This window comes from Mesorhizobium sp. M0663 (assembly GCF_040320585.1).
Lineage (GTDB): Bacteria > Pseudomonadota > Alphaproteobacteria > Rhizobiales > Rhizobiaceae > Mesorhizobium.
Genome location: NZ_JAMYPX010000004.1, coordinates 446,540 through 561,882 on the forward strand (window position 1 = coordinate 446,540; position 115,343 = coordinate 561,882).

Consider the following 115,343-nt stretch of genomic DNA (forward strand, 5'->3'; position numbering starts at 1 on the left):
GATCGGTGGCCGCCACTTCATCAACGCGGCCCTTGGCATTGCGCTGATCGTGCTGATCGTGCTGCTCGTCACCGCCGAGTCCAAGGTGGTGTTCTGGCTGATCGTTGCCGCCTCGCTGGTGCTGGGTGTGCTTCTCATCATCCCGATCGGTGGCGCCGATATGCCGGTGGTCGTGTCGATGCTGAATTCCTATTCGGGCTGGGCCGCGGCCGCCCTGGGCTTCACGCTCGGCAATCTGGCGCTGATCATCACCGGCGCGCTGGTCGGCTCGTCGGGCGCCATCCTGTCTTACATCATGTGCAAAGGCATGAACCGGAGCTTCATCTCGGTCATCCTCGGCGGCTTCGGCGGCGAGACATCAGCCATTGCCAACGACGGCATCGAGCGCACGGTCAAGCAGGGCTCGGCCGAGGATGCCGCCTATCTGATGATGAATGCGCAAAAGGTCATCATCGTGCCGGGCTACGGCATGGCCGTCGCCCAGGCGCAGCACGCGCTGCGCGAGATGGCCGACAAGCTCAAGGCCAACGGCGTCGACGTCAAATACGCCATCCACCCGGTTGCCGGCCGCATGCCCGGGCACATGAACGTGCTCTTGGCCGAAGCCAACGTGCCTTATGACGAAGTGTTCGAGCTGGAGGACATCAACTCTGAGTTCGCGCAGGCCGACGTCGCCTATGTCATCGGGGCCAATGACGTCACCAATCCCTCGGCTCGTGACGACAAGTCCTCACCTATCTACGGCATGCCAATTCTCGACGTCGACAAGGCGCGCACCTGCCTGTTCGTCAAGCGCTCGCTCGGCTCCGGCTATGCCGGCATCGACAACACGCTGTTCTACAAGGACGGCACCATGATGCTGCTCGGCGACGCCAAGAAGATGACCGAGGAGATCGTCAAAGCGATGGATCACTGAAACGGCGTCGCTGCCAACTCACTGCCGATCGTCGAATACAGCCAGGCTCCGCGCCGGGCTTTTTCTTGGCTGTTACCGGTTCTGAAGCTACGATGCCGACCCGTCGTCTTGCTAACGGAGTCATCGTGGAGGTGCTGGTGCCCGACCCTGGTTCTGCTGCATCGCCGGCCGCCGATCTGACCGCAGCAGAGAAGGCGCCACGCAAGCGCAGCCAGGCGGTAGTGGTCGTGCACGGCATGGGCGAGCAGCGGCCCATGGACACGTTGAGGGAGTTTGTCCAGGCCGTATGGAGCCACGATCCGGCCCGGGCACCGTTCTATGCCCATGTCCCCGATCCGGCCGACCCGATGGGTGCGAAGATCAACCAGAGCTGGATCACGCCCGACAGCCGGACCAATTCGCACGAACTCCGCCGGATCACCACGCCCTATGATGTCGATGGCCGCCGCACCGATTTCTACGAGCTTTACTGGGCCGACATCACCCAGGGCACGACCCGAAGCCGCCTTGCTGCCTGGGTGACGACCCTGCTCTGGCGCAAGCCGGCCGATATTCCGCGCGATGTGCTCAAACTCTATGTCGTCACGCTTTTGGCCACCATCGTCGTCCTCGGCGCGGCGCTGGCGCTCGCAACGTCGACCTGGCAAGGCTACATCTCCTGGACGACCGGTGTGCTTGTCACGGTTCTGGCGTCGTTCGTCATCTGGTCGGTGGACCAGTTTGGCTTGCCTTATTTCGGCGACGTCGCCGCCTATGTGCGGGCCGAAGCGGCAACGGTCGAGAAGCGGGCGCTGGTCCGCGAGCGTGGCCTCAAGCTGCTGAAGCGTCTCATGATGGACGATGCCTATGACCGCATCGTGCTGGTCTCGCACAGCCTCGGGTCGATCATCGCCTATGATCTGTTGCAGATATTGTGGGCCGATTTCAGGCCTAGAAAGTTGGAAGCCATTCGCGACAAAGCGAGGCTGAAGGCGATCCACGCCGTCGACAAGGCGACGCTGGCCGCCGATGCCTCCGCTTGGCCCGACAGCCTCGATGACCTCCCCGCATTCCGGCGCAGCCAATGGGAGCTCTACCGGCAGCTTCGCGTCGGCGACGCCGATCATCCGCTGCCGTGGAAGATCAGCGATTTCGTCACACTCGGCAGTCCGCTGACCCACAGCGAATTTCTGGTGACCTACAACCTCGCCGAATTCAGGCGCGGCATCGCCGAGCGCCTGTTTTCGGCATGCCCGCCGATTGCCGACAGGGCGGCGGGCGGGACCATGCTCTACCAGGAAGGGCGCAGCCATTCCGGCAAGCCGCAGCGGGCGGTGCATCATGGCGCGGTGTTTGCCGCGACGCGCTGGACCAATATTTTCGACAGGGGCAATGGCTGGCTGACCGGCGACCCGATTTCAGGGCGGATGACGGAAAATTTTGGTCCCGGCGTGGAAAACATCCAGGTCGAGCTGCGCGGCTCGGGCGGCCGCGTCTTCACGCACAGGCTCTACTGGTCGCTGACGGCGAGCGGCGTCGAGGTCAACGCGCCGGCCGGCGTACAGCCGCGCTCGCACCTTGCCGTGCTGCGCGATGCGGTCGATCTCGGCCGCAAACTGGAAGCTGAGCTGTAGGCGGCGAGCAGCGCACGACAATGCCGCGGCGGCAGTTCAAAGCAAGGTCCCCTTCGGGCGTAATCTTCCCGAAGCGGACCGAGTTCGCTTAGTCACCGATCAACGATTGGTCAGGAAAATCGCTTCCTCGTCGTCGCGCTGCCTGCCGCCAAGTGCTGCAGCCGCGCTGGCAATGAAGGCCCCGACGACCAGCGACAGCGCGCCAATCAGCGAGAAGGTGGCGCCTGCCTTTCTGGCGGTGTCGGCCGCCTGCTGGGCCTTGACCTTGGCGTCCTGCGCTCTGGCGATTACCGTATCGACGCGAGCGGTGGCATCCGCTTCGGACAGGCCTGTGCGGGCGGCCACCAGCCGCGACAGATAGGTCTTGTCGTCGGCCGATATTTCGCCTGCTGCGGCACTCGCGATTAGAATGCGCGATGCCTGCGCCGTTGCCGCGGCGTCGCTCTCCGGATTGGCGGCAGCGAGCCTTGTCGGATCGGCCGGGCGGAACAGCGTATCGACGAAATACGATGTGGCGTTGTCAGTCGAGGCGCTACCCGCGTTTGCAGCAGCACCTGCCGAAGCGCCCATTGCCGCGCCCGATGCCACAGTCGAAGCAGCCTGGACACCGGTACCTATCGCGGCCGAAAGCGCCGTGCCGAGCACGCCGGCGACGAGCAGCGTCGCCAGCGCCCAGGCCAGGAAGCCGTGAGCGGTATCGCGGAAGAAGACTTCATCGGTGTGGATGCCGACCCATTTGGTGCGCAGGCGTCCGGCGAGGTAGCCGCCCAGGGCCGACGACAGCCACTGCACGACGATCAGCCAGACGGCGGTGGAAACGGCGAAAGTGGTGACTGACGCACCCGAGCCGGACCATGGCGACACCATGCTCAGACCAAGCCCGGAGCCGAGCAGCATCAAGATGAAGGTAAGCGTTGACGCAGCAAAGGCGCCGGCGACGATTGGCCCCCAGCTGACAGCAGTGGAAGCGGATTCCGTCGGGGCGGAAACGTCGACAGCTGTTACGGTGGACTGCATCGAAGCCTCCCTACCGCGCGAACAGCATGATCAGAATAATGATCGGAATTGGGACTCCGAGAAGCCAGAGCAAAATGCCACGTCCCATGGATGCCTCCTGCGGCGATTGTGATCAACTACAATGCCTTGAAAGCCTTTCCGTTCCGGCGGTCCTGGTGATCTTTGTTGCGTTGCAGCAGTCGTATTGGTGCGCCAAGGCGCACCAATACACTTCATGCCTGCTGGCTGGGTATCTGGATGGCGGCTCAGATGTCCAGATTGGCAACCGACAGCGCGTTTTCCTGGATGAATTCGCGCCTTGGCTCGACCTCGTCGCCCATCAGCCGTGAAAACAAGCTGTCCGCATCAGTCGCGTCATTGACCTTGACCTGTAACAGCGAGCGCACATTCGGGTCGAGCGTCGTTTCCCAGAGCTGCTCGGCGTTCATTTCGCCAAGGCCCTTGTAGCGCTGCATGGTCAGGCCCTTGCGGCCGGTGGCAAACACGGCGTTGAGCAGTGCCAGCGGCCCCGAAATGGTTTCCGAGACATCCTTGCGGCGCAGCACCGGCGGCTCGCCGTAGATTTCCGCCAGGCGCGGCGCATAGCGGTCGAGCTGGCGTGCGTCGGCGGAATTGATCAGCGCCAGGTCGAGATGCGCGAACTCCTTGACGCTGCGCACCGTTCGCTCGAAGACATAGCCGCCAATGCCCTCGTTCGAGGTCGACATGCGGCCGATCCAGCCGCGCTCGGTATCCTCGGCGATAATGTCGAGACGACGGGCAACACGCTCGGCCGTCTCGTTGGCGCGGCGGAGGTCGGTGAAGATCTCCGGGTTGAGCGCGCCGGCAATCGCTGCCTGCTCGACCACGCCTCTGTTATAGCGCGTGTGCAATCCGTTGATGAGCTGGCGGACAGCCAAGGCGTCGTCGATGGCACTGCGCAGGTCCTGCCCGGCCCGCACCTCGCCTGTGCTGAGCGCAAGCGACGCTTCTTCCAGCCCGGAGCCGATCAGGAATTCCTCGAAGGCGGCTTCGTCCTTGATGTATTGCGAGCTCTTCCCGCGCGTCACCTTGTAGAGCGGCGGCTGCGCGATGTAGAGATGACCGCGTTCGATCAATTCCGGCATCTGGCGGAAGAAGAAGGTCAGCAGCAAGGTGCGGATGTGGGCGCCGTCGACATCGGCGTCGGTCATCAGGATGATCTTGTGGTAGCGCAGCTTGTCGGCGTTGAACTCGTCCTTGCCGATCGAGGTGCCGAGCGCGGTGATCAGCGTGCCGATCATGTCGGAGCCGAGCATGCGGTCGAAGCGGGCGCGCTCGACATTGAGGATCTTGCCGCGCAGCGGAAGAATGGCCTGGTTCTGGCGCGAACGGCCGCCCTTGGCCGAGCCGCCGGCGCTGTCGCCCTCGACGATAAAGATCTCGGATTTCGCCGGATCGCGCTCCTGGCAATCGGCCAGCTTGCCGGGCAGCGAGGTGACGCCGAGCGAACTCTTGCGGGTGATGTCGCGTGCCTTGCGCGCGGCTTCGCGCGCGGCAGCGGCCTGGATGACCTTCTCGATGACCGCCTTGCCCTCGGTCGGGTGCTCCTCGAGCCAGGTGCCGAGCGCTTCGTTGACAAGCCCTTCGACCACCGGGCGGACCTCGGACGACACCAGCTTGTCCTTGGTCTGCGAGGAGAATTTCGGGTCGGGAACCTTGACCGACAGCACCGCGGTCAGCCCTTCGCGGCAATCATCGCCGATCAGCGCCACTTTTTCCTTCTTGGTCAGGCCCGAGGAGTCGCCATAGCCGGTTATCTGGCGCGTCAGCGCACCGCGGAAGCCTGCCAGATGCGTGCCGCCGTCGCGTTGCGGGATGTTGTTGGTGAAGGCCAGCACGTTTTCATGGTAGCTGTCGTTCCACCACATGGCGACTTCGACCGTGATGCCGTCGCGCTCGGCGCGGATCGAGATCGGCTTGTCGAGCAACGGCTTCTTCGTCCGGTCGAGATATCGGACGAACTCTTCCAGCCCGCCATCGTAGTGCAGTTCATGGCGCACGATGTCGGCATGGCGGGCATCGGTCAAAACGATGCGCACGCCGGAGTTCAGGAAGGCGAGCTCGCGCAGCCGATGCTCCAGCGTACCGTAGTCGAATTCGACCATGGTGAAAGTCTCGGACGACGGCAAAAACGTGATTTCGCTGCCACTGCGCCCTTCGTAGGTGCCGGGGACCTTGTCTTGTTCATAACTGCCGGTGATGCGCAGCGGCGCGTCGGCATTGCCATGTGTGAAACTCATCTCGTAGATCTGGCCGTTGCGGCGGATCTTCAGTTTCAGCCAGGCCGACAGGGCGTTGACGACCGACACGCCGACGCCGTGCAGGCCGCCTGACACCTTGTAGGAGTTCTGGTCGAACTTGCCTCCGGCATGCAGCTGCGTCATGATCACTTCGGCCGCCGAAATGCCTTCGCCGGTGTGGATATCGGTAGGAATGCCGCGGCCATTGTCGATGACCGTCACCGATCCGTCCGGATTGAGCGTCACCGTCACCAGGTCGGCATGGCCGGCCAGTGCTTCGTCGATGGCGTTGTCGACGACTTCATAGACCATGTGGTGCAGGCCCGAGCCGTCGTCGGTATCGCCGATATACATGCCCGGCCGCTTGCGAACGGCATCCAAGCCCTTCAAAACCTTGATGGAATCGGCGCCGTATTCGGCTTCAACGCCGTTGGCGATGTCGGTCTGGTCGCTCATGAAAACCTGTCTGATTGATGCCGTGTGCAGAGCGCGAAAAATCGGCTTCGAATCGCGCATTTCTAATGTCGTAGATATAGGCGCAAAAGGCGGTTTTTCCAAGGTTTGCAGGCATTTCGGAACGGAATGACCATCGCGTGAGCCGGCTACCGGCGCCTGGCTTCGATCCTGGCCAGCCGCTCACGTAAAAACTTGATCATGAACTTGTGGCGCGGTGCCAACCGCCCGCTCCGGTCGAGCTCGAGCGTCATGTCGAGCGCCTTGGAAAGCACAGCCTTCGGGTCCTTTGCGACTTGGGCGTAGTCGATATAGGCGACCACCAGGTCGCGCTGCCAGGTGGCGTTGTCCGGATCGGACCGGGCAAGTTTCTCGCGAATGGCCAGGCTGTCCTGAAGGGCTTGCCGGGCGCCCCTGACGTCGCGCTGCCTGAGGCGCAGCGTGGCGACTTCGGACAGCGTTATCGACAAGTCCCGCTGCCAGTCGGAATTGGCGGGATCGAGCTTGGCCAGCCTCTGCGCAATCGCGTAGCTGTCCAGATAGGCTTTCAGCGCGCCTTTGTGGTCGCCCTGTATCGCCAGGACGCCGGCGACTTTCTCGATGCACACGGACAGGTCGCGCTGCCATTCGGTGTTGTTCGGGTCGCCGGCGGCGAGCGCGCTGGCCTGCGAAAGTGCCTCACGATAAGCCGAAAGTGCCGCCGGCCAATTCTGCTGGTCGCTCAGCGCATTGCCGATCTTGGCGTTGCCGACCGACAGGTCGCGCTTCAACTCGGTGTCGTCCGGATCGCGTTTCGCCAGTTGCTTTACGATCGCCAGACCTTCCTTGTAGGCCGCCAGCGCCCCGGCGGCGTCGCCGCGTTCGCGCAGCAGGTCGCCTATCGTATCGTGGCTGACCGAGACGTCACGCTGCCGGTCGGCGTCTCCCGGTTTGTCCGCCGCCAGCGCCAGCCGCACCTTCAGGCTCTCTTCATAGGCCGCCTGTGCGTTGTCCAGTTGGCCTGCGATATGGGCAAGGTGACCGATCTCATCGTAGGTGATGGTCAGGTCGCGCTGTAGTTCGGCAAGGTCGGGCTCTCCGGCGGCGAGCTGCTTCTTGATCGACAGGCTTTCCTGGTAGACCTCTGCGGCGCCGGCCAGATCGCCTTGCGTCGCCAATACGTTGCCGATCTTGTCGTCGGCCATGGCGAGGTCGCCGAACCACTCCAGATTGTCCGGTTCCGCCTCGGTCAGGCCCTGCAGAATGGTCTTGGCGGTCTCATAATTCTGCAGCGCTGACGGCAGATTGCCTTGCGCCATCCGCACGTTGCCGAGCTTGACGTGGCTGACGGCGAAGTCGCGCTTCACGTTGGGATCGGTTTCATGATGCGACCGCCGCTCGAGATCGGCTTGCAGCGCCTCGAAGGCACGGCCGGCCGCATCGATATTGCCGACCGTGGTATAGAGCTTGCCGAGCTCGTCCAGCGTGCGGATCAAGCGGTCGGCGTCGTCGAGCGACAGCACCACCTGTCCGGCTTCGCCATAAAGCGCGAGCACGGACTCATAGTCCCTGATGGCTGTGGCGTAGTCGAGGTCGGCGCGCGCCGCCCCGCCGGACAGATAGCGCGTCGCGGCTTCGGAGAGCGTGCGGCTGACGAAATTGGCCTTCAGCGCGTTGCGCGAGACATTGTCGATCTCGGCTGCCTCGGCGAGCTTTTTACGCGCGGCATCGAACGCTCCCAGCGAAAGCTGCTCTTCGGCCTGCCGGCGCAACGCTGCCACCCGCAGATCGTCGGATCCAAGCGTCTGCATTTCGCTCCGCACCTTGACGAAGGCGTCGGCTGCCTCACGCAGCCTGGCGTTCAGACTGTCAGCGGAGAGGTGGCCGGTATCGGAACTGATCAACGCGCCATAGAGCGGTGCCAGCGGCATGTTGGCGTCGCTGGCGATCTTCTCCACCTCGCCGCGCATCTGAGGCGTCACCTCGGCCATGGCCAGCAACAAGCGTTCGCGCTCCGGCAATTTCTCCTTGGCCGAGGCGGCAAAGAACAGCTGCGGCAGGCCGCTCTCGACATAGGGCAATTGCTTACCGCGCGAGAGGTCGTAGACCTCCTGCTGCACGAGCGTCAGCACGGAGCGGATCTCGAGACCTTCGGTGCCGAGGTATTTCGTCAGCGCCGCGGTAAACGGCGAATTCTGGCCCGTCCCATCCGCGGCGGTCTCGCCGGGTGCCGCCGAGAAGGCAAACAGGATGTTTTCTGCCCGCCCGATGCGGCCAAGACCCGGCCGGATCTTGTCGCTGACCTCTTTTACCAGCGCCGTTGCGCCGCGGCCTTCGCGGCCCGTAGCCGCAAACGGATCGCTGCGGCAGGCATCGAGCACGATCAGTCCGACCTTGCTGGTGGCGGCGACGGTCGCGCGGATCTCCTCCAGCGGCAGGCTGGTCCTTTCCAGCGTAGCGAGCGACAACGCGTCTGCATCGACCGGCAGGAGCCGATTCTCGCCGGCTATCTCGACGCCGTGGCCGGAGAAGAACACCAGTGCCACGTCGGCGCCTTTGGCATCCTCGCGGAAATCGTCGAGCGCCCGGCGCATGCGCCGCAGGTCGCGGTTGGTTTCGAGGAAGACCTCGAAACCAAGCTTCCTCAGCACCGTTTCCATGACCTCACCGTCATTGACGGGATTGGCGAGCGGCCGGATCAGCCGATAGTCGTTCTCGGCGATGATCAACGCAACGCGTCGCTCCGCCATGGCAGCGGAGGCCGTCGAGAGGATCAGCAGCAAGGCAAACAGAAAACGCAAATCGAACCGCCCCGGCCCGGTCATTTGCCGGAGCATTCCATCTCTTTATGGCATGAGCAAGTTATGGCATCGGCAAGCTCGGCCGTTCGCGTTGTCAGCCGACCCGCATCGGCTTCAGCGCTTCGCTCCAGCGGAACAACTCGTCCAGCATGGTCCTGGCCCCGCCGAGCACCTGCTCGCTGGGCAGGAAGGCGCCGGTCTCGTCGAGCAGCTTCTGGTACATCGGCAGCGCCACGCCTTCCGGAATCGGCATGACGCCGACGGAGGTCAGCAACGGTTTGACCGCCTGCGCCGCTCGCAAGCCGCCGGAGACACCGCCATAGCTGAGAATGGCGGCCGGCTTGTATCGCCATTCCCTGAGCAGGTAGTCGACCGCGTTGACGATCGCGGGGGCGGCGAAATAATTGTATTCCGGCGCCACGAAGACGAATGCGTCGGCGGCGTCGATTGCCTTCGACCAGGCTTTCGTGTGGCTGTTTTCGTATTTGCCCAGTCTCGGATGATGCGGCTCGTCCAGCACCGGCAGGTTGAAGGCCGCGATGTCGGTGAGCACCGGCTCGAATTTGCCGTGCTCGCGCGCAAAGCTCTCCAGCCAATTTGCGAAAACCGGCCCGGCGCGGCCCGGCCGCGTGCTGCCGATGATGACGTTCAACTGGTGCTTCAAGGCAGGCTCCCGCCGGTTAGTGGCATCTGTGGTGCTGCCACCTAAGACACGCAGCCGGACACAGCAAGCAGGCACTTTCCGGTGCCCCGGTCACATTCCAGAGAGCGGATGCTTCGCCTTGTCGTCCGGTCACATGGACGCCTGCCTTGCCCGCCACTACATTGAGGTGTCAGCGGAGCAAGCCATGGACAGTCAGCCCGTTCCCTTCGTCCCGCCGGCGCCGAAGCCGCGCACAGCGCCGCCCTCGACGCTGGAGATGATCCGCATCGTCTACCGCAATCCGCTCGAACTGTGGGGCGAGCCGACCTATAACGAGCCCTGGATTTCGGTGACCGGCGTCGGCGGGCCGCTAGTCATCGCCAACGATCCCGGCCTCATCCGCCATGTGCTCGTCGATAACGCCAAGAACTACAAGATGGCGACGGTGCGTCAGAAGATATTGCGGCCAATCCTGCGCGACGGCCTGCTTACCGCCGAAGGCGAAGTGTGGCGGCGTTCGCGCAAGGCGATGGCGCCGGTGTTCACGCCGCGCCACATCTTCGGCTTCGCCGAGCCGATGCTGAAACGCACGCTCGAATTCGTCACCCGTTACGAGCAAGGTGGCACGTCGGACATCGCCCACGACATGACGCTGCTCACCTTCGACATCCTGGCCGAGACACTGTTTTCGGGCGAGATATCGGGCGAGCCCGGTAGCTTCGCCAAGGAGATCGACCGCCTGTTCGAGACCATGGGCCGGGTCGATCCGCTCGACCTTTTGCGTGCGCCCGACTGGCTGCCGCGCCTGACCCGCATCCGCGGCCGCAAGACCATGGCCTACTTCCGCAAGATCGTCACCGACACGGTGCAGATGCGCGAGGCGCGGCTGAGGCGCGCTCCGGACACCGTGCCGCAGGATTTTCTCACGCTGCTGTTGAAGGCGGAGGGACCGGGCGGGCTGACCCGGGCCGAGGTCGAGGACAACATCATCACCTTCATCGGTGCCGGCCACGAGACTACGGCCAGGGCGCTCGGCTGGACGCTCTACTGCCTTGCCGAAGCGCCGTGGGAGCGCGAAAAGATCGAGCACGAGATCGATGCGGTGTTGGCGCGTGAGCCCGACCCGACGAAATGGCTCGACGCCATGCCGCTCACCCGCGCCGCCTTCGACGAGGCGCTCAGGCTCTATCCGCCGGCGCCGTCGATCAACCGCGAACCGATCGAGCCCGAAACCTGGAACGGCCTCTACATACCGCGACGTGCCGCGGTGCTGGTGATGCCGTGGGTCGTCCACCGCCATCGGAAATTGTGGGACCGGCCCGACGCTTTCATGCCGGAACGCTTCCATCCGGGAAACCGCGAAAAGATCGATCGTTTCCAGTATTTGCCGTTCGGCGCCGGCCCCCGCGTCTGCATCGGCGCCAGCTTCGCCATGCAGGAGGCGATCATCGCGTTGGCGATCATGCTGTCGCGCTACCGTTTCGACGCCACCGCGGAAACCCGCCCCTGGCCGGTGCAGAAGCTGACGACGCAGCCGCAAGGCGGCCTGCCGATGCAGGTCACCCGGCGCGGCTCGTAGGCAACCGCACGTCCGCTCGTGTTATGCGGCGGACTTGCGTTGGAACTGGCCGGCGGCGCGGTAGCGCCAGAGATAGCTTGGCAGGATGGTTCCGATCGAACGCGGCTGGATACCGAGGCCGGCGAGCGTCCTGTTGTCCTTGACGGCGGCATCCGACACGACATTGTGCTGGCGCAACAGCAGGACCTGGTCCTTGGTCAACAACGGATTGGGCAGCAGCCCGAGAATTGATGCCTGGAGGTTCGCCAGCCACCATGGCACGGGCAGCAAAAACCGCTTGCGTTCGATGATGACAAGCAGCTCTTGCATGCATTCCTTGAAGGTAAGCACCTGCGGCCCGCCGAGTTCATAGATCCGGCCGCCCTGGACCTTGCCGTCGACCGAGTGCGCCACCGCTTCGGCGACGTCGCCGACATAGACCGGCTGGAATTTCGTCTGCCCGCCGCCGATCAGCGGCAGCACTGGGGAAAAACGGGCCATGTTGGCAAAGCGGTTGAAGAAACCGTCCTCCGGCCCGAAATTGATCGATGGCCGCAAGATCACGGCGTCTTGGACCGTCTCAAGAACGGCCTTTTCGCCGAGCGCCTTGGTACGCGCGTAGTCCGATTGCGCGTGGAGGTCCGCTCCCAGAGCCGAGATGTGGGTGAGGCCGGCGCCGACGGCGCGCGCCGCTTCGGCAATAGCGCGCGCGCCGAACTCGTGGACGGCAGTAAATTTCTGCCGGCCGGCCTCATGCGCGATCGCCACCAGATTGACGACATGGTCGGCGCCTTGCACGGCGCGGTCGACCGACCAGCGCACCCGGACATTGGCCTGCACCGGCTGGATCTGCCCGACATTGCCAAGCGGTTGCAAATGGCCGGCGAGATCGGGCCGACGGCAGGCGACCCGGATGCGGTAGCCGCGCTTGGCCAGCGCCCGCACGACATGACGACCGACAAAGCCGGAGCCGCCGAAAACGACGACGAGCTTTGGGGTCTGAAGGATTTCGGTCATGGCTGGCTCCGGCGGGCTATCCAGATGGCTTGATTGAAGCCGTTTCATAGTCGGTTTCGCGCCAAAGGCAAAGGGCGACCATAGGTCGCCCGGCACTGTTGAAGCATGATTTTCCGGATCCGTTCGAAATGGCAGAAAACGCCGCCGAGGCCCGGCTTTACGGCAACGCCATTAGGAACAGGAACCTTTGTTCCGGCCGGCGATTTTAGATGTATGGTTTGATTCCGAATGGAGGATATTGCCGATGACGACAAAATGCGTTGCGATCTTCGCTCTGGCTTTCGCAACAGGCTGCAGCATGGGTGCCTCGGCATTCGCGGCAAACCGGCATCACCACCAAGCGCAACCCGAACGCTACGTTCCTGCCAACGGCGACATCATCGACATTCTGTTCGGTGGCCCGCGCTACTATGACAACCACCTGCTCACGACGGCCGCCGAACCCTGCTCCTACAACAGGGTAGGACCGGACGCGAATGCGGTGAACGCGATCAACGATCATCATTGCGGGAAGTAGGCTCGCGCTGCCGGATCGGCCGGCCTCGTCAGCCGCTCATCGGACAAACGAATTTCTTCAGGACGAATAGCGCGCGGCGAATTCGGAAATGCGTTGCACCACGGCTTTCGGCGCGCTTATGCCGCGCGCCGCCGCCTTCTCCGCGGCCTCGGCCCGGGCACGCCCCGGCACATGCACGCCATAGCGCCGCCGCAGCCGGTCGAGCTGATCCTTCATCCGCTTTTCGAAGTCCGGATCGAGCAGCTTGGGCTCGACGGCAAGCACGAACAGGCCGGTCCCCGGACTGTCCGGCCCGCCGCTGAACCATGGCGCATCGAGCGACCAGTTGGCGCCCGACAGGCCCGCAGCCAGCACCTCGACCATCAGCGCGATGTTGGCGCCGCGCTGGCCGCCGAAGGCAAGCATGGCGCCCTTCATGGCAGCTGCCGGGTCCGTGGTCGGATTGCCGCTGGCATCCAGTGCCCAGCCTTCGGGTATCTTCTTGCCGTCCTCGGCCGCCTTGCGGATGTTGACGAAGGCGGTGGCGCTCGACGACTGGTCGATGACCAGCGCCGCCCCGTCCGCGGCGGGTGCCGCAAAGGACATCGGGTTGGTGCAGTAGACCGGCTTGACCGAGCCCGAGCCGGCAAGCACGGCCGGGCCGTTGGTGGCGGCGAACGACACCAATCCCTGCGCGGCCAGCCGTCCGGTGAAATAGCCGAGCGCGCCGCACGTATAAGCATTCTTCTGCGAAAAGATGGCGACGCCGAACAGCCGCGCCGCCTTGGCGAGGTCATCGATCGTGCGGTCGAAACCGGTATGCGCTAAGCCGCCGCGCGCATCGGAAAGATAGACCGCGAGCGCCGGCCTGGTGATCACCGGATCGGCGTTGCCGTCGATACGGCCGGCTTCCAGCGCTTCGAGATAATCGATGAAATGCGACAGCCCGACGGTCGACAGTCCTTCCGCCTCAGCCGCGACGATCGAGGCAGCCAGCGACTGCGCCGCCTCTTCGTTGGCGCCGGCGCCAAGTGCGGCCATCCGGCACAGCCCTGTCGCCTGGTCGAGACTGAGTTGCATTGTGATTGCCATGGATATCTGAGGGAATGGGTGAATGGTGAATAGTGAATGGTGAGTGGGACTTAGCCGGTAACACTACGGGCTACTCACTACTGACTATTCACCATTCACTATTCACCTAACCAACCTTGTTCGGAATCCGCGCCTCGATCTTGCCCAGGGTGAAGACGAGGATGCCGGTGATCGCCATATAGATCAACGCCAGGAGCAGCAAGGGTTCATAGGTGAGGTAGGTATCCTGACGCACCTTTGAAGAGACGGCGAATATGTCGATCACGCTGATGGTCGCCACCAGCGGCGTCGATTTCAGCTGCAGCACGGTTTCGCCCGTCAGTGTCGGCAGCGCGCGGTAGAAGGCCTGCGGCAGCCAGATTCGCTGGAAAATCCTCCAGCGGCTCATGCCGAAGGCGCGGGCGGCTTCCAATTGGCCTTTCGGCACGCCGGCGAAAGCGCCTCGCATCACCTCGCCCTCATAACCGGCGAAGGACAGCGTCAGCCCGAGGACGCCATAGGGCCATGCCTGCCTCAGATAGGGCCACATCCAAGACTCGCGAATCCATGGATATTGTGGAAACAGCGAGCCCAGCCCGTAATAGAGCAACCAGAGCTGCAGCAGCAGCGGCGTCCCTCTGATGACGGTGCAGAAGACCTTGGCGGGTGCCGCGAACCAGAACGAGCCCGCAGCCTGCGCCAGCCCGAGCGGCACGGCGAGCAGGAAACCCAGCGTGCAAGTGACGGCAAGAATCCACAGCGCGCGCCAGATGCCGAGCAGTCCTATCCCGTAATATTTAGGCAGCCAGTCCCAGCGCATGAAGACGGCCGCCGCCAAAACCAGCCCCAGCGCGATCAGGATCAGCACGATACGATGCGGCTTCAGCCACAGCGAAGCGCGTGCGGCTATCTCGACGGCCGCTTCGCCAGTCATCACCGGGCCAGCCATCAACGGGCCTCCTTGAGCGACGGCATGCCGCGGCGGGCCCATGTCTCGATACGGCCGATGATCAGATTCGAAACCAGCGTCAACAGAAGGTAGATCGCGCCGGCGGCGATAAAGAATGTCAGATAGGCTTTGGTGACGCCGGCCGCCTGTCGTGTCGCCAATGTCAGCTCGAAAAAGCCGACGACCGCCAGCAGGGCGGTGTCCTTGGTGGCGATCAGCCAGAGATTGGCAAGGCCGGGTATGGCGAACGGCAGCATCGCCGGCAGCGTGATGCGCCGCAGCAGCAGGCCGGGAGACATGCCATAGGCGCGCGCGGCTTCGATCTGGCCCTGCGGAATGGCAAGGATCGCGCCGCGGATCACCTCGGTCGAATAGGCGCCCTGGACGAAGCCGAGCACGGCAATGCCGGCCGCCAGCCCGCTAATGTCCATGCGCTGATAGCCCATTGCCGTCAGCATCTGATTGATCAGGTCGGTGCCGGCGTAATAGAGCAGAAGGATCAGCACCAGCTCCGGCACGGCGCGCACGACGGTCGTATAGACTGCCAGGAGATCGCGCACCACCGGACCACCATACAGCTTGCCGGAGGCGCCGCCGATGCCGATCAAAAGGCCGAGACCGGTGGCGCCGACCGCGATCTCGATCGTATGGAGCAGCCCGACGATGAGCGTTCCACCCCAGCCCGGCGGCACGGGCGAGAGAAGCGCGATGGCAGAGGCGGCCCAAGCCGGAACAAATGCGTCGATCAGCGTCGCCCTCGAATTGCTGGCGCTAAAACCGCCGGCGATCTCCGCCCGCGGAAGCTCGCGTCGATGGATTTCGACGAACCACGCGGCTCTATCGGGGCCGCGTGGTTAATCGCTCATGGATGAGGCAGTCAGTTCGACTGCGTGTCGGCACCGTAAATGTCGAAGTCGAAGTACTTCTTCGAAATCTCGTCATATTTGCCGTTGGCGCGGATGGCCTTGATGCCGGCGTTGATCTTTTCCTTCAACTCGGAGTCTTCCTTGCGGACGCCGGCGCCGACGCCGGGCCCGAGAATGGCCAGATCCGGCGCGACCATGCCCTTCAGATCGCAGCATTGCTTGCCCTGGTCCGATTTTAGGAAGGCGTCGAGGGCAATGGAATCGGCCTGCACCGCGTCGACCCGGCCGGCGGCAAGATCCTGGTTGGCCTCGTCCTGGGTCTGGTATTCCTTGATTTCCGCCGCGTCGGCGAAGTGCTTCTTGGCGTAGTCGGCGTGTACGGTCGAGACTTGGACGCCGATGATCTTGCCCTTGAGGTCCTCCGGTGTTGAGCCGAACTTCTGGTCCTTCGGCCCGATGATCGCAGTCGGGGTGTTGTAATATTTGTCCGAGAAGGCGATCGTCTTCTCGCGCTCGGCGGTGATCGACATCGAGGCGGCGATAAGATCGATCTTCTTGGTCGTCAGCGCCGGAATGATGCCGTCCCAGGCGACGGGGGTGATGACGCAGTCGAGCTTCTCCTCGGCGCAGACGGCATCGATGAATTCGATCTCCCAGCCGACCCATTTGCCGGAAGCGTCCGGCGAGGCGAAGGGCGGATAGGGTTCGGCGGCGACGCCGATCTTGACCGGATCGGCCTTGGCCACGCCCATCGCGGCAACGCCGAGCAGCAGCGCTGCGGCAAAGGTCTTGAGAATAATCTTCATCGTCATGACTCCCAGTTTTGTTGTTGTTCCCGGTTTTCGTCCGCCCACAGTTTAACTGATGTTGCGGATGAACTGCTTCAGCCTTTCGGATTTCGGCGCGCCGAAGATCTGTTCCGGCGGCCCTTCTTCCTCGACCAGCCCGTTGTGGAGGTAGACGACATGCGTCGCGACCTCGCGGGCAAACTTCATCTCATGGGTGACCAGCACCATAGTGCGGCCTTCGCGCGCCAGGTCGCCGATCACCTTCAGCACCTCGCCGACCAGCTCCGGATCGAGCGCCGAGGTCGGCTCGTCGAACAGCATGACGCGCGGGTTGATGGCCAACGCCCTGGCAATCGCGGCGCGCTGCTGTTGGCCGCCCGACAGATAGGCGGGATAGACGTCGCGTTTTTCGGCCAGGCCGACGCGGGCGAGCAATTTTTCCGCCTCGCCGATCGCCACATCGCGCTTGACGCCGAGCACATGCACGGGAACCTCGATGACGTTCTCGATCAACGTCATGTGGCTCCACAGATTGAAGTTCTGGAAGACCATGCCGAGCTTGGAGCGGATGCGTTCGATCTGCTTGCGGTCGGCGGGCACGGTGTGGCCGTAGCTGTCGGCCTTCAGCTTTATCTCTTCGCCATTGACCCGGATGATGCCGCTGGTCGGGTTCTCCAGGCAGTTGATGCAGCGCAGCAGCGTCGATTTGCCCGAGCCGCTGCCGCCGATGATGGCGATCACCTCGCCATCGCGCGCCGACAGCGAAACGCCCTTCAATACATGCAGCTTGCCGAAATTCTTGTGCAGGTTCTCGACGTGGATGGCTTCGGCAGCGCCGTTCTGCGCCGTATGCTTCAGGGCGGTGGCCGGCGCTGTCATCGTCGCGGCGCCCCGCGGAGCAGCCGAGGCAGTGCTTGCTGGAATTTTTTACCCATTACCCGTCACTGGACAGCGTTCCGATTCTCAAGATGGACCGTTCCGCTTGCCTCCGTCAACCGCAGTTTTTGGACCATTGATCACGGCCTGCCGAGTGGCTATTGGCAGGAGGGGCGCGTTTCAGGAGAACTTAGTGGGCAAAGCATACGGGTCGCAGTCGATGGCCGGGCCGCTGCAGCGCGTGCTGATGCGCTCCGCCGCCAGCGCCATGCGTCGGGCCGAAGCGCTGGAGTGGCACTATGGCCCCGGCTTCGATCCACAAAAAGCGGCAGCCCGGCATGATGCACTGGCCAGGCTGATTTCTGTCTCAGGCGCCGAAATCGAATGGCTGAGCGACGCCGATGACGGGCTTGCCGATTCGGTCTTTACCCACGATCCGTCGCTGATGACCGACCATGGCGCGGTCATCCTTGCCATGGGCAAGGCGCTGCGCCGGCGAGAGCCCGGCCTGCACGAGGCAGCCTACGGGCGCATGGGCATCCCCATCCTCGGCCGTATCGAGGCTCCCGGCCAGGTCGAGGGCGGCGACTGCGTGTGGGTGGATGCAAACACGCTGGCCGTCGGCCGCGGCGTGCGCACCAATCAGCACGGCATCCAGCAGCTCTCCAACCTGCTTTCACCCAAGGGCATCCAGGTCTATGGCTTCGACCTCCCGCTCTGGCAGGGCGAGGAGGCCTGCCTGCATCTGATGTCGGTGATCAGCCCGCTCGCAGACGATCTGGCGCTGGTCTATGCGCCCCTCCTGCCGGTCGCCTTCCACCAGATGCTGCGCGAACGCGGCATTCGGCTGGTCGAGGGCGACGCCGACGAATTCTTCGTCTCGAATGGGCTCAGCCTGAACGTGCTGCCGACCGCGCCGCGCCAGGTTATCGCCGTTGCCGGTTTTCCGAAGACGGCGGCTGCCATGCAAGCCGCCGGCTGTACGGTCTCGACATTCGAGGCCGATGCGCTGTGCATTGCCTGCGAGGGCGGCCCTACCTGCCTCACGCGCCCGGTGCTAAGACAATGACGACCATCGGCGAAGCGCTCATCACCTTGCTCGAAGCGCACGGCGTCGACACCGTCTTCGGCATTCCCGGCGTACACACGGTCGAGCTCTATCGCGGGCTTGCGCGATCGAAGATCCGTCACGTCACGCCGCGCCACGAGCAGGGCGCCGGCTTCATGGCTGACGGCTATGCGCGCGCCAGCGGCAGGCCGGGTATCGCCTTCGTCATCACCGGGCCGGGGCTGACCAACGCCATCACCGCCATGGGTCAGGCGCGCGCCGATTCGGTGCCGATGCTGGTAATCTCGGGCGTCAACGCCACACCGACGCTGGGCAAAGGCCTTGGCCATCTGCATGAACTGCCGGACCAGCGCGGCATGATGGAGAAGGTGGCGCTGTTTTCGCACCGTGTCACCGAGGCCGGCGAACTGCCCGGCGTGCTCGCCCGCGCCTTTGCGCTGTTCTCATCCTCGCGTCCGGGTCCGGTGCATATTGAGATCCCGACCGATGTCATGACCATGCCGGCCAACGGCATCGTGCCGCTGCTGCGGAATTCAGCGCCGCCCGGGCCGGATGTGGCGGCGATTGCAGAGGCGGCAAGGCTGTGCGCGTCTGCCAGCCTGCCGCTTATCCTCGCCGGTGGCGGCGCCAAAGCGGCCGAAGCGCCGTTGCAGCGCCTGGCCGAGAGGTTGGGAGCGCCGGTCGTCCAGACCGCCAATGCGCGCGGCCTGCTCTATCGTCATCCGCTTGGCGTGCCGGCCAGCCCCAGCCTGAAGGCGGTGCGTGCGCTGATGGCCGGCGCCGATCTGGTCATTGCCGCTGGCACCGAATTCGGTCCGACCGACTATGATGGCTATGGCGACGGCGGTTTTGTCCTGCCCGCCAACCTGATCCGCATCGACATCGGCGCCGACCAGCTTGCCCGCCGGCCTGCGCGGATTTCGATCCAGGCCGATTGCGGAGCGGCGCTCAAGGCGCTGCTTGCCGAAATCGGCACGCACGAGACGCCATTGGATGATGGTTCAGCCCGCGCCGCCGCGACGCGGCAGGCGGCCTTTGCCGAGATTGGCCCGGCCATGCAGGCGCAACTGCGCGCCGTCGAGACGATCCGCGATGCGCTGCCTGGCGCGATCATCGTCGGCGATTCGACCCAGCCGGTCTACGCCGCCAACCTCTATTACGATCATGACCGGCCGGGCGGCTGGTTCAACGCCGCCACCGGCTTCGGCGCGCTCGGCTATGGCCCGCCGGCGGCGATCGGTGCCGTCCTTGCCAGGCCTGAGGCGCCGGTCGTTTGCCTCACCGGCGACGGCGGCTTCCAGTTCACCCTGCCGGAACTGGGCGCCGCGCTCGACGCGGCGGCGCCGGTGATCTTCACAGTCTGGAACAATCGTGGCTACCGCGAGATCGAAACCTCGATGCTCGACGTCGGCGTCGAGCCGGTCGGCGTCTCCCCGGCACCGCCGGATTTCTGCAAATTGGCCGAAGCCTACGGCATTGCCGCCGAGCGGATTTCCGGCACCGGCGGCTTGGCGGACGCGCTTGGGCGCGCGCGGGCGACTGGACGACCTTACGTCATCGAGATTTCGGTTGAGTGATCGCGCGAAAGGCGCGACCTTCCGCATCGGCGGCGCGCAATGACGGAGCGGTCGAATATGACGGAAACACTGGACGGCAGACATATCGTGGTGACCGGCGGCACCGGTGCCCTTGGCGGCGCGGTCGTAGGAAAACTGCTGGAGCAGGGCGCGATCTGCCATGTGCCCAATGCCCACGCTGCCGCGCCTGCGCATTTTCCCTTTCCGGCGCATGACCGCGTCAGGCTGGCGCACAATGTCGACCTTGCCGACCCTGCCAAGGTCGACGCCTTCTATGCCAGCGTTCCAGATTTATGGGCATCGGTGCATCTTGCCGGCGGCTTCACCGCGGCGCCGGTCGAGAAGATCGAACCCGCCTCCTTCGCCGAGATGATGGACACCAATGCCCGCACCACCTTTCTGTGCTGCCGCGCGGCGATACGCTCGATGCTGGGATCTTCCGTGCCGGGTCGCATCGTCAATGTCACCGCGCGAGCCGGGCTCGATCCGCGGCGCGGCTCCGGCAAGGTGGCCTACGCCGCCGCCAAGGCGGCAGTCGCCGCGATGACCGTGGCGATAGCCGAAGAGCTGAAGGGCAACGGCATCCTGGTCAACGCCGTGGCGCCTTCGACGCTCGACACGCCGGCCAACCGGGCTGACATGCCGAACGCAGATTTCAGCAGATGGGTCAGCCTTGAAGCGGCCGCCGAGGCCATTGCCTATCTCGCCTCGCCGGCCAACATGGCCATCAGCGGCACGCTGGTGCCGCTTTACGGCAGGGCCTAAGCCTGCGGCTCGTCACAAGCAAAAGGTCACAAGCAAAAGCCCCGCCGGATCGTTCCGGCGGGGCTTTTTTTGTTTCGTTTATAACCCGCGCGAGGCGCGGTGTTGGCTTAGCTGCCCTGCTTCTTCAGCGCGGCGCCAAGGATGTCGCCCAGCGAAGCGCCGGAATCGGTTGAGCCGTACTGAGCGACCGCTTCCTTCTCTTCGGCGATTTCCAGCGCCTTGATCGAGACCTGCAGCTTGCGGGTCTTCTTGTCGAAGGCGATGACGCGGGCGTCGACTTTCTGGCCGACGGTGAAGCGCTCGGGGCGCTGCTCGTCGCGGTCACGGCTGAGGTCGGAGCGCTTGATGAAGGTCTCGATGCCGCTGTCGACCAGCCGCACTTCCAGACCGCCATCCTTCACGCCGATAACCTCGCAGGTGACGACTGCGTTCTTGCGCAGTTCGCCTGACGTCGCTGCTTCGCCGACCGTATCCTTGGCCAGCTGCTTGATGCCGAGCGAGATGCGTTCCTTGTCGATGTCGACGTCGAGCACCTGCGCCTTGACCATGTCGCCGCGATTGTACTCCTCGATCACCTGCTCGCCAGGACGGGTCCAGTCGAGGTCGGAAAGGTGGACCATGCCGTCGACGTCGCCTTCGAGGCCGATGAACAGGCCGAACTCGGTCTTGTTCTTGACCTCGCCCTCGACCTGGCTGCCGACCGGGTGGCTGCGCGCGAAGGCCTCCCACGGGTTCTCCAGCGTCTGCTTGAGGCCGAGCGAGATACGGCGCTTGGCCGGATCGACTTCGAGCACCACCACGTCGACTTCCTGCGTCGTCGACAGGATCTTGCCGGGATGCACGTTCTTCTTGGTCCACGACATTTCCGAAACGTGGATGAGGCCTTCGATGCCCGGCTCCAGCTCGACGAATGCGCCGTAGTCGGTGATGTTGGTGACGGTACCCTTGATCTTCTTGCCGATCGGGAACTTGGTGCCGATCTCGGACCACGGATCGCTCTCGAGCTGCTTCATGCCGAGCGAGATGCGGTGGGTTTCCTGGTTGATGCGGATGATCTGCACCTTGACCGTCTGGCCGATGTTGAGGATTTCGGTCGGATGATTGACGCGGCGCCAGGCCATGTCGGTGACGTGCAGCAGGCCATCGATGCCGCCGAGGTCGACGAACGCACCATAGTCGGTGATGTTCTTGACGACGCCTTCGACTACTTGGCCTTCTTCGAGGTTCTGCACGATTTCCGAACGCTGTTCGGCGCGGCTTTCCTCGAGCACGGTGCGGCGCGACACCACGATGTTGCCGCGGCGGCGATCCATCTTGAGGATCTCGAAGGGCTGCGGGTTGTGCATCAGCGGCGAGACGTCGCGGATCGGGCGGATGTCAACCTGGCTGCGCGGCAGGAAGGCCACAGCGCCGTCGAGGTCGACGGTGAAGCCGCCCTTGACCTGGTTGAAGATGACGCCTTCGACGCGTTCGCCCTTGGTGAACTTCTCTTCGAGACGGACCCAGCTCTCTTCGCGGCGGGCCTTCTCACGCGACAGCATGGCTTCGCCAAGCGCATTTTCGATACGCTCGACATAGACCTCGACCGTGTCGCCGACCTTGAGCGTCGTGTCCTTGCCCTTGACGCCGAATTCCTTCAGCGGCACGCGGCCTTCGACCTTGAGGCCGACGTCGATGATGGCCATCTCCTTCTCAATGGCGGTGATGATGCCCTTGACGACCTGGCCTTCGCCGGAATGGCCGGCGGAAAATGATTCTTCGAGCAGGCTCGCGAAATCATCGCGAGTGGGATTTGCAACTGACATAGTTTCTCCTGGAATGCCCCGCAATCTGTCGCGGGGCCGGCGCCGTGGGTTAGCGTTGCGTTGGCCTGCCGGCGTTCCGGGCAAAAAGCCCTTGGCCGCCCTTGAGCGGCAATTCCGGCGCATGAAGAATGCTGGCAGGCTGGTTCCTACCCGATATGGGAATTCTTGTTGTCGCCGGCAATCGGCGGCGGCAGGAAAACCCGGCTCAGGCTTCGTTTCTCTTGGCCAGGACGTCGTCGATGATCACCTGAGCTGCCAGAAACGCGGCCTCTATAGCCATTTCCGACGTGTCGAGCAAGTGCGCATCGGCGGCCGGCTTCAAGGGCGAGTCCATGCGGCCCATGTCGCGCTCGTCGCGGCGCACGATATCGGCAAGGATTTCATCGAAATTAGCGGTGCCGCCGATGCTCTCGATTTCATCCAGCCGCCGCTTTGCCCGCACCTCGGCGCTGGCCGTGACATAGAGTTTTACGTCGGCATCGGGACAGACGACGGTGCCGATGTCGCGGCCGTCCAGCACTGCGCCTGGCGGCGTCTTGGCGAAGTCGCGCTGTTTGTCGACCAGTATACGCCGCACTGACGGGATGACCGCCACTTTCGACGCCGCCTCGCCGACCGCATGCGCCGACAGCACCGCCCGGTCGAGCTTGGCCAGATCAACCTGGCGGGCGGCGGTTTCGGCGGCCGAGACATTGTCGAGCGGCAGGCCAAGCCGAAGCAGCGCATGGGCTACCGCGCGATAGGTAAGGCCGGTGTCGAGCAGGTTCAGCCGGTAGTGATCGGCGAGCCGCCGGGCAAGGGTGCCTTTGCCGGCACCGGCAGGTCCGTCGATGGCGATGGTGAAGGACGCCGTCATATGCCGTCGCGAGGCAAGCGCCTGCTGCCAACGCTTTTCAAACTCTGCCGCCGTGACTTCCACCGCCTCAAATACAGGATCAGCGTTGATCTCGTCGAGGGCCGGAAAAGGTTGGTCTGAGTTCGTTGTCCCGCCAACTTCGAGGTCCTCTGATCCATCTGGCGCGACGCCACGTGACGCAAAACCGACTGAACCGTCCCGATAGAACTCTATTGTTCTCGACTGACAGTTGTCGTCGGCAATCTCATACCAGAGATGAGATGGTTGCTCCGGCCGCTCGTGCTTCCAATGTACGCAGACATATTTCATTCAATCTCCGCGCCCAGCCCCTTCATCAGTCCCATGAATTCCGGAAAGCTCGTTGCGATCATCGCCTGATCGTCGATGGTCACCGGTTTTTCCGTCGCCAGCCCCATCACCAGAAAGCTCATGGCGATGCGGTGATCGAGATGGGTCTGGACGATGGTGCCCTGTCCGTTGGGATGCTGGCCGAGGCCCTTGCCGCCGGGCTTTCCGCGCACGACAAGCGAGGCCTCGCCTTCGCTGCAGTCGACGCCGTTGAGCTTCAGCCCTTCGGCCACTGCCGACAGCCGGTCGGATTCCTTCACGCGCAGCTCTTCCAGGCCAAGCATCAGCGTTTCGCCCTCGGCGAAGCTGGCCGCCACGGCAAGCACCGGATACTCGTCGATCATCGTCGGCGCCCGTTCCGGCGGTACGGTGACGCCTTTCAGCTCGGAGTAACGCACGCGCAGATCGGCAACATCCTCGCCGCCTTCGGTGCGCGGATCGATTATGTCGATGCGCGCGCCCATTTCCTGCAGCGTCAGCAGAAGGCCTGTGCGGGTCGGGTTCATCAGCACGTTTTCGATGATAATGTCCGAACCCGGCACGATCAGCGCCGCCACCAGCGGAAAGCCGGCCGAGGAGGGGTCGCCAGGCACCGCGATCGTCTGCCCCGTGAGCTTGCCCTGGCCTTCGATGAAAATGTGGCGCACGCCGCGCTCGTCGGTCTCGACCGACAGATTGGCGCCGAACCCCTTGAGCATCTTTTCGGTGTGGTCGCGCGTCATAACCGGCTCGATGACGGTGGTGATGCCCGGCGTGTTCAGCCCAGCCAGCAGCACCGCCGACTTGACCTGCGCCGATGCCATCGGCACGCGGTAGGTGATCGGCGCGGCGTGCTTGGGCCCGTGCAGCGTGATCGGCATGCGGTCGCCGGGCGTCGCCTTCAGCACCTGCACGCCCATCTGGCGGAGCGGTTCGAGCACCCGGCCCATCGGCCGGCCCGACAGCGAGGCGTCGCCGATGAAGGTGGTTTCCATGTCATAGGTGCCGACCAGGCCCATGGTGAGGCGGGAGCCCGTGCCGGCATTGCCGAAATCGAGCGGGCCTTCCGGCTGCAGCAGCGCGCCGTTGCCGGTACCGCGGATCACCCACTCAGCGCCATGCTTCTCGATATGGGCGCCCATGGCCTTCATGGCAGCGCCCGTACGCATCACGTCCTCGCCTTCCAGCAGCCCGGTGATGCGGGTTTCGCCGGAGGCCAGGCCACCGAACATGAACGAGCGGTGCGAGATCGACTTGTCGCCCGGCACCCGTGCCGCGCCTGAAAGGCCAGATGATTTGCGGGCGGTGGCCTGCTTCGGGGCGGCAGTGTGCGACATGGTTCTTTCCTGGAAACGCCGGCGGCCGGCCATTTTCTGCTGGTTTGCGGGGTCTCCTATCATGGCGTACCGAAATGGTCATCCCCTTGGTATGAAGGCCTTCGAATTCAAGCTTTTTGGGACGCCGGCTTTTCGCTTTGACAGCGCCGTAAACTCTGGTTAAGGGGACCAAACTTTCATCGACGAGGCTTGCTGTGGCAAAACCCGAACTTGGCACCAAACGCATCGACCCGGAGACGGGTCGAAAATTCTATGACTTGAACAAGGACCCGATCGTCTCGCCTTACACGGGCAAGAGCTATCCGCGCTCCTATTTCGAGGAAGGCAAGATCGCCGCCCTCGAGGAGGAAGAGGAAGTTGCCGAGAAGGAAGTGGACGCCGAGGAGGAAGAGGGCGTCGAGGTCGTCTCGCTCGAAGAGGCGGACGAGGACGCGAAGGCCGACGAGCTTCCCGATCTCGGCGATGACGAAGACGACGTTGACCTTGGCGATGACGAGGATGACACGTTCCTCGCCGACGAGGAGGAAGAAGACGACGACGTTGCCGACATGATCGGCGTCGGCGAAGACGACGACGAGGTCTGAGCGAACCGCATTCGCCGGCTTTCGCGGCGCTGCCTAGAAAAAGCGGTTCTTGAAGGCTTGATATTGACTGAAGGCGGGGTTAGAAGCCGCCTTCACTAACGGCGCGGTCTAGAACCCGCGCCGGATCTCTTCGCCGGAAACGGCGCCGGTGAACTGCCGGAGTGGGGCCATAGCTCAGTTGGGAGAGCGCTTGAATGGCATTCAAGAGGTCGTCGGTTCGATTCCGATTGGCTCCACCAGTTCTCTCCGCGAAAATCAGCAGAACGGCCGCCCGCCCGTCCGGGCTGGCCGCCGCTTATCGCAGAACCTAGCTGAGACTAGTTAATCGGCCGCCCGGCTTGGGCTCGCCGATCCATTCAGAAGTAATGGGCCCGTGCCCGGTCAGTGCATGTTTCTGGCTGTGGTTTGAACCGCGAGCACCGGTCTGGACCAGGCAGCGGGCTGAAATGACGGCTGAGCAAAACTCCGTTACTTGTTGCAGTTCTGCATATCCGACGTCATGGCGCCGCTGGGGGTATTGTTGTCGGTATCGCTGCTCGCCGTATCCTTACAGCGGTCCTCCATACCGTTTGTCTGCGGCGTGGTAGCGTTCGTTGCGTTCGGATCGATCGTGTTCGGGGTAGTTGCGCTGCCGGTCCCGGTGTTGCCGCCGGAAGTGCCTGTGTTGACGCCGGTATTGCCATCGGCGCTACCGGTCGCGGAGTCCATGGATTGTGCCATGGCAGATGTGGCCAGGCCGATAGCAAGTAGGGATGCAGAGAGAATTTTCATCATCTTAGTGTCTCCATCGAGTTGCATCGCTCTATCGCGATCTATACCAACGAGAGTTTTTTCGAGATGTTCCGTTGGGCAGAAATATTGATCGATACATCATTATGGATCTTTGTTGCTCGTCGTTTCGTGAATGCGGCTGCGAAATTCCTGCCGCATAGCGGCAGTTTCGTCTGGAACCAAATCGAGCATGCCGCGTTCTTGCGCTTGCGGGGAGTTGTGTCGGCCGCAGGGGACAGTTTCACCAGGACATTCAAGAAATCCGTGAGCTGGGAGGGGCGCTGTGAGCGTGCTTGCATCCACAAGGCAATTGGACCACCGTCAAATACTGAACGCGCTGAAGGCTTTTCGGAGCGGTGATTTCTCCGTTCGTATCGACAATGTCTACGCCGGCCTTGATTCCGAGATCGCCGACACCTTCAACGAAATCGTAGAACTCAACGATCAGGTCACGCGCGAGTTCGAACGCCTCAGCAAGGTCGTCGGCAAGGATGGCCGGATCGGCGAACGCGGCCGTGTCCGCAACGCCACCGGCAGCTGGGAATCGAGCGTCCGTTCCGTCAACGATCTGATCGAGGACATGGTTCAGCCGACGGCCGAAGTGGCGCGCGTCATCGGCGCGGTCGCCAAAGGCGACCTGTCGCAGACGATGATGGTCGAAATCGACGGCCGGCAGCTGCGCGGCGAGTTTCTGCGCATCGGCAAGATCGTCAACACCATGGTCGGGCAACTGGCCTCCTTCGCCTCGGAAGTGACGCGCGTGGCGCGCGAGGTCGGCACCGAAGGCAAGCTCGGCGGCCAGGCCCGCGTGAAAGGTGTGGCCGGGACCTGGAAGGACCTGACCGACAACGTCAACGCGATGGCGACGAACCTGACCGGGCAGGTGCGCAACATCGCCGAGGTGACGACCGCCGTCGCTTCCGGCGACCTGTCGAAGAAGATTACCGTCGACGTGAAAGGCGAAATCCTCGAACTCAAGAACACCATCAACACGATGGTCGACCAGCTCAATTCCTTCGCCTCGGAAGTGACGCGCGTCGCGCGCGAAGTCGGTACAGAAGGCAAGCTCGGCGGCCAGGCGCGCGTCGAAGGTGTCGGCGGCACCTGGAAGGACCTGACCGACAACGTGAACCTGATGGCCGAAAACCTGACAGGCCAGGTGCGCAATATCGCCGAGGTGACGACGGCTGTGGCGCTGGGCGACCTGTCGAAGAAGATCACCGTCGACGTCAAGGGCGAGATCCTCGAGCTGAAATCGACCATCAACACCATGGTCGACCAGCTGAATTCATTTGCCGGCGAGGTGACGCGCGTCGCCCGCGAAGTCGGCACCGAGGGCAAGCTCGGCGGCCAGGCGCAGGTGCGCGGCGTCGCCGGCACCTGGAAGGACCTGACCGACAACGTCAATTCGATGGCCGAGAACCTGACCGGCCAGGTCCGCAACATCGCCGAGGTGACGACTGCGGTCGCTTCGGGCGACCTGTCGAAGAAGATCACTGTCGCCGTGCAAGGCGAAATCCTCGAGCTCAAGGACACCATCAACACGATGGTCGATCAATTGAACTCCTTCGCCTCCGAAGTGACGCGCGTCGCCCGCGAGGTCGGCACCGAGGGCAAGCTCGGCGGCCAGGCCGAAGTGAAGGGCGTCGGCGGCACCTGGAAGGACCTGACCGACAACGTCAATCTGATGGCCGCCAACCTGACCGGCCAGGTCCGCAACATCGCCGAGGTGACGACCGCCGTCGCCCGCGGCGACCTGTCGAAAAAGATCACCGTCGACGTCAAGGGCGAAATCCTGGAACTCAAGGACACCGTCAACACGATGGTCGACCAGCTGAATTCCTTCGCCTCGGAAGTGACGCGTGTGGCGCGCGAAGTGGGGTCGGAAGGCAAGCTCGGCGGCCAGGCGCATGTCGAGGGTGTCGGCGGCACCTGGAAGGACCTGACCGACAACGTCAACGCCATGGCCGGCAATCTGACCGTGCAGTTGCGCGACGTCTCCAAGGTAGCAACCGCGATTGCGACCGGCGACCTGACCCAGAAGATCACCGTCGATGCATTGGGCGAGATCCTGCAGATCAAGGACGTCATCAACACGATGGTCGACCAGCTGAATTCCTTCGCCTCGGAGGTGACGCGCGTGGCACGCGAAGTCGGTTCGGACGGCAAGCTCGGTGGCCAGGCGCAGGTGCGCGGCGTTGCCGGCACCTGGAAAGACCTGACCGACAACGTCAATGCGATGGCCGCCAACCTGACCGGCCAGGTGCGCAACATCGCCGAGGTGACCACGGCGGTGGCGCTTGGCGACCTGTCGAAGAAGATCACCGTCGATGTGCGCGGCGAAATCCTCGAGCTCAAGGACACCATCAATACGATGGTCGACCAGCTGAATTCCTTCGCCTCCGAGGTGACGCGCGTGGCGCGCGAGGTCGGCACCGAGGGCAAGCTCGGCGGCCAGGCGCAGGTGCGCGGCGTTGCCGGCACCTGGAAGGATCTGACCGACAATGTGAATTCGATGGCCGAGAACCTGACCGGCCAGGTCCGTAACATCGCCGAGGTGACCACCGCTGTGGCGCGCGGCGACCTGTCGAAGAAGATCACCGTCGACGTCAAGGGCGAGATCCTGGAGCTGAAATCGACGATCAACACCATGGTCGACCAGCTGAACTCCTTTGCCGGCGAAGTGACGCGTGTCGCCCGCGAGGTCGGCACCGAGGGCAAGCTCGGCGGCCAGGCGCGGGTCGAGGGCGTCGCCGGTACCTGGAAGGACCTGACCGACAACGTCAACCTGATGGCGACGAACCTGACCAACCAGGTGCGCGGCATCGCCGATGTCGTGACCGCGGTCGCGCAAGGCAATCTCAAGCGCAAGCTGACGGTCGATGCCAAGGGCGAGATCGCCTCGCTCGCCGACACCATCAACGGCATGATCGAGACGCTGGCGACCTTCGCCGACCAGGTGACCAACGTCGCCCGCGAAGTGGGCATCGAAGGCAAGCTCGGCGGCCAGGCCCGGGTGCCCGGCGCTGCCGGCCTTTGGCGCGACCTGACCGACAACGTCAATCAGCTCGCGGCCAACCTGACCACTCAGGTGCGCGCCATCGCCGAGGTGTCGACGGCGGTGACCAAGGGCGATCTGACCCGCTCGATCAGCGTCCAGGCCTCCGGCGAGGTGGCGGCGCTGAAAGACAACATCAACGAGATGATCCGCAATTTGAAGGACCAGACGCTGAAGAATGCCGAGCAGGACTGGCTGAAGACCAATCTCGCCCGCTTCTCGCGCATGCTGCAGGGCGAGCGCGACCTGGCCACGATCTCGCGCCTCATCATGTCCGAACTCGCCCCGCTGGTGAATGCGCAATATGGCGTGTTCTATGTGACCAACCGCGACGAGGATGAATTCTATCTGGAGCTCGCCGCCTCCTATGGCGCCGAAAGCAAGGCGGAAATCAAGCAACGCCTCGATCTGCGTGAAGGGCTTGTCGGGCAGAGTGCCGCCGACAAGCGCGCCATCATGCTGGACAATGTGCCGCCGAATTTCCTGCGCGTTACCTCCGGCCTTGGCAATGCCGCGCCGGCGAACGTGATCATTCTTCCGGCTCTGTTCGAGGACGAGGTGAAGGCCGTCATCGAACTCGCCTCGTTCAGCGAATTCCGCGACACGCACCAATCGTTCCTCAACCAGCTGATGGAATCCGTCGGCATCGTTCTCAACACCATCGCCGCCACCATGCGCACCGAAGGCCTGCTCAAGCAGTCGCAGCTGCTGACCTCGGAATTGCAGGCGCGTCAGACCGAACTGACCAAGAAGCAGGAGGAACTGCACGCCACCAATGAGGAGCTGCAGGAAAAGGCGCAGCTGCTCGAGAACGAAAAGAAGCAGGTGGAGAACAAGAACCTGGAAATCGAGATGGCGCGGCGGGCGCTGGAGGAGAAGGCCGAGCAGCTGGCGCTTACCTCGAAATACAAGTCGGAATTCCTCGCCAATATGAGCCACGAACTGCGCACGCCGCTGAACTCGCTGCTCATCCTTTCAAACCTGCTCGCAACCAACCAGCAGGGCAATCTCAACGACAAGCAGGTCGAGTTCGCGCGCACCATCAATTCGGCCGGCACCGACCTTTTGAGCCTCATCAATGACATCCTCGATCTGTCGAAGATCGAATCGGGCACCGTCTCGATCGATATCAACGATATGCCGGTGGTGCATCTTCGCCAGCATATGGAGCGAACCTTCCGGCAGCTGGCGACCGACAAGGGGCTTGGCTTCACCATCAATGTCGACCCCGAGCTTCCGGAAACCGTCCGCACCGACGAGAAGCGCTTGCAGCAAATCGTGCTCAACCTTTTGTCGAACGCGTTCAAATTCACCTCGCAAGGCGAGGTCCGCTTGAATTTCCGGGCCGAAAAGACGGGCCGTCACAACGTTTCGGCGCAACCGATGGAGGCGCTCGCGATCGTGGTCACCGATACCGGCATCGGTATTCCGCAAGACAAGCAGAAGCTGATTTTCGAGGCCTTCCAGCAGGCCGACGGCACCACAAGCCGCAAATATGGCGGCACCGGGCTTGGGCTCTCGATCAGCCGGGAGATTGCCCGGCTGCTCGGCGGCGAATTGCGGGTCGAGAGCACGCCGGGCAAGGGTTCGACGTTCACTCTGGTCATTCCATTCGACGGACCCCGGATGGCCTTGGCCCCGCAAGCGGCGTTGCTGCCGGCGATGGAGGTGGCCGCGACGACAGCGCAGCCGAGCCCGCCGTCCTCCGAATTGCTCGATGACCGCGATACGATCTCGTCGGAAGATCGGGTCGTGCTGATCGTCGAGGACGACCCGACCTTCGGCGGTTTGCTGCTCGGCCTTGCACGTTCGGCCGGGCTGAAAGGCGTCCTGTCGACCGCGGGCTCCGGCACGCTGGCTTTGGCACGCAAGCTGGTTCCCGACGCGATTACGCTCGATCTCGGACTATCGGATATCGACGGCTGGGTGTTGTTCGATCTGCTTCGCCATGACCCGAAAACCAAGGACATTCCCGTTCATGTCATCTCGGGCACCGAAGACATCGAGGTGCTTGCCCGCAAGGGTGCATCCAGCATTTCAACCAAGCCCGTATCGTCGGACGAACTGATGAAGGTCTTCCAGGATATTCATTCCAGAAAGCTCCGCGTCCAGAGCCGCGTCCTGATTGCCGATCCCGATCCCGAGCGCCGCCTTTCGCTGATCGAGGCGATCCGCGACGGCGTCACCTCGGTTACGGCGATCGGCCGCGTCGCGGCGAATGCGGACGAAATCGGCATCGCCAACTATGATGCCGTTGTGCTCGGCTTTGGCCGCTCGGCCAAGGACAACGCCCAGATGCTGGATGAGATTGCCGTCCTGTTCGGGCAGTCGGTGTCGCGACTGCTGTTCTTTGCGCCTCATCCGGAAGCGCTGCAACAGTCGCTCGCCTTGCATCCGGCATTGGCGGATGTTCCGCGGGCGGAGAATTTCGCGCAGCTGGCTCTCCTGATGTCGGCAACACTCCCCGGGCGAGGCCACGAAAACGATGGTGCGGCAGCCGAACAGCCGGACAAATTCGACCTCGCCGGCGCAAAGGTCCTCATCGTCGACGACGACATCCGCAACATCTATTCGCTTACCAGCGTTCTCGAGACCTATGACATCCAGGTGCTGCATGCGGAGCGCGGCCGGGAAGGTATCGCGCTTCTGGAGCAGAGCCCGGATATCGATGCGGCACTGATCGATATCATGATGCCGGAAATGGATGGCTACGAGACGATGCGGCAGATCCGCAGCATGCCGGCGATCGCCCATATCCCGTTGATCTCGGTCACAGCCAAGGCAATGAAGGGCGACCGGCAGAAGTGCCTCGACGCCGGCGCCTCCGACTACATCGCCAAGCCTGTCGACCTCGATCTGCTGTTGGCATTGCTGCGTGTCTGGATCGGCCGTTCGCGATCCCGTGTCCATGGTCCGGAAAAGACGCTCATGGCTGTGAACTGACGGCCGCTCGATGCAGAAGCTGTCGAGAAACGGAGCAAGGAAGCTGGAGGTCATGGCGCCGGCAGCGGGGCCGGCAAAGGCGCGCATCCTGGCCGTGGATGACGACGAGCGCAATCTGCTGGCGATCGGCGAGGTTCTGGCCCCTATCGGTGAAGTCGTCTGCGTGCAGTCGGGCGAAGAGGCGTTGCGCGCACTGCTGAAGGAGGATTTCGCAGTCATCCTGCTGGACGTGCTGATGCCCCGGCTGGATGGCTACGAGACCGCGGGATTGATCCGCCAGCGCGAGCAATCCAGGCGAACGCCGATAATTTTTCTCACCGCCATCAACAAGGAAGACGCGCACATGCTGCGCGGCTACGACGCCGGCGCGGTGGATTACGTGTTCAAGCCTTTCGACCCGGCCATGCTGCGTTCCAAGGTTGCCGTGTTCGTCGAACTTCATGAGAAGACGCTCGAAATCCAGCAAAAGGCGGCTGCCGAGCAACGGCTGCTGGCCCAGGCACTGCAGGCGCAGAAGGAAAAGCTCGAGGCCGAGCGGGCGCTGCGCAGCGCACAGGAGCGGCAGCATGCCATTTTGAGCTCTCTTCCGGTCTGCTTCCACGCAAGGGCGGCGGAGCCGCCGTTCGGCGCCAGCTTTGTCACCGAAGGGGTCGAACGCCTGACCGGCTTTCCTGCGGAACGGCTGACCGCCGATCCAGGCTTCGGCCTGAGCCGCGTTCATCCCGACGATCTGCCGAGAGTGAGGGAGGTCCTGCTCGCAGCCAAGGCCACCGGCTCCTACACCTGCGAATTCCGCTGGCAATGCGCCGACGGCAATTACCGGATTTTTCTCGACCAGGGCGTCCTGTCGAATGGCTCCGACGGCCGGAACCCCGAGATCCTCGGCACATTGCTGGACGTTACCGAGCGGCGCGAGCTTGAGGACCAGCTGCTGCAGTCGCAGCGCCTCGACGCGATCGGCAAGCTTACCGGCGGCCTGGCGCATGATTTCAACAATCTGCTTGCCGCAATTCTCAGCGGATTGGGATTGCTCGAGCGCCATGCCGAGTTCGACGGACAGACCAGGCAGGTTCTGGAACTGACACGCCGGTCGGCAAAACAAGGCGCCGAGCTCGTCAACCGCATGCTTGCCTTCTCGCGCCGCCAGACGCTGCGGCCGCAGGCCGTGCGCCTCGCCGCGCTCGGCGATACAATGAACGGGTTGGTGGCCCCGGTCCTGGGCGGCCTGATCCGTTTCGATTGGCTTGTCGACGACACTGTGTGGCCGGCGCATGTCGATGCCAGCCAGCTGGAGCTCGCGCTGATGAACCTGGTCTTCAACGCGCGCGATGCCATGCCGTCCGGCGGCACGATAATCGTGGAGGCGCAAAATCGAACGCTAGGCAGTGCAGCCGAGGATATTTCGGCGGGCGACTATGTCGTGGTCACGGTCAAGGACACGGGGTCGGGCATACCGGCTGACATTCTCGCCAAGGTCGTAGAACCGTTCTTCACCACAAAACCGGTCGGCAAAGGCACTGGCCTCGGTCTGAGCACGGTGCATGGTTTCGTCAAGCAATCGGGCGGCACGCTTCGCATTGAAAGCACCGTCGGCAGTGGAACATCCGTCCAGCTCTGGCTGCCGCGTTCAATCGAGCGCCCGGTGGAAATCGCCGAGAAGTCCGATGCCGACGACAGCGTCGGGAATGCCGGCGAGGACTATCCATCGGTCCTGCTGATCGACGACAGCAATGTACTACGGGAACTGACGGCGCAATCGCTTCGCCAACACGGCTTTGCGGTTACCTGTGCCGGGGGCGGTGCCGAAGCGCTGGCGATGATCGAGCGGGCGCCGTACGATTTCGATGTCATCGTCACCGATTTTGCCATGCCGCTCGTCTCGGGCCTGGAGGTCATTCGGTTCGCCCGGAATCTGCGGTCCGATTGGCCGGCGGTGATGATAACGGGATATGCCGATGCCGACGCGATCGCCGACCGGCCCCCCGACGTGCCGCTGCTCGGCAAACCGCTGCGCGAAAAGGACCTGATGGAGAGCATTCTTGCGGCGGCCGCGCGCGCCGGCTCGCAGAAAGCCAGGCAGGCCCAGCCGGTGAAAGGCGGGTACCGGTTTTCGACCTGAAGAGACAAGCCTTATCGAATCGAAACGGTACGTTCCGTATCCTCGATCGTCCGCGACATCCAGCCTGTGCGCAACACGGAGCGCCGGCCATGGCGCGCTCGACGGGCTGTGATGCGGTTGATAAGCCCTCTCCGCAAGGAGAGTCGAGACATGACCGTTGCGATCGAGATGGGCCAGACGAGCGCAGGCGCCCCGGCGGCGCTGGATCTTGAGGAACTGCTGGCGACGCGGCTTCTGGTGCAGGGCAATTCGGGCTCCGGCAAGTCCCACCTGCTGCGCCGGCTCTTGGAGCAGAGCGCGCCCTGGGTGCAGCAGACCATCATCGACCCCGAAGGCGACTTCGTGACGCTGGGCGACCGTTTTGGCCATCTGGTGATCGACGCCGAGGAGCATACCGAGCGCGGCCTGCAGAGCGCCGGCGAGCGGGCGCGCATCCACCGCGTCTCCACGGTGCTCAATCTCGAGGGGCTCGACGCCGAGAACCAGATGCGGCGCGCCGCCGCCTTCCTCGGCGGGCTTTTCGAGGTCGCCCGCGACCACTGGTACCCGATGCTGGTGGTGGTGGACGAGGCGCAGCTGTTCGCGCCGGCCGTTGCCGGCGAGGTTTCGGACGAGGCGCGCAAGCTCTCGCTCGGCGCCATGACCAATCTGATGTGCCGTGGCCGCAAACGCGGGCTGGCCGGGATCATCGCCACCCAGCGGCTGGCCAAGCTTGCCAAGAACGTCGCCGCCGAGGCTTCCAATTTCCTCATGGGCCGGACTTTTCTCGATATCGACATGGCGCGCGCCGCCGACCTTCTCGGCATGGAGCGGCGCCAGGCCGAGGCCTTTCGCGACCTCGAGCGCGGGCAATTCATGGCGCTCGGCCCGGCGCTGTCGCGCCGTCCGCTCGGCTTGCGCATCGGCCCGACAGATACAAGCCCGCGCAACGCGACCCCGCGCCTGATGCCGCTGCCGGAATCGGCGTTGGAGGATGCCCGTGCGATCATCCTGGCGGCCCCGCCGCCGGAAACCGTCCGGCCGCAGCGCCGCTCGTCGCCGGATCTGCTCGATCAGCTGATGGCGGCGAAGTCGGCGGCGCTGGAAATCCGCCCGGAAGCAGCGGAGGCGCAAATCAGCGCCGAGGATTTGGCGGAGCGGCGCGAGCGCGTCGACCGGGTGCTGCGCGCCGTGCTGGCGCAACCCGATGCCGGCTTCCGGGTCATCGGCGTGCTTTATCAGGAGTTCGTGGTCCGCTGCCGCATCGAGGGCCTCGCCTCGGTCGTGCCGGACCTGCCCGAGTTCCGCCGCATGCTGACCCGCGCCCGCGCCGGCCTCGGCTCCGACATGGCGGGCGACGACGCCTGGCAGGACGTCTCGGCGCGCGCCTCGCTGCTGCCCGAGGACATGCAAGGCGTGTTCATGATGATCGCTCGCGCCGCCAAGGAGGGCTGGCCCTGCCCGAGCGACGCGGCAATCGCCCGCGCCTACGGCTCGCACTCGCTGCGCCGCGCCCGGCGCCTGCTGACCTATATCGAGGAGCAGGGGCTGATCGTATGCCAGCTCGACGGAGCCGGCCGGCGGACGGTGACGCTGGTGGAGCTCGCCTGGGCAACGGCGCCGGGCGATCCGAATGCGGCGGAGGCGGAGCAGGGGAGGGTGGCTGTTTGATTGGGGTGGTTTAGGCCAAAACTGACGTTACTCAACATCAGCAAAGCGCCATATCCGGCCTTGCCAGTGATGCCGTGAATGTTAAGTCTCGGCTCCGATGCGGACGTTCCGCCCGAGTTCGAAGACTGACCGCGACCGTTCTGCGGCCTTCGCATCGATAGCGCCAATGAGCGGCGTCCCACATCCCACTCCTTGTGTCCATTGGGAGGGGTCGTTGTGGACCAAGCCCTACTACCCAGGCTTGTGACGAAGCCGATCCAGCGCGTCTCGAAGTGCATTGGCGGCATCGCCACGCTCGTCAGGGGACATCAGCTCCGGTTCAAGTTCCAACCTGAAGTGCGGCAGCTCCGTTCGAACAGCACGACGAGTGGCCGCCAAATTGGCCTTCAGATCGATGACGCGGTAGGTGGCGACGGGATAGGCGATCCCCTTGACCTGGACTTGCCCCAGTTCCTCACAGTCGATTGCGTCCTTCACTTGCGCAAACGTCTCGTAGGAAATGAGTATGGCCCCCGGCGGCGCCTCCTGCTCCAGGCGCGAGGCGAGATTCACGGCGCCGCCGATTATCGTGTAGTCCATCCGGTCCTCGCTGCCGAAGTTACCGACGGTGCAGTAGTCGGTATGGATGCCGATGCGACAGCGCAGCGGTGTTTCGATCCCCATGTCCCGCCAGACTTCGGCAAGCTCGCTAATCCGCTTTTGCATTGCAAGTGCCATCTGCGCGCAAGCCAGCGCGTCCTCCTTGACGCCGCGAGTCTCGGGATCGCCGAAAAACATCAGGATCGCGTCGCCGACATATTTGTCGATCGTCGCGCCGTGATCCGAAGCAATTTTCGACATTTCCGTCAGATAGTGATTGAGGAGTTGGGTGAGATCCTCGGATTCCATTTTGTCAGTGGTCTCGGTAAAGCCGGCGATATCGGAGAAGCATATTGTCAGTTTCTTCCGCTGGCTGGCGATCCTGACCTCCTGGCGGCCGGTGAATATCGAGCGATACACCTGGGGCGCCAGATACTTCGCCAGCTTGCTGGAAAGCGCCTCCAGAACCACGGATTTCTCGGCGAGGTTCTCCTCCCTTTGCTTCAGCTCAGTGATGTCCGAATAGACGGCGACCGTGCCGCCGGCGCTGATCCGCCGCTCGCTGACCATGACCCATCGCCCGTCGCCTCGCCGCTGCACCCAAGGTTCGCCAGGGTTGCGGTGCCGCGAGAGGCGCTCGGCGACCCACTCCTCGACCCGCCCCTCGGCGTCCCTGATGTAGCCGCGCTCAGCGGATCGGCGAATGATTTGCTCGAATGTCGTGCCGGGCGTCAGTTCGGTCTCCAGACCGGTGTAGAGCAATTCGCGGTAGCGGCTGTTGCTGAGGACGAGCCGGTCCTCCCAGTCGTACAGAGCGAATCCTTCGGAGATGCTTTCGATGGCATCGATGAGCCGCTGACGAGCTTCCGCAACGTCGCGCAGGTTCTTTTCCTCGACCTCGACAGCAGTATCCCGGAAGAGTCTCAGCGCTTCGGCCATGCGCCCGATTTCGTCGCTGCCCGCGGCTGGCAGCGGCGCACGAAGATTGCCCCCCGCAATCGCGAGCATGCCTTGGCTCACGGCCCCCAGTCGGGCGAGGAGGCTGCGGTCGACATAGAGCCAGACAACCAGAACCGAACTCAGGAGGCTGAGAAAGGCGGAGCCGAGTACAACCGCGGTGCCGTAGCGCTGGACGAGCGCGGCTTCGCGACCGGACGCAGCGATCTCCTGATCTGCCGTGGCGACCAGGCGATCGACGCCAGCGGTGAGATTGCGCGACAGTCGATTGTTCTCGGCCAGAAGCCTTTCGCCCTGTGCCAGGACAGCAAACTCGTCCTCCCGCACCTTGGGGATGCTGTCCTCGCCGTCGGTCAAACCCCTGAACTCGTCAACACGCTGCCGGAAGCGGGTCCGCAGCTTTTCGTCGATCTCCGTGGAAACCTTTTCAAGAGCAGTGAGCGAACGGCGTAGCGGAAAAAGGATCAACGCCAGGTCGCCCGGCGTCGGCGCGTTCGCGACCTTCACCAGCGCGTCGTTGACCGCCGAGATCTCCAGCTGCGCCTTCTGCTGGGGAATGTAAGCCGCAATCGCCTGGACCAGGTCGGCCATCGCCGCTGCGCGTCGATCGGGCGACAGCGACGTGTCGGCCGCGACCGCCCGCCATTGCGGGAGCCTGGAATCCATTACTAGGATGCCGGTGGCCACAAGGCGCTGGCTTCCGGTCGTCGTCGCGGCGAGGCGGTTCAGGAGCTCCTCCTTGCGGGCGACCACGTCGAGCCGGGCGACAACAAGAGAGTCGAGCTCCTTCAGGTTGCGCCTCAGAACAATCGCGGCTTCCTCGATCTCGGCCAAAGGCACTGTGCCCAACGTAGCATCCCGGAGGTCCGTGCGCAGGGCCTCGAGGCGGGACATCTCGAGCGCGACGGCAGCCGAGACCTCGCTGTGCTGAGCCCTGCTTGTCGCTGCCAGCACCGATGGCGCGGCAGCAGCGACCCGTTCGGCCTGGCGCGACAGCTGGAGGGAGGCAAGCGCCGACGGCACTCGATCCGTGGTAATTCGGTCCACGACGTCGCCAACCTGGAGGAAGGCATAAAGCGCCGCAGCGGTTGCCAGCACCGCAAGGGCGCTGATCCCGAAAAAGGCGAGCAACAGCCGGCCGCGTATGCCGAGGCGTTCAAGCTCGGCGAGTCGGAACAGTCCGGCCACACTGGTCTGCATCAGACTAGACATCTCAGCCGGCACGCCGGCGATCAGCGAACCCTATTCAACCGGCACGTACTCTCCGCCGCGCCAGACGTACCAAACCCAACTCTGCTTCGTGAGGTCGCCCTTGTCGTCGAAATCGACCCGGCCGATGACGGTGTCGAATTCCTGTTCGTGCAGTGCCGCAATGATGGCCTTCTGCTCCAGCGAACCTGCCTTCGAGACTGCCTCGGCCCAAACCTGGACCGCGCAGTAGCTCAACAGCGTGTAGCCCGCGGGTTCGAAATTCTCCGCACGGAACTGCTCAACGACCGCGGCCGCTTCGGGGCTTCGCCTCGGGTCCGCCGGGAACGTGAAGAGGGTGCCCTCCGCCGCGGGGCCGGCGATCAGGGCAAATTCCTCGGTCGCCAAAGCATCTCCGGATATGAGCTGAACCGTGTAGCCACTGTCGTGTGCAGCGCGAGCAATCAGCGCAACCTCGGCATGATACCCACCCACATATAAGGCGGAGACGCCGGCGGTCTGCAACGTAGCGACCTCGGCCGAATAGTCGTCCTTCCCGGGAATGTATGCGTCGTAAACGGCCTCAGTCACGCCCCGCTTGTTCAGCTGCTTCCTGGTCTCGTCGGCGAGACCCTTCCCATAGGTCGAATTGTCGTGGAGGATCGCAATCTTCTTGTTGCCCCAGCGATCGGCAAGGTAGTTGCCGGCGATGAAACCTTGCGCGTCGTCGCGGCCAATGGTGCGAAAGACATTGGCACGGCCCTGTTCGGTCAGCTGCGGATTGGTCGAGCCTGGGGATATCTCAACGACGCCCGCCTCCTCGTACACTTTTGATGCGGGGATCGAGGCCCCGGAGCAATAATGCCCGACGACGAGCACGACCCCGTCAGCCACCAGCTTCTTGGCGGCCGCCACAGCTTGCTCGGGATCGCAGAAGTCGTCGACCGAGATGAGCCTCACCTTCTGGCCGAGCACGCCGCCCGCCGTGTTGACGTCGGCCACTGCCATCTCCGCGCCGCGCTGTCCCTGCTCGCCGATCCAGGCGAGCCGTCCCGTCATCGCAGCCGAGACGCCGATCAGCACCTCCGCCCGCGCGGAGCTGAACACGGCCGCGAGAACTAAGATCGCTATGGCGATGATGCGGTGCATGTGTGCACCCCCTTAACTGTAGCTTACGCCAATCCCGTCAAAGCCGACAGCCCCTTCGGCAAGCGCGACTGTCTCGGGCTGCTATTGCAGCGCACACCCCAATTTGGCGAAGCAAGCATACACTGGAATGGCGTGTCGTAACTTCGTTCGCTGAGGTCGGAATCGCGCGCCAAATCCGGACGTTACCACTGACCGGAGTGAGCGTCGTAATTGGGTCAAAGCAGCCCCCCGCCTCAGCTTCCCCCTATCTCTCCTCCACAATCCGCAAATAGGCCGCCGTCACAAGCAAATAGGCCGCCGTCACAAACAGCACGATTAACCCAAACAATATCCACCACGCCCCTTCGGGCATCTGCAGGATGGTCAGCAGCGTCGTCAGCACGGTGAGGATCAGCGCCCCGATGATGGTTCCGGTGTAGCCGCGGCCGCCGAAGATCGAGGTTCCGCCGACCACGGCGGCGGCCACCCAAGGCAGCACCAGCGGTTCCGCAAGGGATAGCGACGGCGCCTTGATCAAGCCGATGTAAAGCAGCCCGGTGATCCCGGCGAGCATGCTCGAGATGACGTAGAGCGCGGTGATCACCTGCCAGCAGCGGACGCCGGACAGGCGCGTTGCCCGTTCGTTGTCGCCGACCGCCGCCCGCGACGCTGGCCGTCGCGTCCAATTCCTCAGGCGCCTGGACGCCGGCTTTGTTTCCGTGAATCTCGCGATGCCGCATTGCACAATCGTCTCGCCTGCGCAAAATGCGGCATGATCCGCAAATCCCTCACTGTCCTGGTGATCGATGAGAACCACATCCGCGCTTCGATAATCGAAGCGGGATTGCGGGAGGCTGGGCATCAGCAGGTCACGGTCATCCACGACGTCGCCGGCATCGCGCGACGGATCGCCGAGATCGAACCCGACGTGATCGTCATCGATCTCGAAAATCCCAACCGCGACATGCTCGAAAACATGTTCCAGCTTTCGCGCGTGGTGAAGCGGCCGATCGCCATGTTCGTCGACCGCTCGGATCAGGCTTCGATCGAGGCAGCGGTGGAAGCCGGAGTGTCGGCCTATGTCGTCGACGGCCTGCGTCAGGAGCGGGTCAAGCCGATCCTCGACATGGCAATCAGCCGCTTCAATGCGTTTTCGCGCATGGCGCGCGAACTGGAAGAAGCCCGCAGCGAATTGGAAAGCCGCAAGGTGATCGATCGCGCCAAGGGCATCCTGATGAAGTCGCGCGGCCTGTCGGAGGACGCGGCCTACACGCTGCTGCGCAAGACCGCCATGAACCAGAACCGCAAGATCGCCGAGATCGCCCAGAGCCTGGTAACGGCGGCAGGCCTGCTGGATCACGAGGAGAGTTGAGAATGGCGGCCGAGCACCGGATCAATGCTGGCTTCATGCCGCTCTTCGACAGCGCCATCCTTGTCGCGGCGAAGGAAATCGGCTTCGCCCTGCGCGAAGGCATCGACCTGACGCTCAACCGGGAAACGTCCTGGGCCAACATCCGCGACCGCATCGCCATCGGCCATTTCGATCTGGCGCACATGCTGGGGCCGATGCCGATCGCCTGCAATCTGGGGCTGACGCCGCTCGCCTCCGATACCGTCGTGCCGTTCTCGCTCGGCCTCGGCGGCAATTGCGTGACGGTTTCGAACGCGGTCTGGGCCGGCATGGCCGCGCACGGCGCCCAACCCGATCTCGATCCGGCGCGGGCCGGCAAGGCGTTGGGAGCGCTGATTCGTGAACGGGCGAATGGCGGCGGCGATCCGCTTCGCTTCGCCGTCGTCCATCCGCACTCCGGGCACAATTACGAATTGCGCTACTGGCTCGCCGCCTGCGGCATCGACCCGTCGCGTGAAATCGAGATCGTCATCGTGCCGCCCCCCTTCATGGCCGACGCACTCGCCGCCGGCAGGATCGACGGCTACTGCGTCGGCGAACCCTGGAACAGCGCCTCGGTCGTCGCCGGCACCGGCCATATCGCCACGGTCAAGGCGGCCATCTGGAAGACCAGCCCCGAGAAAGTCGTCGGCGTGCGCAAGGCATGGGCGGAAAGAGAGCCGGACGCGCTTTCAGCCCTGCTGCGTGCGCTTCATCACGCGGCGCGCTGGTGCCAGGATCCGGCAAACCGTGGCGAACTCGCGGCCCTGATGGCGCAGCCGGCCTTCCTCGGGCTTGCGCCGGCGCTGCAGATGCCGATCCTCAGCGGGCATCTGGCGCTCGGCGGCAGCGCCGAACTCAGTGTCGGCGACTTCTTTCTGCCCTTCAACAAGGCGGCGAACTTCCCGTGGAAGAGCCATGCGCTGTGGTTCTACACGCAGATGGTGCGCTGGGGGCATGTCGCGCACACGCCGGAAAACCTCGCTATTGCCCGCGACTGCTACCGCCCCGATCTCTACCGCTCGGCGTTGAAGCCGCTTGGCGTGGCGCTTCCCGGTGCCAATGCCAAGGTCGAGGGCGCGCTGAAGGCCGCGACTCCGGTCGGTTCGGCGGGGGCAAGCCTGGTGCTCGGTCCCGATGGTTTCTTCGATGGCCAGATCTTCGATCCCGACGAGATCGACGCCTACATTGCCGGCCAGAAATTGGCGCGCGCCGTCTGATCATTTCGGCGCCATTCTTGTGCGCTGCACAAAAAATGTGCGTGCAACTGCGCTAATGAACAATCTTTGGCTTGCTCGCCCAGCGGGCCGGCGCGCCGACGATTTTGGCAAGTCATTGATCTCATTGATGTTTGTCATCCATTCCGAAACTGGCACGGTTCCTGCGTTGCAATAGGCAGACTCTTCTCGGGTCACGGAATAGGCGTCCAATGGCGGGCGCTACAGGCAACGCTGCCGCTCAGGTCAACACGCGATCCCGGATGGACGGACGCGCGCGGCCTGGCCGGCGGCTTTTTTGTTTTGGTCGAACACGCAATCGACGGCGCCGATCCCAAGCCGCGCCCAACCGGAGATGACGATGACGAAAAGCACCAATAGCCATTCCGCCCAAACGGCGATCAGCCGCCGCGATTTCCTGAGGATCAGCGCGGCCACCGCGGCAACGCTGGCCGCGGCGCGTGCGCTGCTGCCCTCCGGCGCCTATGCGGCGCCCGCCGCGCCGGAAGTCACCGGCGCCAAGCTCGGCTTCATAGCGCTGACCGATGCGGCGCCGCTGATGATTGCCAAGGAGAAGGGCCTGTTCGAGAAATTCGGCATGCCCGACGTCGAGGTGCTCAAGCAGGCCTCCTGGGGGGCGACGCGCGATAATCTGGTGCTCGGCGGCGAAGCCAACGGCATTGACGGCGCCCATATCCTGACGCCGATGCCTTATCTGATGCACACCGGCAAGGTGACGCAAAACAAGCAGCCGCTGCCGATGGCGATCGTGGCCCGGCTCAACTACGACTGCCAGGGCATTTCTGTCGCCCAGGAATATGCCGGCACCGGCGTCGGCCTCGACGCGTCCAAGCTGAAGGACGCCTTCGCTGCGAAAAAGGCCGCAGGCAAGGAGGTGAAGGCCGCCATGACCTTCCCGGGCGGCACGCACGATCTTTGGCTGCGCTACTGGCTGGCTGCCGGCGGCATCGATCCCGACAAGGACGTCTCGACCATCGTCGTGCCGCCGCCGCAGATGGTCGCCAACATGAAGGTCGGCAACATGGACGTGTTCTGTGTCGGCGAGCCGTGGAACGAGCAGCTCGTCCACCAGGGCGTCGGCTTCACCGCCGCCACCACCGGCGAATTGTGGAAGGGCCATCCGGAAAAGGCGCTCGGCCTGCGCGCCGCCTTCATCGACAAGTACCCGAACGCCACCAAGGCGATCCTGATGGCCGTCATGGAAGCCCAGCAATGGTGCGAAGCCAAGGAAAACAAGGACGAGATGGCCGCCATCATCGGCAAGCGGCAATGGATGAACGTGCCGACTGCCGACATCATCGGCCGCCTCAAGGGCGACATCAATTACGGCAATGGCCGCGTCGCCAACGGCACCGATCTCTACATGAAGTTCTGGCAGGGCGGCGTGTCCTATCCCTTCAAGAGCCACGACAGCTGGTTCCTCGCCGAAAACATCCGCTGGGGCAAGTTCGCGCCGACCACCGACATCAAGGCGCTGGTCGCCCAGGTCAATCGCGAGGATCTGTGGCGAGAAGCGGCCAAGGATCTTGGTGTCGCCGCGGCCGATATCCCGGCGTCTTCATCGCGCGGCGTCGAGACCTTCTTCGACGGCAAGGTCTTCGATCCGGAGAACCCGTCCGCCTATCTCGACAGCCTGAAGATCAAGGCATCGGCCTGAACGGTGCAAACGGCGCTCGCGCCGTTTGTCGCCACAAGCGCAACGGCGCCGCTTGTCGCCAAATGCCAAAGGAACGTTCGAGAAATGTCTATCCAAGCCATCGAGGACCGCAAGGTGAAGCCGTTCCCCGCGCCTGCCAAGCCCGCCGAAATCATCGTCTTCACCGCCAGGGCGCGGCGCCGCTTCGACCCGGCCGCGATCGCAGGCAAGCTGGCCAGCACGCTGGTGCCGCCGGTCATCGTCATCACCATCATGCTCGTCGTCTGGCAGGTCGCCTGTTCGTCGCCCACAGCCAGCCTGCCACCGCCGAGCCAGGTGTGGAACGAGGCCTATGACCTGATCGCCCATCCGTTCTTCAACAATGGCCCGCAGGATATCGGACTCGCCTGGCGGGTGCTGATCTCGCTGCAGCGCGTCGCCATCGGCTTTGGCCTTGCGGCTGTCGTCGGCGTCGCGCTCGGCGCGCTGGTTGGCCAGTCGATCTGGGCGATGCGCGGCCTTGATCCGGTGTTCCAGATCCTGCGCACGGTACCGCCGCTCGCCTGGCTGCCGCTGTCGCTGGCGGCGTTCCGCGATTCCAGCCCGTCGGCGATCTTCGTCATCTTCATCACCTCGATCTGGCCGGTGATCATCAACACCGCCGTCGGCGTCCGTAACATTCCAGAGGACTATCGCAACGTCTCCCGCATCCTCAGGCTCAACCAGCTCGAATTCTTCGTGAAGATCATGGTGCCGGCCGCGGCACCTTACATCTTCACCGGCCTGCGCATCGGCATCGGTCTGTCCTGGCTCGCCATCGTCGCCGCCGAAATGCTGACCGGCGGCGTCGGTATCGGCTTCTTCATCTGGGATGCCTGGAATTCGTCGCGGCTGCCCGACATCATCGTCGCACTCGCCTATATCGGCGTCACCGGTTTCTGCCTCGACCGCCTGGTCGCGGCGGTCGGCGCCTTCGTCACCCGCGGCACAACGGCAAAGTGAGGAGAGGGACGATGACGGCCTATCTGAAACTCGACCACATCGACAAATCCTTCGCCCGCGGCAGCCAGGTCAGCGACGTGCTGAAGGACATCCGGCTGACCATCGACAAAGGCGAATTCGTCTCGATCATCGGCCATTCCGGCTGCGGCAAGTCGACCTTGCTCAACCTGATCGCCGGCCTGACCAAGGTCTCGGCCGGCGCGGTTCTGCTCGAAGACAAGGAGGTCGATAGTCCCGGCCCGGAACGCGCCGTGGTGTTCCAGAACCACAGCCTGCTGCCATGGCTCACCGTCTACGAAAACATCAATTTGGCAGTCACGAAGGTCTTTGGCCGGAGCAAGAGCCGGGCCGAGCGGCATGAATGGATCATGCGCAATCTCGATCTCGTGCAGATGGCGCATGCCAAGGACAAACGTCCGGCCGAGATTTCGGGCGGCATGAAGCAGCGCGTCGGCATCGCCCGGGCGCTGGCCATGGAGCCGAAGATCCTGCTGCTCGACGAGCCGTTCGGGGCGCTCGACGCGCTGACGCGCGCGCATCTGCAGGACGCGGTGATGGATATCCATTCGAGGCTCGGCTCGACGACGATCATGATCACCCATGATGTCGACGAGGCGGTGCTGTTGTCCGACCGCATCGTCATGATGACCAACGGCCCGGCGGCCACCATCGGCGAGGTTCTTGCCGTGCCGCTGGCCCGGCCGCGCCGGCGCATCGAGCTTTCCTCCGACCGCACCTTCCTGCGCTGCCGCGAGGCGGTGCTGAAATTCCTCTACGAACGCCACCGCTTCGTCGAAGCCGCGGAGTAAGGCCATAACGGGAAAACTCGTCATCATCATTGGCAATCTGCATCGGCAATGGGCAATCTACCGCATTGCACAAATATTATGCTGCTGTGCAAGGCATTTTGACTAATCTTTGATCCGCTGCCGAGCTTGGTCAAAAGCCGCGCGGCTGCGGTTCATATTGATTTCATTCGATAATTAAGAGCGCTGTCGAATTGGCACGCTTCCTGCTTTCCAAAATGTAGGGTCCGCAAGGGCCAAGTGAAACGGCGTCCAATGGCGGGCGCCACAGGCAAAGCTGCCGCTCAGGTCCACACGCGCTCCCGGAACCCCGGACGCGAAGACCTGGCCGGCGGCTTTTTTGTTTTGACGCAATCGACGGCGCTGGTCCCAAGCGGCGCCCAACCGGAGACGACGATGACGAAACGGATCGGAACTGGCGCGTCCCTAGCGGACTTCACGCGCCGCGATTTTCTGGCCGTCAGCGCGCTGACGGCGGCGCTGTTCACCGCCGCGCTCCTCCTCTTTCCCGCCGGCGCCAAGACTGACGGCAAGGGTCTCGAAGTGACCGCGCAAAGGTCGGTTTCAACCAGTTCGCCGATGCTGCGCCGCTGACAGTCGCGAACGAACAGACAAGGGCGGTGCCTCCCACGCCGCAAACCGGAGCCAGAAAATGACCGCAAATCTCCCAGCCGCGCCCAGCCAGGACAGCGCTCCCCGGCAGGCGCTTGCCATGTCCACCATCGCCTTCACCGTCTGCTTCGCGGTGTGGACGATCTTTTCAATCATCGGCGTGCGCATAAAGCAGGAGCTGGGGCTGAACGAGACGGAGTTCGGCCTGCTCGTCGGCACGCCGATCCTCACCGGCTCGCTCGTGCGTATGGTGCTCGGTGTCTGGACCGACCGTTTTGGCGGACGGCTGGTATACACCGCGACCATGCTTGCGGCGGCGGTCGCGACCTTTCTGCTCGCTTTTGCGCACACCTACGGGCAGATGCTGGTCGCCGCACTAGGCGTTGGGCTCGCCGGCGGTTCCTTCGCCGTCGGTGTCGCCTATGTCTCGCGCTTCTTCCCGGCCGGCAAGCAGGGTACGGCGCTTGGCATTTTTGGTGTCGGCAATGTCGGCGCCGCGGTCACCAAGTTCCTGGCACCGTTCGTGCTTCTCTCCTGGGGCTGGCAGTCGGTCGCGCTGATCTGGGCGGCAGCACTCGTCGTCATGGCCGCCGTCTTCTGGTTCACGACCGGCGACGATCCGGTCATCCGCGAGCGCCGCGCCGGCAAGGCAGCGCCCGCGAGAAGCTTCTTGCAGGAATTCGCACCGCTCAAGAACCTGCAGGTCTGGCGCTTCGCCTTCTATTATTTCTTCGCCTTCGGTGCATTCGTGGCGCTCTCGCTGTGGCTGCCCCGCTACCTGATCGGCGTCTACGGCTTCGGGCTTGCGACCGCCGGCATGATCGGGGCGGCCTATTCAATTCCGGCAAGTATTTTCCGCGCCTATGGCGGCGTGCTTTCCGACCGGATGGGCGCCCGCACCGTGCTCTACTGGACCTTCGCTGTCAGTGCCGCCGCGACTCTCGTTCTGTCTCTCCCCTCGGCAGATTACGTCGTGCGCGGTGTCAGCGGGCCGATCGCCTTCCATTTCGAGGTCGGCCCGCTCGCCTTCATAGCCGTTGCCTGTGTGCTCGGCTTCTTCATGAGCCTTGGCAAGGCTGCCGTCTACAAGCACATCCCGGCTTACTATCCGCAGAGTGTCGGCGCGGTCGGCGGCGTTGTCGGCATGATTGGCGGGCTCGGCGGCTTTATCCTGCCAATCGTCTTCGGAGCGCTCAACGACCTCACCGGCGTCTGGTCGAGCTGCTTCATGCTGCTCTTCGTCATCGTCGCCACCTGCTTTGCCTGGATGCATTTTTCCATCCGGCGGATGGAGCGCACGGCGTCTGACGAAGCTTCAGGCCTTTCCTATGCGGCTGAGTGAGACCGGAGTGGATCAGGACATGACCGAGAAACTCGTTATCATTGGCAACGGCATGGCCCCCGGGCGCATGCTGGAGCACCTCCTGGAAAAGGCGCCTGGGCGCTACCAGGTCACCATCTTCAACGCCGAGCCGCGCGTGAACTACGACCGCATCATGCTCTCGCCGGTTCTGTCGGGCGAAAAGGCCTATGAGGAGATCATCATCCATGGCGACGGCTGGTACATCAAGCACGGCATCACCCTCTACAAGGGCCACAAGATCGTCGCCATCGACCGGCAGGCAAAGACCGTCACCTCCGATCATGGCGTGACCGAGCCCTACGACAAGCTTGTCATCGCCACCGGGTCGGTGCCGTTCATCATTCCGGTGCCGGGCCATGACTTACCGGGCGTGCTCACCTATCGCGATCTCGACGACGTCCGGGCCATGATGCTTGCCGCCCAGTCGCGGGCCAAGGCTGTGGTCATTGGCGGCGGCCTGCTCGGGCTGGAGGCCGCGGCCGGCCTCAACGCGCAAGGCATGGACGTCACCGTGCTGCATGTCATGCCGACGCTGATGGAGCGCCAGCTCGATCCAGCCGCCGGCTATCTGCTGCAGCGCGCGGTTGAAGAACGCGGCATCAAGGTCATCACCAAGGCCAACACCCAGGCGATCACCGGCAACGGCAAGGTCGAGCGGGTGGAGCTTGCCGACGGCACAGTCATCCCGGCGACGCTCGTCGTCATGGCGGTGGGCATCAGGCCGAATGCGGCGCTGGCGAAGGAAGCCGGCATTGCGGTCAATCGCGGCATCGTCGTCGACGCCGGCATGCGCAGCAACGATCCCGATATCTACGCAATCGGCGAATGCGCCGAGGTCAACGGCCAGGTCTACGGGCTGGTCGCGCCGCTCTACGAGATGGCGCGCGTCGCCGCCAGCCATCTGGCCGGCAATGAGGCGGCGGCTTTCGTCCACATGGACACGCCGACCAAGCTCAAGGTCACCGGCATCGAGCTGTTCTCGCTCGGCGACTTCGCCGAGGGCGATGACCGCCAGGAGATCGTGCTGCGCGATGCCGCGGCCGGCGTCTACAAGCGCCTGGTACTCAAGGACGACCGCATCATCGGCACCGTGCTCTATGGCGAGACGGCGGACGGCGCCTGGTTCAACGACCTCAAGAAGAAGCAGACCGACATATCCGAGATGCGCGATACGCTCATCTTCGGCCAGTCCTACCAGGGAGGCGCCCCCCTGGACCCTATGGCGGCCGTTGCAGCCTTGCCGGATGATGCGGAAATCTGCGGCTGCAACGGCGTATGCAAGGGAAAGATCACCGGCGCGATTACGGCCAGGGGCCTGACCTCGCTCGACGACGTGCGCGCCCACACCAAGGCGTCGGCCTCCTGCGGCTCCTGCACCGGGCTGGTCGAAAAGCTGATGGTGCTGACCATCGGCGACAAATACAATCCCGCGGCGGTCCAGCCGATGTGCAGCTGCACCGCGCTTGGCCATGACGAGGTCCGCCGGCTGATCAAGGCCAAGGGCTTGAAGACCATTCCCGCCGTCATGCAGGAACTGGAGTGGAAGACTTCCTGCGGCTGCGCCAAATGCCGGCCGGCGCTCAACTATTATCTCGTCTGCGACTGGCCCGACGAATACGCCGACGATTACCAGTCGCGCTTCATCAACGAGCGCGTCCACGCCAACATCCAAAAGGACGGCACCTATTCGGTGGTGCCGCGCATGTGGGGCGGCGTCACCAACGCCGCCGAATTGCGCGCCATCGCCGACGTCGTCGACAAGTTCGAGATCCCGATGGTCAAGGTCACCGGCGGCCAGCGCATCGACATGCTCGGCATCCGCAAGGAAGACCTGCCGGCGGTATGGGCCGATCTCGGCCAGGCTGGCTTCGTCTCTGGCCACGCCTATGCCAAAGGACTGCGCACCGTGAAGACCTGTGTCGGCTCGGACTGGTGCCGCTTCGGCACGCAGGATTCGACCGGCTTGGGCATCCGTATCGAAAAATTCATGTGGGGCTCGTGGACCCCGGCCAAGGTCAAGATGGCGGTGTCGGGCTGTCCGCGAAACTGTGCCGAGGCGACCTGCAAGGATGTCGGCGTGATCTGCGTCGATAGCGGCTACGAGATCCATTTCGCCGGCGCCGCCGGTCTCGACATCAAGGGCACCGAAGTGCTCGGCCTGGTCAAGACCGAGGACGAGGCGCTGGAGCATATCGTGGCGTTGACGCAGATGTATCGCGAGCAGGGCCGCTATCTCGAGCGTATCTACAAATGGGCCAAGCGCGTCGGCATAGCTGAGATCAAGCGTCAGATCATGGACGATGGCGAGAAGCGCAAAGCCTATTTCGACCGCTTCGTCTTTTCGCAGAAATTCGCCCAGGTCGACCCATGGTCGGAACGTGCTTCCGGCAAGGACAAGCATGAATTCCGGCCGATGGCTTCGGTCGGCTTTGCCCAGGCGGCGGAGTAGGCGCGTGTTCCCGAAAAGTGGAATGCGGTTTTCGGACAAGAACACGCGCAAAAGAGGAATGGCCACATGAATTGGGTATCGATCGGCACGCTCTCGGACATTCCGCGTCGCGGCGCGCGCTGCGTCGCCACGCCGGAAGGAAAGATCGCCGTCTTTCGCACGGCCGACGATCAGGTCTTTGCCATCGACGACCATTGCCCGCACAAAGGTGGGCCGCTCAGCCAGGGCATCGTCCATGGCACGGCGGTGACCTGTCCCTTGCACAATTGGGTGATCTCGCTGGAGACAGGCAAGGCGCTCGGCGCGGACGAGGGCGCGGTGCGCACCATTGCCGTGCGGATCGACGGCGAGCGGCTGTTCATTGCGCTGGAAGCGCTGGCCAGCCGCGCGGCGTGAACCATGCAGATTGATGAAGCGCGCGAGGTGAGGACCACCTGCCCCTATTGCGGGGTGGGTTGCGGCGTGCTGGCGAAGGTCGCCGCGGACGGTGAAATAACCGTTCGCGGCGACCCGGACCACCCGGCGAATTTCGGCCGGCTCTGCTCCAAAGGCTCGGCGCTAGCTGAGACCATCGACCTCGACGGCAGGTTGCTATACCCGGAGATCCACGGTCGCCGCACCGACTGGGACGAAGCGCTCGACCTTGTCGCTTCGACCTTCTCGCAAACCATTGCCGAACACGGCCCCGGCTCGGTCGCCTTTTATGTTTCCGGCCAGTTGCTGACCGAGGACTATTACGTCGCCAACAAGCTGATGAAAGGCTTTATCGGCTCGGCCAATATCGACACCAATTCGCGTCTGTGCATGGCCTCGTCGGTCGCCGGCCACCGCCGCGCCTTTGGCTCGGACACCGTTCCGGGAAATTACGAGGATCTGGAACTTGCCGACCTGATCGTGCTGGTCGGCTCCAATCTCGCCTGGTGCCATCCGGTACTCTACCAGCGCATTGCCGCCGCCCGGGAAAAGCGGCCCGAGATGAAGGTGGTGCTGATCGACCCTCGCCGCACCATGACCTCAGACATCGCCGACATGCATCTGGCGATCGCGCCCGATGGCGACGTCGCTTTGTTCACCGGGCTGCTCGCCTATCTCGGCCAGCACAACGCGCTGGACCGCACCTATATCACGGCGCACACGACCGGCTTCGGGCAAGCGCTTTTCGCCGCCTCGGCGCTCGATCTTGCCGGCATCGCGGCTGCCACGGGTCTCAGTGAGGACGAACTGGCCCGCTTCTACAGCCTGTTTGCCGCGACGGCGAAGACGGTGACCGTCTACAGCCAAGGCGTGAACCAGTCGTCTTCGGGCACCGACAAGGTCAACGCCATCATCAACTGCCATCTGGCCACCGGCCGCATAGGCAAGCCCGGCGCCGGGCCGTTCTCGGTGACCGGCCAGCCCAACGCCATGGGCGGCCGTGAGGTCGGCGGCATGGCCAACATGCTGGCCGCCCACATGGAGATCGAAAACCCCGAGCACCGCGAACGCGTGCAGCGCTTCTGGAATGCCCCAACCGTCGCCGAAAAACCCGGCCTGAAAGCGGTCGAGATGTTCCAAGCGGTGGCCGACGGACGCATCAAGGCGCTGTGGATCATGGCCACCAACCCGGTCGATTCGATGCCGGACGCCGATGCCGTCGAGGCGGCGATCAGGGCCTGCCCGTTTGTTGTGGTCTCGGACGTGCTGGGCGAGACCGACACGGTCCGCCACGCCCATGTCCGGCTGCCGGCCTCCGCATGGGGCGAAAAGGATGGCACCGTCACCAATTCGGAGCGCCGCATCTCGCGCCAGCGGGCTTTTTTGACCAGGCCCGGCGAGGCAAGGCCAGATTGGTGGATCATCGCTGAAGTCGCCAAGCGGATGGGCTTCGGCGAGGCTTTTTCGCATGTGTCGCCGGCCGACATCTTCGCCGAGCACGCGGCGCTGTCGACATTCGAGAATGATGGCGTTCGCGATTTTGATATAGGCGCGTATGGCGATATCGGTGCAGAGGCCTATGAGGATCTTCTGCCGTTCCAATGGCCAGCGCCGGCCTCACCCTCCCCCTTGAGGGGAGGGTCGGCACGCGCGTTGAGCAAAGCGAAACAAGCGGGACGGGGTGGGGTCGGTGGTGAAGTCTCGACCTCTCCGGGTCGCCCCACCGAGGTGGAGGCCGTCGCAGATGACCCCCTCTGGCCTGCCGGCCATCTCCCCCTCAAGGGGGGAGATCAGCCTGCTGCTCGGCTATCGCCAGTCTCCCAGGTTGATGAGTGGGCGCAGCCGGCAAAGCCGCCAATCTCCCCCCTTGAGGGGGAGATGGCCGGCAGGCCAGAGGGGGGTGTTCAGGCTGGACATAGCTCAGCCAGCATCCGCTTCTTCGCCAATGGCGGCTTCTACACGCCCGACGGCAAGGCACGCTTCATTGCCATCCGCCCAGCCGCACAAACCCGCACCAACCCGGACTACCCGCTCGTCCTCAACACCGGGCGCGTGCGCGACCATTGGCACACCATGACGCGGACCGGCAAGAGCCCGCGCCTGTCGCAGCACATGGCCGAACCGTTCGTCGAAATCCACCCGTCGGATGCGCAGCACTTCGGCATCGGCGATGCCGAGATCGTCCGCGTCTCGACTGCCCATGGCGAGGTGCTGGTCCGCGCCCTGGTGACGGTGCGTCAACGCCAAGGCTCTGTATTCGTACCGATGCACTGGACCGATCAGTTCTCCGCCCGCGCGCGCGTCGATGCATTGGTCGCGCCGACGACCGATGCGATTTCAGGCCAACCGGCCTCGAAGAATGTTGCCGCCCGCATCGAGCGGTTCGCCGCCACAGCCTTCGGCTTCGCCGTGCTTGCCGAACGGCCCGCATCGATTGACGCCGATTACTGGAGCCTCGCCCGCTGCCCCGCCGGCTGGCGGCTTGAAATTGCGTTGCAGGACAGCCGTGACTGGACCGGGTTTGCCGCCTCCCTGTTAGGCATGGAAGGGGAGACGCTCGCCTATCACGACATCGCCGGCGGGCACCATCGCTTCGCCCGTTTCGCGGGAACTCGGCTGGTCGGCGCGCTTTATCTTGCGCCTACCCCGGTAGCGGTGTCGCGCGGGTGGGCAGTCGAACAACTTGGTGCTGACCATGCTGATCGGCAGGCGCGGTTGGCGATTGTCGCCGGGCGGCCGGGCGGCAACAGCGTCGAGCGCGGTGCCACCGTCTGCGCCTGTTTCGGGGTCGGTGCCAACCAGATCGCGGAAGCGGTACGCGGCGGCTGTACCAGCGTCGCGGCAATCGGCGCCGCCCTTCACGCCGGCACCAATTGCGGCTCTTGCCGCGCCGAGATCAAGACCATTATCGACGGGCGGCGTCTGCAAGCTGCGGAGTGAATGCACCGAGAAACTCTGCCGTGCCGCTGCATGATGCTTACTAGCAATTTACAAACCATGGGCTACCAACGTCCTGACTTCGATTCGCTCGGAACGGGAACCTCATGAGCAAAGCCCTGACCTCATTCGCGCTTGCCACTATGCTGACGGCCTTGCTGATGGGGCTCAGCCTGGCGGTGGCCAGGCATGGCTATCCCTATGGCGCGATCGGCGCCAAGCGCCTGAGCGACGTCGCCGATGCCGGGACGTTCATTCCGCTCGCGGCGGTCTATTTTTTCAGCGCACTGCTGATGATGGTTCTGCCGATCAGGCTCGCTGGCATCGTCCTGACACATGCCGCCGATGCGATCTTCTGGACGGTCATCGTGTTGTTTGCGCTCATCGTTGGATGTCTCGCCGCGAGATTTGCTTTCGGTCAGCGCGATGTGCTCTCCGCACTGCTGAACTGGCGCTTCCTGTTTGTCGCAGCCGTCGTCGGATGCCATCTGTTCATCAACGAGCTGCGCCGCAACATCTTGTTGAGAAGCCTGTTCTTCGTCATCTTCGCCGCAGCGACACTGGCCTGCCTGTTTTGGTCCTTCACCGTCTGAGCATGTGCGACCGTCGGCAGGCGGCTTAATTCTTGTCGACCGGCTTCGAACGCATTCGCGAAACGGTCTCACGCTCGGCCCGCTTCGAACGCATCGGCGGCAGGCCGCGGTCGATCAGGTCCATGTCTTCCAGCACCATGTCGCCCATCCGCTTGAAGGCGATGTCAAGCGCGCCGGCCCGGTGGGCGGAGCGCAGGAACCCCGGCAACGTACGGACCGGGTGATCCTGGGCCAGAGGCTCCTCAGGAAAAACATCGCTGGCGGCGACGATATGGCCGCTGCGGACGACGTCCATCAGTGCCGGGAAATCGACCACGCCGGCTCGGCTGAGCAGGATGAAAGCGGCTCCCTTGCGCATCCTGGCAAACGCCTCGGCGCCGAGGAAGCCCTGGTTTTCGCTGGTCACCGAAGCGACGACGAAGACGAAATCGCTGTTCGACAGAACGTCGTCAAGAGAGGCCGGCTCGACGCCGTTTTCGATCAGGATCGACGGCGGCAGCCACGGGTCGAAGACTTTTGTCCGCGTGCGAAAGCCTGACAGCAGCCGGTTGAGCGCACGGCCAAGATCGCCGAAGCCGATAATGCCGACATCCGCGCCGGAAAGAAGCCGCGCCGTCCGGTTGCCGTCGCCGCCCCACAGCTCCTTGCCCTGACGAAATGCGAGATCGGCGTCGACGATTCCGCGGGCGAGGTTGAGCGCCATGGCAAGGCCGAGCTCGGCCACCGGCTCTGCAAACACCAGCCCGGTGGTGACGACATGGATGCCGCGCGAAAACAGCGCCTCGTACGGCATGTTGTCGATAAGGTTGCTCTCGACATTGAAGACGCAGCGCAGCGCCTTCATTTTCTCCAGCGTCTCCGGCGTGATCGGCGGCTGGCCGACAATGTAGCGCGCCTCGCCAAGGATATCGGCCGGCAGCGCCGCGACACCTTCAGGCGATGTTTCGACGATGCGGTATTTCGATCGAAATTTCGCCAGCGCAGCCGGCGTGAAGATCAGGTCGAGCGTGCGCGGTTCGGGTGCGCTGATCACCAGCGGCAAGGCGCTGTCGGACATGATACTTTACCTCCCGTGCGATCCGCGTCGCACCACACAAGAATCGTCTTTTCCCGCCCCCGACACCTATCACATGCCTGTCGAGAAGGAGAAGTTTGCCTTCTTCGGCCTTGCGGTGCGGCGGTCGGTGGTCCAGATAGACGGCGATCGAAGGACGACAAGGAAGACAGCAACATGATCCCGTTTCGAAAGAACCTCATCGATGGCGAGTGGGTAGGCGATGCCGGCTCCCGCAACATCAACCCGTCCAATCTCGACGACGTGGTCGGCGAATATGCATCGGGGGGCGCGGAGCATGCTCGGCAGGCCATCGCCGCGGCGAAAGCGGCATTTCCGGCATGGTCCCGATCGGGCCTGCTGGCACGCCATGCGGTGCTGAGGAAGACGTCGGACGAGATCACCGCGCGGAAAGATGAAATAGGCCGGGCGTTGGCGCGCGAAGAAGGCAAGACACTGGTCGAGGGCATCGGCGAGACTGTGCGGGCCGCCCAGATATTCGATTTTTTCGCCGGCGAGGCGTTGCGCCTGTCGGGCGAGCTGGTGCCAAGCGTGCGGCCCGGCGTCGGCGTCGAGATCACCCGCGAAGCGGTCGGCGTCGTCGGCATCATCACGCCGTGGAATTTCCCGATCGCCATTCCGGCTTGGAAAATCGCTCCGGCGCTGGCCTACGGCAACACCATCGTCTTCAAGCCGGCGGAACTCGTTCCGGAGAGCGCCTGGACCATTGTCGACATCCTGCACCGCGCCGGGCTGCCCAAGGGTGTGCTCAACCTGGTGATGGGCAAAGGTTCGGTGGTCGGCCAGGCCATGCTCGACAGTCCTGACCTCAACGCCATCACCTTCACCGGCTCGGTCGGCACCGGCAAGCGCGTCGCCGCCGCCAGCGTCGAGCACATGCGCAAGTTCCAGCTCGAAATGGGCGGCAAGAACCCGCTTGTGGTGCTCGACGATGCCGACCTTGCCGTCGCCGTCGACTGCGCCATCAACGGTGCCTACTTCTCGACCGGCCAGCGCTGCACGGCGTCGTCCCGGCTGGTGGTGACGGACGGCATCCACGACCGCTTCGTCGAGGTGCTCAAGGACCGCATGGCCAAGCTGATCGTCGGCGACGCTCTCGATGCCAAGACGCAGATCGGGCCGGTTGTCGACCAGAGCCAGCTCAAACAGGACGAGGACTATATCGCCATCGGACGTCAGGAAGGTGCCGATCTCGCCTTCGGCGGCGAGCGGCTCGATCGCGAAACCCGCGGCTTCTATTTGCAGCCTGCGCTGTTCACCGAAACCACCAACGCCATGCGCATCTCGCGCGAGGAGATTTTCGGCCCGGTCGCCAACGTCATCCGCGTCAAGGATTATGACGAGGCGCTGGCGGTGGCCAACGACACGCCGTTCGGGCTGACGTCCGGCATCTGCACCTCGAGCCTCAAGCATGCCACGCACTTCAAGCGCAATTCGGAAGCCGGCATGGTCATGGTCAATCTGCCGACGGCCGGCGTCGACTTCCACGTGCCTTTCGGCGGGCGCAAGGGATCGAGCTACGGCCCGCGCGAGCAGGGCCGCTATGCCGCAGAGTTCTACACCACGGTGAAGACCGCTTACACGTTTGCCGGCTAAGAAAAGGCGGCAGACCAGCCAGGCAGCGAGCAAGTCGATGGCATCTGAGAATACGGACCTGACCTGGCTCAATCCGCCGCCGCACCACGCCTTCGGCAACAATACGGTGCATGTACGGACCGGTGAGGAGACCGACTTCTGGCGCGAGACGTTCTACGGCTTCTGGCGCGACAATGGCCATTTCCTCTATCGTGAGGTCGAGGGCGATTTCAGCGCCGAAGTCACGGTCAAGGGGCACTATGAGGTGCTTTACGATCAGGCCGGGCTTATGGTCCGCCTGAGCGAGACGCACTGGATCAAGGCCGGCATCGAATACACCGACGGGCTGATGTATTTTTCCGTCGTCGTCACCAACGATGCCTCCGACTGGTCGCTGGCCAGCATTCCGGCCGATCCGGACGGGGTCAGGATCCGCATGACCCGCCATGCCGAGACGATCCGCGTCCAGTATCGCGACGCATCTGACAAGCACTGGAAACCGGTGCGGCTTGCCTATTTCCCGCCGTCGAAAACGGTCGATGTCGGCATGATGTGCTGTTCGCCGCAGCGCGAGGGCTTCGAAGTGACATTCAGCGATTTTTCGATCGGCCCGCCGATCTCGCGGGAGCTTCACGACTGAGGCGCCGCGATCCGGTCGGGCGGTTTGCGTCCGGCCCCGCCTCAGTAGGTCGCCCGGCCGCCGGAGACGTCGAAGACGGCCGCCGTCGTGAACGAGCATTCCTCGGACGCGATCCAGCAAATCAGCGCCGCCACCTCCTCGACCTCGCCGAACCGCGCCATCGGTATTTTGGACAGCATGAAGTCGATGTGTTGCTGGCTCATCTGCTGGAAGATCGCGGTGCGCACGGCCGCCGGCGTGACGCAGTTCACCGTTACTTTGGTCTTGGCCAGTTCCTTGCCGAGCGATTTGGTCATGCCGATCACCGCCGCCTTGGAGGTGCTGTAGGCCGAGGCGTTCGGGTTACCTTCCTTGCCGGCAATCGAGGCGATGTTGATGATCCTGCCGTAATTGCGTTCGAGCATATGCGGGACCAGCGCCTTGTTGCAGAAGAAGACGCCGTTGATGTTGATGTCGGTGACCCGGCGCCAATCCTCCACCGAATACTCCCAGGTCGTCATGTTCGGCCCGGTGATGGCAGCACTGGTGACAAGGACATCGACCGCGCCAAGCGCTTCGATCGTCTCTCCGGCGGCGGCTTCGACCGCTATGGGGTCGGCGACGTCTAACGTGACGCTGTGCAGGCCTGGAACAATGGCCTTGGCCTGCTCGATCTGGGCGGCATCGCGATCCCAGACCGAAACACGCCCGCCTTCGTCAGTGATCCTTTGCGCGACGGCCAGGCCGATGCCTGAGGCGCCGCCGGTGATAACAGCAGATCGTCCGGCAAATCGTCCCGCGAAACTCATCGGCATGTGGTCTTCCTCCCAATGGGCGGCGAATGTGAAGTCAACGGCGGACAAGTTCAAGCGCGGACTTGCAACCTCAGAACAGCTTATGATGGGCCAGCACCGGTCAATTGTACGGCACTGCCTTCTGGCCAAATCGTCTCGCCCGGTATGGAGAGAACGGCTGGAACGACGCGCCCGGTTGGCATCCGGGTGACAGGCGGCGCCGGATGGGTTATATTGCACTGCACAATGCGAGCGCCTGCAGGCGAGGCTCCCATCGATCCGACGAATCGGCCCACGAGCGGCCCATGAAATCGGCATTGAGCTGCAAGGACGGAAAACCGCTATCGAGATGAAGATTCCAAAATCTCTGTTGATCGATCCGGACAAGAACACGGTCTATGGCAGCTTTGCCGTTGCCGTCTCGATCTGGGCGTTCTCCTACTCGACCATTTTCGGCCAGGCCATGATCCTGGCTTATTATGCGGTCTGGCTACCGCTCATCCTGGTCGACTACCGCAAGATATTAAGGCACGCTTCCAGCGCCTGGCTTCCGCTGGCCTTTGCAACCTATGTCTGCTTCTCGGTGTTCTGGTCGGCGGCTCCCGGCACCACGGCAAGAACGGCCGTCCAATATTGCTCCCATATCGCCTGCGCCTACATTGCCGCGCGCACCGTCAGCGTCCGGACCTTGACCATAGGCGCCCTGATCGGGATTTTCGTCGTTCTGCTCTACTCGCTCAAGGTCGCAAGTTATTCCTACGACGTTCTCGACGGGACATACAATTTCGTCGGCGCTTTCAGCTCCAAGAACCAGATCGGCTTTGTCGCATCGCTCGGCATTTATTTCTGCGTTGTCTACCTCGCCTTTCTCAGGCGCGGACGCATAAGCTTTTTGTTGATTGTACCGATCGTCCTTCTGTCGGGCTATCTGCTGGTCGTGTCGCATTCGGCCACTTCGATGGCGTCGACCCCGGCGGTTCTCGCTCTGGTCGCCCTGCTTTCCATCGGCAAGCTGCTTTCGCTCCGCCATCGCCGGGTGATTTTCATAATCGGTGCGGGCGGGCTGGTCGCCTGCACCGTGATTGCGCTGAATCTCGGGCTGATGGACTTTGTCCTTGGCCTTTTCGGCAAGGATTCGACGCTCACCGGACGAACCTACCTCTGGCAACAGGGCTGGAATGCCGCGCAGCAATCGCCCATCCTCGGCGTCGGCTACGCGGCTTATTGGGTGCAGGGCTTCTCCGAGGCCGAGCGGCTGTGGAACGAATTCTATATCGCCGCGCGAAGCGGCTTCCACTTCCACAACACCTACATCGAGACCTTGGTGGAACTCGGCTTCGTCGGCGCGACACTGCTTTCGCTGATCATCCTGCGCACGCTCTGGGGTCACGTCTCGGCGCTGATATTCAGGACATGGCAAGCCGACTCCGTGATTCTTGCCGGCGTCATGGTGCTTCTGTTCATCCGATCCTTCGTCGAGGTCGAGACCCTCAATCCCTACATCATGGGATCGTTCCTGCTGTACTACAGCTACTTCAAGCTGGTGAGGGTGCCGGCCGTCGCTCCTTCCCGGTGGAGCGCCGTGAACCATCTCGAGGAACCGGACGCCGTGCGAGGCTAGAGCGGGCGGATCCAGGCGGTTCGTTGCCCGAAGGCCGCCTTGTTTTCTGACCCATAAGATCCCAAACGCAAAAACCCCCCGCAGACCGCTGCCTGCGGGGTTGGTGCTTTGCTCCGGTGGAAAGAAGCTACTGGATGGCCATGGGCGCCGGTTTGACCTTGATCACGTCCCCTGGCAGCACCGGCGTGTCTTCATCGGCGGTGATTTCGCTGGTCTTGCCGTCGACCACCCGCACCAGGGAAAATGACAAGGCCGCTGGTTCGTTGTTGCCGTAGAATTGCGGCATGGGGCTGCCCGACAAGGCTTCGGACATCAAGGCCTTTTCCATATTCAGCTTCAGCGTCACCTCGTTGAGATCGGCTTCCGTCTGTTGCCGGTCGGTCGCGAGGCTGGAGTTCTGGGTGTTCTCGAGATCGATGGCGTCCTGGGTGGCCTTGCTGATCGACTGCTTGGCCGTGAGAATCGCCGTTTCGTAATCCAGGATCTGGCCCTCGAGGTCGGCGATGGTTTGCTGCGAGTTCAAAACCCGCGTGTTGACGACCAGCCCCTTTTGCGCCAGCGAGCCGATGCCGTTGAGCTGCTCCTTCGCCAGATCAACCTGCTTCTGCTGGTTGACGATCTTTTTCTGCAGCGAATCGATCTCGCTTTGCAGCAGTGCCTTCAAATCGTCGAGCGCCTGCAAGCGCAGCTTGAGTTTCTTCTGGTCGGCCGCCAGGATCGCCGTCTCATCGGCAACGATGCTGGGCAGCTTCGGATCGTCGGCCACCTCTTTCGGCACCGCGAATGTCGGCTTGTCCGCTAGTTCCGCTTCGATGCGGGCGCGCTTGACGGTCAGCCTGACCAATTGGTCTTGTAGTACGTCGAAATTGCCCTTGGCATTGATCAGGTCGCGGTCGTAGCGCTGTCCGCTCTCCGGGTTCCGCCGGGCTCCGCCGGCAATGCTCATCGCTTTCAGCACGGACAACCCAGGCACACAAGGATACTGGCCGGGCGATTGCACCTCGCCAGAGATGTAGAATGGCCGGTACTGCGCCATTTCGACGGAAGCCTCCGGCTTGTCGGCCAGAGCGAGCTTGCGCTGCAGCGCCTCACCGAGCGATGCCGCGATCTCCGAAGTCGTCTTGCCGGATGCGGGCATCTCGCCGACGAAGGGAACCGACAAGGTTCCAGCGGGGCCGACCGTGTATTCTCCATTGATGGCCGACCAGTCACGGAACGTGCCTTCGACGGTCTGCCATTCCGCCACGCGGATGGTCAGCTTGTCCTGTGCTCCTAGGCGATAGTCGTCGGCGAAGGCAAACTGTGGCAGGGCTAGCGACAGCGTCAGGCCGGTCGCCATTGTAAGGCAAGTCGTCAAAAGCCGTACTCGCCGCATGCGTCTGGAGAGAATGCCGGTGCAAAAGATATCGATTATATCTGCTTTCAACTGAGCGTTTCCGATCTGGTTTGCCCCGCCCGATGAGCTGCCGATGCCTGAGTTAGGGGCCTGAGTTCTGGGCCCGAATTCTGGACAGTCGCTCCTCGATGCACGGCCAGCAAGCGGCCGTCAGTAGCAGCCTCGCGACATCCAGACCGCAGGTACGGTCTTGATGATGATGCGAATGTCTTCGAACATCGACCAGTTCTCGACATAGTGCCTGTCGAATGCGACGCGGCTGTCATACGAAACATCGTTGCGTCCGCTGACCTGCCAAAGCCCGGTGAGGCCGGGGCGCGATTTCAGGTAATAGACGGCCGAATTGCCATATATCTCCAGCTCATCGCGCACCACGGGACGAGGCCCGACCAGGCTCATATCCCCCTGCAGGATGTTGATGATCTGCGGCAACTCATCGAGGCTGAGCTTCCTCAGCACCGCTCCGACGCGCGTGATCCGCGGGTCGTTCTTCAACTTGCGGGTCGCTATCCATTCGGCGTTGGCCTCCGGATTCGCGGCGAGATAGGCAGCAAGCACCCGCTCGCCGTCTGGAACCATGGTGCGGAACTTGAGGCACGGAAAAATCCGTCCTCCGCGGCCGATTCGGCTGTGACCATAGAAAATCGGCCCGCCATCGGAAAACCTGACAAGCAGCGCTATCATTACGAACAGCGGGCTGAGAGCGACCAGGCCGATCAGCGAACCGACAATATCGAAGCTGCGTTTGAGCAGGCCGCCAATCGGTGGCGGAAAATCGACGCCGGCCTGCGAAAAATCCGCATCGGCCGGCTTGGCTACGTCCCTCATGCGTAAACTCCATACGTTGAACGGATGGTTTACCGCACGATACCAAAAAAATGTTGCAGCGCAACACACAATTTCTCAGACGGCTGTAATAGTCGCGTCATGAACTGACTAAATAATAAACTCGTCCTGCACAAAATTTCCCATTTATGTCGCAAAAGAGACAGATTATGGGCAATTTTGGAAAAGCTAGTCCAATTTTTGGGCTGATTTTAGGCGAATCGCTCTTTATACCCTCCTGTGGAGCTTTGCCGTCATTTAGAATTTCAAGATAATGACTGATGTTATGATAAAATACTATTCAATATTATGAATCATACTGGAGCGAGTCGATATCCGGCAATCAGTGGTGATGCCGACGTGTGCGTTGCACCATGGCAGAGTCGATCCCGAGGATTCGTTTAAAATTTATTCCGCAGCTGCCCTTGCCGCCTATTGCGCGGCTCAATAGAGTTGTAAATTGTTTCTGTCGGACTATGGACAGATTGGGCTAGGCCGGAAGCAACCGGCCAGACGCGGGCAACCTAAATAAGCTCGCAGAGTTTAAGGGAGGTGCTCGGGGTGGGCTTGTCGACATTTTTTCCCGAGCCGGTTGATGGGCTATCGGGTATGTCACTGCCAAAGTTCATTATCGGAATGTGTTTTGCGCTGGCGATCGTGATCGTCTGGTCCTATTTGGGCGGCGCCTCGCTCGGTACGACGCTGTTTCGCGTCATCGGCTGTGCCATAGTCATCCAACTGGGTTATTTTCTGCTGGTCTTTGCCATGGTCGCCAGAAATGCCCCGACCCCGGCCGACAAAATTCGCGACGCTGAACGAAAGCTGAGTTCGAACGAAGCGGCCGAAGGCGAGAAACTCAGCGCCAGGAGAGGCCTTCACTGATTTCGGGCCTGGCCGCGGTCTGCGATGTCCATATGACCTGTGGTTAAGCTCGCCGGTCCTCTGACGAATTGCTCGCCTCAACAACACCGGCAGTCGGCATTCCTGTTCTTTCAATTCCTTGACACTGCGGGCCTCGACGCGCTCGCTCCGCCCCGCCGCCGTCCGGTCGGCGAGGATCAGCAACTGGTTTCTGCCAGTCGAGCGCTCTATAGAGCGTGTAGGAACGGCTCTGCCAAAGCGGCGCATTTCTGGAGCCATCCCGATTGAGGCTCGCCGCCTGCCCAACCGGGCCATGACACCCAGCAAAATGAAAAACTGGACGGCGCCGATGATTTTGGCGATGCTTGCTTCGCACTTGCAGCATAGGCGTTTGGGCCGATGCATTTCAGAATGGGCGGTGGGGCATTGAGCGGACGGGGCGAGGAAATCCGCAACGACTTCTGCAATCGAGAGGCATGTCCATGACATCATTCCAGGTCTGCGTGATCATCGCCGCCCGCAATGCGGCGCGGACAATCCCGGCTGCCATTGCATCGGCATTACGCGAGCCTGAGGTTGCGGAAGTTGTCGTCGTCGACGACGCGTCCACCGACGATACCGCGAAAGTCGCCCACGCGGCCGGCGACGGCACGGGCCGCCTTTCCGTCATCCGCTTCGACGTCAATCGCGGCCCATCCTTTGCACGCAACGCCGCGATAGCCGGTTCCAGGTCGCCGTTCATCAGCATTCTGGACGCTGATGATTTCTTTTTCGAAGGCAGGTTTCACAGACTGTTCGCCAGCACCGATTGGGATTTCGCCGCAGACAATATCATGCTTGTCAGGGATGACGCGGCAACCGACGTTTCGAAAATCGTTGCTCCACCGTTCTCGCCCGAGCCGGAATTCCTCGATTTCGAGGGTTTCATCGACGCCAACATCTCCAGGCGCCGTGTGCAACGCGGGGAACTGGGCTTCCTCAAGCCAGTGATCAGCCGCGCCTTTCTCGATCGGCATGGGCTGCGCTACGACGAGAAGCTGCGCCTGGGTGAAGACTATGAACTCTATGCGCGCGCGGTTGCCCATGGCGCGCGCTTCAAGGTCATCAAATCCTGTGGCTACGGCGCGATCGTGCGCGCCGATTCGCTGAGCGGACGGCACAAGACCCAGGACCTGAAGCATCTGGCCGATGCCGACCTGGCACTGCTTGCGATCGACAGTTTGCCGGAGGCATCGAAGGCTGCGCTGAGAAGGCACGAGCGGCACATCCGCGACAAATACCGGTTGCGGAAGTTTTTAGACGTGAAGGCTGAGCGCGGGCTGGCGCCGGCCGCGGCCTACGCCTTGGCCGGCTCGTCCAACCTCACAGCCGTCGTCCGCGGCGTCGCCTCCGATAAGCTGGATGCGCTGTTTCGCCGCGCCGGCCTCGCCGCGAAGCGTCAGCATGTGCCGCCGCTGCGCTTCCTCATGGCCGGAACCAGCACGGCCAGCGAAAGCTAGGCCCGTCAACGTGCGACGGCGGTAGCTACTCCCTTACCCTTCGGTCGGCTCGGACGGTTTCAACGAGATTCATGAGTTTACGATCTAGGTGGTTGCCTATCCGCGCAGGGAATGGCAATCTATGTTGCGGTGCAGCAATTTTGGACGGCCAACCGAACTGGCCCAAGATATCCCCCTGTCAGAGGAGCTGGACGATGCAAGAAATGTCTTTTGAACGCGGACGGGCGCCAAGGCCGGTCACCAGCTCGACGATGATGGGGCGCTGACTGCATGGCCTCGATCTTTCGCTTCCGATCGAGAGATCCGGCGCGCGACACGCAGACCGACACCTCGCGCCTCGATCGCTTGGCAAAGCTGCTGGACCAGATCTCGGCCGAGGTCGAGGCAGAGAAGAACGGGCTTGAGAACCGCTACAGGACAACGGCTACCAATGCCGCCTTCCTGGTCGAGGCCATGGAGAACGGAGCGGTCTCCTCCCGCAAGTCCTCCGAAGTCGGCGAACTGACCAGGTCGATCCTGAATTGCGAGCGACGCATCGCGGCGCTCTCGCGCCAGAAGCAGATGATGAAGGATCTCCGTCATTCGCTGGATGAAATCTTCGATGAGAATCGGCAGAACGGCCCCGACATAAGGACCGATTTTGTGAAGCCCGCCGATTCCGGCACAGGCTGAGCGAACACCCCGAGTCGGCGCAATGGTTTTAGGCACAACACGGAGCTTGGGAGCGACAGAGGTCAAGATCAGGTTGTTTCGTCACGGTTCGAACGATCGCTTTGGGGGCGCACAGCACAAGGTGAGTTTGATATGAACGCAGATCCTAAAAGCACGCCCGCCCCGGCAACCCGAGGCACCCCGTTCACGCGCCCGATCCCAGGCAAGCTGCGGCGGCTCCGTTCAGACGGCGCGTTTCTGCTGGTCGTTCTCGGCAGCATGGTTGCGGGCCTGGTCCCCGTGCGCGCCCAGGATCTCCCAACCGCGCCGTCCTTTGTCGATGATTTCACCAGCCTCAGTCGCGCGCGCTGGTACATTTCCGACGGCTGGACGAACGGCAAGCATCAGAACTGCACCTGGTCCAAAAGCCTGATCGGGCTTTCCGACGGCATGCTGACGCTCGGTTTCGAGAAGCGCAAGCTGAAGGATCGCGAATTCGCCTGCGCCGAGATCCAGACCAAGCAGCGCTTCGGCTACGGCACTTACGAGGCGCGGATGAAGACCGACACGGGTTCCGGCGTCAACGCGGCATTCTTCAGCTTCGTCGGCGATGCCGACAAGCAGCCGCATGATGAAATCGACTTCGAGGTGCTGACCAAGGACACGTCCAAGGTTCAGGTCAACGCCTACATAGCCGGCAAAGGCAAGAACGAGAAACTGGTCGACGTCGCTGGCGGCACCGACAAGGCCTTCAACGACTACGCCTTCGTCTGGGAAAAGGACCGGCTGCGCTGGTACGTCAACGGCAAGCTTGTCCACGAGATCACCGATCCGGCGAAGCTGCCCACCCATTCGCAAAGGATCTATTTCAGCCTTTGGGGCAGCGATACAATGAAGGGCTGGATGGGGCCGTTCTCCGATCCCGGCCGCAAGCTCACCATGCAGGTGGATCGCGTTGCATTCACCGCACTTGGCCAGCCCTGCCAATTCCCCGAATCGCTGGCATGCAACACAAACTAGAAGCGCATCTGAACCGGCCGGGCCGAAGGTGGTCGGAAAACCGAAGCTCGAACAGGCCCGAAACCTTGAACAGGAATGAAACCGAATGAATTTGACTGTCTTTGGAATCGGCTATGTCGGTCTTGTACAGGCGGCGGTGCTTGCCGAAGTCGGCCATCAGGTGGTCTGCGTCGACATCGATGCAAAAAAGGTCGAGCGGCTCAACCAGGGTCATGTCCCGATCTTCGAGCCTGGGCTCGAAAGCATGGTCAAGGAGAACCATGCCGCCGGCCGCATCAAGTTCACCACCGACGCCGCCGCGGCGATCAAGCATGGCCAGATCCAGATGATCGCCGTCGGCACGCCGCCGGGCGAGGATGGTTCGGCCGACCTCAAATATGTGCTGGCCGTCGCCGAGGCCATCGGTCGTGAGATGGACGAGCCCAAGATCGTCGTCGGCAAGTCGACCGTGCCCGTCGGCACCTGCGAAAGGATAAAGGCCAGGATCGCCGCAACGCTGAAGGCGCGCGGGCGCGAGGATCTGGCTTTCGACGTCGCCTCCAATCCGGAATTCCTCAAGGAAGGGTCCGCTGTGAGCGACTGCATGAAGCCCGACCGGATCATCGTCGGCACCAGCAACGAGGACACCGAGGCGGTGATGCGCGAGCTCTACGCGCCGTTCAACCGCAACCACGAAAAGATGATCGTGATGGATGTGCGCAGTGCCGAGTTCACCAAATACGCGGCCAATTGCATGCTGGCGACCAAGATCAGCTTCATGAATGAAATGGCCAACCTGGCCGAGCAACTGGGCGCCGACATCGAGGAGGTCCGCAAGGGCATCGGCAGCGACCCGCGGATCGGCTACCACTTCATCTATCCGGGCCTCGGCTATGGCGGCTCGTGCTTCCCGAAGGATGTGCGTGCCCTGATCAAGACTGCCGAGGCCGTCAAGTTCGACGCCAAGCTGCTGCGTGCCGTCGAGGAGCGCAACAACCAGCAGAAGTCGGTCCTGTTCGAGAAGGTGGACCGCTATTTCAAGGGCAATCTCAAAGGCAAGACATTTGCGCTGTGGGGCTTGGCCTTCAAACCCAATACCGACGACATGCGCGAGGCCCCGGCCCGCACGCTGATGGAAGCGCTCTGGGCCGCTGGTGCCAATGTGCAGGCCTATGATCCGGAGGCGATGCAGGAATGCCAGGCGATCTACGGGCTGCGCGACGACCTGCAACTGTGCGGCACCAAGGAGGCCGCGCTGCGAGGCGCCGATGCGCTCTTGATCGTGACCGAGTGGAAAAGCTTCAGCGCGCCGTCTTTCGATGCGCTGAAGAACGCGCTGACCACGCCCGTCATCTTCGACGGACGCAATCTCTACGACCCCAAGGTCATCGCCCGCCACGGCATCGAATACCACAGCATCGGCAGAATGGCGGCGTGACGATAGGGCGGTCCAGCAAGGAGCCAGGTCCATGAAAGTTCTGTTTGCAGGCGGCAACGGCTACACGCCGCAGTTCAGCGGTGGCGTTCAGTCGAGCACGCATCATCTGGTCGAGCAGCTGCGCGAGCACGGTCATGACGCCTCGGTTCTGGCGGCGCTGTTCGGTGACGGCATGTTCGGCTTCAAGGCGCGCGCCAAGATGAAGCTGCTTCGTCAGCGAGCGGTCATCGACAGCTATCCCGGCTATCCGGTCGTGCGGGCATGGTTTCCCTGGGAGGCGGCGCGCTTCGCGGTCGAACGGCTCGATCCCGATGTCGCCGTCGTGCAGTGCCACAAATCGGTGCCGATCGGAAAGGCGCTGCAGGCGCTCGGCGTGCCGCTGGTGGTCTATCTGCGAAACGTCGAATTCCACGAACTGGCCGGCGACCTGCGCGAATTGCATTCGGCGCTTTATATCGCCAACTCCGAATTCACTGCGCGCACCTATAAGGAAAGGTTCGGCATCGATTCGACCGTGATCCCGCCGACCATCAATCCCGGGCTCTACAGCACGCCGACCACCGGTGAGTTCGTCACGCTGATCAATCCTTACAATGAAAAAGGGTTCGAACTCGCCGTGCGCATCGCCGGCCAATGCCCAGAAATTCCGTTCCTCTTCGTCGAAAGCTGGAAGCTCGACGACGACCATCGGGCGCAGATCGAACAGATCATCGCCCCGCTGCGCAACGTCAGGCTGGAAAGCCGCACCAGCGACATGAAGACCGTCTATGGCCGCACCAAGATTCTGCTGGCGCCCAGCAAATGGGAAGAGGCTTGGGGGCGGGTGGCATCCGAGGCCCATTGCAGCGGCATTCCAGTCGTCGGGTCCCGTCGCGGCGGCCTGCCGGAAGCGATTGGCGCCGGCGGCGTGGTGCTCGACTATGACGCACCGCTCGACGACTGGGTCGCCGCGGTCAGGCGACTATGGAGCGACAAGGCCGAGTACGATCGGCTGTCGGCGGCGGCGCAGCTGTTTTCGGAGCGGCCGCAAATGAACCCCGACGGCCAGTTCGCGACTTTTCTCGGCGTTCTCGACCGCGCCAGGCAAGGCGCGCTGGAGCGTGCCGCCTGATGCATTTCGTCCAAAACCATGCACGTTGCCCAAAAGCCGGCTCTCGCGCCTGACCGGGGTGGGAGCTGCCTTGGGACAAAGACACGCACAACACCAGACGCTTGAGGCGCCTCGCACGGTGGCGACGGGCGTCAGCCCTCATCCGCGCGAGCAGATCGCCGACCGGCCTCGAAAGATCGTCCATCCGATGAAGATTTGCTTCGTAGTTGATAAGTTCCCCTCTTTGTCGGAGACCTTCGTCCTCGACCAGATAGAAGGGTGCCTCGAGCGCGGCATGCAAGTCGGCGTCGTCTGCAACGAGACGTCCTTCGGCAAGGACAGCAACATCGACGATCGCCGCTGGCAGGCTCTCCCTGGCAAGGTCGTCTGCTGGTGGGGCGGGCTGGGGCGCTTTCGCCCGACGCTCAGGAGATGGTCGGGCAGGTTCTGGGATAAGCTCTCGACCGCTGTCGACATCGCTTTTGCGCGCAAATTGCAGAACGCCGATGTGATCGTCGCGCATTTCGGCAATAACGGCATGCGCGTCGCCCGCGCCATGAAACGAGGGCGGATTTCCGCTCCGCTGGTGACCATATTCCACGGCCGCGATGTCGGCGAACCGCTGCATGACAACACGCTCACGCGCTACAAGGTTGTCTTCGACAAGGGCGTTCTCCAGCTCCCGGTGAACGCGTTTTTCCGCGACGCCCTGATCGGCGTCGGCGCACCCCCGGCGCAAGTCATGGTTCACCATATGGGCGTGCGGCCCGGTGAGATCGGCTACCATTGGCGTTCCTGGGACCGGGACACGCTGTCCTTCATCTCGGTCTGCCGGCTGACCGAAAAGAAGGGCATCGAATTCGCCCTTCGGGCGCTCGCCAGCCTGCCGCGGCGCGACTGGGTCTATTCGGTGATTGGCGGCGGCGAATTGCTGGAAGAGTTGAAGAAGCTCGCCGCAAATCTCGGCGTTGCCGACCGGGTGACTTTCCTCGGGCCGCGTCCGCACGCCGAGGTCAAGCAGCGCCTGCGCAATGCCCACGTATTCCTGCTGCCTAGCGTTGCCGCGCGAGACGGCGATCTCGAGGGTATTCCGGTGGCGCTGATGGAGGCTATGGCCGCCGGGCTGATCGTCGTCAGCACCTATCACTCGGGCATTCCCGAACTGATCGAGGATCAGGAGACAGGCTTCCTCGCACCGGAGCGAGACGTTGCCGAGTTGGCCCGCAAGCTTGTCTGGGTGGCCGAGAACCCGGACAAATGCGAGCGCATCGCACGTGCGGCGCGCCGCAAGATCGAGCAGGATTTCAACGCGGACGTACTCAACGAACGTTTTGCGCAGATCGTTGCTCAACTGGCCGAAGCCAGGCAGCCGGCATGAACGCCAACCCGCCCCCCCAGTTCGGTCGCGTCGCCCTGCGCGGCGGCATGGTGACGATCGGCGCGCAAGGCTTCAAGATGGCGATCCAGTTTCTCTCGGTCATCGTGCTTGCCCGTCTGCTCGTGCCCGAGGATTTCGGCTTGGTGGCTTCCGTCGGGCCGATCGTGGCCTTTGTCGGGCTGCTTCAAAATCTTGGCCTGCAACAGGCTGTGGTCCAGCGCAAGGATATCAGCACCGAGCAGCTCAACCAGGTATTCTGGATCAGTGCGCTGGTGGGGATGGGCAGTGCCGTGGTGGTTGCATGCCTGGCGCCCGCCATCGCTGCTTTCTATGCCGATCAACGCATGGTGGGGATCACCATCGGCTCTGCCTTGCCGCTGCTGCTTGGCAGCCTCGCGGCGGTGCCGCTGGCGCTGATGAACCGTCACTTGCGCTTTGGCCAGCTCGCGCTGAACGACGTGATAACCGCTGCTGCCGGACTTGCGACTACCGCAATCGCCGCCTATGCGGGGCTGGGCTACTGGTCGCTGGTCATTGGCCCTGCGGTATCGGCTGTTGTCGCGCTGGCCGCGGCATGGCAGGTGGCGCGCTGGACGCCGTCGCGGCCGGACCTGAAGGTCGATACCGACATATTGTCCTTCGGCGCCAATCTGACCGGCTTCAATCTGGCCAACTTCTTCTCGCGCAATCTCGACAACATCCTGATCGGAAAATATTCGGGCGCGATCGAGCTCGGCTATTATGACCGCGCCTACAAGCTCCTGCTGTTTCCGCTGCAGAACATCAACCAGCCGCTGACACGCGTGATGGTGCCGCTGCTGAGCCGCATCCATGAGGACAAGGCGCGGTTTCGCGACATCTATGTGCGAACCAATTGGATGCTGGCGGCCATCACTATGCCCGGCATCGCGGCGCTGACGCTGACGTCGGACCAGGTCGTCGGGCTTCTCTTCGGCGAGCGCTGGACAGCGGTGGCGCCGATCTTCGCCTGGCTGGGCATCGCCAGCCTGATCCAGTCCGTCTCGAGCACCACCGGCTGGATCTTCATCTGCCAGGGCAAGACCAAGACCATGTTCCACTGGGGCATCTACTCGTCGCTGACGACGGTCGCCGCCTTCATCATCGGCCTGCACTGGGGCGCCGTCGGTGTCGCGGCGGCCTACGCGATCAGCGGCTATGTGCTGCGCGTCCCGGTGCTTGCCGTTCTTGTCCACCGGGTCGGCCCGGTGACCGCAGCCGACTTCCTGGTCATGCAGGGGCTTTTCATCGCGTCATCGCTGCTTGCCTGGTCCGTGTACCGCGAGTTGCCGGCATCGCTGACCGGCCAGTCAGACCTGCTCGCGGTGGTCCTGGCGGTTGCCCTCAATTATTCGATCGGCCTGGTCCTCATGCTTGCCCTTCGCCAGTCGCGCAGCGCCCTGTTCACCACGCTTTCCAGCGCCATGCGCAACGCCCGCTAGGCCGGCAATCACCGGCCTCAAAAGCTCACCTGCCGACATCGCCGACGCATGCTCCTCAAGCACTGCCTGAAGGCTCGTCCTGCGATAGAGGTCGAGATTGGCGGTAAGTCTGCCGAGCTTCTCGCTCGCTTCCTCGGGCGTCACCGTGTCGATGTCGAGCAGCAGGTCGGCGACGCCGATCCGCTTGGCAAGTTCCTTGGTCTTGAATTCATAGGCGATCGGCAGCACCGGCGTGCCGACGCAGAGCGACATGATCATCATGTGCATGCGCGTTGCGACAACGAAGTCGAAGCCTTTCACCAGTGCCATCAGTTGCTCCGGCGTGTGGAACGAAGCGTCCACGCTGACATGCTTGGCGATCTCCGAATCGAGTTCGGCAACGATAGCCCGCGCCGTCTTGGAATCATCATGGGCGTATTCCGGCACGCCCTGGCAGGTGGAGACGAAGGTGACCTCCTTGGCGTGGTCCCTGACCAGGATGGTCGCGATCGCGCGGATCGAGTCGATGTAGCGGCGCATGCCGCCCTCGCCGTCGCTGACATAGTTCCAGTGACGGACGGAAATGGCGACGCGGCCGGTGACGGTCGCCGACTGGCCGGAGGCCAGAATTTTTCCGATCCTGTCGGTGTCGGCCAGGGCAAAGACGGCGTCGGCCACGACGTGGCATTTGCCGGGGTCTTTCACCATGTCCACAATGTGGCCTCGCGAACGTTCGTCGCGCAGCAGGATGAGCGGGCTCCGATCGAAGATTGGGCTCAACTCCTGGCGATTGTAACTTTTGTTGAACGGGCCGAGCGATTGCGTGAAGAAGACGGGGTCCTTGCCCAAAATCGCGTCGATCCGGAATTGATTGAGTCGCCGTTCCAGATTGTAAGTCTCGACAAGATAGGTTCCGCCTGTCGTGACCACGAGGTCGGCGTCTTTGTAGATCTCGAGACCACGGCGATTGCTTGAGCTGAACAAACGCCCGAGAACGCCGCGGATGCCGAACCGCCGCAGGGCATTGAGGACGAGCCGATTGTAGATCGGCTTGAACAGGTTCTTCAGCCCGCTGCCGTATTTGTAGCGGAACAGCGATTCCGACAGCAGCTTGTGGAATTCGAGATCAGGATACTCTTTCTTCGTGTAGAGCCTCGCCGCCACCTCCGGCTGGCTGTCGAAGACGTAGAACTGGATATCGTCTTGCACGATCGTCTTGAAAACATGGCGGATCGCCAGGAGAATCGCTGCATCCCCGGTATTCAGGCAGACGGTGTTTTCAACCGCGATCTTCATGGAATGACCTCATTTCGTGAGTAGTCCCGTGCTTCCATCGACGGGTGCGAAGGGGCGGATTGCAGGCGGGTTGGCCGAAAATGCTGCACGCCAAGGATGGTCCTCGCGTCGTGATTATTGGCGCGCAGCCCGATGGCAGGCCAACGCGCGGTCCATGTGGCCCAAGCAGAGCGAGATTAACCCATCGATTTTGCAGTGCAACAAAAAACGGGGATCTTTGCTACGCTGCAACCAAAAATGTTGCGATGCAGCAAGAGCTGTACTAGCATTGTCGCGGGCGGGCCAACAGCGGTCGAGTTTTCATGCTGCATGTCTTGTACTTGGTACACGACGTCTCCGACCCGGCAGTGCGCCGGCGGATCATAATGCTCAAGGCAGGCGGCGCCCAGGTTACGCTGGCGGGCTTTCGTCGTACGGCAAGCGCAGTTGCTGATGTCGAGGGCTTGCAGCCGATCGATCTCGGCCCGACTCGTGATGGCCGATTCGCCCAACGTCTGGCCGCGATCATGAAGGCAGTCGTCTCGACCGGCTCGAAGCTGGGCTCAATGCCACGGCCCGACCTCATTATCGCGCGCAATCTGGAAATGCTGGCGCTTGCCCGCCGCGCCAGGTCGGCTTTCCAGGCAACGGTGCCGATCGTCTACGAGTGCCTGGATATCCATCGCCTGCTGCTTCGCGACGATCCGCTGGGCTGGGCGATGCGCGGCGCAGAACGCTTCCTGGCCAGGGATGTGAAGCTTCTGGTGACCAGCTCTCCGGCCTTCATCGCCAACTATTTCAAGCCGTTCGGACAGATTGCCGCCCCGGTCGAACTGCTCGAAAACAAGTATTTCGAGCCAGCCGCGGCCTCGCTGGATGACCGCGCGGCGCCGGAGAACCCCGTTGCGCCGCCTTGGCGGATCGGCTGGTTCGGGGCGCTTCGCTGCCGTCGCTCCCTGGAGCTTCTGGCCGAATTTTCGCGCCGCCTCGACGGCCGCTTTGAAATCGTCCTCAGGGGCCGCCCGGCGCTGTCCGAATTTCCCGATTTCCACGGTTTCGTCGAATCGGAACCCTGGCTCTCGTTTGGCGGGCCCTACCGCAATCCCGAGGATATGGCGGCGATCTATCGCGAGGTCCACTTTTCCTGGGCCATCGACTTTTTTGAGCAGGGCCTGAACTCCGAATGGCTGCTGCCCAATCGGCTCTATGAGGGCTGCCGCTTCGGAGCCGTGCCGATTTCGATGGAAGCCACCGAAACCGGCCGGTTCCTCGACCGGCAAGGCATAGGGGTTCTTTTGCCAGAAGCCACGCCCGAGGCGCTCGAAGCCGCCGTCGGCACGATGGAGCAGCATCGGTTCGAGACATTGAGGGCGCGTGTTCTCGCCCGCAATCCGCGCATCTGGAGCTACGACCGCGCCGATTGCCGGGCGCTCGTCGAAAAGCTCCGCGGGCTGACTGCGGCTCCCGGTCCATATGCTGCCGAAGCATTGGCATAGAAGGACTGCCGATGACGCAAACCGAAATTCCATCCTGCATGATCGTGGTTCCGTGCCTGAACGAAGCGGCCCATATCGGCGCGTTGCTTCGAGAGCTCCGCCCTGCGGCCGAGAGGCTGGGCGCCGTGATCATCGTTGCCGATGGCGGCAGCACGGACGGCACCAGGACGATCGTCGCGGACATCGCCGCAAAAGATCAGCGGGTGATCCTGCTGCACAATGAAAAGCGCTTGCAGAGCGCGGCAATCAATCTCGCCGTCGCCAGGTTCGGGGAAGGCGTCGACTATCTCATTCGCATCGACGCGCATGGCGGCTATCCAGCGGATTATTGCGACCGGCTGGTCGAAGAAGCGCAAGCCACCGGTGCGGATTCGGTCGTCGTCTCAATGCTGACCAGCGGCAGCGGCATGGTTCAGAAAGCAGCGGCAGCGGCGCAGAACTCCAGGCTCGGCACCGGCGGCTCCAAGCACCGGCATCTTTCGGCGGGGGAATGGGTCGATCATGGCCACCACGCACTGATACGGATATCGGCCTTCACCGCGGTCGGCGGCTATGACGAAACCTTCAGCCACAATGAGGATGCCGAACTCGACTATCGGCTCCGCCAGGCCGGCTACCGCATCTGGATGACCGGCAAGACGCAAATGGTCTACTACCCGCGCTCCTCGCTGAAGGGCCTCTATTTTCAATATCTCGGCTATGGCCGTGGCCGGGCGAAGAACGTTCTCAAGCACCGCATGATCCCGAAGATCCGGCAGATGGTGCCGCTTCTAGTGTTCCCCGTGGTTCTTCTCGCCGCCTTTTCCTTCGTCCACTGGCTGGCGGCCGTGCCGCTTTTGCTATGGGCGTCGGTCTGCCTCGGCTACGGCTTTTGGACCGCCGTCAGCCAGCGCAAAGCCGACATTGCGCTTGCCGGGGTCTCGGCAATGGTCATGCATTTCGGCTGGTCGGTCGGTTTCTGGCTGCAACTGCTCGCACCGCGACCGCAGCGCGGGGTAGCGTGATGGACCCGGTCAGGAAAAATCGAAGCATCGATATCTGCGTCTGCACATTCCGCCGGCCGGAGCTTGCCGACACGCTTCGCTCCATAGCGGCCATGGACATGCCCGCGGGGTTCGACGTCGGTATCGTCATCGCCGACAACGACGATACGCCGACGGCCGAAACGCTGGTCGCCAAGCTGGCGGGGGAGTTGAAGCTGCCGGTGACCTACCGGCACGCCCCGGCCCGCAACATCTCGATCGCGCGCAACGCTTGCCTCGATACCAGTGCGGCGGATTTCGTCGCCTTTATCGACGACGACGAGACGGCCACCGCTGGCTGGCTTGCCGAACTGGTGGCGACGGCGGAAGCAACAGGTGCTGCGACGGTGCTTGGGCCGGTGCAAGCCCGTTACCTGCCGGATGCGCCCGCCTGGATGCGCAAAGGCGATTTCCACTCGACCTTGCCGGTCTGGGTGAGCGGCGAAATCCGCACCGGCTACACCTGCAACGTCCTGCTCAGGATTGGCGCTGAGAGCCTGCGCGGCCGGCGCTTCAGCCTGGCACGTGGCCAGACCGGCGGCGAAGATACGGAATTCTTCGACCAGATGGTCAAGGCCGGCGGCCGCATCGCCTTTTCGCCGGAGGCTTGGGTCGACGAAGCGGTGCCACCTGCCAGGGCGGCATTCGACTGGCTCGGCCGCCGCCGGTTCCGCGTTGGGCAGACGCACGGTCATCTTCTGGGGCGCAACGCACACGGCCTTGCCCGGCTCAAGCAGGTCGGCATTGCCGCGGCAAAGGCCGCCTACAGTTTCCTGTCGGCAATTCCGGTCGCCATCGACCCCGTACGCCGGAACCGCAGCCTGCTTCGCGGCATTATGCATGTCGGCGTCGTCAGCGGCCTCGTCGGGGTTCGTGAAATCCGCCAATACGGCCTGTCTTCGCCGCAGCAAGGGGGCAAGCGTGCAGCCTGACGTGAGCTTCGTGATTGCCGCCTACAATGCCGAGGCGACCATCGATCGGGCGATTGCCAGTGCCGTCGCCCAGCGCAATATCAGCGTCGAGGTCATCGTCGTCGACGACAAGTCGCGCGACCGGACGCTCGACCTGGCGAGATCCTACCCCGAAGACATCGTACGCGTTGTCGCGCTTGAGCAAAACCGTGGCCCCGGCGGCGCCAGGAATGCCGGCCTTGAGCTTGCCCGCGGCAGGTGGGTCGCGGTCCTAGATTCGGACGACGCGGTCTATCCCGGGCGAATCTGCACCATGATCGAACGCGCGGAGAAAGCGGGCGCCGAGATCGCGGTCGATAATCTGCAGGTCGTTCGCGAGGATGGCGTTGCCGAAGAGACGATGTTCCCGGCCGACTATCTGGAAGGCCTCGGTGAAATCTCGCTGGCGGATTTCATCGGCGGCAATGTCCTCTTCGAATCGAGGTTCAATCTCGGCTACCTCAAGCCGATCTTCCAGCGCCGGTTCCTGAACGAGAACGGGCTGCATTACGATGAAAGCCTGATCATTGGCGAAGACTATATCCTCCTGGCCAGTGCTCTGGCCAAGGGGGGCAAATGCGTGGTCGAGCCGACGACGGGCTATATCTACCACATTCGCACCGGCTCCATCTCCCGGGTGCTCGAACTTCATCACGTCGAGGCGATGCGCAGGGCCGATGCCACCTTCGCCGCGACCCATTCCATGGATGCTGCGGCCGAGGCGGCGTTCGCCAGGCGCGCTCGCAGCCTGCGCCGGGCGGCATCATTCCTGTCGCTGGTCCAGCACATCAAGGCGCGGTCCCCGCTCAAGGCGATATGGACGGCGCTCAGCGATCCGGCGGCGGTTCGGCATATGAGCATGCCGATCGCCGTCCGGCTGCGAAGGGTAGCGGCACAGTTTGCCGTGGTGGCGGGGAGGTGAAGGGCTGCAGGTGAATGAAGACAGTTTCGCCGCCTGCGACAGGGTTGAAATCGATCTCCTCAGAAGGAACATGCAATGAAAAAAGTCAGGAAGGCAGTCATACCGGTGGCGGGGCTCGGAACGCGGTTCCTGCCGGCGACCAAGTCCATGCCGAAGGAAATGCTGCCGGTGGTCGACAGGCCTGTCGTGCAATATGCGGTTGACGAGGCGTTCGAGGCCGGCATCGAGCACATCGTCTTCGTCACCGGCCGCAACAAGGCGGTGATCGAGGACTATTTCGACCTGCATCCTGAACTGATCGGAACCCTGGAGCAGAGCGGCAAGAAGGCGCAACTCGAATCGCTTGAAAGCCTGCTTCCCGTCGCCGGCGCGACGAGCTTCATCCGCCAGCAGTCGCCGCAAGGCCTCGGCCATGCCGTCTGGTGCGCGCGCGAAGTCATCGGTGACGAGCCCTTCGCATTGCTTTTGCCGGACATGGTGTCCTTCGGCGGGCGCGGGTGTCTCGCCGAGGTCGCCGATCTTTATGCGCAGACTGGCGCAAACGTTATCGCCGTCGAGCGTTGCGATCCGACCGAGACCAGCAAATACGGCATTGTCGGGCGCGGCGCTGATGTCGGCACGGGCTTCGAGGTGACGGCCATGGTCGAAAAGCCGGCTCCTGCCAACGCGCCATCGAACTTCTACATCAACGGCCGCTACATCCTGCAGCCCGAGATATTCTCGTTGCTGGCCAGCCAGCAGCGCGGCGCCGGCAACGAGATACAACTGACCGACGCAATGGTGCGTCTCGCACAGACCCAGGCCTTCTTCGCCCAGCCTTTCGACGGCCGCATGTTCGACTGCGGTTCGAAGGAGGGCTTCATTCAGGCCAATGTCGCTTTCGCGCTGGCGCGGGAGGACATGAAGGGCCCGATCTTCGAGATGCTGCAGGAATTCGTCCGGTCGCATCAGCGTCGGGAAGAAGCCGCATAATGTCCATTTTTTCGAGGCATTGTGGGTGCGGCTGATGACGCAGGACAGGCCGTTGCGCCGCGCGTAACGCGCACTGTCCGGCGCAAGGTTTGCACCCTATGTCCCGACCTTCGAGGCGGTAGCGCCTGCAAACTAGAATTGGACCGAAGATGAACTATGCCAATTTTCCTGTCGACAAGAGGACGCCATTGCCGGCTTCAAATGCGGCAAACGCCGAAGACTTCATCGACATCGAGCGCCTGCTTGGCATGGCCGCGCGGCAGGCGAAAGTGGTTGCCGCCTGCGCCGTCATCGGTCTCTTTCTTGGCGTGCTCTACTTGCAGACGACGCCTCCTACCTATGTGGCGACGAGCAGCGTGCTGATCGACGAAGGATTGAACAAGGTCGTCGACGACATTTCGGCGGCGTCGGTCAGCATGCAGACCGACTCCGCCGTTCTGAGCCAGATCGAAATTCTGCAGTCGGCCAGGCTGGCGGGGGTGGTCGTCGACAAGCTGAAGCTCGATCAGAACGACGCTTTCATGAACCCTCCGACATCGGCCCTGTCGAAGGTTTCTGGCTTTGTGCGCGGTATCATCCAGTCTGTCCGCCCCAAGCGCGCCGCTAGCACAACCGATGTCACTCAGCTTGATGCTGCGACGCGTGACGCGATCACCGCATCGTCGTCGCCCCGCGACTACGCAATCTTCAAACTGCAGAACCAACTCGACGCCGAGCGGATCGGCCGAAGCTTTGTCATCAGCATCTCCTTCCAGGCGACCGATCCGGCGCTTGCGACCGCCATCACCAAGGCCTATGCCGACGCCTATCTCGCCGATCAGCTCGATGCCAGCTTCGACGCCACCGAGCGGGCGGCGGTCTGGCTGCAAGGCCGGCTGACCGAGCTTCGTGAGAGCTCCCAGTCGGCTGCACTAGCGGTCGAAAAGTTCAGGGCCGAACACGGATTGGCCGTCAATGACGGCCAGCTGATCAGCGACAAGCAATTGTCCGATCTCAACACCCAGCTGATCGTCGCGCAGGCCGATACCGCACGTGCCGGCGCCCGCTATCAGCAGTACAAGTCGATCGTCGAAAGCGGCTCGGACAATGCGTTCAAGGACGCTGCGATATCGAACGACCAGCCGAGCAGCTCGGTCATCACGACGCTGAAGAACCGCTATCTCACCGTATCCAAGCGGCAGCAGGATGTCGAAGCCAATTTCGGCCCGCAACATCCGCAGGCCGTCGCGCTCGCCAAGGAGAAGGCCGACATATCGGCGCAGATTTTCGGCGAGTTGAAGCAACTGACCGAAAGCTACCGCAACGAATACGAGGTCGCTCTGGCGCGCGAAACCGCGCTCCGCGCAAATGTCGCCTTGGCGGCTGGCAAGAGCTCCATCGACAACCAGTCACAGGTCAAGCTGCGTGAGCTGGACCAAAAGGCGACGGCGCTGTCGACGCTCTACCAGACGTTCCTGAACCGCTATGAGGAGGCCGCCCAGCAGCAATCCTTCCCGGTCGGCAAGATCCGGGTCATCTCGGACGCGACGATGCCGCAGTCGGCCGCAACCCCGCGCACAGCCATCGTGCTGGGGCTTTCCCTGGCGCTTGGCATGATGCTGGGGGCAGGAGTTGGTGGCCTGAATGAATTCAGGGAACGCTTCTTCAGGACCGGCGAGGATGTCCGCGACCGTGTCGGCCTCAAATTCCTCGGCTACCTGCCGGTCATCGGCAAGGCTGGCAAGGATGAGCAACGCAATGGCGGTCAGCCTGACGTCAAGGTCGTTGAATCCAAGACCGCCAAGTCCTCCAAATCCCAGCCCTCCAAAACATTGTCGGCAGCCGAAAAACGTGCGCGGATGCGGGTAACCGTCGATGCACCGGCATCGATGTTCTCCGAGACGCTGCGCAACGCCAAGATCGCCTTCGACGTCGTCATGGAGGGCCAGGGCAGCCGGGTCATCGGCGTGGTCTCGGTGCTTCCCGGCGAAGGCAAGTCGACGGTGGCGGCCAATCTTGCCGGGTTGCTTGCCGTCAACGGATCGAAAACGCTGCTGATCGACGGCGACCTGCGCAATCCCGGCCTCAGCCGCAGCCTCGGCATGGAGGCCGAGCAGGGCCTGATGGAAGCTGTGGTGAGCGGGCAGACATGGCAGTCGGTCGGCAAGATCGACCGGCAGACCAAGCTGGCTATCATCCCGGCCGTCCTGCGCGGCCAGTTTTCGCATACCAGCGAGCTTCTGTCTTCAGCCGGCATGCGGCGTTTCATCGATAACGCCAAGGAAACCTTCGAATACATCATCGTCGATCTGCCGCCGCTCGGGCCTGTCGTCGACGCCAAGGCCTTCGCTCCGCTTGTCGACGGCTTCGTGCTGGTCACCGAGTGGGGACGCACGCCGCGTGCGATGGTGCAATCCATGCTCAGCTCGGAGCCCTACATCGCCAAGAAGATCATTGGCGCGGTGCTGAACAAGGTCGAACTGAAGAAGCTGGCCAAATATGGCGCGATCGGCGGCTCGGAAAAATTCTTCGACAAATATTCGAGCTACTATCTGGAAAAATCGGAAGCGCGCACCAAGGCAGCCGCCTGAGCGACGACATCGCGCTCAGGAAAATATCAACCTGGCGCGGTTGTCGACGATCCTGAGGGCGGTCAGCTGGCCGGTTTGGAAGGCGCCGGTGTCTATGCCAAGCCGGCGTCCCTCGAGCTTCGGAGTGTCGACCGGCGTATGTCCGTGCACGACATAGCGGTCGAGAAGATGCGCAGCGTCGAAGAAGTCCGAACGGATATTCAGCAGGTCGTCCTCGTCCTGCGCGGCCAGCTCGATGCCGGGCCTGATGCCGGCATGGACGAACACGAATTTCGCCGAACAGACCATGACCGGCAGCGCGCGCATGAAGCTAATGTGGTCGGCTGGAATGACTTCCCGAATGCGCTTGTCGACCTCCTCGCTTGACCCATAGAGATCGGCCATGCGCGACGGGTCGACGCCGTAGGAAAACAGCGTTTGCAGGCCGCCTATCGCCAGCCACGACTCTCTCGAAATGATCCCGTCGACGTAGTTCAGCATCACGACTTCGTGGTTGCCGGCAAGGCAGATGCGCTCGAAATCACGGAGCGGTGGCGCCAGCAGATGATCGAGCACACGCGCCGACTGGGGTCCACGATCGACGTAGTCGCCAAGCATGATTATGAGCTTGCGCCCTTCGAAGGGCGCCGAATCGAGCACGATCTTCTGCTCCAGGGCGCGGAGTTCCTTGTAGCAGCCATGCACGTCGCCGATCGCATAGACGACTGCGCCCCGCATATCGATCTCCAGCCGCTGGCGTGCCGCGGCCTGGGGCTTTCTCGATCGCTGGAACAGGGTCACGTATGGCATCTCGCATGGCTGTGGGTGCGTCTCGATTCCGAAACAACATGACGACACCGCGCGTGGATACCACGTCCGGCGCCGGTCGTTCCATACCGGAGCTTCGGACGCAACTCGGCTTCGGCGCCCATTACAGGCCGATGCCGCGGCGGTTCAGCGCGGCGGTGATCTCGTCGAGGATGGCCGGGTCGTCGATCGTTGCCGGCATGGCCCATTCCTCCTTGTCGGCGATCTTCTGCATGGTGCCGCGCAGGATCTTGCCAGAGCGCGTCTTCGGCAGGCGCTTGATCGTCACCACCGTCTTGAAGGCAGCGACCGGGCCGATCCGTTCGCGCACCAGGGTGACAACCTCGTTTTCGATGATGCCGGCGTCGCGGTCGACGCCGGCATTCAGCACGACGAAGCCGAGTGGAACCTGGCCTTTCATAGCATCGGCAATACCGACGACGGCGCATTCGGCGACGTCGGGATGCGCGGCCAGAACCTCCTCCATGGCGCCGGTCGATAGCCGGTGGCCGGCGACATTGATGATGTCGTCGGTACGAGCCATGACATAGAGATAGCCGTCCTCGTCCATCATGCCGGCATCCGCGGTTTTGTAGAAGCCGGGGAACTCGTCGAGATAGGCTTGGCGAAACCGCTCGTCGGCATTCCACAGCGTCGGCAGGCAGCCGGGGGGCAACGGCAATCTCACCACGACATTGCCAAGCGTACCACGCTTGACCTCATGCCCGGCATCGTCGAGCACGCGGATGTCATAACCGGGCATCGGCACGCCGGGCGAGCCGTATTTGACCGGCAGCAGGCCCAGTCCGGCGGGGTTGATGGTCATCGGCGAGCCGGTCTCGGTCTGCCACCAATGGTCGATCACCGGCACGGTCAATTTCTGCTCCGCCCATTTGATGGTTTCCGGATCGGCGCGCTCGCCGGCGAGGAACAGCGTCCGGAATTTGGACAGGTCGTATTTCGGGACGAATTCGCCCTTCGGGTCCTGTCCTTTGATGGCGCGAAAGGCGGTTGGCGCGGTGAACAGCGCGACGACGCCATGCTCGGCGATCACACGCCAATAGGTGCCGGCATCGGGCGTGCCGACCGGCTTGCCCTCGAACAGGATCGTTGTGCAGCCATGCAGCAGCGGGCCGTAGACGATATAGGAATGGCCGACCACCCAGCCGACATCGGAAGCCGCCCAGAACACTTCGCCCGGTTTGACGCCGAACTCGTTTTCCATCGACCATTTCAGCGCGACCATATGGCCGCCATTGTCACGCACGATTCCCTTCGGCTGGCCGGTCGTGCCCGACGTGTAGATGATGTAGAGCGGATCGGTGGCAAGCACCGGAACACAGTCGACATTGGCACCCGCGGCCCGCTCCCGCGCCACGGCGTCGGCATAGTCGATATCGTGGTTTTCCCTGAGTTCGCAGCGCAGTTGGTCGCGCTGCAGGATAAGGCAGCTTTCCGGCTTGTGCCGCGACATCTCGATCGCCTTGTCGAGCAGCGGCTTATAGGCAACGACGCGCCCTGGCTCCAGGCCGCAGGAAGCGGAGATGATCAGCTTCGGCTTGGCGTCGTCGATGCGGGTGGCGAGCTCATGCGAGGCAAAGCCGCCGAAGACCACCGAATGCACGGCGCCGATCCGCGCGCAGGCGAGCATGGCGACGGCTGCTTCCGGTACCATCGGCATGTAGATGATGACGCGATCGCCTTTTTGGATGCCACGATTCTTCAGCACCGAGGTCAGTGCGACCACCTCGCGCTTCAACTCGGCATAGGTGAATTTCCTGATTGTGCCCGAAATCGCGCTGTCATGGATCAACGCGATCTGGTCGGCGCGGCCGCCCGCCACATGACGATCGACGGCATTGAAGCAGGTGTTGCACGAGGCGCCAATGAACCACCTGCCATAGACGCCGGCATTGGCGTCGAACACCGTCTCGAAGGGCGAGAACCAGTCGATTGCGCCGGCGGCATCGGCCCAGAATTTTTCCGGGTCGCGTTTCCAGCCGTCATAGACCTCGTGGTAGCGTGACGCCATCCAGCTTCCTCCCCAGGAATGTTTGCTGTCCTTGAAATAGCGTATGCTGGTTTGTGTAACCATGTATTTGTGCGTTTCGTTTGCTGTCGTTCTAACTTGGCCGCAAGTGCGGGTCATGGTGGTCTGGGGGCCGGTATCGTTCGAATTTTCGGCATTAGGGGCAGGGCGCGATGAAATTGCGATATGAGCTTGGGTTTGCCGCGGTTGCGACGCTGGCGGTGGTGCTCGCTTCAGCTGCTCAGGCAGGCGACGCGGCGGCCCGGCGCGTCATCGGCTTTTCGCCAGACGGCAACTACTTCGCCTTCGAACAGTACGGCACGCTCGATGCCGGTGCTTCGGATTCGGGCTGGTCGGAGATCGAGATCATCGACACGCGGACCGATGAGTTCGTCGGCGGCAAGCCGATCGTCATCGCCGACGAGACGGAGGATTCGACATTGACGCTTGCGCAGGCGAGGGCACAGGCCGCCGAACTGGCGGCGCCCTTGCTGGCCAAATATGCCATCGCGCCGCGCGGCGAGCGGACTGCCTTGGACAGGTTCACCTTTCCCGACGACATGGTCGCCTACAATGACATTGCGCGCCTCGAGCAGGTTTCGCAAAAATGGCTTTCGCCGGCCTATGACGAGCTTGGCACCATCCAGCTCGAGCAGATCCGTGCCGACAGCACGGCGGATTGTTCAGCGAGTTTCGACGCGACGCAGCAAGGCGAAACGACCGGCAAGGCGCTCGGCTTTCGCCTGACGCTGCAGGGTCAGGACGGCAAGCCGATCAAGCTGCTGCATGAGGACAAGGCGGTGCCCGGTTCGAGGAATTGCCCGACTTCCTACAGCCTGTCGGAATCTTACGCATTCACCCCGGATGGAAAACCGGGCGTGCTTGCGGTGCTCGTGCAGCGCTTCAGCCAGGGATTTGAAGGGCGCGACCGCCGTTTCATCGCCGTGACTGGCCAGGCGCACTGAGGCAACGCGCTGAGACGTAGTCCGCTACCCGAGTTTGTTGTCCCTAAAGCGGGAGGGCAGCGAGCATAAGTCCGACCCCGCCGACGATCAGCAAGGCGGCTGCCAGCACCTTTCCATGGCGCTCGAAACCCGTCGGCGCCCGATCCCAATTGTAACGCATGCTCGAACTCCCCAAACCTGCAGATTCTTTATCTTACGCAGGGTGAGGAGGGCAACTGTCTGGCGATGCGCGGCGTTGCCGATACCGGTCTTGTCACCGACTATTTCTGGGGCATTCTCCGCCGCTACATGCCCCAGCGCAGCGCGGCCGTATGTACCGGTGCATCCCACCAAACAGCCGCCTCGTCGTCGAGCATGCTCAGCGTGATCGAACAGCCGGCCATGTCGAGCGAGGTCACATAGGACCCGACCAGCGACCGGGTCACCGTCACGCCGTGCTTCTCGAAGATTTTGCGGGCGCTGTTGTACATCAGATAAAGCTCCATCAACGGTGTGCCGCCAAAGCCGTTGACGAAGAGTAGCGCCTGGCCTCTGGCACCGTCGCCCAGGTCACCCAGGATTGCGGTACAGATCTCCTCGGCGATAGCATCGGCGCTTTTCAATGTGTCGCGCCGCCTCCCAGGCTCGCCGTGGATGCCGACCCCGAACTCCATCTCGCCATCGCCGATATTGAAGGTCGGCTTGCCCGCCGCCGGCACGGTGCAACTGGTCAGCGCCACGCCCATCGAGCGCGTCGCGCCGTTGACGCGCTCGCCGAGCGCCTTCAACGGCTCCAGTGCCATGCCTTGTTCGGCCGCCGCGCCGACGATTTTCTCGACCACCAGCGTGCCGGCGACGCCGCGCCGGCCGGTGGTGTAGGACGAGTTTTCGACCGCAACGTCGTCATTGGTCACGATTTGCATCACGCCTTCCGACATTTCAGCGGCCATGTCGAAATTCATCACGTCGCCCTCGTAGTTCTTGACGATGAACAGGCAGCCGGCGCCCGTATTGACGACTTCGGCCGCCGCCATCATCTGGTCAGGCGTTGGCGAGGTGAATACCTGGCCGGGGCAGGCCGCATCCAGCATGCCGTGCCCGACGAACCCGCCATGTAGCGGCTCGTGACCCGAGCCGCCGCCGGAGATCAGCGCCACCTTGCCCGGTGTGAGCAGCTTGCGGCGGACAAATTTGTGTTCCTCGCCAAGCGCCAGGATATCGGCATGCGCGGCAACGAAGCCGTCGAGGCTCTCGGTCAGCACCGTATCGACCGAATTCAAAAATTTCTTCATGGCCGTCCTCCCGAAATAGCCCAGCGTCAGCTGCCCTTGCCGGCGATGCTGGTGATCTTCTGGATGAAATCGTTGACCGCCCGGTCGAGCGCCGCGTTCTGCTTGTCGTCGCCGAAATCGGGAACGATCAGCGAGACATGGCGTGTCTTGCGCAAGCCTGCGGCCAGCGACATCTTTCCCGGATGCGCCCGATGGTAGGCCTCAAGGAAATGATCGCGTTCGGCCGGGCTGAAATGGCAGACGGAGAAGATAGCCGGCAAATGCTTCGACGGGATCGGCGTCGAATAGGCCGGGCTGGAAATCTGCGTGACGAAGCTGCGATGCTTGCCCAGCGCATCAGCGAGGCGCTGGCGCATGCCGGACGGGCGCTGGTCGATCACCTGCGACAGGATCGTCTTGTAGGCGCGGATCGCCTCTTCGGGGCCGGATTGCGACGCCTTGTCTGCCATACCGGGGCCTAGATCGAAACGTCCGCGATGGCCGCCTTGGCCATCGCGAGTTGGGCGGGAGCGACGGAGAGGTCACGCAGGCCGGTTTCGAGCAGCGCCGGGATCGAGGCGGGGTCGCCGCCGGCATCGCCACACAGGCTGACCGGGATATTATGCTCGCGGCCGAAGCCGGCAACCGAGGCGATCAGCCGGAGCACGGCCCGGTGCCTGACGGAATTCAGATGCGCGACCGACGCATTGTCACGCGCGGCGGCCATCACATATTGGGTCAAATCGTTCGATCCGATCGAGAAGAAAGCGGCCCTGGCGAATGCCTCCGGCGCAATCGCCACCGAAGGCACCTCGACCATGATACCAAGCGGCGGCATCCTTTGCTCGATACCGCGTGCGGAAAGGCCGGCCTGCTCTTCCGCGAACAGCGTCGCGGCGCGCTCATACTCTTCCGGGACGGCGATCATCGGGAACATCACCTTCAGATTGCCGTGCACGGCGGCGCATAGCAAGGCGCGGATCTGCACGCGAAAGACCTCCGGACGCGCCAGCGACAGCCTGATCCCTCGCAGGCCGAGGAAGGGATTGGTTTCCTCGACGGTGAGGCCCGGCACAGGCTTGTCGCCGCCCGCATCGACTGTGCGGATGGTCACGGGTCTGTCGCCTGCCCATTCCAGCACCTTGCGGTAGGCGCGATATTGCGTCTCCTCGTCCGGCAGCGTCTTGCCGAACAGGAATTCGGTCCGCATCAGCCCGACACCGTCGCAAGTCGCGACATCAATGCTGTCGACATCGGATGGATCGGCGATGTTGACCTGCACCCGGACCGCTATGCCGGTCTTCGTTGCTGCCGGCCTTGTCAGATAGGCTGCCGCTTTGTCGCGATGCGCCGCGAAAGACGACGATGATCGCCGGAATGCATCGATCTCCGCTTTCGACGGCGCCAACACAATGCCGCCATGCTCAGCGTCGAGCAGCGCGATTTCGGCAAGGTGAGCCGGCGAAGCACCGAACCCGGCCGGCCCAAGACCCACTACCATGGGTACGCCGCGCGATCGCGCCAGCATGGCGACATGGCTTGCGACACTTCCGGCTTTAAGCGCTATGCCGCCGCCGGCACTCCAGTCGGTTTCGAGGAAGCGCGTCGGTGCGATATCCTCGCCGTAGAAGATCGCACCCGCCGGGGCGGCAATGTCGCCGCCCCCGGTCAGCGCGCGCAGCACCTGGTCGCGTATATCGCGCATGTCGGCGGCGCGCGCCCGGAAATAGTCCTCATCGGATGTTTCGTAGCCGGCTATCTCGGCGTCGAGTGCTTGCCGCCAGGCCCTATCAGCGGCTGTGCTCTCGGCAATGTGCGAAAAGGCCGGACCGGTCAGCGCGTCGTCCTCCAGCATGGCGAGCTGGAATTCGAGGATCTCGGACGCCTCGCCGTCACTGGTTTCGATCAATGCGGCGAGCCGGCCTGCGGCAATGGAGATGGCGGTCTCAAGCGCCGCCTTCTCGTCCGCGGCACTCGCCTTGCGGACATAACGCACAGCAGCCTGATCCAGGTCGAACAGCGGCCCCTCGGCATAGCCGGCCGATGCCGAAATGCCCTGCAGCCTAAGCGGTTCGGGCATGGTCCTTGCCTTCGTCGAAATCGCGCCGCACCAGCTCGACCAGCGCGCCGACCGCCTCGCCGGCGCCGTCGCCCTTGGCCCTGATATGCAGGACAGTACCTTTCGGCGCCTTCGCTGCCATCACCTTGACGATGCTCTTGGCGTCGAACCACGGCCCGTTGGCGGCGACCGCCACTTCGACCTCGGCCGAAAACGTCTTGGCAAGCTTGGTGAATTTCACCGAGGGGCGCGCATGCAGTCCAACCTCATGGGTGATCAGGACGCTGGCTTCGGCTGCTGCGGACATGCTGTCAAAATTCCCGTTCGTTCACGACGGCGACAATTCGTGCGCCGTCGCCACCACTTCCCTGAGCGAGGCGCCGCCGGAAGCCTCGGTCGCCGCCATCACCGCGCCTTCGACGATCGGCGCATTGCAGACGATGATCTTCTGGGCGCGTGGTTCGCCGATCATTTCGACCGCCATCTCGCTATTGGTCTCGGCGCCGCCGAGGTCGACGAGGATTGCGACACCCGCCTCCGACCAGGCCTTGTCGATGGCGCCTATGATCGCCTCGACGTTGGTTCCCAGCCCGCCATGGCCGTTTCCGCCGCACCATGCAAGCGGCACTTCGTCGCCGACCATCTGCCGCACCATGTCTGCGGTGCCTTCGGCGACCAGCGGCGAATGCGATACGATGACGATGCCGACATTGCTCATGCGCGCCCCTCGATTGCTTCGGCGACGGCCCGCACCAGAAGCGCAGTCGAGCGTGCTCCGGCATCCATATGGCCGATCGAACGGTCGCCAAGGAAGGAGGCGCGTCCGCGCAAGGCCTTCATCGGCACGGTCGCGTCGGCTGCATTGTCAGCAATATCGACGATTTCCCCTGCTGTCTTTCCCCGCAGCAGGGCTTCATGCACCGGCTGCAGCACGTCGAGCATGGTCTTTTGCCCGGCCTGCGACTTGCCTCTGGCGGCCACCGCTTCGATTGCCTTGCCGAAGGCCGCGGCCAGATTGGCGCGATCCGGCACGGCGGAAATCTCCTTGCCGAGCGCCATGAACAGCGTGCCGAACAAGGGCCCGGAAGCTCCGCCGACCGTCATCACCAGTTTGGTGCCGATCGCCTTCAGCGCCTCGGGCAACGGCTTTGCCGCGAACGCCTCAGCCTCGGCCCGCACTGCCTCGAAGCCGCGTTTCATGTTGAGCCCATGGTCGCCGTCGCCGATCGCCTGGTCGAGCCTGGTCAGCTCTTCGGCATGGGCGGCGATCGTGTTTGCCGCCGCCTTGATCAGCCTGGAAAGATCCGCTGCCGCCATGTCACCCATGCTCCTGGCCCCTGCGCTGACGGCAGTACGAGAAAATTGCGTATCCGGCAATTGAAGCATCCTCCGCTCCGTCAGACGGTTTCTAGCAACGCGGCGAGGGCAGTGAAGACCTCGGCGACGGCAAAGGCGCCGGGGTCGACCACGCCGTCGAGATGACTGCCGATATAGACGGACCGCCCAGCCTTGGCCTTGCGCATGGCAGCGGTGGCCTCGGCGCCGCGTTGCGCCGCGACCGCCGCGTCCTCCAGACTGCCGCTATCCAGCGCCTTCAAAGCGGGTTCCAGGGCATCGATCATCGTGCGATCGCCGACCCTCGCTCCGCCATAGAAGGACATCCGATCGAGGCCGGCGAGCAACGCCTTGGTAAGAGTCGCGCCAGACGCCAACGCCTGCGCGGCGGCGGTGAAGAAGATCGACAGCAGCACGCCGCTGGAGCCGCCCATGCTGGCGCTCAGGATGTCGCCCACGGTGGCGAGCGTTGCGGCAGGGTCGGCGAGCGGCAGTGTCTCAAGGCGGCCAAGCACGCTGCGCGCACCGGCCGCCACCGTCGATCCAGTGTCGCCGTCTCCCGCCTTGGCGTCCAGTCCGTTCAACGTGCCTTCAAGCGAGATCAGCCGTTCGCAGATCGCGATGATCAGCCGCTCGCTGCGCGCATCCTGGCTGGCTTTCGACGCGTTGCCCGGGCCGGCGGCTTTGGCCACCGGGACGATGCTCACTGGGCGAACGGCTCTTGCCGGCATCCAGGCGTGAGGCCCGACCGGCGCTCGCAACGCCGCTTCGCGCGGCGCATCGAGCCGGATCAGCGACAGGGAAAAACCGTTCATGTTGAGCGCCGTCATAAGCTGCCCGGGCCCGATCGTCAGCGTCACCTTTCGTGCCAGCGGTGAAGCCAACACCGCATTGGCGACAAGCAACATTTCCAGCGGCGGCACCGAACCGAGATTGTTGATCAGCAAGGCGTAGTCGCTGGCGGGATCGAGCCGCGCGGCAAGGCGCTCCGATATGATCGCAACCAGTCTTTCGGCACTTTGCACCGCAATCCGCTCAACGCCCGGTTCGCCATGAATGCCGAGGCCGAGTTCGGCGTCGTCAGCGCCAAATCTTTCTTCATGGCTCTGACCGGGGATCGAGCAGGGTGACAGCGATATGCCGAGGGAAACGATATCCGCCGCCGCGGCCCGCGCCGCCGCTGCGACCGCCGCCAGATCGTTGCCTGCTTCCGAGAGATGGCCGGCGATCTTGTGCACGAACAAGGTGCCGGCAACGCCGCGCGGCTGGGCAATATCCGGGAGGGCGATGTCGTCGGCGACAATCACCATCTCGACGCGAAAGCCTTCGGCGCGCGCCTTCTCGGCGGCCAGCCCGAAGTTGAGGCGATCGCCCGTGTAGTTCTTGACGATCAGCAGGCACCCGGCGGGACCGGTCACGGCGCGGATCGCCGCCAACACCGCTTCCACGCTCGGCGAAGCAAAGATCTCGCCCGAAACCGCCGCCGTCAGCATGCCCATGCCGACAAAGCCTGCATGGGCGGGTTCGTGCCCGGCCCCGCCGCCTGAGACGATGCTCACTCTGCTCTTGTCCCAGTCCGCACGGAGGACGACTTTGATATCGGGATAGCTATCGAGGCGATCGAGATCGCCGACGCCGGTCGTGCCGAGAAAGCCGTCCAGGGCTTCGGTGACGATCGTGTCCCTGCGATTGAAAAAATGCTTCATCGAATTCGTCCAGTTCTGTGCCCGAAATCGTCAGTCGGAATTGCAAGCATGCTAGGAAAAAACCGCTCACGTCAGCCTTCGCCCGTCGGCGCCGAAATACAGCGGCGAGCGATAGCGGATCATGATCTTGTCGCCCCGCGCCAGATCGGTGTCGGGGTCGGTCAGCGTCACCAGCTTCCTGGTCCCCACCGTCACGTGCAGATGGTTCTGGTCGCCGAGATGCTCGACCCAGTCGACGACACCGTCGGCTTGGCCGTTCGCGGCCTTCGCGATCGAGAGGTGTTCGGTGCGCGCTCCGATGGTCTTCGTTCCCGCCGGCGCGCCGCCATCCGGCAGCAGCCCTACCGGTAACAAGTTGATTGCCGGTTGCCCGAGCCTTGCCGCGACGTGAAGGTTTGCCGGCTCAGAATAGATCATGCGCGGCGAACCGATCTGCACCAGCACGCCGTCGGCGAGGATGCCGATGCGGTCGGCCATGGTCATCGCTTCGATCTGGTCGTGCGTGACGTAAAGCATTGTGGCGCCGAGCTCGGCCTGGATGCGCTTCAGCTCGAGCCTGAGATCGGCACGCAGCTTGGCGTCGAGCGACGACAGCGGCTCGTCCATTAGGTAGATCGAAGGTTTGCGCACCAGCGCGCGGCCGATGGCGACGCGCTGCATCTCGCCGCCGGAGAGTTTGGTCGAGCGATTGGAGAGCTTGTGGTGGATACGCACCATCTTGGCCACGTCCTCGACGTGGCGGCGGATCTGGTCCTCCGGCATTTTCCGCGCCGGCGAGCGCAGCGGAAAGGCGAGATTGTCGTAGACCGACAGATGCGGATAGAGCGAATATTGCTGGAACACGAAAGCGGTGTCCCGCTCGGCCGGCGACAGCGTCGTCGTGTCGTGGCCGGCAATATGGATCGAGCCCGCTTCCGGACGCTCCAGCCCGGCGATCAGCCTGAGCGTCGTCGTCTTGCCGGCGCCGGTCGGCCCGAGCAGCACGACGAATTCCCCGTCGGCGATATGCAGGTCGAGATTGTGGACGGCGACATGCTCGCCAAAAGCCTTGGTCACGCTTTTGATGTGAACGTCAGCCATGATGTGCTCTCCCCTGGGAGGCCGAGTCATGGATTTCGGTGCGCACCGCACGGCCGGATCCTTTTGCGAACAGCGACAGCCGCGCGCTGCTCAGCGCCAGGCCCACATGATCGCCCGGATTGAGCCGGATTTCGGCCGGCACCCTGGCCTTGATGATGCCGTCTGCTGTCTCCACCGCCACGATCTGAGTGGTGCCGAGATATTCCGTGCCATAAATAGCACCGCGCAGCTTCGAAGCGTCGTCGAAGCGGATGTGCTCCGGTCGGATGCCAAGCGCCATATCGGCCGGCGCGACGTCCTCGCGGATCTCCGGCACGGCCACCTTCGCGCCTTGCACAACAATTTCCCTGGCGCCCTTTGAAAGCCCGCCGCCGAAGCCGAGGAAATTCATCGGCGGCGAGCCGATGAAGTCGGCGACGAACATCGTCGCCGGCCGGTCGTAGATCTCGCGCGGCGTGCCGAACTGCTCGATGACGCCGTGGTTCATCACCGCGATCTTGTCGGCCATCGACATCGCTTCCATCTGGTCATGCGTGACATAGACGGTGGTGGCGTGGATGCGGTTGTGCAGTTCTCGCAATTCATGGACCATCAGGTCGCGGAATTCGGTGTCGAGCGTGCCGAGCGGCTCATCCATCAGGAAACATTTTGGCCGCCGTACGATGGCGCGGCCGAGCGCCACGCGCTGGCGATCGCCGCCGGCAAGCCCGGAGACCGATTTGTTGAGCAGATGGTCGATCCGCAAAAGCTTCGCCGTCTCCTCCACTCGGCTCCGGATTTCAGCGCCTGGCATGCCTTGCGCCAGCAGTGGAAAGCCGATGTTCTTCCGCACATTCATGTGCGGATAGAGCGCGAACAGCTGGAAGACGAAGGCGATGTCGCGCTCGCGGGCACGCCGCATGGTGACGTCCTCGCCGCCAAGCAGGATCTTGCCGCCGGTCGGCAGTTCGAGCCCGGCGATCATGCGCAACGTCGTCGTCTTGCCGCAGCCGGACGGCCCCAGCATGACGAAGAATTCGCCGTCCTCGACGACGAAGTTGGAATCCTGCACGGCGACGAAATCGCCGAATGCCTTCCTCAGATGTTCGACCCTGATCTCGGCCATCGTCTACTCCGGAAATTTCGAGACGATGATGAACATCGCCGTGCCCGCAAGCATGGTGATGAAGGAATAGGTGTAGAGCACCAGTGCGAAGGGCTGGAACAGCATCAGGAAGCCGATGGCGATGATCGCGGTGGCGACGTTTTCCATCAGCCCGCGCCTGGCCCAGACGGGCCAGCGCGATTTGCGTTTTGCGGTCATGCTCATTTACGCACCGCGCCAAAGGTGATGCCGCGCAGCAATTGCTTGCGAAGCAGGATGGTGAAGACCAGGATCGGCACCAGGAAGATCGTCGTGCCGGCCGCGACCGCCGGCCAGTCCTGACCGCCTTCGCCGATGATGGTCGGGATGAAGGGCGGCGCGGTCTGCGCCGTGCCCGAGGTCAGTAGCGCAGCGAAGGCATATTCGTTCCAGGCAAAGATCAGGCAGAAGATGGCGGTTGCGGCAATACCGGTGGTCGCCTGCGGCAGTACTGTGCGCCAGAACGCCTGCAGCCTGGTGTAGCCGTCGATCATCGCCGCTTCTTCATATTCGCGCGGGATCTCGTCGATGAAGCCTTTTAGCAGCCACACCGCCAAGGACACGTTGACCGCCGTATAAAGCAGGATCATGCCGAGAGCCGTGTCCGACAGGCCAAGCTCCCGGTACATCAGGTAGATCGGGATGGCGACGGCGATCGGCGGCATCATCCGCGTCGACAGGATGAAGAACAGAAGGTCGTCGGCGAGCGGCACCTTGAAGCGCGAAAAACCATAGGCCGACAGCGTGCCGAGGAACACCGCGCAAAACGTCGAGCCGAACGCGATGATCAGCGAATTGACGAAGCGCGGCATGAAGTTGGACGGGCCGGCGATCACCATGTTGCGCTTGCGCACCGTCTCGTCGCACAGGCCCGTCGCCGGTCCCAGCGAGTTGATGTATTCCGGTGTTTGCCGAGTCCGGGTCGAGAACAGGTTGCAGTAGCCCTCGAGGCTGGGCTGGAACAGAATCTTCGGCGGATAGGCGATCGAATCCGGCGGCGTCTTGAAGCTGGTGGCGAAGATCCACAGCAGCGGCACGATCGAGATCAGCGCGTAGGCGACGATGATCGTGCCGGCGACGCGCTTCGACGTGGCCGACGGCGCGACAACGGAATGGGCTGACGTCAGGCTCATCTCTGCTTCACCTTGTTGAGCGCCTTGACGTAGATGTTTGCGAGGCCAAACACTGCGACGAACAGGATGATGGCGAAGGCCGAGGAATAGCCCGTCCGCCAGCTTTCGAAGGCCTGCCGCTTCAGCGTGATCGAGGCCACTTCGGTGGTTGATCCCGGCCCGCCGCCGGTGAGCAAATTGACCATGTCGAACATCTTGAAGTTCTCGATGCCGCGAAACAGCACCGCCAGCATGATGAAGGGCAGCGCCATCGGCAGCGTGATCGACCAGAACTGCCGCCAGTTGGAGGCGCGGTCGACCTCGGCCGCTTCGTAGATGTATTCGGGGATCGAGCGCAGGCCGGCGAGGCAGATCAGCATCACGTAAGGCGTCCACATCCAGGTGTCGACGATGATGATCGACCATGGCGCCAGTGACACGTTGGAGAGCATGCTGATTTCGGTTGCCGGAATGCCGGTGACGAACGAAACGGCGTAGGCGAACAGCCCGATCTGCGGCTCGTAGAGGAAGCGCCAGAAATTACCGACCACCGCCGGCGACAGCATCATCGGCACCAGGATGATTGTCGTCCAGAAGGCGTGGCCGCGAAACTTGCGGTCGATCAGCCAAGCCAGCGTGAAGCCGATCAGCGTCTGCAGCAGGATGGTCCAGAACACGAAATGCGCCGTCGTCTGCATGGCGATCCAGATGTCCTGGTCGGCGAGGATGCGCTTGTAGTTTGCCAGCCCAAGGTTCTTCACAACCTCGTTGGGCCGATTGGCGCGAAAATTGGTGAAGGACAGATAGATTGCCCAGAACAGCGGAAAGATGTTGATAGCTAAAAGCAACAGGATCGTCGGCGAGATGAACAGCCAGGCGAGGCCCTTGTCGCTGATGCCCCGGACCTTGCGGGCCAACGGCTCGGGCGTAGCCCGGGCAACGCTGTCCGCCGTCCGATTGAGCATGGTCAGTCCTGCTTCGGTCACTTGGCTCGTCTCGACAATGGAATTTATCTGAACTGTGTCCCGTGCCAAGTGGCACGGGACGGTTCGGTCATGGGCTCGGGAGGAGCCGTTTACATCTTGCCATCGTCCTGGAAGACCTCGGTCCAGTCCTTGACGAGGCCGTCGAGTGCATCCTTGGCCGAGCCTTGCCCGGCAACGACATAGTCGTGGAAGCGCTTCTGCGATGCCTGCAACAGCGGGGCATAGCTCGGCTCGGCCCAGAAGTCCTTCACGATCGCCATCGAGTCGAGGAAGGTCTGCGCGTAGGGCTGGCTGGCCGGGAAGGCCGGGTCCTTGACGACCGCGTTGAGGCAGGAATAGCCGCCGAGCGACCACCATTTGGACTGCACGTCCTTGTTGGCGAACCATTTGATGTATTTGAGCGCGGCTTCCTGCTTGTCGGAATAGGAGACCACCGAGATGCCTTGGCCGCCGAGCTGGGCGAACTGGTCCCCGTCCGGACCTTTGGGATTGACGAAATAGCCGATCTTGTCGCCGCCGACATTCTCGTCCTTCTGCAGGCCTGGCCAGGTGAAGGCGAAGTTCATGTGCATCGCCACCTGGCCCGATTTGAAGGCATCGACGCCTTCGCCCATGTAGCTGTTCGAGGCGCCGGGAGGGGTGCAGCAATCGTAGAGGGCTTTGTAGAACTCCAGGCCCTTCACCGATTTATCGGAGTTGACGAAGCCTTCCATCTCGTAGGGCTTTTTCGGGTTTTCGTACTGGAAGCCGAAGCTGTAGAGCACGTCCATGGCGCCCATGGTGATGCCTTCCGAGCCGCGCTCGGTGTAGATCGACGCGCCATAGACGGTCTTGCCGTCGATGTCGCGCTTCTGGAAGAATTCGGCGATCTGCTTCAATTGGTCGAAGGTCGTCGGCGGGCCGAGATCCCAGCCGTACTTTTCCTTGAATTCCTTCTGCAGCTCCGGCTTGGAGAACCAGTCCTTGCGGTAAGTCCAACCGACGACGTCACCCATGGCCGGCAGCGCCCAGTAATTCGGCGAGTTCTTCGGCCATTCCGAATAGCCGACGACGGTCGCCGGCACGAAATCGTCCATGCTGATCTTCTCCTTGTCGAAGAAGTCGTTCAGCTTGACGTAATGGCCGTTCTCGGCGGCACCGCCGATCCACTGGCTGTCGCCGATGATGAGGTCGCACAGCTTGCCGTGCGAATTCAGCTCGTTGAGAAAGCGATCGGCATAGTTGGTCCACGGCACGAATTCGAATTTCATGCCGATGCCGGTTTCCTTGGTGAAGTCCTTGGACAATTCCACAAGCGCGTTGGCCGGGTCCCAGGCTGCCCAGCAAAGCGTCAGATCTTCTGCCTGCGCGACATTCGAAACGGCTGTCGACGCAAAGAGTGTCGATGCCAGTCCCAACGCCAATTTCAAGGTCGATTTCATGCCTTCCTCCCATTTGCGAAACGCGTCCGGATGACGGTTTCAAGAGCCCGCTAAACCCCACCTCGGGGGCCCAAACACAACGACGCGGCGGCGCACCGGATGTTTAGTAATTTGTTTAGTGATGCAATTTTTACTAAACAAGGCAAGCGAATTCGTTGCTGCATCGCAGCATGCTGGATAGGAAAGCAACGTGAGAAGTTGCGGCGACCTGCCTAGGTCACCGTCTTGTTGCTGACGGCCACCGGACGGATCACTGGGGCCGGCGGCAGCAGCGCGCGGATATCGGCGAAGGGGAAGACTGGCTCGAAGCGGAAGGCCTCGGCGAACGATCCGGCTGGGCCGTTGCACTGGCCGGCGCGAAAGGCGTTCTGCGTGCGCGCCGCGTCGACGAAACGCTCGGGATCCTGCGACTGGTGCGCCCGGATCGCCTCCGCCTTGAGATCGAAATGCCTGGAGGTATCGACGTAGTGCGTTGGCGAAAACCCGGTGCCGCCGAACGTGTCGGCATGTAGCACCGGCACCGAGAATGACGCTGCGATGCGCACGCCATCCGACAGCGCGCGGTGGTCGCCATGATAGTCGTTCGGCGCATGCGTTGTCACCAGATCCGGCCCTATCTCGCCGATCAGTGCTTTGAGCGCCCCGATCAGCGCGGCATCCGCGACCAGCCCGCCATCGGGAAAGTCGAGGAAGCGCGGCGTCACGCCAAGCAGGCCGGCCGCCGCCGTCGCCTCCTTGCGGCGCGTGCGGGCCAGCGCTGACGGATCGCCGTAGCCGCCCCGGGTGCCATCCGTGGCTATGGCAAAAAAGAGTTCTGCGCCTTGCGCGGCATAGGCCGCCATCGTACCGAACATGAAGATCTCGATGTCGTCCGAATGCGCGCCAAGCGCCAATATCTTCACTCTCATCTCTCCCGGAAATGGAAAAACGTGCCCAACGGAATTCTGCTCGCGCTCATCGCCTATGCAAGCTATTCGTGCAGCGACGCGGTTGTCAAAAGCCTGGGCGGGCAGTTCAACGTCTTCGAGATCGGCTTCTTCTCGACATTGTTCGCCGGCTGCTTTCTGCTCTTTGCCAGGCCGGCAGGCGAGCGCTGGCTCGATTTCTGGCGCACCAACCGGCCCTGGGCGGTACAGGCCCGGGCTTGGGCCGGCATCGCCTCGGGCGTGCTGAGCGTCTATGCCTTCACCACCATCCCGCTGGCGGAAGTCTATGCGCTCATCTTTCTGGCGCCGCTGTTCGTCACTATCCTGGCCACGCTGGTCCTCAAGGAAAAGGTCGGCCCATGGCGATGGCTGGCGGTCGTCGCCGGCTTTGCCGGGGTCATGCTGGTCGTCAGGCCTGGTTTTCGCGAGTTGCAGCTTGGCCATCTGGCGGCGTTCATCATCGCCTTCCTGGCCGCCACCAATGTCATCCTGATGCGTTCGCTCGCCGCGCAGGAAAAGCGCACAACGATGCTCGGCGTGCTGATCGGCTACGGCCTGCTCTTCAACGGCGTCGGTGCGGCGGCTACCTCGTTCTCGCTGCCGGATGGCAGGCAATGGGCCTGGCTGGTGCTGGCCGGCGCCTTTACCGCCGGCGGCCAGCTGCTGCATCTGCTGGCGGTCAAATACGCGCCGGCCAACCGCATCGCGCCGACGCATTACTCGCAGATCGTCTGGGCGGTGGTTCTAGGTGCGCTGTTCTTCAGGGAATATCCGGATTTTCTGTCGCTGGTCGGCTTGGCCGTGGTCGGCGGTTCCGGCCTGCTGACGATGGTGCACGAGGAGGTGCGGCTCGGCACGGTGCGCTGGAACCCGTTTTTGCGGACCAGGCTTTGAGTCGGCGCCGAGGTTGCGCCGCGACCGCCACCGCTGATATGCGGTCGCTGCCAACTGGCTGCACAGCATAGCACAATGACGACAAAACCCTTGCCGGACCTGCCGGTCTCCGTTGTCTTGCCGGCGCTCAATGAAACGCTGAGCCATGGTAACAGCGCCGTGCTGGTGGCGCCGCCCGGTGCCGGCAAGACGACGCTGGTTCCACTGGCGCTGCTCGACGCTGAATGGCTCGGCGGCGGAAAGATCATCCTGCTCGAGCCTCGCCGCCTCGCCGCCCGCGCTGCCGCCCGCCGCATGGCCGAATTGCTCGGCCAAGAGCCCGGCGAAACCGTCGGCTATGCCATGCGCATGGAAAACCGCAGTTCCGCAAAGACCAGGATTCTCGTCGTCACCGAAGGCGTGCTGTCCCGCATGATCCTCGACGACCCGGAACTGCCTGGTGTCGCGGCGGTGCTATTCGACGAGTTCCACGAACGCTCGCTCGACGGCGATTTCGGGTTGGCGCTGGCGCTCGACGTGCAGGGTGCGCTGAGGCTCGAACTCAGATTGCTGGTGATGTCGGCAACGCTCGACGGCGCGCGTGTCGCAAAATTGCTGTCCGGCGCGCCGGTGATCGAGAGCGCAGGCCGCGCCTTCCCGGTCGACATCCGCTATGACGAGCGGCCGGCCGGCGTCACCATCGAGGACGCCATGGCCAAGGCGATCCGCTCGGCGCTTGCCGGGGAGGAGGGCAGCGTGCTCGCTTTCCTGCCCGGCCAGCGCGAGATCGAGCGCACCGCCGAGCGGCTGGCGGGCAAGGTCGGCGCCGATACCGACATCGTGCCGCTCTATGGTATGCTCGACAACAAGGCGCAGGACGCGGCGATCAAGCCGGCGCCGCTCGGCCGCCGCAAGGTCGTGCTGGCGACGTCGATCGCCGAGACCTCCATCACCATCGACGGCGTGCGCGTCGTCATCGATTCCGGCCTGTCGCGGCTGCCGCGCTATGAGCCGGCGAGCGGCCTGACGCGGCTGGAGACGGTACGTGCTTCCCGCGCTTCCGCCGACCAGCGCGCCGGCCGTGCCGGGCGCACGCAGCCGGGCGTCGCCATCCGGTTGTGGCGGGCCGAGCAGACGGCGGCCCTGCCGGCCTTCACGCCGCCGGAAATCCTCGAGGCCGATCTTTCCGGCCTGTTGCTCGATAGCGCGGCGTTCGGCGTCGCCGATCCGACCAGCCTGTCCTTCCTCGACCCCCCGCCGGCTCCGGCGCTCACCGAGGCGAGGGTACTGCTACGTGCGCTCGATGCTGTCGATGCGGCAGGACGCCTGACGGATGCCGGTGCCGCGATGCGCAGGCTGGCGCTACCGGTGCGGCTCGCCCACATGGTCGCCGAGGCGGCAAGGACCGGAGAGGCGCTCGAGGCGGCGATGCTCGCCGTATTGTTGACCGAGCGTGGCCTTGGCGGCGATGGTGCCGATCTCGAACGGCGGCTGCTGCGCTTTCGCGCCGAAAGATCGCCGCGCGCCACCGCCGCCCGGCAGCTGGCTGAGAGGCTGGCAAAGCAGGCTTCACCCTCCCCCTCGAGGGGAGGGTCGGCGAGCGAGCCGAGCGCAGCGAGACGAGGGAGACGGGGCGGGGTCGTCGATGGCGTGCCCGAACCGACCCCACCCCGATCCGCTACGCGGATCGACGCGCCGGGGCGAGCCACGGGTCTCGCCCGTCCTTCCGACCCCCTCAAGGGGGAGGGCAGCACAGCCGGCGCTCTCCTCATCCATGCCTGGCCGGATCGGGTCGCCAAAGCGCGCGGCGAGCGTGGCCGCTTCGTGCTTGCCAACGGCTCGGGCGCCATGCTCGACGCCTCCGATCCGCTGGCCGGCGAGACCTGGCTCGTCGTCGCCGACCTGCAGGGCAAGGCGCAGAACGCCCGCATCACCGCAGCGGCAGCCATCGATGAGGCCGACATCCGCACTGCGCTGGCGGAAAAGATCGAGACCCGCCGCGAGGTGAGCTTCGACCGCGACAGGCGCGCGGTGCGGGTGCGCGAAACGGTTCGCCTCGGCGCCATCACGCTGTCCGAACGCATGCTGCCGGCGCCGACCGGTGCCGACGCGGATCGCGCCATCCTCGACGCCTTGCGCGAACACGGCCTGTCCCTGTTGCCGTGGAACAGGGAGGCGGAGACGTTGCGGCAGCGGCTCGGCTGGCTGCATCGCGGCCTCGGCGCGCCATGGCCCGATGTCTCCGATGCCGCGCTCGTCGAGCGCCTCGACGACTGGCTGCTGCCATTCCTTTCCGGCGCGGCATCCTTTGCGGCAATCGATCCCAGCATGCTCTCGCAAGGCCTGATGACGCTGGTGCCGCACGAATTGCAGCGCAAGATCGACACATTGGCGCCGACCCATTTCGACGCGCCGTCGGGCAGCCGGCTGCCGATCCGCTATGACGGCGAATGGCCGGTGCTGGCGATCCGCGTGCAGGAACTGTTCGGCTTCGACCGGCATCCGGCGATCGCCAACGGCACTGTGCCGCTGACGCTCGAATTGCTGTCGCCGGCTCACCGGCCGATCCAGACGACGCGCGACCTGCCCGGCTTCTGGCGCGGCTCCTGGGCCGATGTGCGGGCAGAGATGCGCGGCCGCTATCCCAGGCATGTCTGGCCGGAGAACCCGCTTCTCGCCGCCGCCACCAGCCGCGCCAAGCCGCGCGGTACCTGATGCTTCCAGACTGTCATCCCGAACCGAGGGCCGGCTTCGGCTGTTTTCGGAAAAGACCTCCGGCTGTTTCCCCTCTATAATCACTGGCCATGATAAACATCCTGCACGCACCCGACTTCCAGCAAAGCCAGCGGCTGCGCCTCAACACGCTGATCAGGTTGCGCTGGCTTGCCATCGTCGGCCAGAGCCTGACCGTGCTTGTCGTCGCTTACGGGCTGAAATTTCCGCTGCCGGTCAGCATGTGTTTTGCGCTGATCGCCTGTTCGGCCTGGATGAACCTTTTGCTGACCTTCCGCTATCCGGCGGCGCATCGGCTTACCCCGTTCTCGGCCTTCGCCATCCTGACCTTCGACAGCCTGCAGCTTGCCGGCCTGCTCTACATGACCGGCGGACTCACCAATCCGTTTTCGCTGCTGATGACCGTGCCCGTCGTCGTCTCGGCGACGTCGCTGCCGCTGCGGCTGACCGCCATGCTCGGCGCGCTGGTGATCGTGGCGGCGACGCTGCTGGTCTTTTACCACCTGCCGCTGCCATGGCATGAGGGCGCGCCATTGGCGATGCCGTTCATCTATGTCGCAGGCATGTGGATGGCGGTGTTCTGCTCCATCGCCTTTACCGCGATCTATGCCTTCCGGGTGGCCGAGGAGGCGCGGCTGCTTGCCAACGCGCTTGCCGCCACGGAATTGGTGTTGCAGCGAGAGCAGCATCTCTCTGCCCTCGACGGCCTCGCCGCGGCCGCCGCGCACGAGCTCGGCACACCGCTCGCCACCATCACACTTGTCGCCAAGGAAATGGAGAAGGCGCTTGGCGAAGATCCGAAATACGGCGAGGACGTGAAGCTGCTGCGTTCGCAGAGCGAGCGCTGCCGCGAAATCCTGAAGCGCCTGACCAGCTTGTCCTCCGAGAGCGAGGTGCACCTCTCGCGCCTGCCGCTGACCTCGCTGGTCGAGGAGGTGACGGCGCCGCACCGCGATTTCGGCATTTCGATCAAGCTTCGGCCGGGCGAGCGCATCGGCCCGGAACCGGTGGGCCGGCGCAATCCCGGCGTCATTTACGGCCTCGGCAATCTGGTCGAGAACGCGGTCGACTTCGCCCGCAACAGCGTGACAGTGCGCTGGAACTGGAATGAAGCCGCCGTCAGCTTCTCGATCATCGACGACGGGCCGGGCTTTCCACCGGAGATCATCGACCGTATCGGCGAACCCTATATGTCGACACGACAAGGCACCGAAGCCGGCGGCGGCCTCGGCCTCGGCCTATTCATCGCCAAGACCTTGCTCGAACGCTCCGGCGCGACGCTCGATTTCCGCAATTCAAGCGAGCCCGGCGAGGGCGCTATCGTGCAGATATCGTGGCCGCGCAGCGTCTTCCTCAATCCCGAGCAGGCTTCGGCCACCATGTTCGACACGGCCTAAATTGGACAATAGCGTTGCGAAACTATATTTGCGTAAAAATCAGGCAGCAGGATTTTCAGCACGATGAGTACTGACGAAACGATTGGCGCAATGGTCGAAGGCGAGGATACCTCGCTGCTGATCGTAGACGACGACAAGCCGTTCCTGACGCGGCTTGCCCGCGCCATGGAAACCAGGGGTTTCGTGGTCGAGACGGCGGAGAGCGTCGAGGAGGCGGTTGCCAAAGCGCGCGCCAATCCGCCGGCCTATGCGGTGGTCGACATGCGGCTGGCCGACGGCAACGGCCTCGACGTCGTCGCCGCGATTCGCGAGAAGCGCGACGATGCCCGCGCCATCATCCTCACCGGCTACGGCAACATCGCCACTGCGGTGACGGCGGTAAAGCTCGGCGCCATCGACTATCTGTCGAAGCCGGCCGATGCCGACGATATTTTTGCCGCCCTGACCCGCACCGCGGGCGAACGCGCAGCGCCGCCAGAAAATCCGATGTCGGCCGATCGCGTGCGCTGGGAACACATCCAGCGCGTCTACGAAATGTGCGACCGCAACGTCTCGGAAACCGCACGCCGCCTGAACATGCATCGCCGCACGCTGCAACGCATCCTCGCCAAGCGCGCGCCGCGCTAAAGGGCTCTCATTACAGGCTTGCCCGGCCAGCGCTGTTTGCGCATCATCGCTTGGCGGTGTCGGACCTTGCTACTGATACGACGGAGGCGACATGCAGGACGAAAAGCGGCTGGTCTCCATGCTGCGCGAATTCCTCGACAGCGAGGCGGCCGGCGGCCTCGTCCTGATGGCTGCGGCGGCCTTGGCCCTGATCGTCGCCAATTCGCCGCTGGGCGAGGCTTATCTCTCCGCCCTCCATGCCTATCTCGGACCGCTCAGCGTCTCGCACTGGATCAATGACGGCCTGATGGCGGTGTTCTTCCTGCTGGTCGGCCTCGAGATCAAGCGCGAAATGCTTGACGGCCAGCTGTCGACCTGGCCGCGCCGCGTGCTGCCCGGCATCGCCGCCGCCGGCGGCATGGCAGCGCCGGCACTGGTCTACGTCGCCATCAACCACAACAATCCAGCCGCTCTGTCCGGCTGGGCGATCCCAACCGCCACCGATATCGCCTTTGCGCTCGGCGTGCTGTCGCTGCTCGGCAGGCGCGTCCCGGGCTCGCTGAAGATATTCCTCACCGCGCTCGCCATCATCGACGATCTCGGCGCGGTGCTCATCATCGCGGTGTTCTATACCAGCGGCCTCTCGCTCGCCTATCTCGGCGCCGCCTTCGCCGTGATCGCGCTGCTGGTGGTGCTCAACCGCATGCGGGTGCTGACGCTGCTGCCGTACATCTTGCTCGGCATCGTTCTGTGGGTTTTGGTGCTCAAATCGGGCGTCCATGCGACGCTCGCCGGCGTCGCGCTGGCCCTCACCATACCGCTGAAGATATCGCCGGGCAGCGGCCATGATCTCGACCATTCGCCGCTGCACCGGCTCGAACACGGCCTGCACAAAGTCGTCGCCTTTTTCGTCATCCCGATTTTCGGCTTTGCCAACGCCGGCGTCTCGCTCGCCGGTCTCAGCGCTGCCGCCCTGGTCGAGCCGCTGACGCTCGGCGTCGCCGCCGGCCTCGTCTTGGGCAAGCTGGTCGGCGTGTTCGGGTCTTCCGCGCTTGCCATCCGGCTTGGCTTCGCCGATCTGCCGGTCAATGCCGGCTGGCTGCACATGGTCGGCATTTCGCTGCTCTGTGGCATCGGTTTCACCATGAGCCTGTTCATCGGCCTGCTCGCCTTCGCCAGCGACGCCGCCCTGCAGGACGCGGTCAAGGTCGGCATCCTCGCCGGCTCCTTCATCGCCGCGCTCCTAGGCGCCGCTGTGCTGCTGGTGGCGCCGGCCGCAGGCGAGGCGGAGGAGGCGGAAGAATAGGCGTCTCCTCGCGGGCGCTACCCGTGAGCGACCATGACGTGGCGGACGGCGGTATAGTCCTCCAGCGCGTAGAGCGACATGTCCTTGCCGTAGCCGGATTGTTTCAACCCGCCATGCGGCATCTCGTTGGTCAGCATGAAATGGGTATTGATCCAGGTGCAGCCATATTGCAGCCGGGCCGCCGTCGCCATGGCGCGCGAAACATCCTTGGTCCACACCGACGACGCCAGGCCGTAGTCAGAGTCATTGGCCCAGTTCACCGCTTCGTCGACTTCGGAAAAGCGGGTGACCGAGACCACCGGACCGAACACTTCGCGGCGCACGATCTCGTCCTCCTGCAGCGCGCCGGCGACGACGGTCGGCTGGTAGAAGAAGCCGGAGCCCTCGCCCGGCTTGCCGCCCGTGGTGATCTCGATGTGCTTGAGCTCAGAGGCGCGCTCGACGAAGCTCGAGACGCGGTCGCGCTGGCGACGCGAGATCAGCGGGCCGATCTCGTTTTCGGTATCGTCAGGACGATCATACTTGATGGTCGAGACGGCAGCGGAGAGGTCGGCGACGAGCTTGTCGTAGATCTTCTTGCCGGCGTAGATGCGGCAGGCGGCGGTGCAGTCCTGGCCGGCATTGTAATAGCCGAAGGCGCGCAGGCCGTTGACCACCGCGCCGAGATCGGCGTCGTCGAAGACGATGACCGGCGCCTTGCCGCCGAGCTCGAGATGCGTGCGCTTGACCGACTTGGCGGCCGCCTGCAGCACTTTCTTGCCGGTGGCGACGTCGCCAGTGATCGAGATCATGTTGACCTTCGGGTGGTTGATCAGCGTGTTGCCGACGCTGTCGCCGCGGCCGAGCACGACATTGACGACGCCCTCGGGCAGGATTTCCGCCAGGATTTTGGCCAGCTTCAGTGCCGTCAGCGGTGTCTGTTCGGACGGCTTGAAGACGACGGTGTTGCCGCCGGCGATTGCCGGCGCCAGCTTCCAGGCCATCATCATCAGCGGATAGTTCCACGGCGCGATCGAGGCGACGACGCCGATGGCGTCGCGGCGGACCATCGAGGTGTGGCCGGGAATGTACTCGCCGGCGACCTGACCCGGCATCGAGCGGACTGCGCCGGCGAAGAACCGGTAGCAGTCGACGATCGCCGGAATCTCGTCATTGAGCACGGCATTGATTGGCTTGCCGCAGTTCAGCGCCTCAAGTGCCGCGAATTCCTGGGCTTCCCCCTCGATGCGATCGGCGATCTTGAGGAGATAGCCTGAGCGCTGCGCCGGCGTGGTGCGCGACCAGGTGGCGAAGGCCTTTTCCGCAGCCGCTACCGCTGCCTCGATCTGTACCTGGCTGGCCTCCGGCAAATTGAGAATGGTCGCCCCGGTCTTCGGATTGAGGATCAGCTCCTCGGTTTCGGTGCCCTTCTCGAATTTCGAGCCGATCAGCATCTTTGTGTCCATGGAAGCTTCTCCCTTATAAATTGGGTTATTTGCCCGAACCGGCGATCTGGTCGCCGTCGCGGGTCAGGTAATAGGCAGCGAGGATGGGAAGCAGCGTCACCAGCACCACGACCATGGCCACGACATTGGTGACCGGACGCTGGCGCGGACGGATCAATTCTTCGAGCATCCAGATCGGCACCGTCTGCTGCTGGCCGGCGGTGAAGGTGGTGACGATGACCTCGTCGAAGGACAGCGCAAAGGCAAGCATGCCGCCGGCCAGCAGCGCGGTTGCGATGTTGGGCAGCACGACATGCCGAAAGGTCTGGAAACCATCGGCGCCGAGGTCCATCGACGCCTCGATCATCGAGCCGGACGTGCGGCGGAAACGGGCGACCGCATTGTTGTAGACGACGACCACGCAGAAAGTGGCGTGGCCGAGCACGATCGTCCAGAACGAGAACGGGATTTCGGCCAGCGCGAAGGCCGAGCGCAGCGCAATGCCGGTGATGATGCCGGGCAGCGCGATCGGCAGGATCACCAGCAGCGAGATGGTTTCGCGGCCGAAGAATTTTGTCCGCGACACGGCTGCGGCGCACAGTGTGCCGAGTACGAGTGCAATGGCGGTCGAGATCGCCGCGACCCGCACCGACAGCGACAGCGCCTGCCAGACGTCGGGCCGGTTCCAGGTGACGGCGAACCATTGCGTGGTCAGGCCCGGCGGCGGCCAGACGAAGCTTTTCTCCTCGGTGGTGAAGGCATAGACGAAGATCAGCAGGATCGGCAAATGCAGGAAGAGCAGGCCGCCGGTGGCGGCGAGCTTCAGGCCGAGAGGCGCGGATGGGCCACGGTCAGAGCGCATCGAAAGCCCCCATGCGCTTGGCGCCCCAGAGGTAGAAGCCCATGATGACGATGGGCACCACGGTAAAGGCGGCGGCGAGCGGGATGTTGCCGGCGGTGCCTTGCTGCGAATAGACGGCCTGGCCGATGAACAGCCGCGAGGTGCCGATGATCTGCGGGATGATGTAGTCGCCGAGCGTCAGCGAGAAGGTGAAGATCGAGCCGGCGACGATGCCGGGCAGCGCCAGCGGAAACAGCACGTTGCCGAAGGTCTGGCCGGGCGAGGCGCCGAGATCGGACGAAGCCTCGACCAAATTGCCCGGCACGCGCTCGAGTGCGGCCTGCACCGGCAGGATCATGAACGGCAGCCAGACATAGACGAAGACGATGAACGTGCCGGTTGAGGACACCGACAATGAGTTGCCGCCGACGACCGGCAGCGACAGCCAGGCATCGAGCAGCCACAGAAGATGCAACTTGGCCAGCAGCCAGGTCAGGATGCCTTCCTTGGCCAGGATCAGCTTCCAGGCATAGATCTTGACCAGGTAGCTCGACCACAGCGGCAGCATGACGCCGAGATAAAACAACGCCTTCCAACGGCCGCGCGCATAGCGCGCCGCGTAATAGGCGATGGGAAAGGCGATGACCGCCGACGCCAGCGTCACCAGCGCCGCCATCGTTACCGTGCGTAGGATTATGTCGAGATTGGCGGCCTGCAGCAGGTCGCCATAAGTCTTCAGCGTGAACTCGCGGTTGATCAGGCCGGAGAACTCATCGATCGAAAAGAAGCTCTGCAAAAGCAGCGCAAACAGCGAGCCGATATAGACGATGCCGAGCCAAAGAACCGGGGGTAGCAGCATCAGGAGCAGCAAGAATTGCGGCCGGCGCCAGAAGAGATCGGAGAGCCCGCCGCGTACGCCGCCACTACCCGGCAGGATGGCGGGGGCCGTGGCCCGCGGCATGGCAGCGTCCAGGCTCATCCTAGCTCGTCCATCAGATGCAAATGCTCGCGGTTGAAGGTGAGCACCACCGCCTCGCCTTCCCGGGGCAAGGCAGCACCCGCCGGCACGATGGCATGCAGCCGCAAGCCCTCGGCATCGAGCGCCAGTCTTGTCGTGGCGCCGAGATAGTTGGTCGAGACCAGGCGGGCGGCAACCCCTTCGCCGTTGGCCCGGCCAATACGGATGGATTCGGGCCTGAGACTCCCCCAGCGATGCTGGCCGGCATAGCGCTGGACGAAATCCGGCGGCAGCACGTTGGACGAGCCGACGAAATCGGCGACGAAGCGGGTCTTGGGGCGCTGGTAGATGTCTTCCGGCGTGCCGATCTGCATGATCTTGCCGTCATTGAAGACGGCCACGCGGTCGGCCATCGACAGCGCTTCGCCCTGGTCGTGGGTGACGAACACGAAGGTGATGCCGAGCGCCTTCTGCAGCGATTTCAACTCCTCCTGCATGTTTTCGCGAAGCTTGAGGTCGAGCGCGCCGAGCGGCTCGTCGAGCAACAGCACCTTGGGCTGGTTGACCAGCGCACGGGCGAGCGCGACGCGCTGGCGCTGGCCGCCGGAAAGCTGGCCAGGGCGACGGGCGCCGTAGCCGGGAAGCCGCACCAGCGCCAGCGCTTCTTCCGCCGCCTTTTGCCGCTCCGGTCTGCCGACGCCCTTGACCATCAGCCCATAGGCGACGTTGTCGAGCACGTTGAGATGCGGGAACAGCGCATAATCCTGGAACACGGTGTTGACGTTGCGGCGATAGGGCGGCACGCCCTCGGCGCGTTCGCCGAAGATCGAGATCGAGCCCGCCGTAGGCTGCTCGAAACCGGCGATGAGGCGCAGGCACGTCGTCTTGCCCGAGCCGGAAGGCCCGAGCATGGCGAAGAACTCGCCCGGCACGATGTCGAGATCGACCGCGTCGACGGCACGCACGCTGCCGAAATGGCGAGAGACGTTTTGGAAGGAAACGGCGGAGGTCATGGGGCTGTCCTGATCTGTCAGGCTCATCAAATTTCAGGCGGCAGCGCTGCCTCTCATCCGCCTGCCGGCACCTTCTCCTCGTATAGTGGACGGGGAGAAGGGAGGCGCTCCAACGCTGGCGACCCCCCGTTCTTCACGGGGAGAGGGTAAGGGTGAGGGGCAGCGCCGAGCTTCGTAGGTGAGGCGAACTCACCGCCCGCCGATGACGCCGATATAGTCCGACACCCAGCGGTAATAGGGCACGCACTGGTCGTTCTGGGTGGCGCATTTCGAGACCGGCGTCTTCCAGAACTTGATCTTGTCGAAATTGTCGTACCCGTTGGTCTTGCAGCCTTCTTCGCCGAGCAGTTCGTTGCCCTTGCAGGCGGCGGGCACCACCGGCAGCGAGCCGAACCAGGCGGAGACGTCGCCCTGCACTTTTGGCGACAGCGAATGCTCCATCCACATGTAGGCGCAGTTCGGGTGGGCAGCATCGGCCTCCATCATCGTGGTATCGGCCCAGCCGGTGACGCCCTCCTCGGGGATAGTCGAGGCGACCGGCTTCTTGGCCGCGATCAGCGTGTTGACCTGGTAGGGCCAAGAACCGGAGGCGACGACGCCTTCGTTCTGGAAATCGTCGACCTGGATGGCGGCGTCGTGCCAATAGCGTCCGACCAGCGTACGCTGGACCCGCAGCAGGTCGAGCGCCGCCTTGTACTGATCCTCGGTCAATTCGTACGGATCCTTGATGCCGAGCTCCGGCTTGTGAGCCATCAGGTAATTGGCGGCGTCGGCGATGTGGATCGGCCCGTCATAGGCCTGGACGCGGCCCTTGTTCGACTTGCCGTCGGGAAGCTTCATTTCCTCGAAGACCACGTTCCAGCTCTTCGGCGCCTCCTTGAACACTGCGGTGTTGTACATCAGCACGTTCGGCCCCCACTGATAGGGAACGCCGTAATGGACTCCGCCGACGCTGAACCAGGGCGCATCCTTCAGCCGGTCGTCGACCGTCTTCCAGCTCGGGATGAGGTCGGTGTTGATCGGCTGGACGCGCTTGCCGGCGACAAGGCGCAGCGAAGCGTCGCCCGAGGCGGTGACGAGATCGAAGCCGCCCTCGTTCATCAGCGAGACCATCTCGTCGGAGGTGTTGGCGGTCTTGACGTTGACCTTGCAGCCCGTTTCCTTCTCGAACGAAGTGACCCAATCATAGGCCTTGTCGGTTTCGCCGCGCTCGATATAGCCCGGCCAGGCGACGATATTGACCTCGCCTTCGCCTTTGCCGAGCTCCTTGACCTGGGCGATGGCCTGGCTGGAGAAGCTCAGCGCGACCGTCAAGGCAGTGCATGATTTCAGCAATGAATTCATCGTCGATCTCCCATTTTTTGCATGACCTCGAAACCGGAAGAAGATCATGCGCCCGTTCAAAAACGTTGGATGCGCGGCTCTGAAGGGCCGTGCTCCTCGCATCGACCCGAAAATCGGAATCGATTTTCGGAAAGCCCGATGCGAAAACTAAAAGTCTTAGAGCGTACTATGTGCGTCCAATTGGACGCACGTCGCTCTAACGGCAGCTTTGTTCCCTGACCGAAAAGTGCTGCGAAATTTCCGGTTTCGCAAATTCATTTATCAGAAAGCCGATATCGATTTTTCCGATACATCAGCGGCCGATCTTCTCGGGCCGTTGGCGCACCATGCGCTGCGACTGGGCAAGTCCGATGAAGTCGCGAGCCGCCTGCGGCAGGCCGGAGCCGCGCCGCCAGACCATGCCGACCTGGACGACTGGTAACGACCCCGAAATATCGCGCGATTCGATGCGGTCGCCTTCCAGCGACCATGGCCGGTAGACGAGGTCGGGCAGCAGCGCCACGCCGGCGCCGGTAGCGACGAGGCTGCGCACCGCTTCGACCGAGCGGGTGCGGAAGGCGACATGCGGCTTGGCGCCGATTGCCGTCAGCAGCTTTCCGGTATTCTCCTCGATCTCGTCGACGGTCAGCATGATCAGCGGTTCCGAGGCGATGTCGCCGATGCCGATGATGTCGGCACCGGCCAAGGGATGGCCGAGCGGCAGCCACAGCCGGTAGGCCGAGACTTCGAGGATTTCGGACTGCAGTGCCGTGCGGTCGCGCAGGTTCGAGGTGACCATGACGGCAATGTCGAGCTTGCCGCCAATTAACAGGTGCTCGAGATAGTCGCCATTGTCCTCGATCGCCGAGACCTCGACACCCGGGTAGGCGCGGCGGTAGCGGGCAAGAAGATCGGAAAGCACATAGCCGGCGACCAGCGAGGTGACGCCAAGTTGCAGCCGCCCGCTTGCCGCGGCCTGTTCGCCGAAGAAGGCGCGGCGCGCATCGGAAACGTCGGCCAGGATCTTTCTCGCATGGCGCAGGAACTGGTGGCCTTTGTGGGTGATGTTCAAGCCGCGCGGGTGGCGCTCGAACAGCTCGACGCCGAGATCGTGCTCCAGCTCCTTTATCGCCTCGGTGACCGAGGATTGCGAGATCGACAGGTTCTGGGCGGCGCCCGACACTGTGCCCTGCTCGGCGACGGCGATGAAGAACTGCAATTGGCGGATGGTGAAAGCCATGGCCGGACTAAACACGGCAGAGGCGGCGCTGGGAAGTGGGTGCTGGCGCAGATCTCCCGATAGAGCTCACGATAGAGCTCAGCCCTCGCTTCCGCCATCGGCAATGCTGAGCCGTGCGCCGGCCTGGGCAAGGGCGGCGGCGATGTCGTGCGGCGGCGGACGGTCGGTCGCGAGTTCGGAAAAGCCGCCGAAGCCGCAGACCTGAACAAGGCCCTGGCGGCCGAATTTGCTGTGGTCGGTGACGACAAGCGAACGCTGGCCGCGCGACAGCACCATGCGGGCGAATTCGGCCTCTTCCAGATCATAGTCCATGACGCCGGTGACGGCATCGACCGCACCGGTCGATATCACTGCATGGCTGACGGAAAAGCGGCTGACGAATTCGATGGCCGAGACGCCGAAGGCAGCACCGGAATCGCTGCGCAGCTCGCCGCCGGCCATGTAGACCTTATTGCCGTTGACGGTGGCCAATGTGCGGGCGATGTCGGAGGAGTTGGTGACGACCGTCAGCCGCCGGTGGCCGAGCAGTTCCCGGGCCAGGAAAGAGGTGGTGGTGCCGGTGTCGAGCATGATCGATTCGCCGTCGCGGATGGTCGCGGCGACCATGCGCGCTATTGCCCGCTTGGCATCGGCGTTCTCGCGCATGCGCCGCTCGAACGGCGCTTCGCCGGCAATCGACGGCAGGCCGACGGCGCCGTGCATCTTGAGGATGGAACCGTCGCTGGTCAGTGGCTTGACGTCGCGGCGTACTGTCTCCAGCGAGACGCCCAGCCGGTCGGCCAGGCTCGCAATGGTCACGGTGCCTTCCTCCTTGAGGAGGCGCAGGATTTCGCCATGCCGCTTCGAGTGGACCATCGGTTCCATCCGGTCGGATTGTTGCACCGCTGACCGTTTCTACGGCATAAATGCCACTAACTCCAAGGAATTTAGCAAAATTCGGGCAAAAAACCAGAAAATACCACAATTTCGCGTTGACAACGCCTCCAGCGTGGCGCGACATTATCGCTGTGACAGGCTCGGAACGGAGGACGACGGCTGAGCCGCACGAAAAATCGCTTGCCCGAACGCCCGGGAGATCGTCGGGTGCAAGGGTACCGAAATTCAGGATCCGCGGGGGCGGATGCCGGCGTCGAAGAACCCGGCACAAAGGGGCTCGTCGGTGCGGTGCGGGATACCGATCCCGAGATCTGCACCGACGAGATCTTCGCGTTGCCTCCATTCCTCCGTCCGATTGTCATCGCTGGCCAGCCATGACATGCGTGGAAAATTGACCCAATGTTGGACGAGATCGTGACTGTCGAAGACCGCATCCGTGCGCTGCCTTGCTGGACCGGCAGCATCGACATCGCGCCGCTGCCGGGCGGGCTGAGCAATGCCAATTATCTGGTCAAGGACGCGGCCGGGCGGCACGTCGTGCGGCTCGGCCAGGACTATCCGTTCCACCATGTCTTTCGCGAGCGCGAGATGATGACGGCGCGGGCAGCGCACGCGGCAGGCTTCGCTCCGGCCGTCCACTACACTGGACCCGGCGTCATGGTGACGGAGTATCTCGGCGCCAAGGCCTATGTCGCGCAGGACGTGCGCGCCGATCTCGGCCGCGTTGCCGCGTTGCTGCGCGGTTTCCACCGGGAGATGCCCGGTCATGTCTCCGGCGCCGGCTTCATGTTCTGGGTATTCCATGTCATTCGCGACTATGCGCGCACGCTGGAGGAAGGCCGCAGCCGCAAGCTGGGCGAACTGCCGCGCCTGCTGACGCTGGCGGACGAGCTCGAGCGCGCGCAAAAGCTGCTGCCGATCGTCTTCGGCCATAATGACCTCTTGCCGGCTAACATAATCGACGACGGTCACAGGCTGTGGCTCATCGATTTCGAATATGCAGGCTTCAACACCGCGATGTTCGACCTTGCCGGCGCGGCGTCGAATGCAGGCATGAGCGACGAGGAGTCCTTCGCCTTCCTGACCGCCTATTTCATGAAGGAGCCGGACCCGGCGATACGGCGCTCGCACGCCGCCATGCAATGCGCGTCGCTGCTGCGTGAGGCGATGTGGGGCATGGTTTCCGAGCTTTACCTCGACGCGCCCGGTGTCGACTACGCCGCCTACGCCGACGAAAACCTGGCGCGGCTCGAAGCCGCCCTGGAAAACTACAGGACAAAATACGGGACGCGGACATGACCTTGCCCGCCCAGGCCGGGATCGTCGTCATCGGCGGTGGCATCATCGGCTGTTCGACGGCCTATCATCTGGCGCGCGACCACAAGGCCGAAATCGTGCTGCTCGAACAGGGCAAACTGACCTCGGGTTCGACCTGGCATGCTGCCGGGCTGGTCGGCCAGCTACGCTCGTCGGCGTCGATCACGCGCGTGCTCAAATATTCGGTCGATCTCTACAAGGGGCTGGAAGCCGAAACCGGCCTCGCCACCGGCTGGAAGATGACTGGCTGCCTGCGCCTCGCCACCAATGCCGACCGCTGGACCGAGTATAAGCGGCTGGCAACGACGGCTAAGAGCTTCGGCATGGACATGCATCTGCTGTCGCCGGCCGAGGTCAAGGAAATGTGGCCGCTGCTGGAAGCCGGCGACCTCGTCGGCGCGTCCTGGCTGCCGACCGACGGTCAGGCAAGCCCTTCCGACATCACCCAGTCGCTGGCCAAGGGTGCGCGCATGCATGGCGCAAAATTGTTCGAGGAGGTGCGGGTCACCGGCTTCGAAATGAGAGACGGCCGCATCACCGCGGTAAAGACCAGCAAGGGCGATATCGCCTGCGACAAGGTGGTGAACTGCGCCGGGCAATGGGCGCGGCAGGTGGGTGCGCTCGCCGGCATAAACGTGCCGCTGCAGCCGGTGAAGCACCAGTACATCATCACCGAAAAGATCGATGGCCTGCCGACCGACGCGCCGACAATTCGCGACCCCGATCGCCGCACCTATTTCAAGGAGGAGGTCGGCGGGTTGGTGATGGGCGGCTACGAGCCGAACCCGCAGGCGTGGACGACCGGTCTGCCGGGCGGCGATGTGCCGGACGATTGGGAGTTCCGGCTGTTCGACGATGATTACGATCATTTCGAGCAGCATATGAGCCAGGCGATCGAGCGTGTCCCGGCGCTCGCCAATGCCGGCGTCAAGCAGATGATCAACGGGCCGGAGAGCTTTACGCCGGATGGCAATTTCATCCTCGGTGTGGCGCCGGAATGCGCCAATATGTTCGTCGGCGCCGGCTTCAATGCCTTCGGCATCGCGTCCGGCGGCGGCGCCGGCTGGGTGCTGGCGCAATGGGTCATCGACGGCGAGGCGCCGCTCGATCTGTGGGTGGTCGACATCCGCCGCTTCTCCGATCTCCACCGCGACCGGCAATGGGTCCGCGACCGCACGCTGGAAGCCTATGGCAAGCACTACACGATCGGCTTTCCGCATGAGGAATATGTCAGCGGCCGGCCGCGCATCGTCTCGCCTTTGTACGAGCGGCTGCAAAAACATCGCGCCGTGTTCGGCTCGAAACTTGGCTGGGAGCGGCCGAACTGGTTCGCGCCGGAAGGCATCGAGCCGAAGGACGTCTATTCGATGGGCCGGCAGAACTGGTTCCCGGCCGTTGGCGACGAACACCGCCACGTGCGCGAAAAGATCGGCATTTTCGACCAGTCGTCTTTTGCCAAATACGAAATGACCGGAGCGGACGCGCTGAAGGCGCTGGACTGGATCTGCGCCAACGACGTCGCCAAGCCGGTCGGCCGGCTGACCTACACGCAGCTCCTCAACACGCGCGGCGGCATCGAGGCCGATTTGACCGTGGCGAGGCTCGGTGAGGAGAAATTCTACATCGTCACCGGCACCGGTTTCCGCACGCATGATTTCTCCTGGATTGCCGATCATATCGGCAGGGAGTTCGACGTGACGCTGACCGACGTCACCGAGGATTTCGGCACGCTGT

Annotated in this window: 91 protein-coding genes, 1 tRNA gene and 3 pseudogenes (2 of these 95 running past the window's edge); 48 read left to right on the forward strand and 47 right to left on the reverse strand. The window is 63.3% G+C overall.

What is annotated here, in order from left to right; translation table 11 throughout:
• Positions 1 to 916: the 3' portion of an NAD(P)(+) transhydrogenase (Re/Si-specific) subunit beta gene (locus tag NKI54_RS11545; RefSeq protein WP_352454727.1), read on the forward strand. It extends 482 nt beyond the left edge of the window; the window shows 916 of its 1,398 coding nt (coding positions 483-1,398); its start codon lies beyond the left edge, outside the window; the stop codon is at positions 914 to 916.
• 92 nt (positions 917 to 1,008) lie between these two features.
• Positions 1,009 to 2,529: a hypothetical protein gene (locus NKI54_RS11550; RefSeq protein ID WP_352634948.1), complete on the forward strand. Its 1,521-nt coding sequence runs from the start codon at positions 1,009 to 1,011 to the stop codon at positions 2,527 to 2,529.
• 99 nt (positions 2,530 to 2,628) lie between these two features.
• Here the strand turns inward: NKI54_RS11550 and NKI54_RS11555 are convergent, their stop codons facing one another.
• From NKI54_RS11555 to NKI54_RS11570, 4 genes are all read right to left on the reverse strand, one after another.
• Positions 2,629 to 3,546 (reverse strand): hypothetical protein, encoded by a 918-nt coding sequence (locus tag NKI54_RS11555; protein ID WP_352634950.1) that lies wholly within the window; start codon positions 3,544 to 3,546, stop codon positions 2,629 to 2,631.
• 245 nt (positions 3,547 to 3,791) lie between these two features.
• Positions 3,792 to 6,263: a DNA topoisomerase (ATP-hydrolyzing) subunit B gene (gyrB, locus tag NKI54_RS11560; RefSeq protein WP_352453677.1), complete on the reverse strand. Its 2,472-nt coding sequence runs from the start codon at positions 6,261 to 6,263 to the stop codon at positions 3,792 to 3,794.
• A gap of 146 nt (positions 6,264 to 6,409) precedes the next feature.
• Positions 6,410 to 9,076, reverse strand: coding sequence for a caspase family protein (locus NKI54_RS11565; RefSeq protein WP_352634952.1), 2,667 nt, complete (start codon positions 9,074 to 9,076; stop codon positions 6,410 to 6,412).
• 58 nt (positions 9,077 to 9,134) lie between these two features.
• The gene (locus tag NKI54_RS11570) at positions 9,135 to 9,704 is read right to left on the reverse strand and encodes an NADPH-dependent FMN reductase (RefSeq protein ID WP_023676267.1); all 570 of its coding nucleotides are present in this window, start codon (positions 9,702 to 9,704) and stop codon (positions 9,135 to 9,137) included.
• A gap of 184 nt (positions 9,705 to 9,888) precedes the next feature.
• Between NKI54_RS11570 and NKI54_RS11575 the strand changes: the two genes are divergently transcribed.
• Positions 9,889 to 11,262 carry a cytochrome P450 gene (locus NKI54_RS11575; protein WP_352634954.1) on the forward strand — a complete coding sequence of 458 codons (1,374 nt, stop codon included), beginning with the start codon at positions 9,889 to 9,891 and terminating at the stop codon, positions 11,260 to 11,262.
• A 21-nt stretch (positions 11,263 to 11,283) separates the two neighbouring features.
• Here NKI54_RS11575 and NKI54_RS11580 read toward each other — a convergent pair whose 3' ends face one another.
• Positions 11,284 to 12,258: a complex I NDUFA9 subunit family protein gene (locus NKI54_RS11580; RefSeq protein ID WP_023676268.1), complete on the reverse strand. Its 975-nt coding sequence runs from the start codon at positions 12,256 to 12,258 to the stop codon at positions 11,284 to 11,286.
• A gap of 187 nt (positions 12,259 to 12,445) precedes the next feature.
• On the opposite strand from NKI54_RS11580, the gene NKI54_RS11585 reads away from it, so the two are divergent.
• Complete coding sequence (locus tag NKI54_RS11585; protein WP_348625925.1) at positions 12,446 to 12,775, forward strand: hypothetical protein; 330 nt, start codon at positions 12,446 to 12,448, stop codon at positions 12,773 to 12,775.
• A 57-nt stretch (positions 12,776 to 12,832) separates the two neighbouring features.
• On the opposite strand, the gene NKI54_RS11590 is transcribed toward NKI54_RS11585, so the two are convergent.
• From NKI54_RS11590 to NKI54_RS11610, 5 genes are all read right to left on the reverse strand, one after another.
• A complete protein-coding gene (locus NKI54_RS11590; protein ID WP_023676270.1) occupies positions 12,833 to 13,834 on the reverse strand; it encodes an Ldh family oxidoreductase in 1,002 nt (333 codons plus the stop codon).
• A 118-nt stretch (positions 13,835 to 13,952) separates the two neighbouring features.
• On the reverse strand, positions 13,953 to 14,759 hold the full coding sequence (locus tag NKI54_RS11595; protein ID WP_023676271.1) for an ABC transporter permease: 807 nt from the start codon (positions 14,757 to 14,759) through the stop codon (positions 13,953 to 13,955).
• Positions 14,760 to 14,773: 14 nt separating this feature from the next.
• On the reverse strand, positions 14,774 to 15,439 hold the full coding sequence (locus NKI54_RS11600) for an ABC transporter permease (protein WP_352578586.1): 666 nt from the start codon (positions 15,437 to 15,439) through the stop codon (positions 14,774 to 14,776).
• Positions 15,440 to 15,651: 212 nt separating this feature from the next.
• Entirely contained in the window at positions 15,652 to 16,446 is a 795-nt protein-coding gene (locus tag NKI54_RS11605) for a transporter substrate-binding domain-containing protein (protein WP_352568373.1), read from the reverse strand.
• Positions 16,447 to 16,497: 51 nt separating this feature from the next.
• Positions 16,498 to 17,307, reverse strand: coding sequence for an ABC transporter ATP-binding protein (locus NKI54_RS11610; RefSeq protein WP_023676274.1), 810 nt, complete (start codon positions 17,305 to 17,307; stop codon positions 16,498 to 16,500).
• 217 nt (positions 17,308 to 17,524) lie between these two features.
• On the opposite strand from NKI54_RS11610, the gene NKI54_RS11615 reads away from it, so the two are divergent.
• Genes NKI54_RS11615 through NKI54_RS11625 form a run of 3 tightly spaced genes read left to right on the forward strand, consistent with a single transcriptional unit; the run spans position 17,525 to position 20,715 of the window.
• Positions 17,525 to 18,373 carry a dimethylarginine dimethylaminohydrolase family protein gene (locus NKI54_RS11615; protein WP_352691565.1) on the forward strand — a complete coding sequence of 283 codons (849 nt, stop codon included), beginning with the start codon at positions 17,525 to 17,527 and terminating at the stop codon, positions 18,371 to 18,373.
• Positions 18,370 to 19,950: a 5-guanidino-2-oxopentanoate decarboxylase gene (locus NKI54_RS11620; RefSeq protein WP_352634957.1), complete on the forward strand. Its 1,581-nt coding sequence runs from the start codon at positions 18,370 to 18,372 to the stop codon at positions 19,948 to 19,950. Before NKI54_RS11615 ends, NKI54_RS11620 begins: the two co-directional genes overlap by 4 nt.
• A gap of 57 nt (positions 19,951 to 20,007) precedes the next feature.
• Positions 20,008 to 20,715 (forward strand): SDR family NAD(P)-dependent oxidoreductase, encoded by a 708-nt coding sequence (locus tag NKI54_RS11625; protein ID WP_023676277.1) that lies wholly within the window; start codon positions 20,008 to 20,010, stop codon positions 20,713 to 20,715.
• A 107-nt stretch (positions 20,716 to 20,822) separates the two neighbouring features.
• On the opposite strand, the gene rpsA is transcribed toward NKI54_RS11625, so the two are convergent.
• From rpsA to aroA, 4 genes and pseudogenes are all read right to left on the reverse strand, one after another.
• Complete coding sequence (gene rpsA / locus NKI54_RS11630; protein WP_352634959.1) at positions 20,823 to 22,520, reverse strand: 30S ribosomal protein S1; 1,698 nt, start codon at positions 22,518 to 22,520, stop codon at positions 20,823 to 20,825.
• Positions 22,521 to 22,725: 205 nt separating this feature from the next.
• Complete coding sequence (gene cmk, locus NKI54_RS11635) at positions 22,726 to 23,376, reverse strand: (d)CMP kinase (protein ID WP_352635059.1); 651 nt, start codon at positions 23,374 to 23,376, stop codon at positions 22,726 to 22,728.
• Between the two features lie 30 nt (positions 23,377 to 23,406).
• Positions 23,407 to 23,685: pseudogene (locus NKI54_RS11640) on the reverse strand (DUF6881 domain-containing protein); the annotation flags it as partial.
• The gene (gene aroA / locus NKI54_RS11645; RefSeq protein WP_352634961.1) at positions 23,682 to 25,040 is read right to left on the reverse strand and encodes a 3-phosphoshikimate 1-carboxyvinyltransferase; all 1,359 of its coding nucleotides are present in this window, start codon (positions 25,038 to 25,040) and stop codon (positions 23,682 to 23,684) included. The gene aroA and the pseudogene NKI54_RS11640, both read right to left, overlap by 4 nt.
• 194 nt (positions 25,041 to 25,234) lie before the next feature.
• Here aroA and NKI54_RS11650 point away from each other — a divergent pair, with 194 nt between their 5' ends.
• Together NKI54_RS11650 and NKI54_RS11655 are read left to right on the forward strand one after the other, a co-directional pair.
• Entirely contained in the window at positions 25,235 to 25,624 is a 390-nt protein-coding gene (locus NKI54_RS11650) for a TIGR02300 family protein (RefSeq protein WP_023676282.1), read from the forward strand.
• Between the two features lie 163 nt (positions 25,625 to 25,787).
• A tRNA-Ala gene (locus tag NKI54_RS11655) sits at positions 25,788 to 25,863 on the forward strand.
• Positions 25,864 to 26,092: 229 nt separating this feature from the next.
• Here NKI54_RS11655 and NKI54_RS11660 read toward each other — a convergent pair.
• Entirely contained in the window at positions 26,093 to 26,398 is a 306-nt protein-coding gene (locus tag NKI54_RS11660; RefSeq protein ID WP_031211671.1) for a hypothetical protein, read from the reverse strand.
• 286 nt (positions 26,399 to 26,684) lie between these two features.
• Here NKI54_RS11660 and NKI54_RS11665 point away from each other — a divergent pair, with 286 nt between their 5' ends.
• The 3 genes from NKI54_RS11665 to NKI54_RS11675 all read left to right on the forward strand — a co-directional run bounded on the left by NKI54_RS11665 (position 26,685) and on the right by NKI54_RS11675 (position 36,165).
• On the forward strand, positions 26,685 to 32,396 hold the full coding sequence (locus NKI54_RS11665) for a HAMP domain-containing protein (protein WP_352691568.1): 5,712 nt from the start codon (positions 26,685 to 26,687) through the stop codon (positions 32,394 to 32,396).
• A gap of 52 nt (positions 32,397 to 32,448) precedes the next feature.
• The gene (locus NKI54_RS11670) at positions 32,449 to 34,515 is read left to right on the forward strand and encodes a PAS domain-containing hybrid sensor histidine kinase/response regulator (RefSeq protein ID WP_352568366.1); all 2,067 of its coding nucleotides are present in this window, start codon (positions 32,449 to 32,451) and stop codon (positions 34,513 to 34,515) included.
• 150 nt (positions 34,516 to 34,665) lie between these two features.
• Complete coding sequence (locus NKI54_RS11675; protein ID WP_352691505.1) at positions 34,666 to 36,165, forward strand: helicase HerA domain-containing protein; 1,500 nt, start codon at positions 34,666 to 34,668, stop codon at positions 36,163 to 36,165.
• A 231-nt stretch (positions 36,166 to 36,396) separates the two neighbouring features.
• On the opposite strand, the gene NKI54_RS11680 is transcribed toward NKI54_RS11675, so the two are convergent.
• The 3 genes and pseudogenes from NKI54_RS11680 to NKI54_RS11690 form a co-directional block, all read right to left on the reverse strand.
• Positions 36,397 to 38,913, reverse strand: a complete 2,517-nt coding sequence (locus tag NKI54_RS11680; protein WP_502898213.1) for an adenylate/guanylate cyclase domain-containing protein — start codon at positions 38,911 to 38,913, stop codon at positions 36,397 to 36,399.
• Positions 38,914 to 38,943: 30 nt separating this feature from the next.
• Positions 38,944 to 40,038, reverse strand: a complete 1,095-nt coding sequence (locus tag NKI54_RS11685; protein ID WP_352691509.1) for a branched-chain amino acid ABC transporter substrate-binding protein — start codon at positions 40,036 to 40,038, stop codon at positions 38,944 to 38,946.
• Positions 40,039 to 40,282: 244 nt separating this feature from the next.
• Positions 40,283 to 40,675, reverse strand: a pseudogene (locus tag NKI54_RS11690) (ABC transporter permease subunit); the annotation flags it as partial.
• A 114-nt stretch (positions 40,676 to 40,789) separates the two neighbouring features.
• On the opposite strand from NKI54_RS11690, the gene NKI54_RS11695 reads away from it, so the two are divergent.
• Positions 40,790 to 41,389, forward strand: a complete 600-nt coding sequence (locus tag NKI54_RS11695) for an ANTAR domain-containing response regulator (protein ID WP_352691511.1) — start codon at positions 40,790 to 40,792, stop codon at positions 41,387 to 41,389.
• A 2-nt stretch (positions 41,390 to 41,391) separates the two neighbouring features.
• Positions 41,392 to 42,627 carry a CmpA/NrtA family ABC transporter substrate-binding protein gene (locus NKI54_RS11700; RefSeq protein WP_352691513.1) on the forward strand — a complete coding sequence of 412 codons (1,236 nt, stop codon included), beginning with the start codon at positions 41,392 to 41,394 and terminating at the stop codon, positions 42,625 to 42,627.
• A gap of 243 nt (positions 42,628 to 42,870) precedes the next feature.
• Here the strand turns inward: NKI54_RS11700 and NKI54_RS11705 are convergent, their stop codons facing one another.
• Positions 42,871 to 42,999 (reverse strand): hypothetical protein, encoded by a 129-nt coding sequence (locus NKI54_RS11705; RefSeq protein WP_352448433.1) that lies wholly within the window; start codon positions 42,997 to 42,999, stop codon positions 42,871 to 42,873.
• Here NKI54_RS11705 and NKI54_RS11710 point away from each other — a divergent pair.
• The 9 genes from NKI54_RS11710 (at position 42,986) to NKI54_RS11750 (ending at position 54,457) form a co-directional block, all read left to right on the forward strand.
• Positions 42,986 to 44,302: a CmpA/NrtA family ABC transporter substrate-binding protein gene (locus NKI54_RS11710; protein WP_352691515.1), complete on the forward strand. Its 1,317-nt coding sequence runs from the start codon at positions 42,986 to 42,988 to the stop codon at positions 44,300 to 44,302. The two genes, NKI54_RS11705 and NKI54_RS11710, sit on opposite strands and share 14 nt — an antisense overlap.
• Before the next feature lie 84 nt (positions 44,303 to 44,386).
• Positions 44,387 to 45,283: a nitrate ABC transporter permease gene (ntrB, locus tag NKI54_RS11715; protein ID WP_352591073.1), complete on the forward strand. Its 897-nt coding sequence runs from the start codon at positions 44,387 to 44,389 to the stop codon at positions 45,281 to 45,283.
• An 11-nt stretch (positions 45,284 to 45,294) separates the two neighbouring features.
• Complete coding sequence (locus NKI54_RS11720) at positions 45,295 to 46,092, forward strand: ABC transporter ATP-binding protein (protein WP_352591076.1); 798 nt, start codon at positions 45,295 to 45,297, stop codon at positions 46,090 to 46,092.
• 252 nt (positions 46,093 to 46,344) lie between these two features.
• Complete coding sequence (locus NKI54_RS11725; RefSeq protein WP_352568359.1) at positions 46,345 to 46,683, forward strand: hypothetical protein; 339 nt, start codon at positions 46,345 to 46,347, stop codon at positions 46,681 to 46,683.
• Between the two features lie 58 nt (positions 46,684 to 46,741).
• A complete protein-coding gene (locus tag NKI54_RS11730; protein WP_352691517.1) occupies positions 46,742 to 48,043 on the forward strand; it encodes an MFS transporter in 1,302 nt (433 codons plus the stop codon).
• A 19-nt stretch (positions 48,044 to 48,062) separates the two neighbouring features.
• The gene (gene nirB / locus NKI54_RS11735) at positions 48,063 to 50,513 is read left to right on the forward strand and encodes a nitrite reductase large subunit NirB (protein ID WP_352623311.1); all 2,451 of its coding nucleotides are present in this window, start codon (positions 48,063 to 48,065) and stop codon (positions 50,511 to 50,513) included.
• 66 nt (positions 50,514 to 50,579) lie between these two features.
• Positions 50,580 to 50,909 carry a nitrite reductase small subunit NirD gene (gene nirD / locus NKI54_RS11740; RefSeq protein ID WP_023676297.1) on the forward strand — a complete coding sequence of 110 codons (330 nt, stop codon included), beginning with the start codon at positions 50,580 to 50,582 and terminating at the stop codon, positions 50,907 to 50,909.
• A 3-nt stretch (positions 50,910 to 50,912) separates the two neighbouring features.
• Positions 50,913 to 53,867 carry a nitrate reductase gene (locus tag NKI54_RS11745; RefSeq protein ID WP_352691519.1) on the forward strand — a complete coding sequence of 985 codons (2,955 nt, stop codon included), beginning with the start codon at positions 50,913 to 50,915 and terminating at the stop codon, positions 53,865 to 53,867.
• Between the two features lie 104 nt (positions 53,868 to 53,971).
• Positions 53,972 to 54,457: a hypothetical protein gene (locus NKI54_RS11750; RefSeq protein WP_352691521.1), complete on the forward strand. Its 486-nt coding sequence runs from the start codon at positions 53,972 to 53,974 to the stop codon at positions 54,455 to 54,457.
• A 25-nt stretch (positions 54,458 to 54,482) separates the two neighbouring features.
• Here NKI54_RS11750 and NKI54_RS11755 read toward each other — a convergent pair whose 3' ends face one another.
• Complete coding sequence (locus tag NKI54_RS11755) at positions 54,483 to 55,514, reverse strand: hydroxyacid dehydrogenase (protein ID WP_352623309.1); 1,032 nt, start codon at positions 55,512 to 55,514, stop codon at positions 54,483 to 54,485.
• 177 nt (positions 55,515 to 55,691) lie between these two features.
• Here NKI54_RS11755 and NKI54_RS11760 point away from each other — a divergent pair, with 177 nt between their 5' ends.
• Together NKI54_RS11760 and NKI54_RS11765 are read left to right on the forward strand one after the other, a co-directional pair.
• Positions 55,692 to 57,128 (forward strand): aldehyde dehydrogenase family protein, encoded by a 1,437-nt coding sequence (locus NKI54_RS11760; RefSeq protein WP_031211677.1) that lies wholly within the window; start codon positions 55,692 to 55,694, stop codon positions 57,126 to 57,128.
• Between the two features lie 37 nt (positions 57,129 to 57,165).
• Positions 57,166 to 57,747, forward strand: coding sequence for a DUF1349 domain-containing protein (locus NKI54_RS11765; RefSeq protein ID WP_023676303.1), 582 nt, complete (start codon positions 57,166 to 57,168; stop codon positions 57,745 to 57,747).
• Between the two features lie 41 nt (positions 57,748 to 57,788).
• Here the strand turns inward: NKI54_RS11765 and NKI54_RS11770 are convergent, their stop codons facing one another.
• Positions 57,789 to 58,541 (reverse strand): SDR family NAD(P)-dependent oxidoreductase, encoded by a 753-nt coding sequence (locus tag NKI54_RS11770; protein ID WP_023676304.1) that lies wholly within the window; start codon positions 58,539 to 58,541, stop codon positions 57,789 to 57,791.
• A 328-nt stretch (positions 58,542 to 58,869) separates the two neighbouring features.
• Between NKI54_RS11770 and NKI54_RS11775 the strand changes: the two genes are divergently transcribed.
• Positions 58,870 to 60,141, forward strand: a complete 1,272-nt coding sequence (locus NKI54_RS11775) for an O-antigen ligase family protein (protein ID WP_023676305.1) — start codon at positions 58,870 to 58,872, stop codon at positions 60,139 to 60,141.
• A gap of 127 nt (positions 60,142 to 60,268) precedes the next feature.
• Here the strand turns inward: NKI54_RS11775 and NKI54_RS11780 are convergent, their stop codons facing one another.
• Positions 60,269 to 61,480, reverse strand: a complete 1,212-nt coding sequence (locus tag NKI54_RS11780; RefSeq protein ID WP_084641075.1) for a polysaccharide biosynthesis/export family protein — start codon at positions 61,478 to 61,480, stop codon at positions 60,269 to 60,271.
• A gap of 207 nt (positions 61,481 to 61,687) precedes the next feature.
• Entirely contained in the window at positions 61,688 to 62,365 is a 678-nt protein-coding gene (locus NKI54_RS11785) for a sugar transferase (protein ID WP_023676307.1), read from the reverse strand.
• 549 nt (positions 62,366 to 62,914) lie between these two features.
• On the opposite strand from NKI54_RS11785, the gene NKI54_RS11790 reads away from it, so the two are divergent.
• The 8 genes from NKI54_RS11790 to NKI54_RS11825 all read left to right on the forward strand — a co-directional run bounded on the left by NKI54_RS11790 (position 62,915) and on the right by NKI54_RS11825 (position 71,738).
• Entirely contained in the window at positions 62,915 to 63,244 is a 330-nt protein-coding gene (locus tag NKI54_RS11790) for an exopolysaccharide production repressor protein (RefSeq protein WP_245274682.1), read from the forward strand.
• A gap of 455 nt (positions 63,245 to 63,699) precedes the next feature.
• Positions 63,700 to 64,722, forward strand: coding sequence for a glycosyltransferase family 2 protein (locus NKI54_RS11795; protein WP_023676309.1), 1,023 nt, complete (start codon positions 63,700 to 63,702; stop codon positions 64,720 to 64,722).
• A 270-nt stretch (positions 64,723 to 64,992) separates the two neighbouring features.
• On the forward strand, positions 64,993 to 65,394 hold the full coding sequence (locus NKI54_RS11800) for a hypothetical protein (protein WP_023676310.1): 402 nt from the start codon (positions 64,993 to 64,995) through the stop codon (positions 65,392 to 65,394).
• 132 nt (positions 65,395 to 65,526) lie between these two features.
• Entirely contained in the window at positions 65,527 to 66,393 is an 867-nt protein-coding gene (gene exoK, locus NKI54_RS11805; RefSeq protein WP_023676311.1) for an endo-1,3-1,4-beta-glycanase ExoK, read from the forward strand.
• An 85-nt stretch (positions 66,394 to 66,478) separates the two neighbouring features.
• Complete coding sequence (locus tag NKI54_RS11810; protein WP_023676312.1) at positions 66,479 to 67,810, forward strand: UDP-glucose dehydrogenase family protein; 1,332 nt, start codon at positions 66,479 to 66,481, stop codon at positions 67,808 to 67,810.
• Positions 67,811 to 67,841: 31 nt separating this feature from the next.
• Positions 67,842 to 68,921 (forward strand): glycosyltransferase, encoded by a 1,080-nt coding sequence (locus NKI54_RS11815; protein WP_352634976.1) that lies wholly within the window; start codon positions 67,842 to 67,844, stop codon positions 68,919 to 68,921.
• Positions 68,922 to 68,991: 70 nt separating this feature from the next.
• A complete protein-coding gene (locus tag NKI54_RS11820; protein ID WP_352634978.1) occupies positions 68,992 to 70,278 on the forward strand; it encodes a glycosyltransferase in 1,287 nt (428 codons plus the stop codon).
• Positions 70,275 to 71,738, forward strand: a complete 1,464-nt coding sequence (locus NKI54_RS11825) for a lipopolysaccharide biosynthesis protein (RefSeq protein WP_352634980.1) — start codon at positions 70,275 to 70,277, stop codon at positions 71,736 to 71,738. Before NKI54_RS11820 ends, NKI54_RS11825 begins: the two co-directional genes overlap by 4 nt.
• Before the next feature lie 222 nt (positions 71,739 to 71,960).
• Here the strand turns inward: NKI54_RS11825 and NKI54_RS11830 are convergent.
• Positions 71,961 to 73,013 (reverse strand): annotated as a pseudogene (locus NKI54_RS11830) (polysaccharide pyruvyl transferase family protein); the annotation flags it as partial.
• Between the two features lie 302 nt (positions 73,014 to 73,315).
• Between NKI54_RS11830 and NKI54_RS11835 the strand changes: the two are divergent.
• The 6 genes from NKI54_RS11835 (at position 73,316) to NKI54_RS11860 (ending at position 80,924) form a co-directional block, all read left to right on the forward strand.
• Entirely contained in the window at positions 73,316 to 74,488 is a 1,173-nt protein-coding gene (locus tag NKI54_RS11835; RefSeq protein ID WP_352634982.1) for a glycosyltransferase family protein, read from the forward strand.
• Between the two features lie 11 nt (positions 74,489 to 74,499).
• The gene (locus NKI54_RS11840) at positions 74,500 to 75,492 is read left to right on the forward strand and encodes a glycosyltransferase family 2 protein (protein WP_352634984.1); all 993 of its coding nucleotides are present in this window, start codon (positions 74,500 to 74,502) and stop codon (positions 75,490 to 75,492) included.
• The gene (locus NKI54_RS11845; RefSeq protein ID WP_352577813.1) at positions 75,492 to 76,442 is read left to right on the forward strand and encodes a glycosyltransferase family 2 protein; all 951 of its coding nucleotides are present in this window, start codon (positions 75,492 to 75,494) and stop codon (positions 76,440 to 76,442) included. The genes NKI54_RS11840 and NKI54_RS11845 overlap by 1 nt, the downstream gene beginning before the upstream one ends.
• Positions 76,432 to 77,382: a glycosyltransferase family 2 protein gene (locus NKI54_RS11850; protein ID WP_352634985.1), complete on the forward strand. Its 951-nt coding sequence runs from the start codon at positions 76,432 to 76,434 to the stop codon at positions 77,380 to 77,382. Before NKI54_RS11845 ends, NKI54_RS11850 begins: the two co-directional genes overlap by 11 nt.
• A gap of 75 nt (positions 77,383 to 77,457) precedes the next feature.
• On the forward strand, positions 77,458 to 78,354 hold the full coding sequence (locus NKI54_RS11855) for a UTP--glucose-1-phosphate uridylyltransferase (RefSeq protein WP_023676320.1): 897 nt from the start codon (positions 77,458 to 77,460) through the stop codon (positions 78,352 to 78,354).
• A 149-nt stretch (positions 78,355 to 78,503) separates the two neighbouring features.
• Complete coding sequence (locus NKI54_RS11860; protein ID WP_352691529.1) at positions 78,504 to 80,924, forward strand: polysaccharide biosynthesis tyrosine autokinase; 2,421 nt, start codon at positions 78,504 to 78,506, stop codon at positions 80,922 to 80,924.
• Positions 80,925 to 80,939: 15 nt separating this feature from the next.
• Here the strand turns inward: NKI54_RS11860 and NKI54_RS11865 are convergent, their stop codons facing one another.
• Both NKI54_RS11865 and NKI54_RS11870 read right to left on the reverse strand, forming a co-directional pair.
• Positions 80,940 to 81,641 (reverse strand): metallophosphoesterase family protein, encoded by a 702-nt coding sequence (locus tag NKI54_RS11865; RefSeq protein WP_352691531.1) that lies wholly within the window; start codon positions 81,639 to 81,641, stop codon positions 80,940 to 80,942.
• A 193-nt stretch (positions 81,642 to 81,834) separates the two neighbouring features.
• Positions 81,835 to 83,742, reverse strand: a complete 1,908-nt coding sequence (locus NKI54_RS11870; protein WP_352691533.1) for a propionyl-CoA synthetase — start codon at positions 83,740 to 83,742, stop codon at positions 81,835 to 81,837.
• A gap of 170 nt (positions 83,743 to 83,912) precedes the next feature.
• Between NKI54_RS11870 and NKI54_RS11875 the strand changes: the two genes are divergently transcribed.
• Positions 83,913 to 84,704, forward strand: coding sequence for a DUF2259 domain-containing protein (locus NKI54_RS11875; protein ID WP_023676324.1), 792 nt, complete (start codon positions 83,913 to 83,915; stop codon positions 84,702 to 84,704).
• Between the two features lie 284 nt (positions 84,705 to 84,988).
• On the opposite strand, the gene dhaK is transcribed toward NKI54_RS11875, so the two are convergent.
• From dhaK to NKI54_RS11945, 14 genes are all read right to left on the reverse strand, one after another.
• On the reverse strand, positions 84,989 to 85,975 hold the full coding sequence (gene dhaK, locus NKI54_RS11880) for a dihydroxyacetone kinase subunit DhaK (protein ID WP_023676326.1): 987 nt from the start codon (positions 85,973 to 85,975) through the stop codon (positions 84,989 to 84,991).
• 26 nt (positions 85,976 to 86,001) lie between these two features.
• Positions 86,002 to 86,424 carry a hypothetical protein gene (locus tag NKI54_RS11885; protein WP_023676327.1) on the reverse strand — a complete coding sequence of 141 codons (423 nt, stop codon included), beginning with the start codon at positions 86,422 to 86,424 and terminating at the stop codon, positions 86,002 to 86,004.
• An 8-nt stretch (positions 86,425 to 86,432) separates the two neighbouring features.
• Positions 86,433 to 88,034 (reverse strand): phosphoenolpyruvate--protein phosphotransferase, encoded by a 1,602-nt coding sequence (ptsP, locus tag NKI54_RS11890; RefSeq protein ID WP_352691535.1) that lies wholly within the window; start codon positions 88,032 to 88,034, stop codon positions 86,433 to 86,435.
• Positions 88,018 to 88,320 (reverse strand): HPr family phosphocarrier protein, encoded by a 303-nt coding sequence (locus NKI54_RS11895; RefSeq protein WP_352522588.1) that lies wholly within the window; start codon positions 88,318 to 88,320, stop codon positions 88,018 to 88,020. Before NKI54_RS11895 ends, ptsP begins: the two co-directional genes overlap by 17 nt.
• A gap of 21 nt (positions 88,321 to 88,341) precedes the next feature.
• A complete protein-coding gene (gene dhaM / locus NKI54_RS11900; RefSeq protein ID WP_352522589.1) occupies positions 88,342 to 88,731 on the reverse strand; it encodes a dihydroxyacetone kinase phosphoryl donor subunit DhaM in 390 nt (129 codons plus the stop codon).
• The gene (dhaL, locus tag NKI54_RS11905) at positions 88,728 to 89,330 is read right to left on the reverse strand and encodes a dihydroxyacetone kinase subunit DhaL (RefSeq protein ID WP_352634990.1); all 603 of its coding nucleotides are present in this window, start codon (positions 89,328 to 89,330) and stop codon (positions 88,728 to 88,730) included. The genes dhaM and dhaL overlap by 4 nt, the downstream gene beginning before the upstream one ends.
• A gap of 80 nt (positions 89,331 to 89,410) precedes the next feature.
• Positions 89,411 to 91,054: a dihydroxyacetone kinase subunit DhaK gene (locus tag NKI54_RS11910; RefSeq protein ID WP_352691538.1), complete on the reverse strand. Its 1,644-nt coding sequence runs from the start codon at positions 91,052 to 91,054 to the stop codon at positions 89,411 to 89,413.
• 66 nt (positions 91,055 to 91,120) lie between these two features.
• Positions 91,121 to 92,134, reverse strand: a complete 1,014-nt coding sequence (locus tag NKI54_RS11915; RefSeq protein WP_352634992.1) for an ABC transporter ATP-binding protein — start codon at positions 92,132 to 92,134, stop codon at positions 91,121 to 91,123.
• Positions 92,127 to 93,239 (reverse strand): ABC transporter ATP-binding protein, encoded by a 1,113-nt coding sequence (locus NKI54_RS11920; RefSeq protein ID WP_352634994.1) that lies wholly within the window; start codon positions 93,237 to 93,239, stop codon positions 92,127 to 92,129. Before NKI54_RS11920 ends, NKI54_RS11915 begins: the two co-directional genes overlap by 8 nt.
• 3 nt (positions 93,240 to 93,242) lie before the next feature.
• On the reverse strand, positions 93,243 to 93,443 hold the full coding sequence (locus NKI54_RS11925; protein WP_023676334.1) for a hypothetical protein: 201 nt from the start codon (positions 93,441 to 93,443) through the stop codon (positions 93,243 to 93,245).
• Entirely contained in the window at positions 93,440 to 94,390 is a 951-nt protein-coding gene (locus tag NKI54_RS11930; protein WP_023676335.1) for a carbohydrate ABC transporter permease, read from the reverse strand. Before NKI54_RS11930 ends, NKI54_RS11925 begins: the two co-directional genes overlap by 4 nt.
• Positions 94,387 to 95,334 (reverse strand): carbohydrate ABC transporter permease, encoded by a 948-nt coding sequence (locus tag NKI54_RS11935; protein ID WP_031211681.1) that lies wholly within the window; start codon positions 95,332 to 95,334, stop codon positions 94,387 to 94,389. Before NKI54_RS11935 ends, NKI54_RS11930 begins: the two co-directional genes overlap by 4 nt.
• Before the next feature lie 110 nt (positions 95,335 to 95,444).
• Positions 95,445 to 96,776: an ABC transporter substrate-binding protein gene (locus NKI54_RS11940; protein ID WP_352454682.1), complete on the reverse strand. Its 1,332-nt coding sequence runs from the start codon at positions 96,774 to 96,776 to the stop codon at positions 95,445 to 95,447.
• A 212-nt stretch (positions 96,777 to 96,988) separates the two neighbouring features.
• Positions 96,989 to 97,678, reverse strand: a complete 690-nt coding sequence (locus tag NKI54_RS11945; RefSeq protein ID WP_352568334.1) for a PIG-L deacetylase family protein — start codon at positions 97,676 to 97,678, stop codon at positions 96,989 to 96,991.
• 27 nt (positions 97,679 to 97,705) lie between these two features.
• Here NKI54_RS11945 and NKI54_RS11950 point away from each other — a divergent pair, with 27 nt between their 5' ends.
• The 5 genes from NKI54_RS11950 to nhaA all read left to right on the forward strand — a co-directional run bounded on the left by NKI54_RS11950 (position 97,706) and on the right by nhaA (position 104,617).
• A complete protein-coding gene (locus NKI54_RS11950; protein ID WP_352691542.1) occupies positions 97,706 to 98,596 on the forward strand; it encodes a DMT family transporter in 891 nt (296 codons plus the stop codon).
• 75 nt (positions 98,597 to 98,671) lie between these two features.
• Positions 98,672 to 101,290 carry an ATP-dependent helicase HrpB gene (gene hrpB / locus NKI54_RS11955; protein WP_352591138.1) on the forward strand — a complete coding sequence of 873 codons (2,619 nt, stop codon included), beginning with the start codon at positions 98,672 to 98,674 and terminating at the stop codon, positions 101,288 to 101,290.
• A gap of 89 nt (positions 101,291 to 101,379) precedes the next feature.
• Positions 101,380 to 102,705 (forward strand): ActS/PrrB/RegB family redox-sensitive histidine kinase, encoded by a 1,326-nt coding sequence (locus tag NKI54_RS11960; protein ID WP_352448476.1) that lies wholly within the window; start codon positions 101,380 to 101,382, stop codon positions 102,703 to 102,705.
• A 63-nt stretch (positions 102,706 to 102,768) separates the two neighbouring features.
• Positions 102,769 to 103,332, forward strand: a complete 564-nt coding sequence (locus NKI54_RS11965; RefSeq protein WP_023676342.1) for an ActR/PrrA/RegA family redox response regulator transcription factor — start codon at positions 102,769 to 102,771, stop codon at positions 103,330 to 103,332.
• A gap of 91 nt (positions 103,333 to 103,423) precedes the next feature.
• Positions 103,424 to 104,617 carry a Na+/H+ antiporter NhaA gene (gene nhaA / locus NKI54_RS11970; protein WP_352634996.1) on the forward strand — a complete coding sequence of 398 codons (1,194 nt, stop codon included), beginning with the start codon at positions 103,424 to 103,426 and terminating at the stop codon, positions 104,615 to 104,617.
• A gap of 17 nt (positions 104,618 to 104,634) precedes the next feature.
• Here nhaA and NKI54_RS11975 read toward each other — a convergent pair whose 3' ends face one another.
• The 7 genes from NKI54_RS11975 to NKI54_RS12005 all read right to left on the reverse strand — a co-directional run bounded on the left by NKI54_RS11975 (position 104,635) and on the right by NKI54_RS12005 (position 112,271).
• Positions 104,635 to 106,062, reverse strand: coding sequence for a gamma-aminobutyraldehyde dehydrogenase (locus NKI54_RS11975; protein WP_352634998.1), 1,428 nt, complete (start codon positions 106,060 to 106,062; stop codon positions 104,635 to 104,637).
• Between the two features lie 25 nt (positions 106,063 to 106,087).
• Entirely contained in the window at positions 106,088 to 106,903 is an 816-nt protein-coding gene (locus tag NKI54_RS11980; RefSeq protein WP_352464332.1) for an ABC transporter permease, read from the reverse strand.
• Positions 106,893 to 107,843 carry an ABC transporter permease gene (locus tag NKI54_RS11985; protein WP_352635000.1) on the reverse strand — a complete coding sequence of 317 codons (951 nt, stop codon included), beginning with the start codon at positions 107,841 to 107,843 and terminating at the stop codon, positions 106,893 to 106,895. The genes NKI54_RS11980 and NKI54_RS11985 overlap by 11 nt, the downstream gene beginning before the upstream one ends.
• Before the next feature lie 14 nt (positions 107,844 to 107,857).
• Positions 107,858 to 108,853, reverse strand: coding sequence for an ABC transporter ATP-binding protein (locus tag NKI54_RS11990; RefSeq protein ID WP_352591146.1), 996 nt, complete (start codon positions 108,851 to 108,853; stop codon positions 107,858 to 107,860).
• A gap of 189 nt (positions 108,854 to 109,042) precedes the next feature.
• Positions 109,043 to 110,197, reverse strand: coding sequence for an ABC transporter substrate-binding protein (locus NKI54_RS11995; protein WP_352635002.1), 1,155 nt, complete (start codon positions 110,195 to 110,197; stop codon positions 109,043 to 109,045).
• Positions 110,198 to 110,489: 292 nt separating this feature from the next.
• Positions 110,490 to 111,416 carry a LysR family transcriptional regulator gene (locus tag NKI54_RS12000; protein ID WP_023676350.1) on the reverse strand — a complete coding sequence of 309 codons (927 nt, stop codon included), beginning with the start codon at positions 111,414 to 111,416 and terminating at the stop codon, positions 110,490 to 110,492.
• 78 nt (positions 111,417 to 111,494) lie between these two features.
• Positions 111,495 to 112,271 (reverse strand): DeoR/GlpR family DNA-binding transcription regulator, encoded by a 777-nt coding sequence (locus NKI54_RS12005; protein ID WP_352448483.1) that lies wholly within the window; start codon positions 112,269 to 112,271, stop codon positions 111,495 to 111,497.
• Between the two features lie 435 nt (positions 112,272 to 112,706).
• Between NKI54_RS12005 and NKI54_RS12010 the strand changes: the two genes are divergently transcribed.
• Both NKI54_RS12010 and NKI54_RS12015 read left to right on the forward strand, forming a co-directional pair.
• Complete coding sequence (locus NKI54_RS12010) at positions 112,707 to 113,591, forward strand: phosphotransferase family protein (RefSeq protein ID WP_023676353.1); 885 nt, start codon at positions 112,707 to 112,709, stop codon at positions 113,589 to 113,591.
• Positions 113,588 to 115,343 carry the 5' portion of a GcvT family protein gene (locus tag NKI54_RS12015; protein WP_352635004.1) on the forward strand. It continues 698 nt past the right edge of the window, so the window shows 1,756 of its 2,454 coding nt (coding positions 1-1,756); it begins with the start codon at positions 113,588 to 113,590; its stop codon lies beyond the right edge, outside the window. Before NKI54_RS12010 ends, NKI54_RS12015 begins: the two co-directional genes overlap by 4 nt.

Bases quoted from the DNA above. Each gene is read 5' to 3' on its own strand.
- NKI54_RS11985 (WP_352635000.1), bottom strand. From the start codon at position 107,843: ATGCCGCGGGCCACGGCCCCCGCCATCCTGCCGGGTAGTGGCGGCGTA.
- NKI54_RS11785 (WP_023676307.1), bottom strand. From the start codon at position 62,365: ATGAGGGACGTAGCCAAGCCGGCCGATGCGGATTTTTCGCAGGCCGGC.
- NKI54_RS11750 (WP_352691521.1), top strand. From the start codon at position 53,972: ATGAGCAAAGCCCTGACCTCATTCGCGCTTGCCACTATGCTGACGGCC.
- NKI54_RS12005 (WP_352448483.1), bottom strand. From the start codon at position 112,271: ATGGTCCACTCGAAGCGGCATGGCGAAATCCTGCGCCTCCTCAAGGAG.
- NKI54_RS11885 (WP_023676327.1), bottom strand. From the start codon at position 86,424: ATGGCAGACAAGGCGTCGCAATCCGGCCCCGAAGAGGCGATCCGCGCC.
- NKI54_RS11995 (WP_352635002.1), bottom strand. From the start codon at position 110,197: ATGAATTCATTGCTGAAATCATGCACTGCCTTGACGGTCGCGCTGAGC.
- cmk (WP_352635059.1), bottom strand. From the start codon at position 23,376: ATGACGGCGTCCTTCACCATCGCCATCGACGGACCTGCCGGTGCCGGC.
- NKI54_RS11915 (WP_352634992.1), bottom strand. From the start codon at position 92,134: ATGGCTGACGTTCACATCAAAAGCGTGACCAAGGCTTTTGGCGAGCAT.
- NKI54_RS11725 (WP_352568359.1), top strand. From the start codon at position 46,345: ATGGCGGGCGCCACAGGCAAAGCTGCCGCTCAGGTCCACACGCGCTCC.
- NKI54_RS11935 (WP_031211681.1), bottom strand. From the start codon at position 95,334: ATGCTCAATCGGACGGCGGACAGCGTTGCCCGGGCTACGCCCGAGCCG.
- NKI54_RS11910 (WP_352691538.1), bottom strand. From the start codon at position 91,054: ATGAAGCATTTTTTCAATCGCAGGGACACGATCGTCACCGAAGCCCTG.
- NKI54_RS11720 (WP_352591076.1), top strand. From the start codon at position 45,295: ATGACGGCCTATCTGAAACTCGACCACATCGACAAATCCTTCGCCCGC.
- NKI54_RS11965 (WP_023676342.1), top strand. From the start codon at position 102,769: ATGAGTACTGACGAAACGATTGGCGCAATGGTCGAAGGCGAGGATACC.
- NKI54_RS11620 (WP_352634957.1), top strand. From the start codon at position 18,370: ATGACGACCATCGGCGAAGCGCTCATCACCTTGCTCGAAGCGCACGGC.
- NKI54_RS11980 (WP_352464332.1), bottom strand. From the start codon at position 106,903: ATGCGCTCTGACCGTGGCCCATCCGCGCCTCTCGGCCTGAAGCTCGCC.
- ptsP (WP_352691535.1), bottom strand. From the start codon at position 88,034: ATGCCCGAACCGCTTAGGCTGCAGGGCATTTCGGCATCGGCCGGCTAT.
- NKI54_RS12000 (WP_023676350.1), bottom strand. From the start codon at position 111,416: ATGGCTTTCACCATCCGCCAATTGCAGTTCTTCATCGCCGTCGCCGAG.
- NKI54_RS11860 (WP_352691529.1), top strand. From the start codon at position 78,504: ATGAACTATGCCAATTTTCCTGTCGACAAGAGGACGCCATTGCCGGCT.
- NKI54_RS11670 (WP_352568366.1), top strand. From the start codon at position 32,449: ATGGCGCCGGCAGCGGGGCCGGCAAAGGCGCGCATCCTGGCCGTGGAT.
- NKI54_RS11745 (WP_352691519.1), top strand. From the start codon at position 50,913: ATGCAGATTGATGAAGCGCGCGAGGTGAGGACCACCTGCCCCTATTGC.
- NKI54_RS11595 (WP_023676271.1), bottom strand. From the start codon at position 14,759: ATGACTGGCGAAGCGGCCGTCGAGATAGCCGCACGCGCTTCGCTGTGG.
- NKI54_RS11825 (WP_352634980.1), top strand. From the start codon at position 70,275: ATGAACGCCAACCCGCCCCCCCAGTTCGGTCGCGTCGCCCTGCGCGGC.
- NKI54_RS11700 (WP_352691513.1), top strand. From the start codon at position 41,392: ATGGCGGCCGAGCACCGGATCAATGCTGGCTTCATGCCGCTCTTCGAC.
- rpsA (WP_352634959.1), bottom strand. From the start codon at position 22,520: ATGTCAGTTGCAAATCCCACTCGCGATGATTTCGCGAGCCTGCTCGAA.
- dhaK (WP_023676326.1), bottom strand. From the start codon at position 85,975: ATGAAGAAATTTTTGAATTCGGTCGATACGGTGCTGACCGAGAGCCTC.
- NKI54_RS11675 (WP_352691505.1), top strand. From the start codon at position 34,666: ATGACCGTTGCGATCGAGATGGGCCAGACGAGCGCAGGCGCCCCGGCG.
- NKI54_RS11975 (WP_352634998.1), bottom strand. From the start codon at position 106,062: ATGGACACAAAGATGCTGATCGGCTCGAAATTCGAGAAGGGCACCGAA.
- NKI54_RS11960 (WP_352448476.1), top strand. From the start codon at position 101,380: ATGATAAACATCCTGCACGCACCCGACTTCCAGCAAAGCCAGCGGCTG.
- hrpB (WP_352591138.1), top strand. From the start codon at position 98,672: ATGACGACAAAACCCTTGCCGGACCTGCCGGTCTCCGTTGTCTTGCCG.
- NKI54_RS11920 (WP_352634994.1), bottom strand. From the start codon at position 93,239: ATGGCCGAGATCAGGGTCGAACATCTGAGGAAGGCATTCGGCGATTTC.
- NKI54_RS11930 (WP_023676335.1), bottom strand. From the start codon at position 94,390: ATGAGCCTGACGTCAGCCCATTCCGTTGTCGCGCCGTCGGCCACGTCG.
- NKI54_RS11575 (WP_352634954.1), top strand. From the start codon at position 9,889: ATGGACAGTCAGCCCGTTCCCTTCGTCCCGCCGGCGCCGAAGCCGCGC.
- NKI54_RS11775 (WP_023676305.1), top strand. From the start codon at position 58,870: ATGAAGATTCCAAAATCTCTGTTGATCGATCCGGACAAGAACACGGTC.
- exoK (WP_023676311.1), top strand. From the start codon at position 65,527: ATGAACGCAGATCCTAAAAGCACGCCCGCCCCGGCAACCCGAGGCACC.
- NKI54_RS11590 (WP_023676270.1), bottom strand. From the start codon at position 13,834: ATGCAACTCAGTCTCGACCAGGCGACAGGGCTGTGCCGGATGGCCGCA.
- NKI54_RS11770 (WP_023676304.1), bottom strand. From the start codon at position 58,541: ATGCCGATGAGTTTCGCGGGACGATTTGCCGGACGATCTGCTGTTATC.
- NKI54_RS11795 (WP_023676309.1), top strand. From the start codon at position 63,700: ATGTCCATGACATCATTCCAGGTCTGCGTGATCATCGCCGCCCGCAAT.
- NKI54_RS11870 (WP_352691533.1), bottom strand. From the start codon at position 83,742: ATGGCGTCACGCTACCACGAGGTCTATGACGGCTGGAAACGCGACCCG.
- NKI54_RS11800 (WP_023676310.1), top strand. From the start codon at position 64,993: ATGGCCTCGATCTTTCGCTTCCGATCGAGAGATCCGGCGCGCGACACG.
- NKI54_RS11845 (WP_352577813.1), top strand. From the start codon at position 75,492: ATGGACCCGGTCAGGAAAAATCGAAGCATCGATATCTGCGTCTGCACA.
- NKI54_RS11765 (WP_023676303.1), top strand. From the start codon at position 57,166: ATGGCATCTGAGAATACGGACCTGACCTGGCTCAATCCGCCGCCGCAC.
- NKI54_RS11730 (WP_352691517.1), top strand. From the start codon at position 46,742: ATGACCGCAAATCTCCCAGCCGCGCCCAGCCAGGACAGCGCTCCCCGG.
- dhaL (WP_352634990.1), bottom strand. From the start codon at position 89,330: ATGGCGGCAGCGGATCTTTCCAGGCTGATCAAGGCGGCGGCAAACACG.
- NKI54_RS11615 (WP_352691565.1), top strand. From the start codon at position 17,525: ATGGCCGGGCCGCTGCAGCGCGTGCTGATGCGCTCCGCCGCCAGCGCC.
- NKI54_RS11610 (WP_023676274.1), bottom strand. From the start codon at position 17,307: ATGACAGCGCCGGCCACCGCCCTGAAGCATACGGCGCAGAACGGCGCT.
- dhaM (WP_352522589.1), bottom strand. From the start codon at position 88,731: ATGAGCAATGTCGGCATCGTCATCGTATCGCATTCGCCGCTGGTCGCC.
- NKI54_RS11555 (WP_352634950.1), bottom strand. From the start codon at position 3,546: ATGCAGTCCACCGTAACAGCTGTCGACGTTTCCGCCCCGACGGAATCC.
- ntrB (WP_352591073.1), top strand. From the start codon at position 44,387: ATGTCTATCCAAGCCATCGAGGACCGCAAGGTGAAGCCGTTCCCCGCG.
- NKI54_RS11815 (WP_352634976.1), top strand. From the start codon at position 67,842: ATGAAAGTTCTGTTTGCAGGCGGCAACGGCTACACGCCGCAGTTCAGC.
- NKI54_RS11865 (WP_352691531.1), bottom strand. From the start codon at position 81,641: ATGCGGGGCGCAGTCGTCTATGCGATCGGCGACGTGCATGGCTGCTAC.
- nirD (WP_023676297.1), top strand. From the start codon at position 50,580: ATGAATTGGGTATCGATCGGCACGCTCTCGGACATTCCGCGTCGCGGC.
- NKI54_RS11840 (WP_352634984.1), top strand. From the start codon at position 74,500: ATGACGCAAACCGAAATTCCATCCTGCATGATCGTGGTTCCGTGCCTG.
- NKI54_RS11835 (WP_352634982.1), top strand. From the start codon at position 73,316: ATGCTGCATGTCTTGTACTTGGTACACGACGTCTCCGACCCGGCAGTG.
- NKI54_RS11780 (WP_084641075.1), bottom strand. From the start codon at position 61,480: ATGGCGACCGGCCTGACGCTGTCGCTAGCCCTGCCACAGTTTGCCTTC.
- NKI54_RS11565 (WP_352634952.1), bottom strand. From the start codon at position 9,076: ATGCTCCGGCAAATGACCGGGCCGGGGCGGTTCGATTTGCGTTTTCTG.
- NKI54_RS11755 (WP_352623309.1), bottom strand. From the start codon at position 55,514: ATGTCCGACAGCGCCTTGCCGCTGGTGATCAGCGCACCCGAACCGCGC.
- aroA (WP_352634961.1), bottom strand. From the start codon at position 25,040: ATGTCGCACACTGCCGCCCCGAAGCAGGCCACCGCCCGCAAATCATCT.
- NKI54_RS11550 (WP_352634948.1), top strand. From the start codon at position 1,009: ATGCCGACCCGTCGTCTTGCTAACGGAGTCATCGTGGAGGTGCTGGTG.
- NKI54_RS11625 (WP_023676277.1), top strand. From the start codon at position 20,008: ATGACGGAAACACTGGACGGCAGACATATCGTGGTGACCGGCGGCACC.
- nhaA (WP_352634996.1), top strand. From the start codon at position 103,424: ATGCAGGACGAAAAGCGGCTGGTCTCCATGCTGCGCGAATTCCTCGAC.
- NKI54_RS11940 (WP_352454682.1), bottom strand. From the start codon at position 96,776: ATGAAATCGACCTTGAAATTGGCGTTGGGACTGGCATCGACACTCTTT.
- NKI54_RS11695 (WP_352691511.1), top strand. From the start codon at position 40,790: ATGATCCGCAAATCCCTCACTGTCCTGGTGATCGATGAGAACCACATC.
- NKI54_RS11810 (WP_023676312.1), top strand. From the start codon at position 66,479: ATGAATTTGACTGTCTTTGGAATCGGCTATGTCGGTCTTGTACAGGCG.
- NKI54_RS11685 (WP_352691509.1), bottom strand. From the start codon at position 40,038: ATGCACCGCATCATCGCCATAGCGATCTTAGTTCTCGCGGCCGTGTTC.
- NKI54_RS11660 (WP_031211671.1), bottom strand. From the start codon at position 26,398: ATGATGAAAATTCTCTCTGCATCCCTACTTGCTATCGGCCTGGCCACA.
- NKI54_RS11680 (WP_502898213.1), bottom strand. From the start codon at position 38,913: ATGTCTAGTCTGATGCAGACCAGTGTGGCCGGACTGTTCCGACTCGCC.
- NKI54_RS11710 (WP_352691515.1), top strand. From the start codon at position 42,986: ATGACGAAAAGCACCAATAGCCATTCCGCCCAAACGGCGATCAGCCGC.
- NKI54_RS11605 (WP_352568373.1), bottom strand. From the start codon at position 16,446: ATGAAGATTATTCTCAAGACCTTTGCCGCAGCGCTGCTGCTCGGCGTT.
- NKI54_RS11895 (WP_352522588.1), bottom strand. From the start codon at position 88,320: ATGTCCGCAGCAGCCGAAGCCAGCGTCCTGATCACCCATGAGGTTGGA.
- NKI54_RS11925 (WP_023676334.1), bottom strand. From the start codon at position 93,443: ATGAGCATGACCGCAAAACGCAAATCGCGCTGGCCCGTCTGGGCCAGG.
- nirB (WP_352623311.1), top strand. From the start codon at position 48,063: ATGACCGAGAAACTCGTTATCATTGGCAACGGCATGGCCCCCGGGCGC.
- NKI54_RS11990 (WP_352591146.1), bottom strand. From the start codon at position 108,853: ATGACCTCCGCCGTTTCCTTCCAAAACGTCTCTCGCCATTTCGGCAGC.
- NKI54_RS11580 (WP_023676268.1), bottom strand. From the start codon at position 12,258: ATGACCGAAATCCTTCAGACCCCAAAGCTCGTCGTCGTTTTCGGCGGC.
- gyrB (WP_352453677.1), bottom strand. From the start codon at position 6,263: ATGAGCGACCAGACCGACATCGCCAACGGCGTTGAAGCCGAATACGGC.
- NKI54_RS11855 (WP_023676320.1), top strand. From the start codon at position 77,458: ATGAAAAAAGTCAGGAAGGCAGTCATACCGGTGGCGGGGCTCGGAACG.
- NKI54_RS11875 (WP_023676324.1), top strand. From the start codon at position 83,913: ATGAAATTGCGATATGAGCTTGGGTTTGCCGCGGTTGCGACGCTGGCG.